Origin of the sequence: Propionispira arboris (assembly GCF_900109225.1) — a bacterium.
GTDB classification, from domain to species: domain Bacteria; phylum Bacillota; class Negativicutes; order Selenomonadales; family Selenomonadaceae; genus Propionispira; species Propionispira arboris.
Genome location: NZ_FNZK01000010.1, coordinates 1 through 115,343, shown reverse-complemented (window position 1 = coordinate 115,343; position 115,343 = coordinate 1). Strand labels below are relative to the sequence as shown.

General features: G+C 37.1%; 99 protein-coding genes, 1 tRNA gene and 1 riboswitch (1 of these 101 running past the window's edge). Of the genes, 18 read left to right on the top strand and 82 right to left on the bottom strand.

Going from position 1 to position 115,343, the window contains the following annotated elements; translation table 11 throughout:
* Positions 1-306 carry the 5' end (the start) of an NAD(P)-dependent oxidoreductase gene (locus BMY14_RS11060; protein WP_026329359.1) on the bottom strand. It extends 1,056 nt beyond the left edge of the window, so 306 of the gene's 1,362 nt are visible here — the first part of the coding sequence; it begins with the start codon at positions 304-306; its stop codon lies off the left edge, out of view.
* A 490-nt stretch (positions 307-796) separates the two neighbouring features.
* Here BMY14_RS11060 and BMY14_RS11055 point away from each other — a divergent pair, with 490 nt between their 5' ends.
* Positions 797-1,504, top strand: coding sequence for a hypothetical protein (locus tag BMY14_RS11055; RefSeq protein ID WP_091831725.1), 708 nt, complete (start codon positions 797-799; stop codon positions 1,502-1,504).
* A gap of 192 nt (positions 1,505-1,696) precedes the next feature.
* Here BMY14_RS11055 and BMY14_RS11050 read toward each other — a convergent pair whose 3' ends face one another.
* The 7 genes from BMY14_RS11050 to metG all read right to left on the bottom strand — a co-directional run bounded on the left by BMY14_RS11050 (position 1,697) and on the right by metG (position 9,389).
* Positions 1,697-2,452: an exodeoxyribonuclease III gene (locus tag BMY14_RS11050; RefSeq protein ID WP_091831723.1), complete on the bottom strand. Its 756-nt coding sequence runs from the start codon at positions 2,450-2,452 to the stop codon at positions 1,697-1,699.
* A gap of 28 nt (positions 2,453-2,480) precedes the next feature.
* Positions 2,481-3,344 carry an amidohydrolase family protein gene (locus tag BMY14_RS11045; RefSeq protein WP_091831721.1) on the bottom strand — a complete coding sequence of 288 codons (864 nt, stop codon included), beginning with the start codon at positions 3,342-3,344 and terminating at the stop codon, positions 2,481-2,483.
* Between the two features lie 139 nt (positions 3,345-3,483).
* Positions 3,484-4,341, bottom strand: coding sequence for a 16S rRNA (adenine(1518)-N(6)/adenine(1519)-N(6))-dimethyltransferase RsmA (gene rsmA / locus BMY14_RS11040; protein ID WP_091831719.1), 858 nt, complete (start codon positions 4,339-4,341; stop codon positions 3,484-3,486).
* Positions 4,338-4,904, bottom strand: a complete 567-nt coding sequence (gene rnmV / locus BMY14_RS11035) for a ribonuclease M5 (RefSeq protein ID WP_091831717.1) — start codon at positions 4,902-4,904, stop codon at positions 4,338-4,340. The genes rsmA and rnmV overlap by 4 nt, the downstream gene beginning before the upstream one ends.
* A gap of 238 nt (positions 4,905-5,142) precedes the next feature.
* Positions 5,143-6,129, bottom strand: coding sequence for a resuscitation-promoting factor (locus tag BMY14_RS11030; protein ID WP_091831715.1), 987 nt, complete (start codon positions 6,127-6,129; stop codon positions 5,143-5,145).
* Positions 6,130-6,680: 551 nt separating this feature from the next.
* Entirely contained in the window at positions 6,681-7,445 is a 765-nt protein-coding gene (locus BMY14_RS11025) for a TatD family hydrolase (protein ID WP_091831713.1), read from the bottom strand.
* A 3-nt stretch (positions 7,446-7,448) separates the two neighbouring features.
* Positions 7,449-9,389: a methionine--tRNA ligase gene (metG, locus tag BMY14_RS11020; RefSeq protein WP_091831711.1), complete on the bottom strand. Its 1,941-nt coding sequence runs from the start codon at positions 9,387-9,389 to the stop codon at positions 7,449-7,451.
* A 304-nt stretch (positions 9,390-9,693) separates the two neighbouring features.
* Between metG and BMY14_RS11015 the strand changes: the two genes are divergently transcribed.
* Entirely contained in the window at positions 9,694-9,945 is a 252-nt protein-coding gene (locus BMY14_RS11015) for an AbrB/MazE/SpoVT family DNA-binding domain-containing protein (protein ID WP_091831709.1), read from the top strand.
* A 61-nt stretch (positions 9,946-10,006) separates the two neighbouring features.
* On the opposite strand, the gene rsmI is transcribed toward BMY14_RS11015, so the two are convergent.
* From rsmI to BMY14_RS10950, 13 genes are all read right to left on the bottom strand, one after another.
* A complete protein-coding gene (gene rsmI / locus BMY14_RS11010) occupies positions 10,007-10,879 on the bottom strand; it encodes a 16S rRNA (cytidine(1402)-2'-O)-methyltransferase (protein ID WP_091831707.1) in 873 nt (290 codons plus the stop codon).
* A 71-nt stretch (positions 10,880-10,950) separates the two neighbouring features.
* Positions 10,951-11,691 carry a tRNA1(Val) (adenine(37)-N6)-methyltransferase gene (locus BMY14_RS11005; RefSeq protein WP_091831705.1) on the bottom strand — a complete coding sequence of 247 codons (741 nt, stop codon included), beginning with the start codon at positions 11,689-11,691 and terminating at the stop codon, positions 10,951-10,953.
* Entirely contained in the window at positions 11,681-12,499 is an 819-nt protein-coding gene (locus tag BMY14_RS11000) for a PSP1 domain-containing protein (protein WP_019553985.1), read from the bottom strand. Before BMY14_RS11000 ends, BMY14_RS11005 begins: the two co-directional genes overlap by 11 nt.
* Positions 12,500-12,515: 16 nt before the next feature.
* A complete protein-coding gene (gene holB / locus BMY14_RS10995) occupies positions 12,516-13,496 on the bottom strand; it encodes a DNA polymerase III subunit delta' (protein WP_091831703.1) in 981 nt (326 codons plus the stop codon).
* Positions 13,496-13,942 carry a YaaR family protein gene (locus BMY14_RS10990; RefSeq protein ID WP_019553983.1) on the bottom strand — a complete coding sequence of 149 codons (447 nt, stop codon included), beginning with the start codon at positions 13,940-13,942 and terminating at the stop codon, positions 13,496-13,498. The genes holB and BMY14_RS10990 overlap by 1 nt, the downstream gene beginning before the upstream one ends.
* A gap of 173 nt (positions 13,943-14,115) precedes the next feature.
* The gene (locus tag BMY14_RS10985) at positions 14,116-14,790 is read right to left on the bottom strand and encodes a dTMP kinase (protein WP_091831701.1); all 675 of its coding nucleotides are present in this window, start codon (positions 14,788-14,790) and stop codon (positions 14,116-14,118) included.
* 31 nt (positions 14,791-14,821) lie between these two features.
* The gene (locus BMY14_RS10980) at positions 14,822-16,258 is read right to left on the bottom strand and encodes an aminotransferase class I/II-fold pyridoxal phosphate-dependent enzyme (RefSeq protein WP_091831699.1); all 1,437 of its coding nucleotides are present in this window, start codon (positions 16,256-16,258) and stop codon (positions 14,822-14,824) included.
* A gap of 40 nt (positions 16,259-16,298) precedes the next feature.
* Positions 16,299-17,477 carry a sensor histidine kinase gene (locus BMY14_RS10975; protein ID WP_091831698.1) on the bottom strand — a complete coding sequence of 393 codons (1,179 nt, stop codon included), beginning with the start codon at positions 17,475-17,477 and terminating at the stop codon, positions 16,299-16,301.
* Between the two features lie 535 nt (positions 17,478-18,012).
* Positions 18,013-19,167, bottom strand: coding sequence for a type III PLP-dependent enzyme (locus BMY14_RS10970; protein WP_091831696.1), 1,155 nt, complete (start codon positions 19,165-19,167; stop codon positions 18,013-18,015).
* Between the two features lie 183 nt (positions 19,168-19,350).
* The gene (locus BMY14_RS10965; RefSeq protein WP_091831695.1) at positions 19,351-20,166 is read right to left on the bottom strand and encodes a MetQ/NlpA family ABC transporter substrate-binding protein; all 816 of its coding nucleotides are present in this window, start codon (positions 20,164-20,166) and stop codon (positions 19,351-19,353) included.
* A gap of 18 nt (positions 20,167-20,184) precedes the next feature.
* Positions 20,185-20,838 (bottom strand): methionine ABC transporter permease, encoded by a 654-nt coding sequence (locus BMY14_RS10960; protein ID WP_019553976.1) that lies wholly within the window; start codon positions 20,836-20,838, stop codon positions 20,185-20,187.
* The gene (locus BMY14_RS10955; protein WP_091831693.1) at positions 20,807-21,865 is read right to left on the bottom strand and encodes a methionine ABC transporter ATP-binding protein; all 1,059 of its coding nucleotides are present in this window, start codon (positions 21,863-21,865) and stop codon (positions 20,807-20,809) included. The genes BMY14_RS10960 and BMY14_RS10955 overlap by 32 nt, the downstream gene beginning before the upstream one ends.
* 24 nt (positions 21,866-21,889) lie before the next feature.
* Positions 21,890-22,675, bottom strand: a complete 786-nt coding sequence (locus BMY14_RS10950) for a MetQ/NlpA family ABC transporter substrate-binding protein (protein ID WP_091831766.1) — start codon at positions 22,673-22,675, stop codon at positions 21,890-21,892.
* A gap of 343 nt (positions 22,676-23,018) precedes the next feature.
* Between BMY14_RS10950 and BMY14_RS10945 the strand changes: the two genes are divergently transcribed.
* From BMY14_RS10945 to BMY14_RS10925, 5 genes are all read left to right on the top strand, one after another.
* Positions 23,019-23,456, top strand: coding sequence for a nitrous oxide-stimulated promoter family protein (locus BMY14_RS10945; RefSeq protein ID WP_019553973.1), 438 nt, complete (start codon positions 23,019-23,021; stop codon positions 23,454-23,456).
* 115 nt (positions 23,457-23,571) lie between these two features.
* Positions 23,572-24,498, top strand: a complete 927-nt coding sequence (locus BMY14_RS10940; protein ID WP_091831691.1) for a DMT family transporter — start codon at positions 23,572-23,574, stop codon at positions 24,496-24,498.
* An 87-nt stretch (positions 24,499-24,585) separates the two neighbouring features.
* Entirely contained in the window at positions 24,586-25,224 is a 639-nt protein-coding gene (locus tag BMY14_RS10935; RefSeq protein WP_091831689.1) for an HAD family hydrolase, read from the top strand.
* A 15-nt stretch (positions 25,225-25,239) separates the two neighbouring features.
* The gene (locus BMY14_RS10930) at positions 25,240-26,118 is read left to right on the top strand and encodes an aldose 1-epimerase family protein (protein WP_091831687.1); all 879 of its coding nucleotides are present in this window, start codon (positions 25,240-25,242) and stop codon (positions 26,116-26,118) included.
* Positions 26,119-26,192: 74 nt separating this feature from the next.
* On the top strand, positions 26,193-27,077 hold the full coding sequence (locus BMY14_RS10925) for a DMT family transporter (RefSeq protein WP_091831685.1): 885 nt from the start codon (positions 26,193-26,195) through the stop codon (positions 27,075-27,077).
* 53 nt (positions 27,078-27,130) lie between these two features.
* On the opposite strand, the gene BMY14_RS10920 is transcribed toward BMY14_RS10925, so the two are convergent.
* From BMY14_RS10920 to serA, 11 genes are all read right to left on the bottom strand, one after another.
* The gene (locus BMY14_RS10920; RefSeq protein WP_091831683.1) at positions 27,131-28,483 is read right to left on the bottom strand and encodes an amino acid permease; all 1,353 of its coding nucleotides are present in this window, start codon (positions 28,481-28,483) and stop codon (positions 27,131-27,133) included.
* A gap of 145 nt (positions 28,484-28,628) precedes the next feature.
* The gene (locus BMY14_RS10915; RefSeq protein ID WP_091831681.1) at positions 28,629-30,593 is read right to left on the bottom strand and encodes a methyl-accepting chemotaxis protein; all 1,965 of its coding nucleotides are present in this window, start codon (positions 30,591-30,593) and stop codon (positions 28,629-28,631) included.
* Between the two features lie 221 nt (positions 30,594-30,814).
* The gene (locus tag BMY14_RS10910; protein WP_091831679.1) at positions 30,815-32,776 is read right to left on the bottom strand and encodes a methyl-accepting chemotaxis protein; all 1,962 of its coding nucleotides are present in this window, start codon (positions 32,774-32,776) and stop codon (positions 30,815-30,817) included.
* Positions 32,777-32,894: 118 nt separating this feature from the next.
* Complete coding sequence (locus tag BMY14_RS10905) at positions 32,895-34,205, bottom strand: MFS transporter (RefSeq protein WP_091831677.1); 1,311 nt, start codon at positions 34,203-34,205, stop codon at positions 32,895-32,897.
* A 183-nt stretch (positions 34,206-34,388) separates the two neighbouring features.
* The gene (locus BMY14_RS10900) at positions 34,389-35,549 is read right to left on the bottom strand and encodes an iron-containing alcohol dehydrogenase (RefSeq protein ID WP_091831675.1); all 1,161 of its coding nucleotides are present in this window, start codon (positions 35,547-35,549) and stop codon (positions 34,389-34,391) included.
* A 41-nt stretch (positions 35,550-35,590) separates the two neighbouring features.
* Complete coding sequence (locus BMY14_RS10895; protein WP_091831673.1) at positions 35,591-36,568, bottom strand: hydroxyacid dehydrogenase; 978 nt, start codon at positions 36,566-36,568, stop codon at positions 35,591-35,593.
* A gap of 89 nt (positions 36,569-36,657) precedes the next feature.
* On the bottom strand, positions 36,658-37,533 hold the full coding sequence (dapA, locus tag BMY14_RS10890; RefSeq protein ID WP_091831671.1) for a 4-hydroxy-tetrahydrodipicolinate synthase: 876 nt from the start codon (positions 37,531-37,533) through the stop codon (positions 36,658-36,660).
* 28 nt (positions 37,534-37,561) lie between these two features.
* Entirely contained in the window at positions 37,562-38,575 is a 1,014-nt protein-coding gene (pdxA, locus tag BMY14_RS10885; RefSeq protein ID WP_091831669.1) for a 4-hydroxythreonine-4-phosphate dehydrogenase PdxA, read from the bottom strand.
* Position 38,576: 1 nt separating this feature from the next.
* Entirely contained in the window at positions 38,577-39,890 is a 1,314-nt protein-coding gene (locus BMY14_RS10880) for a four-carbon acid sugar kinase family protein (protein WP_091831667.1), read from the bottom strand.
* A gap of 152 nt (positions 39,891-40,042) precedes the next feature.
* Entirely contained in the window at positions 40,043-41,938 is a 1,896-nt protein-coding gene (locus BMY14_RS10875) for a sigma 54-interacting transcriptional regulator (protein ID WP_091831665.1), read from the bottom strand.
* 139 nt (positions 41,939-42,077) lie between these two features.
* Positions 42,078-43,661: a phosphoglycerate dehydrogenase gene (gene serA / locus BMY14_RS10870; RefSeq protein ID WP_091831663.1), complete on the bottom strand. Its 1,584-nt coding sequence runs from the start codon at positions 43,659-43,661 to the stop codon at positions 42,078-42,080.
* Between the two features lie 535 nt (positions 43,662-44,196).
* On the opposite strand from serA, the gene serC reads away from it, so the two are divergent.
* Both serC and BMY14_RS10860 read left to right on the top strand, forming a co-directional pair.
* The gene (gene serC / locus BMY14_RS10865; protein WP_177177556.1) at positions 44,197-45,285 is read left to right on the top strand and encodes a 3-phosphoserine/phosphohydroxythreonine transaminase; all 1,089 of its coding nucleotides are present in this window, start codon (positions 44,197-44,199) and stop codon (positions 45,283-45,285) included.
* A gap of 121 nt (positions 45,286-45,406) precedes the next feature.
* Positions 45,407-45,919, top strand: coding sequence for a flavin reductase family protein (locus BMY14_RS10860; RefSeq protein ID WP_091831659.1), 513 nt, complete (start codon positions 45,407-45,409; stop codon positions 45,917-45,919).
* Positions 45,920-45,969: 50 nt separating this feature from the next.
* On the opposite strand, the gene BMY14_RS10855 is transcribed toward BMY14_RS10860, so the two are convergent.
* On the bottom strand, positions 45,970-46,872 hold the full coding sequence (locus tag BMY14_RS10855) for a glycyl-radical enzyme activating protein (RefSeq protein ID WP_091831657.1): 903 nt from the start codon (positions 46,870-46,872) through the stop codon (positions 45,970-45,972).
* Positions 46,873-47,098: 226 nt separating this feature from the next.
* Between BMY14_RS10855 and BMY14_RS10850 the strand changes: the two genes are divergently transcribed.
* On the top strand, positions 47,099-47,854 hold the full coding sequence (locus tag BMY14_RS10850; RefSeq protein WP_091831655.1) for a DeoR/GlpR family DNA-binding transcription regulator: 756 nt from the start codon (positions 47,099-47,101) through the stop codon (positions 47,852-47,854).
* A gap of 27 nt (positions 47,855-47,881) precedes the next feature.
* Positions 47,882-50,287, top strand: coding sequence for a glycyl radical protein (locus BMY14_RS10845; protein ID WP_091831653.1), 2,406 nt, complete (start codon positions 47,882-47,884; stop codon positions 50,285-50,287).
* Between the two features lie 295 nt (positions 50,288-50,582).
* Here the strand turns inward: BMY14_RS10845 and BMY14_RS10840 are convergent, their stop codons facing one another.
* From BMY14_RS10840 to BMY14_RS10780, 13 genes are all read right to left on the bottom strand, one after another.
* Positions 50,583-52,664 (bottom strand): methyl-accepting chemotaxis protein, encoded by a 2,082-nt coding sequence (locus BMY14_RS10840; protein WP_091831651.1) that lies wholly within the window; start codon positions 52,662-52,664, stop codon positions 50,583-50,585.
* A gap of 176 nt (positions 52,665-52,840) precedes the next feature.
* Positions 52,841-54,421, bottom strand: coding sequence for a DUF4127 family protein (locus BMY14_RS10835; RefSeq protein WP_091831649.1), 1,581 nt, complete (start codon positions 54,419-54,421; stop codon positions 52,841-52,843).
* Between the two features lie 14 nt (positions 54,422-54,435).
* Positions 54,436-55,110, bottom strand: a complete 675-nt coding sequence (locus BMY14_RS10830; RefSeq protein WP_091831648.1) for a hypothetical protein — start codon at positions 55,108-55,110, stop codon at positions 54,436-54,438.
* Between the two features lie 136 nt (positions 55,111-55,246).
* Positions 55,247-55,936 carry a DUF2225 domain-containing protein gene (locus BMY14_RS10825; RefSeq protein WP_091831646.1) on the bottom strand — a complete coding sequence of 230 codons (690 nt, stop codon included), beginning with the start codon at positions 55,934-55,936 and terminating at the stop codon, positions 55,247-55,249.
* A 160-nt stretch (positions 55,937-56,096) separates the two neighbouring features.
* Complete coding sequence (locus BMY14_RS10820) at positions 56,097-56,441, bottom strand: ArsR/SmtB family transcription factor (protein ID WP_019553948.1); 345 nt, start codon at positions 56,439-56,441, stop codon at positions 56,097-56,099.
* Between the two features lies 1 nt (position 56,442).
* A complete protein-coding gene (locus tag BMY14_RS10815; RefSeq protein WP_019553947.1) occupies positions 56,443-56,907 on the bottom strand; it encodes an NADH-quinone oxidoreductase subunit B family protein in 465 nt (154 codons plus the stop codon).
* Between the two features lie 22 nt (positions 56,908-56,929).
* A complete protein-coding gene (locus BMY14_RS10810) occupies positions 56,930-57,244 on the bottom strand; it encodes a 4Fe-4S dicluster domain-containing protein (RefSeq protein WP_091831644.1) in 315 nt (104 codons plus the stop codon).
* 21 nt (positions 57,245-57,265) lie between these two features.
* Positions 57,266-58,750 carry a hydrogenase large subunit gene (locus BMY14_RS10805; RefSeq protein WP_218144896.1) on the bottom strand — a complete coding sequence of 495 codons (1,485 nt, stop codon included), beginning with the start codon at positions 58,748-58,750 and terminating at the stop codon, positions 57,266-57,268.
* Positions 58,751-58,844: 94 nt separating this feature from the next.
* A complete protein-coding gene (locus BMY14_RS10800) occupies positions 58,845-60,311 on the bottom strand; it encodes a hydrogenase 4 subunit F (protein ID WP_091831642.1) in 1,467 nt (488 codons plus the stop codon).
* 3 nt (positions 60,312-60,314) lie between these two features.
* Positions 60,315-60,950: a hydrogenase gene (locus tag BMY14_RS10795; protein WP_091831640.1), complete on the bottom strand. Its 636-nt coding sequence runs from the start codon at positions 60,948-60,950 to the stop codon at positions 60,315-60,317.
* A gap of 19 nt (positions 60,951-60,969) precedes the next feature.
* Positions 60,970-61,911, bottom strand: a complete 942-nt coding sequence (locus BMY14_RS10790) for a respiratory chain complex I subunit 1 family protein (protein ID WP_091831638.1) — start codon at positions 61,909-61,911, stop codon at positions 60,970-60,972.
* Between the two features lie 9 nt (positions 61,912-61,920).
* Complete coding sequence (locus BMY14_RS10785; RefSeq protein ID WP_091831636.1) at positions 61,921-63,957, bottom strand: proton-conducting transporter transmembrane domain-containing protein; 2,037 nt, start codon at positions 63,955-63,957, stop codon at positions 61,921-61,923.
* Positions 63,958-64,219: 262 nt separating this feature from the next.
* Complete coding sequence (locus BMY14_RS10780; protein WP_091831634.1) at positions 64,220-64,978, bottom strand: transposase; 759 nt, start codon at positions 64,976-64,978, stop codon at positions 64,220-64,222.
* 242 nt (positions 64,979-65,220) lie between these two features.
* Between BMY14_RS10780 and BMY14_RS10775 the strand changes: the two genes are divergently transcribed.
* Entirely contained in the window at positions 65,221-65,601 is a 381-nt protein-coding gene (locus tag BMY14_RS10775; protein ID WP_019553939.1) for a methylglyoxal synthase, read from the top strand.
* An 89-nt stretch (positions 65,602-65,690) separates the two neighbouring features.
* Here the strand turns inward: BMY14_RS10775 and BMY14_RS10770 are convergent, their stop codons facing one another.
* The 6 genes from BMY14_RS10770 to trhA form a co-directional block, all read right to left on the bottom strand.
* Positions 65,691-67,487: a heme NO-binding domain-containing protein gene (locus tag BMY14_RS10770; RefSeq protein ID WP_245741375.1), complete on the bottom strand. Its 1,797-nt coding sequence runs from the start codon at positions 67,485-67,487 to the stop codon at positions 65,691-65,693.
* A 130-nt stretch (positions 67,488-67,617) separates the two neighbouring features.
* Positions 67,618-68,664 carry a [FeFe] hydrogenase H-cluster radical SAM maturase HydE gene (gene hydE / locus BMY14_RS10765; protein WP_091831633.1) on the bottom strand — a complete coding sequence of 349 codons (1,047 nt, stop codon included), beginning with the start codon at positions 68,662-68,664 and terminating at the stop codon, positions 67,618-67,620.
* A 122-nt stretch (positions 68,665-68,786) separates the two neighbouring features.
* Entirely contained in the window at positions 68,787-69,338 is a 552-nt protein-coding gene (locus tag BMY14_RS10760) for a hypothetical protein (RefSeq protein ID WP_091831631.1), read from the bottom strand.
* A gap of 235 nt (positions 69,339-69,573) precedes the next feature.
* The gene (locus BMY14_RS10755) at positions 69,574-70,158 is read right to left on the bottom strand and encodes a hypothetical protein (RefSeq protein ID WP_019553935.1); all 585 of its coding nucleotides are present in this window, start codon (positions 70,156-70,158) and stop codon (positions 69,574-69,576) included.
* A gap of 147 nt (positions 70,159-70,305) precedes the next feature.
* On the bottom strand, positions 70,306-71,253 hold the full coding sequence (gene metA, locus BMY14_RS10750) for a homoserine O-acetyltransferase MetA (protein WP_019553934.1): 948 nt from the start codon (positions 71,251-71,253) through the stop codon (positions 70,306-70,308).
* 96 nt (positions 71,254-71,349) lie between these two features.
* Positions 71,350-71,449: riboswitch (SAM riboswitch) on the bottom strand.
* Positions 71,450-71,526: 77 nt separating this feature from the next.
* A complete protein-coding gene (gene trhA / locus BMY14_RS10745) occupies positions 71,527-72,213 on the bottom strand; it encodes a PAQR family membrane homeostasis protein TrhA (protein ID WP_091831629.1) in 687 nt (228 codons plus the stop codon).
* A gap of 639 nt (positions 72,214-72,852) precedes the next feature.
* Here trhA and BMY14_RS10740 point away from each other — a divergent pair.
* From BMY14_RS10740 to BMY14_RS10730, 3 genes are all read left to right on the top strand, one after another.
* Entirely contained in the window at positions 72,853-74,328 is a 1,476-nt protein-coding gene (locus tag BMY14_RS10740; RefSeq protein WP_177177555.1) for a sensor domain-containing diguanylate cyclase, read from the top strand.
* An 86-nt stretch (positions 74,329-74,414) separates the two neighbouring features.
* Positions 74,415-74,490, top strand: a tRNA-Thr gene (locus BMY14_RS10735).
* Between the two features lie 1,049 nt (positions 74,491-75,539).
* Positions 75,540-76,262 (top strand): hypothetical protein, encoded by a 723-nt coding sequence (locus BMY14_RS10730; RefSeq protein WP_091831625.1) that lies wholly within the window; start codon positions 75,540-75,542, stop codon positions 76,260-76,262.
* Between the two features lie 198 nt (positions 76,263-76,460).
* Here BMY14_RS10730 and BMY14_RS10725 read toward each other — a convergent pair whose 3' ends face one another.
* From BMY14_RS10725 to BMY14_RS10690, 8 genes are all read right to left on the bottom strand, one after another.
* Complete coding sequence (locus tag BMY14_RS10725) at positions 76,461-77,705, bottom strand: hypothetical protein (RefSeq protein ID WP_091831623.1); 1,245 nt, start codon at positions 77,703-77,705, stop codon at positions 76,461-76,463.
* Positions 77,705-78,532: a serine/threonine protein kinase gene (locus tag BMY14_RS10720; RefSeq protein ID WP_091831621.1), complete on the bottom strand. Its 828-nt coding sequence runs from the start codon at positions 78,530-78,532 to the stop codon at positions 77,705-77,707. Before BMY14_RS10720 ends, BMY14_RS10725 begins: the two co-directional genes overlap by 1 nt.
* A 441-nt stretch (positions 78,533-78,973) precedes the next feature.
* Complete coding sequence (locus BMY14_RS10715) at positions 78,974-79,264, bottom strand: hypothetical protein (protein WP_091831619.1); 291 nt, start codon at positions 79,262-79,264, stop codon at positions 78,974-78,976.
* Entirely contained in the window at positions 79,254-80,333 is a 1,080-nt protein-coding gene (locus tag BMY14_RS10710) for a coiled-coil domain-containing protein (RefSeq protein WP_091831617.1), read from the bottom strand. The genes BMY14_RS10715 and BMY14_RS10710 overlap by 11 nt, the downstream gene beginning before the upstream one ends.
* Positions 80,330-81,490 carry a hypothetical protein gene (locus BMY14_RS10705; RefSeq protein ID WP_091831615.1) on the bottom strand — a complete coding sequence of 387 codons (1,161 nt, stop codon included), beginning with the start codon at positions 81,488-81,490 and terminating at the stop codon, positions 80,330-80,332. Before BMY14_RS10705 ends, BMY14_RS10710 begins: the two co-directional genes overlap by 4 nt.
* Positions 81,487-83,874 carry a dynamin family protein gene (locus tag BMY14_RS10700; RefSeq protein ID WP_091831613.1) on the bottom strand — a complete coding sequence of 796 codons (2,388 nt, stop codon included), beginning with the start codon at positions 83,872-83,874 and terminating at the stop codon, positions 81,487-81,489. The genes BMY14_RS10705 and BMY14_RS10700 overlap by 4 nt, the downstream gene beginning before the upstream one ends.
* Positions 83,864-86,212, bottom strand: a complete 2,349-nt coding sequence (locus BMY14_RS10695; RefSeq protein WP_091831611.1) for a dynamin family protein — start codon at positions 86,210-86,212, stop codon at positions 83,864-83,866. The genes BMY14_RS10700 and BMY14_RS10695 overlap by 11 nt, the downstream gene beginning before the upstream one ends.
* A gap of 3 nt (positions 86,213-86,215) precedes the next feature.
* On the bottom strand, positions 86,216-88,471 hold the full coding sequence (locus BMY14_RS10690; RefSeq protein ID WP_177177554.1) for a dynamin family protein: 2,256 nt from the start codon (positions 88,469-88,471) through the stop codon (positions 86,216-86,218).
* Positions 88,472-88,872: 401 nt separating this feature from the next.
* On the opposite strand from BMY14_RS10690, the gene BMY14_RS10685 reads away from it, so the two are divergent.
* The gene (locus BMY14_RS10685; protein WP_091831607.1) at positions 88,873-91,392 is read left to right on the top strand and encodes a DEAD/DEAH box helicase family protein; all 2,520 of its coding nucleotides are present in this window, start codon (positions 88,873-88,875) and stop codon (positions 91,390-91,392) included.
* Positions 91,393-91,856: 464 nt separating this feature from the next.
* On the opposite strand, the gene BMY14_RS10680 is transcribed toward BMY14_RS10685, so the two are convergent.
* From BMY14_RS10680 to BMY14_RS10620, 13 genes are all read right to left on the bottom strand, one after another.
* Positions 91,857-93,032 carry a site-specific integrase gene (locus BMY14_RS10680; RefSeq protein WP_177177553.1) on the bottom strand — a complete coding sequence of 392 codons (1,176 nt, stop codon included), beginning with the start codon at positions 93,030-93,032 and terminating at the stop codon, positions 91,857-91,859.
* A 96-nt stretch (positions 93,033-93,128) separates the two neighbouring features.
* Complete coding sequence (locus BMY14_RS10675; protein ID WP_091831603.1) at positions 93,129-93,326, bottom strand: MerR family transcriptional regulator; 198 nt, start codon at positions 93,324-93,326, stop codon at positions 93,129-93,131.
* Positions 93,327-93,341: 15 nt separating this feature from the next.
* Positions 93,342-93,851 carry a relaxase/mobilization nuclease domain-containing protein gene (locus BMY14_RS10670; RefSeq protein ID WP_177177552.1) on the bottom strand — a complete coding sequence of 170 codons (510 nt, stop codon included), beginning with the start codon at positions 93,849-93,851 and terminating at the stop codon, positions 93,342-93,344.
* Positions 93,838-94,245, bottom strand: coding sequence for a ribbon-helix-helix domain-containing protein (locus tag BMY14_RS10665; protein WP_091831600.1), 408 nt, complete (start codon positions 94,243-94,245; stop codon positions 93,838-93,840). Before BMY14_RS10665 ends, BMY14_RS10670 begins: the two co-directional genes overlap by 14 nt.
* Positions 94,246-94,912: 667 nt before the next feature.
* Positions 94,913-95,410 carry a hypothetical protein gene (locus tag BMY14_RS10660; RefSeq protein ID WP_091831598.1) on the bottom strand — a complete coding sequence of 166 codons (498 nt, stop codon included), beginning with the start codon at positions 95,408-95,410 and terminating at the stop codon, positions 94,913-94,915.
* Positions 95,411-95,443: 33 nt separating this feature from the next.
* The gene (locus BMY14_RS10655) at positions 95,444-96,013 is read right to left on the bottom strand and encodes a hypothetical protein (protein ID WP_091831596.1); all 570 of its coding nucleotides are present in this window, start codon (positions 96,011-96,013) and stop codon (positions 95,444-95,446) included.
* A gap of 94 nt (positions 96,014-96,107) precedes the next feature.
* On the bottom strand, positions 96,108-97,061 hold the full coding sequence (locus tag BMY14_RS10650; protein ID WP_091831594.1) for a hypothetical protein: 954 nt from the start codon (positions 97,059-97,061) through the stop codon (positions 96,108-96,110).
* Between the two features lie 156 nt (positions 97,062-97,217).
* Positions 97,218-97,733 (bottom strand): DUF805 domain-containing protein, encoded by a 516-nt coding sequence (locus BMY14_RS10645; protein ID WP_177177551.1) that lies wholly within the window; start codon positions 97,731-97,733, stop codon positions 97,218-97,220.
* 143 nt (positions 97,734-97,876) lie between these two features.
* Positions 97,877-98,344 (bottom strand): hypothetical protein, encoded by a 468-nt coding sequence (locus BMY14_RS10640; protein WP_091831590.1) that lies wholly within the window; start codon positions 98,342-98,344, stop codon positions 97,877-97,879.
* 117 nt (positions 98,345-98,461) lie between these two features.
* A complete protein-coding gene (locus tag BMY14_RS10635) occupies positions 98,462-98,671 on the bottom strand; it encodes a hypothetical protein (protein ID WP_091831589.1) in 210 nt (69 codons plus the stop codon).
* A gap of 156 nt (positions 98,672-98,827) precedes the next feature.
* The gene (locus BMY14_RS10630) at positions 98,828-100,456 is read right to left on the bottom strand and encodes a flagellin N-terminal helical domain-containing protein (protein ID WP_091831587.1); all 1,629 of its coding nucleotides are present in this window, start codon (positions 100,454-100,456) and stop codon (positions 98,828-98,830) included.
* Between the two features lie 59 nt (positions 100,457-100,515).
* The gene (locus BMY14_RS10625) at positions 100,516-100,770 is read right to left on the bottom strand and encodes a helix-turn-helix domain-containing protein (protein WP_091831585.1); all 255 of its coding nucleotides are present in this window, start codon (positions 100,768-100,770) and stop codon (positions 100,516-100,518) included.
* Positions 100,771-100,882: 112 nt separating this feature from the next.
* Positions 100,883-101,491 carry a hypothetical protein gene (locus tag BMY14_RS10620; protein ID WP_143063161.1) on the bottom strand — a complete coding sequence of 203 codons (609 nt, stop codon included), beginning with the start codon at positions 101,489-101,491 and terminating at the stop codon, positions 100,883-100,885.
* A gap of 146 nt (positions 101,492-101,637) precedes the next feature.
* Here BMY14_RS10620 and BMY14_RS10615 point away from each other — a divergent pair, with 146 nt between their 5' ends.
* Entirely contained in the window at positions 101,638-102,942 is a 1,305-nt protein-coding gene (locus BMY14_RS10615; RefSeq protein WP_091831581.1) for a hypothetical protein, read from the top strand.
* 19 nt (positions 102,943-102,961) lie between these two features.
* On the opposite strand, the gene BMY14_RS10610 is transcribed toward BMY14_RS10615, so the two are convergent.
* The 7 genes from BMY14_RS10610 to BMY14_RS10585 form a co-directional block, all read right to left on the bottom strand.
* A complete protein-coding gene (locus BMY14_RS10610) occupies positions 102,962-103,546 on the bottom strand; it encodes an ERF family protein (protein ID WP_091831579.1) in 585 nt (194 codons plus the stop codon).
* Between the two features lie 87 nt (positions 103,547-103,633).
* Positions 103,634-104,530: a hypothetical protein gene (locus BMY14_RS10605; RefSeq protein ID WP_091831577.1), complete on the bottom strand. Its 897-nt coding sequence runs from the start codon at positions 104,528-104,530 to the stop codon at positions 103,634-103,636.
* On the bottom strand, positions 104,470-104,793 hold the full coding sequence (locus tag BMY14_RS20350; protein ID WP_143063160.1) for a hypothetical protein: 324 nt from the start codon (positions 104,791-104,793) through the stop codon (positions 104,470-104,472). The genes BMY14_RS10605 and BMY14_RS20350 overlap by 61 nt, the downstream gene beginning before the upstream one ends.
* 21 nt (positions 104,794-104,814) lie before the next feature.
* Positions 104,815-105,930, bottom strand: coding sequence for a DUF932 domain-containing protein (locus BMY14_RS10600; protein WP_091831575.1), 1,116 nt, complete (start codon positions 105,928-105,930; stop codon positions 104,815-104,817).
* Positions 105,931-106,015: 85 nt separating this feature from the next.
* A complete protein-coding gene (radC, locus tag BMY14_RS10595; protein ID WP_091831573.1) occupies positions 106,016-106,642 on the bottom strand; it encodes a RadC family protein in 627 nt (208 codons plus the stop codon).
* A gap of 438 nt (positions 106,643-107,080) precedes the next feature.
* Positions 107,081-108,616: a caspase family protein gene (locus BMY14_RS10590; RefSeq protein ID WP_091831571.1), complete on the bottom strand. Its 1,536-nt coding sequence runs from the start codon at positions 108,614-108,616 to the stop codon at positions 107,081-107,083.
* A 316-nt stretch (positions 108,617-108,932) separates the two neighbouring features.
* Positions 108,933-110,720, bottom strand: coding sequence for a DUF262 domain-containing protein (locus BMY14_RS10585; RefSeq protein WP_091831569.1), 1,788 nt, complete (start codon positions 110,718-110,720; stop codon positions 108,933-108,935).
* Positions 110,721-110,977: 257 nt separating this feature from the next.
* Here BMY14_RS10585 and BMY14_RS10580 point away from each other — a divergent pair, with 257 nt between their 5' ends.
* Positions 110,978-111,163 (top strand): helix-turn-helix domain-containing protein, encoded by a 186-nt coding sequence (locus BMY14_RS10580; protein ID WP_091831567.1) that lies wholly within the window; start codon positions 110,978-110,980, stop codon positions 111,161-111,163.
* A gap of 110 nt (positions 111,164-111,273) precedes the next feature.
* On the opposite strand, the gene BMY14_RS10575 is transcribed toward BMY14_RS10580, so the two are convergent.
* Both BMY14_RS10575 and BMY14_RS10570 read right to left on the bottom strand, forming a co-directional pair.
* Positions 111,274-113,163: an ATP-dependent helicase gene (locus BMY14_RS10575; protein WP_091831565.1), complete on the bottom strand. Its 1,890-nt coding sequence runs from the start codon at positions 113,161-113,163 to the stop codon at positions 111,274-111,276.
* On the bottom strand, positions 113,163-114,965 hold the full coding sequence (locus BMY14_RS10570; protein WP_091831563.1) for an ATP-dependent nuclease: 1,803 nt from the start codon (positions 114,963-114,965) through the stop codon (positions 113,163-113,165). The genes BMY14_RS10575 and BMY14_RS10570 overlap by 1 nt, the downstream gene beginning before the upstream one ends.
* Positions 114,966-115,343 lie beyond the last annotated feature (378 nt).

The window sequence follows — 115,343 nt, the reverse complement described above, 5'->3', positions numbered from 1 at the left end:
TTCCAGCTTGCCGATTTTAATACCCTTGCCTTGTTCTGTCAATACGCAGGCACCTTCACATTGTCTTTCCCTTGGGCAAACACGTCCGCAAACAGCGGGGAGATTGCTGCGTCTTGCGATAACTGCACTGGCCTGTCCCAAATTCCCCGTCGCTAATTCTCTAATAAACGCCGGGATTTCATTTTCGATTGGGCAGCCTTTGCGACAAGCTGGTTTTACACAATTCAAACAGCGCTTTGCTTCGCTGATTGCTTCTTTTAATGTAAAACCAGTTGGGTCATACTCAATTTCTCTCTCTGACATCATTTCCGCCTCTATTCTTTAAAATTCAACATTCTTTATATCCCTTTAAGTAACTTTGAAAAATAAATTTTAATTATGTAAGCGCTTCATTCAAATGTATTATAGCATTAATTTCCATGCATAACTAGTCATAACATGCATAATTACGTAAGTTATTTTATGAACTTATATTGTGATTTTTTGAACTTATTTAACCATACTTTTCCTTTATTTATAATGCTTTATTGTATAATTTTCTAAATATTTTCATAGTTTATATTCGCTTCATCTTATTCATTCTATATGTATTTTTATTCACATACTCATTAAAAGAAACTAAAAGTTCATACGAAAATAAACATGCAATGATTTTTACAGTCAGAACGTACATGGTTTATTTACGCTAGAAATAATCGGTATGTGTACCTTAATTGAACATCCAATAAACTGCCATTTTGCCTTAAATATGATATAATTTAACCATAATACAAAAAATTTATAGGAGTGATTATAGATGAACAGTCATGATTTCCACAAGTTAGTCCATATGATCCTTGAAAGTCCCGCACATCCACCAGAATCACTATTCGCACAAGGTTTTGACGACTGGCATGCCCGTGCTCGTATGGCTCATTTTTTAGCTATGCCAGAATATGAAAAAAAAGATTTGGCAATCGAGCTGTTCCGGTCGATAGTGGACATTGAAATTGACGAAGAAAACTCAGAAGATGTTGAAGAAAAAGTATTCGCCCTGCAAAAGCTCAGTGCCTGCCTGCGTGAAAATGAAACGACACTTGAGGCTGCCTTGGATTATATCAACCTGGCGATTGAACTCGCTGAATCAACCGATTATCTTTATAAATATATCCTGCGCGGTGAGCTTTGGGCCGACCGGTGGCTAACGCTGCACTTACAGAAAAAAACGAATATTGCTGAGGCTGAAATCACGGAAAAAATCGAAATTTTTGAACCGCTGCCGATCCCACATAACAGCTATCTTTATTACGGCTATCGTTTCAAAGCACAGATTGCTGCAGAACGCGGCACAACGCTTATAGCGAAAGATTTTATGCACATGGCCTTATCCTTTATGGATATACCAAAATCGTACCAGGATGAGCTCCAGGCGGCTTTCTCGGCAACGCATGACAACGCTGCCTGGATTTTAAATGATATTGATCATGCAACGCCCGCTCCCGACAAACTACACTGGGATATTTAATAGCACCACAGCAATGCTGCCACATATATGGCAGTAAACATTTTTATATGGCAATCGTCAGCAAACGATGCCCTGCCCATTCCCGACAGACTGATAGACTGGATGTAATTTCTTTAATGCGTTCGTTCTATATAGGTTATAAAAGAGGTCTGGACTCGTAAAATATTTTACAAGTCCAGACCTCTTTTATTTTTATAGAATTATCTCAAGCCCAACCGGGCAGTGGTCACTGCCATAAACTTCATTATGAATAGAGGCATTTTGGATCTTTTCTTGCAATCGATCGGACACCAGAAAATAATCGATACGCCAACCAGCATTTGACTCACGCGCTTTACGCATATAAGACCACCAGCTGTAGATTCCTGCTTGCTCTGGATAAAGATAACGAAAACTATCCGTAAATCCCGACTTCAGCAAAACCGTCATGGCTGCGCGTTCTTCATCCGTAAAACCAGCATTATGCCTATTTGTTTTAGGATTCTTCAAATCAATTTCCTGATGTGCTACATTCAAATCACCGCAGACAACAACACTCTTGTCTTGGTCAAGTTCCAATAAAAATCCGCGAAAAGCCTCTTCCCATTGCATTCGATAAGCAAGCCTTGCCAATTCACGCTGCGAATTCGGTGTATAAACCGTCACAAAATAAAAGGTGGGAAATTCAAGTGTGATAACTCGTCCTTCCTGATCGTACTCTTCAACGCCTAAACCATACTGAACGGACAATGGTTCTTGTTTTGTAAAAACAGCCGTCCCTGAATAACCTTTTTTTATAGCACTATTCCAATATTGATGATACTCTGGCAAATCCAGCGTTACCTGTCCCACTTGCAGTTTCGTCTCCTGCAGACAGAAAATATCCGCATTCATTTTTTGAAAATCTTCCATAAAGTTTTTCGCCAAACACGCTCGCAAGCCATTGACATTCCATGAAATAAATTTCATATAATACCTCTTCTCCTAAAAATTCCGATTACTTATTGAGTATCGGCAAAACATTAATTTTTTTGAAAATACGTTTCGCATTTTTAAAGAACACCGCTTCATGGTGCTCTTGTGGAATAATTCGTTTAATGAGTTCAATATACGTGCCCATATTGACCAGCGGCCAGTCTGAACCATACATTAATTTATCATAACGTGACAAATAGGTGAGCCAGCCCACAAGCATATCTGCATAAGCATGATAATTTTTAAAAAACCAGCCCACTGAAAAATTCCCTTCCGCCAGTCCTGATAAGTCGGCGTAGACATTGGGATTTTTCTTAATAACTTCCGTAGCATCCACAATCCAAGGATTTCCATAATGTGCCATAACAAAAGTCGTTCGAGGAAAGTTAACCGCAACCTCATCAATGGTCAACGGATGTGAATATTTGAGCAAGCCTTGCGAATTAGCTGTGTCCCCCGTATGAATAACTACTGGTACATCATAGTGTTCTGCCAATTCATAAAACGGATGGTAGACGGGATCACTTACATAAAAGTGCTGATACCCTGCATAAATCTTGATGCCAACCGTCGTTGGTTCTTTTATTTTATTTTCGAAGGCAGACAGTACGTCCCTTTTATTTATATTTGTTATCGTATCGGCATTTACGCCCAGACACTGTGCAAAAAAAGAGGGCCAGCTCTCTTTCACAAAAGGTAATATTAAAGGGTTTTGCAGTATACCGGCCGTTGGAGTAGTTCCCATTCCAATCCCCAAAACAATCTTGTTTTTTTCCATTGCTGCCGTTAAACTTTCTATCGTTGCCTGATCACCAGCCTGTTTCGCACTTTGATCAAACTTTAAACTTTCCGGGAAAAAATGTAAATGTGCATCAATAATATTCATATTTTTCAGCCTCGTTACCTTTGAATTTTATCTATTTTTCATTATAACATATTCGCATCAAAATTCATTTTTTATCTCCTGTAAAATAAAAAACCGCACTAGAAAGATAAACTTCCCTGCACGGTTATAATTCCTTATTTTATTGTTTTTGGTTAGCTGAAACTTGGTTGGCGATAACGGCAAACTCGGTTAAAGATAAAGTTTCGCCGCGACGAATGCCATCGATTCCTGACTGCTGCAAGATTTCCATAACCGTTTCCTTATCGATTCCCATCGTCTTCAAGGCATTATTCAGTGTCTTGCGACGCTGACAAAAAGCAGCTTTTACCACTCGAAAGAACATTTTTTCATCAGCTACGTCAACCGGTGGTTTTTGACGAACCTCACAGCAGATAACAACTGAATCAACATCCGGAGCCGGAATAAACGAATACGGCGGTACATCCAATACAATTTTCGGTTTCGTATAATACTGGACAGCAACGGACAAGGCACCATAGTCTTTTTTACCAGGGTTTGCCACCATACGTAAAGCAACTTCTTTTTGCACCATCGTCACAAGTTTAGTCATCGGCAGGCGCTGTTCTAAAAGAGCCATTACGATTGGTGTTGTGATATAATATGGCAGATTAGCTACTACTTTAAAGGAGCCGCCACCAGTAATTTCGGGAATATTCACCTTTAATATATCGCCTTGCACAATCTTGACGTTCTCATATCCAGCCAGCGTATGCGCTAAAACATCAGGCAGCCGTTTGTCGAGTTCAACTGCAATAACATTGGCTTTTGCTTCGGCAAGACCTTGCGTCAAAGTCCCGATACCCGCCCCAATTTCAAGCACGGTTTCCCCTTCTTGGATATCCGCAGCATCCACAATACCATCAACAATTGATTCATCGATTAAAAAGTTCTGACCTAATTTTTTACTCATATGGATATTAAATGATTTTAATATATGTTTTGTTACGTCGCGTTTTGCGATGATTGGCTGAATCATTCAGTCTTTTCCCCTTCACTTGCATCCTGAGCGTCTAATAAGTCTAAAGCTTTTTCAAACTCAGCCTCTGTCACGCCGTAATGATTTAATCTTGTTAAAAATGTCTTAGCATTCGCATAACCAATACCAAGGATTTCTCCTATTTTAGCACGCCTTTCTGAAGCACATGTCGATCCACTGAGCCTTGCTGCTATCAAATCAGCACCAGTAAACACCGTGATTGGATTCCAACCTAATGTCCTAACTTTTTCCAGTGCCGTACGAATTGCATCCGGTGAGGCCTGTTCAATACCAATATCACCGTTAGCGGTTGCATCTTTTTTGGGCACAAATGCGTGTTTTGCCTCAGGAAACTGTTTACTCAAATAAGCACGAATTCGTTCTCCCGCAGAGTCCGGATCCGTCATAATAATAATACCACGTTTTTCATATGCTTGGCGAATATGATCTATCATATACTTTTTTAAACTAAAGCCGCCTGTAATAATACAATCTGCCTCTACCGCTTTATTGATAGCGACAACATCCATTTTACCTTCTACTACCAGAACTTCTTTTATCATAACTATCCCCACATTGTTTTTGATCTATATAAGTTGCATTAAATATTTTATATGGCAATCGTCAGGAATTTGGTATAAGGCTCCGTGGCGTTACGTAGGAAGCAAACGATGCCCTATACCAAATTCCTGGCAGCCTAATAGTCTATATGCAATTTCTTTAATGCATTATATATATCTATAGTTTACCTAAGTACAGGCAAAAAAACAACAGGGCATATCAAATATGCCCTGATTCATATTAATCTAATATATATACTTTAACACTGCGGCGGCCAAAATTAATTGCTTCACCATAATCATCCATGCAAAGATCAATTTTAGCACCTTGAATGGCACCACCTGTATCAGCAGCAATCGCCACCCCGTAGCCGGGAATAAACAATCGCGTACCGAGTGGTATCACATTCGGATCAACGGCAACCACGCCATGGCGTGCTGCAAGGCCCGTAGCTGTAATTCCAGCTCCACCGCCATCACCGGGAAGATATGCACTAGCTTCCATATAAATCGCCCGGCTAAAACGCATCGCTCCACGTGATGTTGGAACTGTATCACGCGCACCAACTTTAATGATCTGCGGACGAGAAGGTGTTATAACTGTTTCTTCGATGACCTCTTCTCCCGCTTTTTGACCATCATTAAAATGTTCTCTGACTTTTATTTTTTTTATGCCATTTTCACCATTTTGAACAATATTTTCTGTTCCTTTTTCCATAGATGGGTCGCTCTGGCGTACGACCTGATAGACTTCCGATTCTTCGCGTTCACTGATTTTTTCTGAGATAGATACAATTTTTATATGCAGATTTTTCTGTATTTTCGAATTTAGACCCGGTTCTACACGATACATATCTCCGGTATAGCCTAGTTCACTGAGCAATTCTCCCACTGTCGGTTTTCCTGTAATAAGTTCCTGTTTTTGGTTTTGATACTCCACAGTAACAGGTACTGCACGATAAATAGTAATAATAGTATTGTTTTCGATCCGATCTGTTGACAGACGATATTCGTCTTTGTCCTGTAAATGGACACCTGCCTGCTTAATAATTGTTTCCGGTTTGCTCATCAATGTATTTACCGTAATTGTATCGCCATCTGCCAGAATTTCAATCGTCTTCTGTCCCTCAACGAAACCAGTTACCAACGTTAATACAAAAATCAACACCGCACATATTGCGAGTTTTTGTCTTGATTTTTGAGATGAAATGATTGTTTTTATACTCATTAAATTCCCCCTTTCGAAGAACTTGTGAATTATATCATGATTTTTTTAAATATGTCAAATCCCAAGCCTTTTTTTAACATATATTTACAATCAATCGCCTATAATTTGGTATTAATGTAAAATTTTTTCTGTATTTATTTTCATTTAATTTACATTTTATTCTAAATATTACCATTAATTTACTTTATAAGTAATTAATTTACAATTATCTTTTTATCGTATTTTTATTAGCTAAATTACGAATCATTCCAAGCAAAAGCTCCAGATAACTAATAATTGAAAGTTTTTTGAGGTGAATACCTGTTGATTTTTGCAAAAATAAAATAGCCCACGATAAATTTCATCAATTTATCATGGGCTATTTACCATATTTTGTTTATTATAGGAATATATAATATTTATGGAAACCTTGTAAAATAAGCATTTTCACGAATAAACATCGTCCCCATGACTTCATTACAATCAAATCCATATGGGAAAAAGCTCGTATGTTCTATTATATCAAGCTGATAAAATCGTCTTTTCTGCTATAAAATCACCATTGAAGCCACCTATTGTATACCAAATAAATGACGGGCATTTTCGGTTGTTGCCTTAGCAAAAACTTCAAACTCGATATTACGCAAAGCAGCAATTTTTTCCGCAACATGCCTAACATAGGCCGGTTCATTTCGTTTTCCACGTTTCGGAACCGGAGCCAGATAGGGGCTGTCCGTTTCTACCAGCAAACGATCCAACGGTACCTGCTGAACAATTTCCGGCAATTTTGCCGCGTTTTTAAAGGTAACCGGACCGTCAACCCCAATGAACCAGCCTTTACGTAAAAGATCATGGGCCATCTCCCAGCTGCCTGAAAAACAATGGATAACGCCAATGATGCCTTTTCCTTCTTTTTTTAGTATTGCCATCGTATCACCATGCGCATCGCGATCATGAATACTGACTGGTAAATGCATCTGCCGTGCCAGATCAAGCTGACGAATAAAAACTTTTTTTTGGATTTCACGCTCAGAATTTTCATAATAATAATCAAGACCGATTTCACCAATTGCCACAACTTTGGGAAGCTGCGCCCAGCTGGCAAGCAAATCATCATGTGATTTCATCATCGTTTTAGCTTCCTGAGGATGGATGCCAACAGCTGCATAAATTTCATTATAATCGGCTGCCAGTTTGACCGATCGAGCCGAAGATTTAATATCCGAACCGACATTTATCATGCGCGTAACACCACTGTCGATTGCTCGTTGAATGACTTCGGCGCGATCTTCCGCAAATTTTTCGTCATCAATATGTGCATGCGTATCAATTAACATGAGCTACTTCACCTTACTGCCGACAGGCATGTCCACGGCAATTACTTTGAGTTCATCCCCCGCCGATGCAGCAAGCACCATGCCATGCGAAATAACGCCACGAATTTTAGCCGGTTTCAAATTGATTATCATAACCACATTTTTACCGATTAAATCTTCTGGTGCATAATGTTTCGCAATACCTGATATAATCGTGCGCTGTTCCCCACCTAAATCAACCGTGAGCATCAACAATTTTTCCGTTTTTTTGACTGGTTCGGCGGCTAATACTTTAACGACTCGCAAATCCATTTTAGCAAAATCATCAATTGTAATCTCAGTAGGAATATCCTTGCTTTCAACCGTTGCCAGCTTTGCTTTGACTGGCACATCCGCCATTTTTTCGGTCACAGCAATGCTTGCCGCTGGTTCGATTTCAATACGGGGGAAAATTTGTTCCGGTACCCCCATATGGATAGCACTTGGCGTCTGTCCCCATGTTTTAATATCATGGAGCTGTACGTCTTTAAACTTCTGAGTAAGTCCCAGCTGATTCCATATTTTAGGTGCAGTAACCGGCATAAATGGTGAAATCAAAACACTGATAATCCGTAAGCTTTCAATTAAATTATATAAAACGGTATTAAGATGTTCTTTGTTCGCTGGATCTTTGGCCAATGCCCAAGGACTCGTTTCATCAATGTATTTATTGGTCCGACTGATAAAAGCCCAAACATTTTTAATCGTTGGACTCAGTTCCATTTTTTCCATACTTATTTCATATTCTTTAACGGTCAGCATCGCCATATCAATTAACGATTGGTCAATTGCATCGGACGCACCAGGCTGTTCAATGATTCCATGATTAAACTTACCAATCATACTCAACGTACGATGCAAAAGATTTCCTAAATCATTGGCAAGATCTGAATTGATTCTCTGAATAAGTGCTTCCCGTGAAAAATTTCCATCCATTCCTAGATTTATTTCACGCAAAAGAAAATAACGAATCGCATCCGGTCCGAATTCTTCGATCAGACCAACGGGGTCTACTACATTTCCTTTTGACTTTGACATCTTATCGCCTTCAACAATAAGCCAGCCATGGCCATAGACTTTTTTAGGCAATGGTAAATCAAGTGCCATAAGAATAATCGGCCAAATGATGGTATGGAAACGTACGATTTCTTTTCCTACTAAATGCAGATCTGCCGGCCAAAATTTTTTAAATTTTTCTTCATCCGATAAATAGCCTGCTGCAGTCAAATAATTTGATAAAGCATCAAACCATACATAAATTACATGCTTTTCATCCATTGGCACAGGAATTCCCCAATTAAATGACGTACGCGAAATACAAAGATCTTCCATCCCTTGTTTGATAAAATTAATCATTTCATTGCGCCGCGATACGGGTTGGATAAATTCTGGATTGTCCTCTATATATTGAAGTAGACGATCTTCATATTTTGAAATCTTAAAAAAATAAGCTTCTTCTGACACTTCTTCCACAGATCGCCCACAGTCTGGACATTTTCCATCAACCAATTGACGTTCCAACCAAAATGTTTCACAAGGAGTACAGTAGAGACCTTTATAAGCTCCTTTATAGATATCACCATTTTCATAGATTTTTTTAAAAATTTCCTGAACAACTTTATGATGGCGTTTTTCTGTAGTTCGAATAAAATCATCATGCGAAATATTAAGACGTCGCCAGAGATCCTGAAAACCTGCGACAATTTTATCGACATATTGAATCGGTGTAATACCTTCTTCTTCGGCTTTGCGCTGAATTTTCTGTCCATGTTCATCGGATCCCGTCAAAAACATGACATCGTATCCAGCCAATCTTTTGTAGCGAGCAATTGAATCCGCAATGGTCGTACAATATGCATGACCAATATGTAATTTGGCACTAGGATAATAAATAGGTGTGGTTATATAAAATGATTTTTTTTCCACGAAAATAAGTCCTCCTCCAATAAATTACGCAAACATTTTAACGTCGTTCTTCTATTATAAAGCAAATTGCCCCGCTGAACAAAAATTTTATAAAAAAAATTTCAAAACGCATCTCTATATAATGCATTAAAGAAATTACATCCAGCCTTTTAGTCTGCCGTACCACGATTTATTTTCACTAAAGTCTATAAATTCTGTAAACTATTTTGTTGAAAGTGTTTGTAATATATGGTATTATTTACTTAACCTAACATTTTGAATACTAGGTAGTCAAAATTATTTATTAAAAAGGAGAGTCGCAACTATGAAATCAACTGGTATCGTTCGTAAAGTAGATGAACTAGGCAGGGTCGTTATCCCGATTGAATTGCGTCGAACTCTTGCAATTGAAGAAAAAGACGCCTTGGAAATTTATGTTGATCAAGATCGTATTATTCTTCGCAAATATGAACCGTCATGTGCCTGCATTTTTTGCGGTAATGCCGACAATGTGACAAAATTCAAAGGCAAAAATGTCTGCGGTGAATGCGTGGATGCATTACAATCAGAGAAATAAAGTTCCCTTTACTCTGCTCTTTGTACTACTACAGAAAAAAAGAAACCCAAAAGGATGGAAATCATCCTTTTGGGTTTCTTTTTTCTGCTGCTAAAACAGCCTGATATACATCACGTTTACGAATTCCCAGTTGCTGCGCAGCCTGTTTCATCGCAATTTTTTTATCCAAACCCTCCGTCATAAGCTGGACAACCAAGTCTGCTGGTTCAATTGTTTCAGCAACTTTATCTGTATCGGCTTCACTATTATAACCATCAACAATAATCACAAATTCCCCCCGCGGCTGATTATCCTGAAAATATGCTGCGATAGATCCTAACGAACCGCGAATAAATTCTTCGAATTTTTTTGTGAGCTCACGCCCCACCACCGCTGGTCGATCTTGACCTAATACATCCGCAAGTTCTTTCAATGTAGCTTTTAAATGATGCGGTGATTCATAAAAGAGCAATGTCTCCGGCCGTTTCGGCAAATTCGCTAAAATTTCACGCTTTTTTTTCGTTGTTTTTGGTAAAAACCCGACAAAAGTGAAAACTGTCGTATCCAGTCCTGAACAAATCAGCCCCGAAAGTGCCGCATTTGCCCCGGGAAGCGGTGTAACTTGAATACCTTCAGCAATGGCCAGCTGGGCCAAATGGCTTCCTGGATCAGCAATTCCCGGGAGCCCGGCATCACTTACTAATACAAGATCTTCACCCGTCAGTAAATAGTCAATTAATTCCGGTCCTTTTGTAAATTTATTGTGCTCGTGATAACTTGTCAACGCGGTGTGAATATCATAATGCGTTAAAAGTTTACGTGTGTGGCGCGTATCTTCCGCTGCAATACGATTCACTTCTCCCAAAAGGCGCACGGCCCGATATGTCATATCTTCCAGATTACCGATTGGTGTTGCACATAGATATAATATGCCCGGTTTATTACTCGTTTCCATAGTTCCTCCTAATAAAAAAACAGGATGTGCCCAATCTCTTTATTACAAAGAAATCAGGCAGCCACCCCAGTTTATCTTTCCTGATAATACTCAACGATTTCCCTTGCGTAACTGCCATCACTTCCATAAACAATCAATGGTGGTTCCACAAGCATACCGCCTGGTTTTGCTCCAGCTATACCTTCAACCAGAACCATATTCGGTGCTTTGCCAAGTCTCGGGTGAACAAAACGTAAACGTTTTGGCTCAATACCCGCCTCATGCATCGCTATAATAATTTCACCGATTCGTTCTGGCAAATGTACCATTGCAAAACGGCCGCGAAATTTCAGACAATACCGCGCCGCTTTGACAACATCCTGCAGCGTTGCTGTCACTTCGTGCCGTGCTTTTGCTACATCACTTAAAAGGTTCAAATCGCCCTGTTCCAAGGGACGATACGGAGGATTTGAAACAACCAGATCGACAAACTCCGCTGGAAAAATCTCCCGAATATTACACAAATCGCCTTCATGAACTACAATTTTTTCTTGTAAAGCATTGAGTTCTACATTACGCGCTGCTAAATCTGCCATTACCGGATTTAACTCCAAGGCATCGATTTTTTCTGTCTGCCGTGTCGAAAGCAATAAAGCTATAACCCCAGTTCCCGTTCCAAGGTCAAGAACATGGGCTCTTTTTTTTACTTTAGCAAAATGAGCCAATAAGACTGCATCCAATGAAAAACAAAACTGTCGTTCATTTTGAATGATTTTCAATCCTTGGATTACTAAGTCATCTAGTCGTTCATTATCTTTGAGATCAAGCTTCATCTTTTGAAATTACATCCTCCCATGAAGCTACTACTGTTTTACTGTCATCGAGTAAAATGGTTGCCGTTTTACGCTGATTGTGAATCGAAATTACTTTTCCTTCACCCTCAACCGTAATAACACGAGTCCCCGGCTTTGGTGCCGTAATTTTCTTACTTGGACATTTATTGCAATAACAGTCATTTTCATATTTCAAGCAGCACATTAATCTGCCGCAAATTCCCGAAATTTTCGTTGGATTCAGTGACAGATTCTGCTCTTTTGCCATACGAATGGAAACTGGTTCAAAATCGCCAAGAAAGGTTGAACAGCATAATGATCGGCCGCAGCAACCAATCCCGCCCATAAGTTTGGCTTCATCACGTACACCAATTTGCCGAAGTTCAATACGTGTACGAAAAACAGCTGCTAAATCTTTTACTAATTCTCTAAAATCAATACGGCCATCCGCTGTAAAATAAAAAATAATTTTATTCACATCAAACGTATACTCAACATCAATCAGTTTCATTGGTAAAGCATGCGTTACAATTTTCTTTTCACAAATCGTAAAAGCTTCTTTTTCTTTAACTTCATTTTCTTTAACTTTCGTACGGTCACTCGGTGTAGCTTTACGCTGCACAGTTTTTAAAGGTAAAACAATGTCTTCATCCTTTACTTCACGAGGACCAATAACCACCATTCCATATTCTATGCCACGTGCTGTTTCAACGATAACATCATCATCTTGTACAAGCACAAGTTGTCCTGGATCAAAATAATATATTTTTCCCGCTTCTTTGAAGCGTACTCCCACTACTATCTGCACAACGCAGCCTCCTCTATCATAAATCGCACAACTTAATCAAAAACTGTTCCATGACGAGCCGTGCATTCGCATTTGAGCTCAACATCTTTTGCGCAACAGTAATTTCTTTCATCGCCCGTAATAATTTATTTTCTGACCAATATAATTTCTGCTCCAAAAGCACTGAAGCTACATCTTGATTGTATAATTTATTGCTTTGCTCATCCACCTGTAAAACAAGAAAATCACGCAAAAGCATATTTAAGTACAGCACAAATTCCTGCAGTGTTTCACGATCAAGGTCCCCCAATTTCTGTCCACAGACCCAAACAGCATCCATATCCATTTGTTGAAGCTGCACCAAAAGATCCAAAGCTTGACGTCGCAGTTCCAATCCACCATTATCCTGTAAATCAATTGCTTTTCCCAAGCTGCCTTCAGCCAATGCCGCCAGAGGTATTGCATCTTCTGCCGCAATACCTCTTTGTTCTAAAGCCCCCGCCAAACAAGACAATTCCAATGCATGAAATGGCACCATCATACACCGGGAAATAATCGTATCTAAAAGTGATTGCCGATTATTGGCAATTAAAATAAAAACAAGATTACCGGTTGGTTCTTCTAGTATCTTAAGCAAGCTGTTCGCTGCCTGAACATTCATTGTTTCCGCTTGATCAATGATCACAATACGTTTGTCAGCCAGATACGGCGCCAGAGCCACTTCCGTCTGCAAGTGGCGGATCTGTTCAATCTTAATCATTTTCCCATCCGGTTCTACTGTATAAAAATCAGGATGTGTATCCGTCAAAAGAGCCTGACACGAAGGACATAAACCGCAAGGTTTTTCTTTTCCATTACAAAAAAGTGCCGCAGCTGTTATCTGTGCGGTTAAAAATTTGCCGATCCCTTTTGGCCCCACAAATAACAGCGCATGCGGCATGCGATTTTCTTGAATCAAATTTTTTAAACGCTGAATAATTTCTATATGCCCAATGATTTTCTCCCACATAATTTCCATTACATGTATAAATCCACAAGCATGCCACGGATCACATCTTGTTTCGCAGCAATGCTAAGCTGGGTGGACTGCCCCAAACGTATTTCTTCTGCCATTTCTTCCATTTTACCATCAACCTTACGTACCGTTGTGTAGACCTTTTGCCGTCCTTGTCGATCCCAGCCGGTTTGTGTCTGCATGCTATACATGCGTGAAACAGCTTCACCTACGAATGTCTTAACTAAATCACGATAGGACTTGAGTTCATCATACGTTGGTGTTTGAGTTAGTTTTGCACCCTGTTCATCAATTTTCGCCAGCAGCTCATTCATTTTTTCTAAGGAAAGTCCATCCTGATTACGTGTAAGCTCCGATGAAAAATCACTGTTCTTTTTTGCTACCTTTGTTCCTGTATCACGGTCTCCCATCGGGATTGTCCGTTGCGCGCCTAAACCATCTATTTTCATAATATACATCCTTTATCATGATAATGACTATAGGGATGTGGACACTTCTTCTGATTTTACCATTTACGAAATATCAGAAAACCCCACTCTAGTTAAATTATAATTGTTTTCAACAAAATAAGCAATAAAAGAGGTTCTAAATTACAGGAATTCCTCTTAGCTTGACCGCATTGTTATTTTAATAATAGCGTTGGTAGCAACGCATAAATTTCGCCATGAATTTCTTCAATACTTTTTAATTTTTCATTGTTGACACAAGAAACCGTAAACCAGCCATATTTTTCTGCCAATTGGCAATAAGCAGCATGACATCTCTGCAAATAGAGTTGATCTTGTTCATGGATGTCCTTCACCTGGTGCATTTTATCAGAACGGCTTGTAATCAGCCTTTCACTAAACTCGGGTGCCATCTCTAAAAAAATCACCATGGATGGAATAGGTAGGCCCAGCTTAATAAATTCCAGATCCCAAAGCCACGTCAAAAAATCTTCCCGTTCCTGCAGATTGGAAAATTTAACAGCTTGATGGACCATATTCGATGTCGTATAACGATCGGCAATAATAATGTCCCCAGCATCATACCATTGTTTCCATTTCATCCGAAAAGATGCGTAACGGTCTACCGCATAAAATGTAGATGCCGCATAAGCATTAACGTCTTCCGCTTTTTTACCAAAATCACCATTCAAATACATCTTAACCAACGCAGATGATTCACTGGCATAATCTGGATACTCAATTTTATGAACCCGCTGGCCATCTTTTTGCAAATGTTCAAATAAAGCTTTTGTCTGAGTTGCCTTACCACAGCCATCCCCAGCTTCAATAATAATTAATTTCCCCTTCATATCTATCTCACCACATTATTCCTTAAATTTTTCATTTGATTATTTTTATCATTTTGAGCGTAACATCCTGCGGTCCGACTATTTTTAACCCGATTTTTTGCATGGCCCTTATATAATTAATAATTTCTTTTGTAATCTCTTCACCTGGACAAATAACCGGAATTCCCGGCGGATAAAAAGTAATGACTTCACCTGCCACACACCCTTCACTCGTATCAAAAGGCTGAACAGCCGTATCAGAAAACAAGGCCTCACGAGGTGCCAATCTTTGCCTGGGGATTTTTGGCAAAGCCATTGGTTGTGTAAAACGCTGCCTATTGTGCTGCTGACTTGCCGCCAGATTCTGCAAGGCATTCACTAAAATTCTCGCTTCGACCTCACTATCACCGAGTGAAATAATAAATAAAACATTATATACATCGGATAATTCACATTGAATCTTATATTTATGTCGTAAAATATGTTCGGCACAGGCACCACTTATACCAAGATCGCGAACTGTAACCGTAATTTTCGTAACATCTAACGCATAAGCACCAGACTGGTGCAGCCGTTCCATGCCAAAACAGTAAAGGCCTTTAATTTGTGTGATCTCGCGACGAATCCAATTCGCCAAATCTACGGCCCGGCCAATAAGCTGTGGTCCGCTTTCTGCCATCTGCATACGCGCCGCATCTAAAGACCCCAGTAACAGGTAGTTGGGACTCGTCGACTGGACCAAACTCACCATCATCCGTAATCGTTCCGGGTGAATTCGTCCATACTTAACATGAAGCATTGAAGATTGCGTCATGGATCCAATAATTTTATGCGTACTTTGTGCCACAATATCCGCCCCAGCATCAAGTGCCTGCAAGGGCAAAGATACATTAAATTTCAAATGAGGTCCATGTGCTTCATCTACAAGCAGCAGCATGTTATTGTCATGTACTAACGTCGCTATGGCCTGGAGATCCGATGCCACACCATAATAGGTAGGATTAATGATAAGTACTGCCTTCGCATCAGGATGCGCTGTAATCGCCTTGTCAACGGTCTCTGTCGCTATTCCCATGGCAATCCCCAGTTCTGCATCGATTTCGGGCTGAATAAAAATTGGTATCGCACCGCTTAACATAATTCCACCAATAATCGACCGATGTGCGTTACGCGGCACAATAATTTTTTCACCAGGCCGCAAGGCAGCCAGCACCATAGCCTGAATAGCTCCCGTTGTCCCATTGATAATAAAATACGTAGCATCCGCACCATACAAATCGGCGGCAAGATCCTGTGCTTCTTTGATGCACATCGTTGGTTCATGCAGGTCATCCAATTCATCCATGAGTGATACTTCCATTTTCCAGCCAAGCGGCGTCACCAGATCACGCAATGAACTATAGACACCTTTGCCCTGTTTGTGTCCTGGTGTATGAAATCCCACTACACCAGAATCTGCATACTGCCGCATTGCCTGCAAAAGCGGCATCTTCTTCTGTCTTTGCCTATTCACACCGATTCCTCATTTTCTATTTAATATCCGATTCACAAACTTCGCTTAACGGTACTAGCAAACGGATTTCTGTACCACAGCCTGGCTTTGAATCGATCAAAAGCTGCCCGTGAATTATAGCAGCCCGCTCTTTCATTCCCATAAGACCAAAACAACCATTTTGTTCCTCGTTATCATGAGGCTGATCAACTAAAAATCCTTTGCCAATATCTTTAATGACAACTGACATATACTCTTTTCCGTAAATCAAGCGAAGTTCTGCTGAAGGAGACTCCGCATGCCGATAAATATTATTTAACGCTTCTTGAATAATCCGGAAAATGCTTACTTCAACATATTGATTAATTTTAACTTCTATGCCTTCAACATTAAAAGCCACTGACAAATTGCCACGTGTTTTTAGTTTCCCTAAAAATTGATCCACCGTCGCTACAAGCCCCAAATCATCCAAGGACATAGGCCTTAAATCAAAGATGATACGGCGAACTTCACCTAAACAATGACGAATTTGACGACGAATTTCCTGAAGCCCGGCTTTTGCTTCATCGGAATCAATATCAATCATCCGTTCACAAATACTGGATTGATAAATCAAATTTGCAATCGTTTGAGCTGGTCCATCGTGAATCTCACGGGAAACACGCAGCCGTTCAGTTTCCTGGGCTTTGATTACTTGTACCCCCAGCATTTTATCCTGATTCAGCATTTCAATCTGTGTCACAACCGCATTGATCTGTGAACTCAAATAGCCTAAAACGACCCCAATTTTAACAACCAGATGTTTTGACTTTTCCACAGTTGCTGCAAGTTTCCGCAGCCGAATTTCCAGCGTATCGCGGCGATGCCGTAAATGCTCTTCTTGTTCGCGGGCAATAGCCAGCCGAATCTGGACATCTTTGACAGCTTCATAACAATTTTGAATATCAGACTCCGTATAAGATTTAAAATTCCTGCTCACTCGAACCAGTTTTTGTTTGGCGGCTTGTTCCTCAACTTCCAGTCGATCTACCTTTTCAATTACTTCATATACTTTTTCTTTCACTTCTTTGATATCCATTTGAATATGTTCGACTTCACTACGAGCCCCTTCATAAATGTCAAAAATTTGTGTTTTACTGTTTTCCATTGCATCTACAGTTTCACGTAAAATACAATTCAGTGTTTTTTCGCTAAATTCTTCAATTTTTTCATCCATATATTCACCATACCTAAAATTTTATTTTATATGTCTTATTTTACAACAAATTCTTGTAATTTACTGCACTTATGTATTTGTAATTTTAGCCTTGATTTACGGACAACGCAAATATAAAATATATCTCTAAAGTTATCAACAGATATGTAAGCTGTGGATAACTCATTATCCACAGCTTATATATCTGTTTTATTGCAGTTTTTTTACTATTCTCACATAGTTATCCACAGTTAGAGGTTATTTGTGGATAAAAAAGTGGATAACTTTGTAATAATGCAAAGTTATCCACTTGACTTTTTTTAATTTTCTCTATTATTTTGTTTTAGCCTATTTTTTATTTCTATGACTGTAAAAAATCTTAAGTACTACAAGTGCCAGTACGGCTCCTACCACAATGTAGATATCTGAACCTCGAAAAATTGCATCCGCACCAGCATCGTTCATTTTTACATAAATTGCCGCTAAAACAATTAACACAACAATCGCATTTGATATACTGCCTAAATTTTTAATAAGATCACCTTTTTCTCAAAGTCTAGCCTACAGCTTCAACGGCTTTCTCTATATGTTTTACTTCTTCCCAAACAACCATCTTTGCTAAAGCAAACCCATTGAATTCCGTTGCTGAAGCCGACGTATATGCACCACAGTTTGGCACTAAAATAAGATCACCAATGGCCAGAGGCACACTCATACGGTCTCGATATAAAATATCAATTGAATCACAACTTGGCCCGGCAAAAGTCGCGGGTGTTAGTTCACCCTGCTTGAATGTTTCCAGCTCATACTCCCAGTGATCAAAGATAACCCCGGAAAAGGTACCATAAAGACCTTCATCAAGAAAATACCACGGCTGGTGATTACGATCTTGCAATCCCATAACGCTCGTTATCAGGTTCATCGCCGTTCCACAAATATAACGTCCCGGCTCTGCCCAAATCTCTGTATCCGGAAACAATGTTTCAATCTGTTCATTGATTTCCTGTGCCATTTCCAGCAAATCAAAATTCATATCCGGTGCCGGAACTGGCAGTCCGCCCCCAATATCAAGAATATGAAGCGCAAAACCATCTGCCTTGGCCTGATCAAAAACCTCACGACAAATTCGAAATGCTTCTTTATGTGCATCCATTGAAAGCGACTGGCTGCCAACATGAAAACATAATCCAGCAACATCAAGCCCTTGCTGTCTGGCAATACGCAAAAGATGCAGTGCATCCTCTTGTGCTGCTCCAAATTTTTTATTCAAATCAATAAGCGCTTTCGGATTGTCTACCCTTAAACGAAGTAAAACCGTACCACCCGGTACATACTTCGCCATTTTGTATATTTCACTCTCACTGTCAAACGTAAATTTATTCACACCAATTTTTGCCGCTAGCTTCATTCCCTGTGGCGTTTTAAAAGGATTTGCATAAATCATGCGATCCGCTGCGACCCCCATTGCTGTCAGTTGGCGCATTTCACCATCCGAGGCAACATCAAAGCTTGCTCCCAGTTCCGCCACCTTGCCAACAATCGGCGCTGCCGGATTTGATTTCATTGCATAGAACACCCTAAGCCTTGGCATGTGCGTTCGTAAAAATTGGTAATTATACTCTACTTGTTCCAAAGAGATCGCCACTAGCGGCGTCTGAAACCTCTCTGCTAAATCCTGTGTTTCCTCTTTTGTCAATTTAAAAGTTTTCATAACACTCTCCCGTCCTGTGTGGAAAATACGTTGCTACACCTTCTTTTTATGCAACGATAGATTATATTTGTTTTTTTATAGTCAAATTCCTGCAATAATAAAAATTTTTTTATTATTTTTTTATTCTTGCTCATAAAAACAGCCCTGCCGCAAGCGGCAGGGCTCAGTATTCATCATAATACCTTAAAATGCAGGTACTACAGCACCTTTATATTTTTCTTCAATAAATTTCTTTACTTCCGGAGATTGCAAAGCTTTAACGAGTTTTTGAATTTCCGGACGATTTTCATCCCCAGTACGTACTGTAATAATATTTACATATGGTGATGTGCTGTCTTCCATAATCAATGCATCTTTCGAAGGAACAAGACTTGCTTCCATTGCATAGTTTGTATTGATTACTGCCGCATCAACATCATCAAGAGCACGCGGCACTTGAGCTGCCTCAACTTCTTTAAATTGAAGATTTTTAGGATTGCTTACAATATCTTGTACAGTAGCTTTCACACCAATACCATCTTTTAATTTAAGCAAACCAGCTTTTTCCAATAAAAGCAAAGAACGTCCACCATTTGTTGGATCATTTGGAATTGCAATCGCTGCACCATCTTTTAATTCATCCAAATTTTTAACTTTTTTGGAATAAACGCCCATAGGTTCGATATGAATTCCACCGGCATTGGTTAATTTCAAATTATGTTCTGCAGCAAAATTTTCCATATAAGGCGTATGTTGAAAATAATTTGCGTCCAATTCTTTATCATTTAAAGCAAGATTTGGTTGAACATAATCACTGAATTCAACGATTTGTAAATCAATACCCTCTTTTTCTAAAATAGGTTTTACAACTTGTAAGATTTCAGCATGCGGCACTGCCGTTGCTCCGACCTTCAAAACAGTCTTAGCCTGATCAGCTGCCGGCTTAGCATCGCTGCCACAACCAGTTAAGGCAAACACAGCAATAAGTAAAGATGTTAAAATTAATGCAATTTTTTTCATAAATTACCCTCCTAAAATTTATTTTTTATTCAACCGCTTCGCAACATAATTCCCGGCAAATTGAACCACCTGCACGAGAATAATCAAAACGATAACCGTTGCCAGCATCACATCCGCACGAAAGCGCTGATAACCATAGCGAATCGCGAGATCGCCCAGACCGCCGCCGCCAATTGCGCCAGCCATAGCAGAAGAGCCAACTAAACCGATAACGACCGTTGTCAGCTGGGCAATAATCCCTGAGATTGCTTCTGGCAGTAAAACATTCCAGATAATCTGCATTGGTGTAGCTCCCATCGCCATTGCAGCCTCTACAACCCCAGCATCCACCTCTTTTAATGACGTTTCAACCTGGCGTCCAATAAAGGGAATAGCCGCTATCGTAAGGGGAACCATCGCTGCCATTGTTCCAATCGAAGTACCTACGATAAGACGCGTAACAGGAATAATTGCCACCATTAAAATAATAAACGGCACTGAACGAACTGCATTTACAACAGATGCTAATACACGATTAAAGCCTATACATTCCAGTATTTGATTTTTGGCCGTTGTCACAAGCAAAACCCCAAGCGGAATGCCTATTACACTGGCAATGACCATTGAAACCGTTACCATATAGATGGTTTCACCTAATGACTTAATCAGCAATGTGACCATGTCTTGTGACATAACCGATCACCTCAATTCTTAGATCCCTTGATTTTAAATACTCCAGAGCTTTATCAATTTCCGGCTGTTCACCGCTAATGCCAATAATCATACGCCCATACGGCGTCAATTTGATATGGTCGAGATTGCCAAACAAAATACTGACTTCTATATCAAAGCCACGAATAAGACCAGCAATCACGGGATCATCCGCTGAATCACCAATAAAGGTAAGCCTTACCAAAAGATGACTCCCCGGCACTGCGGTCGGATAAATTTCAGCCCCACGAAAAGCACTAGGCAGCTCATTACTAATCAGCACACTGATAAATTCCTTGGTAATCGGTTGCTGCGGATTCGTAAATACCTCAAGTACCGTACCCTTTTCCGCAATTACACCATGCTCAATAACCGCTACCTTATCACAAATTTCTTTAATCACCTGCATTTCATGCGTAATGACCACAACTGTAAGCTGCAATTTTTGGTTAATATCCTTAATAAGCTCCAGAATTGCTTTCGTTGTCTGCGGATCAAGCGCTGAAGTCGCCTCATCGCAAAGCAATACTTTGGGATCGCTTGCCAATGCTCTGGCAATACCAACACGTTGTTTTTGTCCGCCGGAAAGCTGCGCTGGATATTGATGTTGTTTATCATTAAGACCAACCAGCTGCAAGAGTGGCTGAACCTTCTTTTCAATTGCTTCCTTACTACAGCCGCCAAGCTTAAGAGGGAAAGCGATATTTTCATATACAGTTGCGGATGACAGCAAGTTAAAATGCTGAAAAATCATTCCAATATTTTTTCTTGCCGCACGAAGCTGACTATCATTCATAGCTGTCAGATCTTGACCATCGACAATAACCTTACCTGCCGTAGGTTTTTCAAGCATATTAATACAACGAATCAATGTACTTTTCCCAGCACCACTGAGTCCAATAATACCATAGATCTCACCACGTTTAATTTCAAGGTCAATTCCTTTTAGTGCCATAACCGGACCGGATGACCCTTCGTAGGTTTTTTCGATATGTGAAAGTTTAATCACGGGCTTTGCCTCTCCTTCATATTTTTACCATGCAGCCGTTCCCGAACCTTGAAAATGATCCGTAATGAACTGTTTCACTTCATCCGATTGATATGCTTTAATTAATTTTTTAAAGACAGCTTTATCCTTGTCTTCACTGCGCACTACAAGAATATTCGCATAAGGTGATTTTCCATCTTCAATAAATAAAGCATCCCGATTGGGTACAAGCCCTGCTTGCGTTGCATAATTCGTATTAATTACAGCAAAATCAACATCCATTAAAGAAAGTGCTACCTGTGCCGCTTCCAATTCTTTAATCTGTAAATGCTGCGGATTTTCCATAATATCAGCAACGGTTGCACTAAGTCCAGCATTCTCCTTCAGTTTTAGCAGACCCGCTTTTTCTAAAATCAATAGAGCCCGCCCACCATTCGTCGGATCATTTGGAATGGATACAATAGCACCATCGGGGATATCACTCAACGATTTAAGTTTTTTGGAATACACTGCCATTGGAAAAATAACCGTTTTTGCAATGGATTCGATCTTATAGCCACGATCGGCTATCTGGGAATCAAGAAACGGCTGATGTTGATAACTATTGGCATCAATTTCACCATTGCTCAACGCTACATTAGGCTGGATATAATCGCTAAATTCAACAATTTTTATATCTAATCCTTCTTTTGCCGCAACTTTCTTCACCTCTTCCATGATTTCGGCATGTGGTCCTGGTGTAACTCCTATCGTGATCGCTGATTTTTCCGATTCACTGTTCTTGCTGGCATCAATACCACAACCACTGAACACAAGCATATTAAACACCATTAAAACGGCAAAAAGTCCTTTATTTGATATTTTTGACACTATAAAACACCTCATTCTTCGCTAAAATAAGTCCTCGTTTTCAACTATGTTTAGAATGTTAACATAGAAAACATATCCTGTCAATATGTCTTTAAACTATGGCAAAAACCAATACCTGCAAAATTCAAGCCTCAACTACTTATAACGTTTTCAATTATAACATTGTTAAGCTGCAAACTGCTACTCATGATCGAGCAAAAACGTTATTTAGATTAATTTATGCGAAAAACTTGCTTTTATCCGCATTTCAATTTACAATTTAAGTTGGACTGATATAAATTTAATAATTAAGGGTGATTTTATTATGGGGATTTTATCAAGATTTTTACCAAAGAAAAAACCAATAGAAATAAAAAACACGGTTCCTAAAGAAAAAGAAAATATCAAAAAAACATTTGGTGTTTATTGCCATAGCCATCATAAAACAAATGGTGATAAAACGTTATGTCCAAAATGTACTGCCCTGCTCGCAACAGCTATGCTAAAAATCAATCGCTGTCCTTATGGAATTACAAAACCAATTTGTGAACGCTGCGAACGTCCTTGTTTTGGCGACAAGCAAACCAAAGAATTTCGCGAAATCATGAAAAGCACCCAGCGAAAAATGTTCTTTAAGCATCCGATCATGACCATAAAGCACAAACTCAAGAGTATGGGGATTGATTATGCCAAACATCAACAAGAGAAAAAAATTAAAGACAAAGCGAAAGCAAAAGAAAAGTCTGTAAAAGAAAGTAAATAAACAATACCCCGTACAGCAACTGTTGTATGGGGTATTCTTATTTAGCCTGCATAATATAATACATTTATAAATAAAGAACTTTATGCCTTTTCTTTTTAAAATAAGGAGATTTCCCATGACAAAAATTTTACAAAACATGCAAGTCAAGTACTCTCCTACACTCATTGCGAATATCCTAATTTTTTTTACAATGATTGCCTGGGGCACATCCTTTATTAGTACAAAAATTGTCATCGCCGAAGTTCCGCCTTTTACAATTGCCTTCATTCGTTTGGCAATTACATCCTGTATTTTATGGCCGATTTTCCGGAAATATGAACCAACAACCCATCTTAATAAAGCAGGAACACGTCGTTTCGCCATAACAGGCCTGTTGGGTATAACTATTTATTTTTGCTTCGAAAACATTGGTATTAAACTTACCACAGCCTCTAACGCATCACTCATAACGTCAGTTACACCAATACTTTCCATTACGCTGAATATGCTGTTTTGTAAAGCAAGGCTTTCGCTGTGTGAACTACTAGGGGTCTTATTAGGTATCGGCGGATCTTATCTGACTATCACAGCCAACGGCGCTCTCGATACAGCTTCAAACCATTTCCTGGGAAATATATTTGTTATCGGCTCCATGATTTCTTGGTCTTTTTATACAATTTTCAGTAAAAAACAACAATCTAATAATTCTGATTTGGCAATCGTCACCTATCAGACACTCTTCGGTACTTTATTTTTGTTTCCTTTTGCCGTAACCGAATATCAACAATGGCACCTATTTTCATTTTCCGCTTTGCTGCAAATTATTTATCTTGCCGGTGTCTGTTCAGCCGCCTGCTATTTTCTTTATATCTATGCACTCAAAATTTTAGATGTAACCCTAACCACGATCTACCTAAATCTCGTACCTATAACCGGTGTTATTACGGGATATCTTGTCCTTGATGAACGAATCTTACCCAGCCAGCTACTTGGTGGTACTATGATTTTATCGGCTATATTGATTGCCAATCTTGATAAATTATTAAAATTTTTCCGTCATTGAAAATTCATCATCACATTTGTCGATATTGCAAAAGAGACTTATCTACGCTATGATTAAATTTGATTTTATGAAAAATGAGGTATTGATATGAAAGCAGTTATTTTTGATATGGATGGTGTCCTCGTCGACAGCGAACCAATGCACACAGCAGTTAGTATTGAAACAATGGCCTATTATGGAGTAACCATAGATGAAAATGATATGGACCGGTTTGCCGGTATGACAATGCATTCGATATTTTCAACGTTAAAAATTGAAAATAATATTCCAGATCCCATTGAAACTATTTTAGCGCGCCAAGAATCAGGGATGTTAAAACACACGCTTGAAGATCCACAAACCCCCATCGCTGGAATTCGTGAAATATTAGCCTATTTAAAACAACATAAAATTCCAGCGGCAGTCGCATCCTCCTCACCAAAAAAACTTGTAAAAACGGTAATAGAACGCCTGAACATCACTACTTCTTTCGAAATTTTACTAAGCGGCGAGGAAGTACGGCATGGTAAGCCTGATCCAGAAATTTATCTGGAAGCTGCAAAAGCACTGCAAGTACAGCCAAAAGATTGTGTCGTTATCGAAGATTCCAAAAATGGCACATTATCCGCAAAAGCTGCCGGAATGACTTGTATTGGCTTCAAAAACCTAAACAGCGGAGACCAGGATTTAAGTGCTGCCGATATTGTTGTCCCTACACTCACTCAAATTGATTTCACTAAATTTTAATGGAGATGATGATTCATGCTTTATACTGTGGAAAATGATACCTTCCTATTAACCACCTCTGAACATGGTGGTGAGCTCCATTCTTTATACAGCAAAAAAACGGGTACCGAATATCTTTGGCACGGCAATCCAAACTATTGGAAATATCATGCGCCGCTTCTTTTTCCAATTGTGGGACGCTGCATCAATAACAAATACCGTGTCAATGAAAAAATATATGAACTGCCGCAACACGGACTGGCAAGAACATCTGAATTCAACTTAATTAAACAAGGACCACAAATGCTAACCTTTGAGTTAAAATCATCCCCCCAGTCACTCACGATATATCCCTTTGAATTCATCTTTCAAGTCACCTATACACTGCAGGATCATGGCGTTAAAACGACCTTGAGTGTCCAAAATCCAGCTTCTGAGCAACTGCTCTTTTCTGTAGGAGCACATCCCGCTTTTATGTGTCCAATTGATCCGGCAGATGATTTGGATGATTGCTTTTTGGAATTTAGTGAAAAAGAAACTGCCTCCATCATTCCCTTAAGCGATAAAGGTTTTTTGACACATCAGCATACACCTTATTTAATCGATACAAAAAAACTCCCGCTGCACAAAGACTTATTTGAAAAAGATGCTTTGATTTTTGATTCCTTAAAATCAGCAACGGTTTCATTAAAATCCAAACACTCTAAAAAATCTTTAACGATGGACTTTCATGAATTTCCGTTCTTCGGCATTTGGGCTCCCAAAAGCGGTGCACCATTTCTTTGCTTAGAACCTTGGCATGGACATGCTGATTATGATGACTTCACTGGTGATTTAAAAACGAAAGAAGGCATCTTAGTGCTTCCACCAAACAACAAATTCACTTGCAGTTTTGCTGTGATGATTAACGAATAAAATGCTTTTAGTATTGTTTCCACTCAACAGATAAACGAATTATTTTTATGTTTTACAATGAAAGGGCTTTTTTTATGACGGATCGTACAAAAGGATATTGTTTAGTAGCATTAGGTGCTATTTTTTGGGGAGCTTCTGGTGTCGCCGGTCAATATTTGCTCCATGATAAGCAGTTCAGTGCCGAATGGTTAGTCGTAGTGCGCCTACTTTGCTCGGGGCTTATCTTGCTGAGCATCGATTCGGTCACGCACTTTGGGGATATTTTTACCATATGGCAAAATCGTTTGGATCGACATCAGCTGCTTTTATTTGGTGTCGTCGGCATGCTCAGCGTACAATACACCTATTATGCTGCAATTCAGCACGGCAATGCTGCTACAGCGACGATTCTACAATACCTCATGCCGGTAATCATCGTGGGTTATATCGCCGTACGCTACAAAAGATGTCCACAATTTCTTGAAATTATTTCTATTTTTCTAGCAATGCTAGGTACACTTCTTTTGGTAACAAAAGGAGATTTCCATTCACTGGCGATCTCACCACTGGCACTATTTTGGGGTATCACCTCCGCTTTCAGTGCTGCTTTTTATACCATTCAGCCAAAAGGTCTGCTCAGTCGCTGGCGGTCCCCCTTGGTTATTGGCTGGGGCATGCTCATCGGGGGTGTTGCCATGAGTCCAATCGCGCCGCCTTGGAAATTTGTCGGTCAATTTGACCTGGGTGCTGGCCTGGGACTTGCTTTTGTCATTATCTTTGGTACAGTCATTGCTTTTTGGGCTTATTTAGAGAGTATTAAATATATCCTGCCAACAGAAACCAGTACTATTGCCTCCTTAGAGCCATTCTCCGCTGTCTTTTTATCGATTATATTGCTAAATATTCCGTTTGGGTTTATGGATTATATTGGCGGTTTATGTATTTTAAGCACTGTTTTCATCTTAGCGAAAAAAAAATAACAAAAATAAAACGAGAAAAACTCAAATGAGTTTATCTCGTTTTATTTTTGTTTTTATTTATGGCGATGTTTAAGTTTAAAACCGCCCCATAATAATAAGATCCATACAGGAAGTAAGGCAACTGCAAGCTGCATATCCTCAACCTGGGTCATAAGTACAACGATCATTGCTAAAAAAACCAGGCAAAGATAATTGATGAAAGGATAGCCTAATGATTTAAAACGAATCTGCTTGACCGTATTTTGTTTTTCCCGAAGCCTACGATATTTCATATGCGTTACAACAATGACAAACCAACTGACCACAACCGCAGCAACCGCAATGGAAATCAAATACATAAAAACTTTACCAGGAAAGAAATAATTCATCACGACTACAATCAAGGTAACCCCTGAAGAAACAAAAATTCCCCGCACCGGAACACCATTTTTCGATAAGGATTTGAATGATTCCGGGGCATTGGACTGTGATGCCAAACCAAACAACATTCGTGAGTTGCTGTAAATTGCACTATTGTATACTGACACAGCGGCGGTGAGGACAACAATATTTAGAAGATTAGCCGCTGCCGGAATGCCAATATTAGAAAAAATCTGAACAAAGGGACTGGCTTCCATGCCGATTTTATTCCATGGATACAGTGTCATAAGTACTGCAAGTGTACCAATATAAAAAATCAGAATACGCCAAATTACCTGATTGATGGCCTTTGGAATCGTCTTTGTCGGTTCCGCTGCTTCACCAGCCGTGATACCAATCAGTTCAATCCCACCAAAAGAAAACATGACAATAACCAATGACATGGCAATACCCCCGATACCATGTGGCATATATCCGCCATATTGCCATAAATTACTCAAATTATTAGGGAAAGGCCCCATTTGTGTAAAAATAATATAAAGTCCAAAAATAATCATACAAACAATGGCCACCACTTTAACAATGGCTGCCCAGAATTCAAATTCACCATACATACGAACATTGATCAAATTGACAATTGTAATCACAATAAGACACGTCAATGCCGAAGTCCATTGCGGTAAATCAGGAAACCAATAATTCATATAAATACCAACAGCCGTAAGTTCCGCCATGCTTACAATCACATAATTAAACCAATAATTCCAACCCGATAAAAATCCGGGAAACTCACCCCAATATTTCGTTGCATAATAACTAAAAGAACCAGATACAGGTTCTTCCACTGCCATTTCACCAAGCATCCGCATAATAAAAAATATAATTACCCCACCGATAAGATAGGATAATGTAATAGCCGGCCCTGCCATGGCAATCGTTGGTGCCGATCCATAAAAAAGACCCGTACCAATTGCTCCACCCAAGGCGATCATTTGCATATGGCGATTTTTCAAACCTCGTTTCATTTGCCTAATCTCTTGTTCCATCTATAAGATCTCCCTCATTTCTCTATTTCAATTACACTTTATTATATTACCACAATCCATTATATAACTGTAACTTTTCTTTACGAAATCCAGCAAAACCAGGTTATGCAAGCAAAAAAGCAGCATAAATGCTGCTTTTTTATTTTTATATTTTAAATTTATGAATTGTTTCCTGCATGGCTTCTGCCATTTGTGCCAATGCCTGCGATGCCGATGCAATTTCTTCCATCGAAGCGGATTGCTCTTGTGTCGCCGCAGAAATAGACTGCGTCTGCCCCGCCGTATCACGACTCACACTATCTACATTCATAATAGCTTCAACAATTTTCTGGCTGCCGATAGACACCCCTTGCACTGAACCGGCAATTTCTGTCATGCGATCACGAATATCATTAACCATTGAAAAAATATTGGCAAACTGTGTACCAACATTACGAATTGCTGCGGCCCCCGTTTTCACGTTGCTCGTTCCAATCCCCATCGTTGAGACCGCTTGTCTTGTATCACCTTGAATTTTGAGGATTAAATTTTTAATTTCTTCTGTTGCTTTTTGTGATTGTTCCGCGAGTTTTCGAACCTCTTCAGCTACCACAGAAAAGCCACGTCCGGCTTCTCCAGCTCGAGCCGCTTCAATTGCTGCATTTAATGCCAGCAAATTAGTCTGGGCGGCAATGCTTGAAATAACCTCAACAATTTTCCCAATTTGCTGTGAATTTTCGCCTAAATTCTCAACAACCACAGCTGACTGCGTCACCGATGTTTCAATCTGATCCATTTGGGTAATCGCTTCATTCAAAAGATTTTCCCCACTCTGCGCCGCATCCGCTGTCTGAACAGAAATTTGATTCACCGACTCAGTCTTATCAGCCGCTTCGGCAATCTCCATCACCATCGATTCAATATGAACCGTTGCCTGCTCAATTGTTTGCATTTGACTATTCATGCCATCAGAAACATGTTCAATCGTAGCTGCCACGTGATTTGCCGCTTCTGCCGATTGACCTGCGCCCGCTGTAAGTTCCTCAGAAGAAGCTGCAACCTGCTCAGATGTCGTCGCCATTTTCGCAATAAGATTCCGCACATTTTTACTCATTACGTTGAAAGCATTCATCAAATGACCAATTTCATCATTCGAATCAATTGTCAAATCTTTAACACGCAGATTTCCTTTGGCCAGCTCATCGGCATGTTTCGTTAAATCAATAATCGATTTTGTAATAGTCCCGGAAAACTTCAAACTTAAGAATACCATTAAAACAATACCAATAATCGTTAAAACAGTATACGTGATTTTCAAGGAATTTAATTCGCTATAAATAACACTCTCCGGAATTGTCATTCCCACGATCCATCCAGTACTTTTTACTTTAGAATAAGCAAAAACTGCTGGAACACCATTTTGTTCAACTTTAAAACTGCCTGTATTATTTTTTAACATTTCTTGAAAATGATCTTTCAACGTTGCATTGCTTTGAATATCTTTAAATGTTTCATTCGCATCCGACGAAGCAAGGATTTTACCTGTCTTTTCAAGGATGATTCCACTGCCTTCACCTTTATATTGAATCGTCGCAACTTGCTGCGTCAAAACTCCCAAAGATATATCTTCGCAAATAGCCCCACGAAAAACACCTGTTTTATCATTATAAGGAACGGCGGCGGAAACAACAACTTTATTATTGCTTGCCCCTTGATATGCGTCTGTAAAAATGAGTTTTCCCGCTGTTTTTGCATCTTTATACCACCCTCTGGCACGTGGATCGACTGTCGTAACATTCCCACTCTTCCACGTCATAAAAAGCCCGTTCTCGTTCCCGTTCGTAAGTTCATCGATTTCACTATCACCATCCATTGAACTCATTATTTCACGCATCGAGCCGATGGTATCATCAAGATTATGTAAAATTTTAGCCGATGCAACGGCTACCTGAGTTTTTGAATTGAGCCATCCATCGATTTCCGTTGCTTTAAAGTCCACCGTTGCTGCCATTCCTTGTTCAATACTTGCTGTCAAATGTCGTTGGGCTGTATAATACCCAATTCCTGACACAATGGCTAATACTACACCAACGATACCTGCCAAAAGAAAAAATTTCTGTTTAATTCCCATTATTCACCTGTCCTATTTGTATTATTTGCTTAAACTAAGAATCACTCCATACAATTTCACAACATGGAAAAAGGCTATAGTTTATTCATCATAATACAATTATAACAAAATGTCCCTATAACGTAAACTTATTCTGTTTTCATAATAAAATGCACCCCTACAGATGGATTTTCATCTGTAGGGATGCATTACAGCTATCACCTTTTATTTCCTATATGGATTTAAATATGAAATTTACTAACTGCCTCTTGTAATTTTTGAGCCATTTTTGACAAGCTCTCACTAGCGGAAGCAATTTCCTCCATAGATGCAGACTGTTCTTCGGTTGCGGCTGAAACCGTTTGCATTTCATCCGTTGTATGCTGAGTCAATTCATTGATCTGCTGCATTGAGATAACAACATTTTGACTATCCTTATCTAACTCTCCAATAACCTTAGACGTATCGCCAACTTGCTCTGCCAATTCTCTTATCGCTTGAATAATGGTTGTAAAACTTTGTCCGACCATATTAATAACCCCTGTGCCGGACTGTACTGCCTCTGTACCATTTTGCATTGACGCTACTGCCAGATTTGTTTCAGATTGAATTTTCTCAATCAAAACAGCAATTTGCTTTGCAGCATCTTGAGACTGCTCCGCCAATTTGCGCACTTCTTCAGCCACAACAGCAAAGCCACGACCTTGTTCTCCGGCTCGTGCAGCTTCAATTGCTGCATTTAATGCCAACAGATTGGTTTGTCCCGCAATCCCAGAAATAGTATCTATAATCTGTCCGATTTCTTTTGATCGATCACCAAGCTTTTCAATAGCCGCAGCAGAGCTCCCTACGGTTTGTTCAATATCCACCATTTTTTTAATCGCGGATTCAACAAATGTCCCACCATCCTGAGCTGCATTAACGGCATTCATTGAATTTGCATTAACCTGCTCAGCATTGTCCGCAGCATGATGAATGTCCTGCGACATTTTTTTTACAGTATTCGTTGTCGCATTTACTATGGTAGACTGCTTCTCTGTATCTTGCACCACTTTGGCAATAGATGTTGCAACTTGATTAACTGCCGTTGCTGATTGTTCCGTAGTTGCTGTCAATTCCTCAGATGAAGCTGCTAACTGTTGCGAATTTTCCTGCACTTGCCCAATTAGTTTTTTCAAATTTCTTACCATAGCAGTAAAAGCACTTGCTAATAAACCAATTTCATCGTTTGATTGGATATCTATTGTTTGCTTAAGATCACCTTCTGCTATTTTACTTGCGATCTGCTGCATTTTCAAAATTGGTTTTGAAAAGCTGTTGGCAATGAAAAATGCCAATACTCCCGTGCAGAGCAAAGCACCTATAGTGACTAACCCTATTATAAGCAATAAAGATTGTGTTTTTGCCGTAATAATACTATAAGGCGTTTCTAAGCAGATCAGCCAGCCAGTCCTATCATCATAAACATACGTAACTAGTTTTGCACCTGAATTGTTGTCTTCTAATTTAACAAATCCACTTTTTTTATCCGCTAATGCTTGTCTTACAAAATCTGCATCATTCATATCCGTTCGATCTTTCACCATCGTCTGGTCAGGGTGAGCTAATATTTTACCTTCACTATCAATAACATAAGCCACTGTTCCATTTTTAGATAAATTTGTTACAAACTCACTAATTTTCGTAAGCGTAATTGAACCTTGCATAATACCAATCACGCTGTTATTGTCGGGATTACGAACCGGTGTGACAATGTTTACAACAAAACGATTAGAATTTTTACTAAAAACAACACCAGATATCACCTCATCCTGCCCATTAAGTGCTGTTTGGTAAAAAGGACGTTCCCAAATATTCGCAAGAGGAATAGCATCGCCTCTTACAACCTGATTTCCCTTTGTATCATCCAAAGAAAATGAATTTTCCGTATAAACTTTTTGCACTTGCAGGAGATAAGTTTTTACATTTGGTAAATCAAAAGCTTGCACCGTTGGATTTGCCGCAATTGATTTAATAGCAATAAAAGATTTATCAAGGTATCCATTAATTTGTAAATTAATGTTCTCGGCTAAATCTTCACACTGATTAATCGTTTCCTCCTCCAGCTTCGTACTCAAATACCGTACCGAAACAACAGATAGCACAATTAATGGTATAAAACTCATCAACATCATAATGATTAATAATTTCTTTTTTACACTCATTTTACAACTTCTCCTAAACTATATTCAACTTCATAAAAACGCCCTTCCTATAGGAAAGCGCGTTTTTACAAAATTGATTTAAAATTTACTATTCAAATGAATACAATTCATATCCTGACTAAACTTCGATACGTTTTACCTCACCTAAGTAAAAAGCATAATTTATAGCACCAATTAGCGTAGCTCCAGCTGTTACCACCATCGCCATCTCAAAGGATCCTGTTGTTGTAACAATCCAGCCTGTGATAATCGGTCCTAATATTCCACCAACATTTGAAACACAATTTTGCAATGCACCTACCGTTGACGTCATATTTTTAGGAGCAACATCTCCTGGCAAGGTCCACAACGCAGGGCCTGCACAGGCAATTCCGCAATACGATAACGTCAATAATGCCACGGCCGCCACATCACTTTGAATAAAATTCACAAAAACAATTGATGATGCCAAAAGCATCCCACATACTAAATTATTTTTTCTTACTTTCGTTTTTGAATACCCTTTACTGTATAAATAATCCGCTAAAAAAGCTGTAATAAACCCCACGATCAAACCGACAAGTGGTGGTATCATGGCTACAAATCCCATTTTCATAAGACTCATTCCGCGTGATTGCACTAAATAAGTTGGAAACCAAGTAATATAGAAATAAATAGCGTAATTTGACATAAAAAATCCTATACACATAGCCCGAATATTTCTATACCGTAATAATTGATACCATTTCAAAGGCATTTTATTATCTAACCCGTCTTTAACTGCTTGTCCGTCACGAATATACTCTATTTCCGCTTGATTTGCATACTGACTTTTTTCTGGATCTGTATAATATTTTAGCCAAATTAACACCCAAACTATTCCTAATGCACCCGAAACAATAAATGGTACTTTCCAGCCAAATGTAATCATCATCCAAACAATAATTGGCATAGCAAAAGCTGTCCCACATTTATTCCCGCTATCAAAAATAACGGTTGCCCTTGCCCGTTCACGATCTGGAAACCACTTTGAAACAATTCCCGCATTGCAAGGGTATGCACCGGCTTCACCGATTCCAAGCAAAATACGGATTGCAATAAATGATATCAATCCTTGTCCAGCTGCCATTAACATCGTTGCACAAGACCACGATGCAACCGATCCTCCAAGCAGCGTTTTTTGTCCAAACTTATCTGCAAGCCACCCTGATGGAATTTGGCATAAGGTATAGCTAAAGAAGAAAGCCGACATAATAAAGCCCATTTCCGTAGCTGTAAAATCAAATTCTTTCATAATCATCGGCGCTGCTGCTGATAAATTTGTGCGATCAAAATAATTAATCGCAATGGCTCCCCACATCATAATTGCAACTTTCCAACGAAATCCAGTCTTTTCTTGCACCGTAAGCATAGCAGCATTTACTTTCGTTTCAACATTTAATTCACTCATCATACTATTCTCCTCTCTATGTTTACGTAAATCAATAGAGTTTACTCAATATTTACACAACTTTGAATAATCATATATATCATTAATCCATTTTTCCGATATGATATACAATCTGCAGGTCAAAAAAGAAGAAACCCTACAGATTGTATTTAACTTATATAAACAACATCTTTATTGTACCCTTTACAATAATTTCTTATAAATCATCCGCATATCATTTTTCGTTACAATTTTAGGATTGTTATCTAAAAGACGCGTTACTTTAGATGCAGCATCAATAAGTTCATCAAGTACTTTTTCATTAATACCCTTTTCTCTTAAATCACATGTCACATGCATATCTTTTATCATAGAATATAAATTAGCAATCATCTTCTCTGCCGCCTGACGAGTTGTACAATTCGTCACATCAAGCCCCATAGCAACAGCAATATCTTTGAATTTATCCTCACAGACATCCAAATTAAACTCCATGACACTTGGCAGCAAAATAGCATTTGATAAACCATGAGGAATATGATACTTACCGCCAAGTGGATAAGAAAGTGCATGTACCGCTGTAGTGCTGGATGTTGCAATCGAAATTCCACCAAAAGTTGCCCCCAGAAGCATATCTTCACGTGCTGCTAAATTTTCCCCATCATTATATGCCGTACGAATGCTGCGTGAAATCAAACTTACGGCTTTTAGTGCAAAAGTATCACTGAACGGATTTGCTTTTTTTGAAATATAACATTCAATTGCATGACAAAGTGCATCCATTCCTGTATTGGCAGTAATATGTTTCGGCAGACCAGTCGTCATTTCAGGATCTAAAATAACACAATCAGAAACCATTTTATCACTTACAATACCAACTTTTAAGTCGTCTTCCGGTACCAAAACAATTGCATTTGGCGTCGCTTCAGAGCCGGTTCCAGCTGTCGTAGGAATCATTAAAGTCGGTACACCGCGATATGTTATTTTTACTTTTCCTTTTACTAAATCATCTAAGTTAATTTTATTTGTCAGTAGCAGAGAAACCAATTTCGCCGTATCCATCGAACTACCGCCGCCAATCCCGATAATCATTTGGCAAGCAAATTTATTCGCCTGTGTAAAAATCGCATTGACTTGTTCCACCGAGGGCTCCGGCGGCGTGTCATTGATTACATGTACATGAATTCCTGCTGACTCCAGAATTTGTTTTGGTTTATCTACCAAACCTGTTTTCCATACGCCTTGGTCCGTAATAATAACAATATTTTCCGCTCCAAAATCACTTACAACATCTTTAATTTGTTTTATACTCCCTGGTCCCGCAATAATTTTTCCTATATTTAATAATGAATATATTTCACTCATTTTTGATTGCTCCAATCTGTTTTTATATTGGCTTAAATGTTTTATTTATTCCACCGTGGGTGTTCATAGGCTTTAGGATTGCAGACATATGGCCATCGTTGGCCGTCCATAACAGCTAAAACGCCCTCAGCGGCCATTGTTGCCACACCAGCTGCTGCTTCTTGTGTTTGCCCAGCCATATGGGGTGTCACGATTATATTGTCATACTGAAATAAAGCTTCGTCCATCGTTACCGGTTCATTCGTGAACACATCCGTTGCTGCGCTGTGGATTTCATTTTGCTTCAAAGCAACCGCTAATGCTTTTTCATCAATAATGCCACCACGTGAACAATTAATAATGATCCCCGTAGCTTTCATTAATTTAAGCTCTGCTGTACCAATAAGATTTTTTGTTTTAGGCGTTAAAGGAACATGCAATGAAATTACATCTGCAACTTGCATAATATGATTTAAGTCAGCCTCATACGTATATCCTTTAGCAGCAATAACCTCCGGTTTTACAAAAGGATCATATACATTTACTTTCATGCCAATTCCTGCTGCCATTTCCGCTAAAATACTGCCAATATGACCATACCCAACCAGACCTAGTGTTTTGCCAAAAATTTCATATGCTTTATAATTGCTTCGTACTGCAAAATTCCCCTTACGAAGTTCTTTGTCACTATGAACAATATCTTTTGCACAGCTAAGCATCAAAGCAAAAGCATGCTCCGCCACAGAACGAGTATTTGCTCCTGGGGCAATTACGACGGGAATGCCAAGTTCCGTTGCTGTTTCTACATCGACATCATCTACACCAACGCCGGGACGTCCAATTACTTTTAAATTTTTTGCTTGAAGCATTGTTTCCCGGTCAATTGACCCAATGCGAATAATCAAGCCTTCGGCATCAAGAAGTTCTGGCAGCATAACCTTGGGATTTCCACTATCAGTAATTGAAATTTTTACATTGCCCTTCGCCAAAACAGCCATACCAGCTTCATGCAGCCTATGTGAAATAACTATTTTCCTCATGCTGTGACCCTCTTTCTAACTTTTAAAAATATCTAAAACGTTTCTTTGTTATTTTATAAAACTATCTTAACTCATTATTTACAATTCTTTTATTTGTATAATTCAAACACAGCTTTTAGTGCTTGATCAATTTTGGGATCTATGCAGTTAGATGGTTCGCGAGCCGGACCAACGGGATAACCCAGTAAATTCACAGCACGTTTAACAACAGAGTTAGGATTGCCCATCTGCATGACATTACGGAAAGGTCTGATCTTCTGCTGTGCTTCATTTGCTTCAGCAATTTTACCTTCTGACCATAATTTGTAGATACTAACCATAAGTTCAGGAAACACATTAGAACAACCACTGATTGCTCCCGCCCCACCTGCCATCAACGTCCACAAAATCAAAGAGTCACTGCCAGCCAGCACGGCTAATCTTTCATTGGTATTTTCTATATATTTCAATGTATTATCAAAATTTCCGCTGCTGTCTTTAATACCAATAATATTTTCATATTTTGCTAGTTTTTCCACTGTTTTATAATCTATGTTATTCCCAGTTCTGGCGGGAATGTTATAAAGCAAAATAGGTAAATCAATACTTTCCGCAATAGCACTATAATGACGATAAAGATCATCTTGTGAAATACCAACAAAATACGGTGAAATAATAGATACTACATCTACACCTAAGTCTTTGGCAATTTTAGATAACTCAATGGTCTCCTTCGTAGTCGTGCAGCCAGTACCTGCATATACAGGAACTCTAGCTTTGACTTCATCGACTGCGACTTTCATGATTTCTATTTTTTCTTCTTTAGAAAAAGCATAGAATTCACCATTTGTTCCTAACGGAAAAATACCGCTGACACCAGCTTTTATCAAACGATTAATTTGGCTGCGATATTCTTTTTCATTAAATTTTTCATCATCCGTTAATGGTGTGAGAATTGGTGTAATAATACCTTTTGGCTGTAACATAAAAATCATCCCTTCAATTTATAGCATTTCATTCTTTATTTAAAAAATCAGCAAACTTTACATTTGCCATTCTGGCACCCAAAATCAAAGATTCTGTCATACTTTTGCTATCTGCAATACCTTCTCCGGCAATCGGAAATGCTGTTCCGTGGTCAACTGATGTACGAATAATTGGCAGACCAACCGTGACATTAACACCTGATTCAAAACCAAGAACCTTTATCGGTATATGTCCTTGATCATGATACATAACAACGACAATATCAAATTCCCCTAAATTAGCGGCACGATGAAAGACGCTGTCTGGCGGCATTGGACCTATTGCATTGATTCCAGCTTGCTGTGCCAGCTTGATCGCTGGTAGAATTTCCAGCTCATCCTCTGTGCCAAAAAGGCCATGTTCACCACAATGAGGGTTGAGTCCTGCTACGGCAATGCGTGGTTTTTCAATTCCCATAAGTTTTAATGTTTCATCAGCAAGTTTAATAACCTTAAGAACTCTTTCTTTTTTGACGAGATCACATGCCTCTCTAAGTGCTACATGCGTCGTCACATGAATTACTTTAAGCGAACCACTCACCAGCATCATTGAATAGTCCTTTTCTCCCGAAAGGGCTCCTAGTATTTCTGTATGACCTGGATAATTGCAGCCGCTTAAATTCAATGCTTCTTTATTAAGTGGTGCCGTTACAATTGCATGAATGTCTTGCTTCAGGGCAAACTGCATCGCTTTGGCTATATATTCATAAGCTGCTTTACCGGCTCTGGCATCCACTTTAGCAAAGGGCAGATCAGCTGGCAGATTATCAAGATCTACAATATCAATTGTGCCATACCGAAAATAGCCCTGTTGCGGATTCTGCACCGAATTGCAGGTTAATTTACTGTGCAAAAGACCAATAGCACGTTCCATAATTTTTTTATCGCCAAAAACAATTGGTCTGGCAATATCATAAATATGTGTATCTGTAAGTGCCTTTATAATGATTTCCGGTCCGACACCTGCAGCATCTCCCATTGTAATTCCCAAAATTGGTTTCATCTTACATCGACTCCTTTATGTCTTCGTGTTCTTTTACTTTTCGAATCGCGTCCATGGCTTGAATAAAAGAATTGCTCCCGCCAAAAGCCCCGGCCTTAGTAATAACTTGCAGACCACTGCATGATCCTCCAACCAATCTTCCCAAGGGAATTCCCATGGCAACTTCCTCTAAAATTTCGATACCTTCTGCACCTAAAGCCTTGCAAACGTGAATTGCCGTATCACCACCCGTAAGAATAACTCCCGCTAAATGGCTGCCTACTACAGTTTTAGCAACTTCCCCCAGTGCATGAGCCGTATATTCACTTACTTCACTACCTGCCAGCTTATATTTTATGCCTGCTTCAATGGCTTGTTTAACATCTGCATCCAATGTTGCACTTGCCAGTAAAACATCACTGCCTTTTTTCAGCAGACTATTGACAGATTTTGCACAACGCTTAATTTCCTCAGATTGATTTTCTAATAAACCAGCTGCATTCAATTTTATCAAATTGATTTTTGTATGCGTTAATACCTCTTGAATTTGTGTTTGTGTTGTCTTACTCACACTTCCCGCTACAATCAATATTGGACCACTTGTTTGAATGCCCACAGCTCTTTTACTCGCTTTCCACTGATAAATACTCGGCAAATATTCAGCAAGACCAGCTGATCCAACCCAAAGCAACTGCTTATATGCTTTAGCAGCCTCAACAATATACCCAAGATGTTTATCTTCTGCAGCATCAAACACAATCCATTTTTCGTCACGCTTAAGACATTGACGAATCGCTAAAGCAATTTGAGCAACACCTTGTTTTACTGTTTCCAGCGATATTAACCCTATTAAAACATCTGTCTGCTCTCTAAGTATGTCTATAATTTGCGATTCATTGATTGGTGACTTCGGGGCATGTGCCATCTCCGTTAAAGCAATCGGTACGCCATCTAAAAAATGGCAGCCACCGATCGTAATCCGCTGATTGCCCGGAAAAGCCGGCGCAATAATCACAACCGTTGGCAAAAACACGCTTGCTGCTGCTTCAATCTCCGCGCCAAGATTGCCGCGAAGTGTTGAATCTATTTTTTTGTAAATATGCACAATTCCACTATCTTGCAGTTTTTCACAGGTTTGTTTCACTTTCTGATAGGCTTCGATCGCGTTTATATCACGGCTATTTGTATCAATAACAACAACATCCGCCATTTCATGAGCTAATTTGGGCTGATCAAAATTGATTCTTACACAGTTGCTAATATTACGTTTGGCAAATTGTACAGCCGTATCATTTGCGCCGGTCAAATCATCGGCAATCACAGCCAGTTGAGTCATTTTCCATCACCCTCTTCGTGTTGTTTCTCATCTATACTATAATGCAAATGGCATGCCAACATTCAAAGCAATATAAATAACGACTTTTTTTATCTCCATAAAAAAATACGTTGCAAAACGCAACGTATTTGATGAATATAGCAACTATATCATTATTTTTTATTAAGTTTGCGCCACAAAGTCGTTCGATGTATACCCAGACGAATCGCAGCCCGGCTATAATTAAATTTTTCTTCGCTTAAAACTCGCAGCAAAGTGTCTTTTTCCATCCGCCCAAGATTATCGGTTGAAAAATCTCTTTCCTCTTCTATCCCCTGTTCTATATCAGTATTGGCTTCATCGCGCGCTTCCACAATATCTTGTTTCGTAATCACAGGTCCATCACTAAGCAGCATAACCCGTTCTATTATATTAGCAAGCTGACGAATATTCCCCTGCCAGCTGCATTGTTTAAGATATTCCAGTGCCCCTGAATCAAGTCTTTGGACATTCAAATTCACCCTGCCCAGCTTTTTTACCAATTCTTTAGCCAGCAAAGGTATATCCTCCCTACGGTCTTGCAGTGTCGGTACATGAATACGCAATATATTCAGCCGATAATAAAGATCTGCACGAAACACCTTTTCCTCTATCATTTTAGCCAAATTTTGATTCGTCGCTGCTATGATTCTAACATCAACCGGAATAACACTGTCACCGCCAATATGCATAATTTCTTTCTCCTGTAAAACTCGCAGCAGCCGTGATTGTAGGGATATTGGCATTTCCCCTATCTCATCAAGAAAAAGCGTTCCACCATGTGCTAACTCAAAAAGCCCTTGCCGTCCACCACGTTTTGCACCAGTAAAAGAACCTTCCTCATAACCAAACAACTCCGATTCCAATAAATGTTCCGGCAGTGCGGCACAATTAACCGCCACAAAAGGACCATTCGCGCGAGTACTAAGATTATGTATGCTCTGAACCAACACTTCTTTACCCGTTCCCGAGTCACCTGTAACCAATATTGTCGATTGCGTTAAAGCATATTTGACAGCCTTCTTTTTCATTGCTATGCAGATGGAAGATGTACCTATAATATCTTCCATCTGCATTTTAGCAACCAGCCCTTTTTTATGTAATTTTTTCCGTACATTTTGCTCTAATTTTTGAATTTGTGAAACATTTTGCAATGTATAAATTCGACCAATTGTTTCATCGGCAAGTTGTAAAATTGCTTTTTTCACGGCAATTGTTTTATCACCAAACTGCTGTATATCTTCAATTACATCATGAATCGTATCGGTTTCGCACAGTCGTAAAGCCGGTATCACTTCAAACAAGGATTTTCCTAAAGCCTCAAAATGGGAAATACAAAATAGTTTTTCGGCCATAGAATTAAATAACGTAATCCGGTTGTCTGTATCAGTAGCAATAATAGCCTCTGCTGACTGATCGATCATCGTTCTCACCAGTACAGATTTTTCTTTTTCCTGCCGTCGAATATTACCTATAATTTGTGCTTCTCGAATAACCTTATAAACAGCTTCGCGTCCTGAGTGGATCATAATTGCCGGCACACCAAGTTTAGCTGCCAGCTTGACGGATATTGCATCACCAACAATAAGCTCAACACCATGCGCCAGCGCTTCCTTAATCTTCGTTTCCGCCTCAGCTTCTTCATGCAAATAAATCTCATAAAAATGAATTCCCAGTAATGACTCCATCTCTTCGCAACCATAAATAACATTCTCAAAACCAGCAATTCCAACCTTGTCAGGATATTTTCCATTTGTCATCATGGCACGTAAAATATCAAGTACGCCAACCTCAATCGGCAATACTGGTATATCTACATTTTGTTCAATAAGCGTCGCCGTACCGCCACGACTAATAATAACTTCAGTGCCAGATTCAATTTCCTGTTTAACTGCCTCCATGCATTCTTGCAGATTGCCTTGGATAACTTTAACACAAGCATGTGCGTCAGCAAACTGCTCCATCACAACTTTTTCTGCGACTTCATACAAATCCTGAAACGGTGCCACCAATAAAATTCGTGCATCCACGTTGCAGTCACTCCTTAAGAAAAATTTCTATAAATTTATTTTATCACGTAAAACACAAAAAAGGCTCCTATCAAGGATGCCTTTTTTGCTTATATATTTCTTATTTATTATATTATAGAAGAAACTTACTTCATTTTATTTATACAACATAAAAATTTACAAGTTTTGCTCCGAAAATCCCATCAATTCCAATGACCGACTTAAGGATATGCGGCGGTATATCGTTATCAACCGTAACAACCATAATATTTGTACCAGAAACATCTGTTTTACCAACCTGCATTCCTGAAATATTGATATCGGCGCCCCCCATAACAGACCCTACTTTACCAATAATCCCCGGGCGATTAATATGCGGACAAATAAGTATTCTTGCATGTGGATCGACATCAACTCGATAGTCATTGATCATAACAATACGACCTTCATCACCAAACAATGTACCTTGTACTCTTATTTCAGAAGCTGCTGTTGTTACACGGACTGTAATAAGATTTGCAAAATTCTCAGCCTCTTTATTTTTCATTTCTTTCACTTTAATATTGCGCTGCTTAGCCATACTCGGTGCATTCACATAATTCACGGCAAATTCAAGGATTGGATTAAGTACACCTTTAATAACAGCCGTTGTAATCATTTTTGTATCAACTTCAGTAATTTCACCATTATATTCCACTTCAATTTTTTCAATTGGCCCCTCTGCCAATGAACAAGCCGTGCAGCCTAAACGCTCTGCTAAATCGAAATACGGTTTGATCACCTTCATAACCTGCGCCGATACTGGTGCCATATTCACCGCCGTTGAAACAGGTTCACCGCGCAGCGCCGCCCCGACACCACGAGCAACATCAATTGAAACACCCACTTGAGCTTCTACGGTTGATGCCCCAAGATGCGGCGTAAGTACAACCCCAGGTAAACCAACCAACGGATGATCAACCGGAACAGGTTCGCTTTCAAACACATCAATTGCCGCACCAGCTACAATTCCCATTTTTACCGCTGCAGCAAGATCGGCTTCATTAATAATCCCGCCACGTGCACAATTGACTAAGCGTACACCTTTTTTCATGTTTTTCATATTATCTTTATTCAGCATACCTTTAGTTTGCGCCGTTAATGGCATATGTACGGTAATAAAATCTGATTTGGCAATAACATCATCTAATGAGCCAATCTCAATCCCCAAAGCCTGCGCCCGCTCTTCATTGATATATGGATCATAACCAATCACATCCATATCAAAAGCCAACGCGCGTTTCGCAACGCCACTACCGATACGCCCCATCCCAATGACGCCCAGCGTCTTGCCTCTAAGTTCTACACCTACATATTTCTTACGATTCCATTCACCTTTTTGCATTGTTTCATTGGCAACAGGAATGTTCCTCGCCATGGAAAGCATCATAGCCATCGTATGTTCAGTAGCCGCAATCGTATTTCCCTCCGGAGCATTGAGAACAATAATTCCACGGGCCGTAGCCGCTGGAATATCGATATTATCCACGCCAACCCCTGCCCGACCAATAACTTTAAGGTTCGTCGCTGCTGCAATAACGGCTTGCGTAACTTTAGAAGCACTACGAACAATCAAACCATCAAACTGTGGAATGATTTCCAGTAATTCTTCTGCTGGCAACTTGTCTTTTACCACCACTTCATAATCTTTTGCTAAAATATCAATGCCTTTAGGTGAAACTCCATCCGCAATTAAAACTTTCATCAATTCATTCGCTCCCTTTATTTTGCATTTAAAATATATACCCTAAAATAATCTTTGCCCAACGCATATAGCCTAACTTAAATTCACACGCAAAACATTTTTAAATAAAAAAAGCCTCACCCCAATATAATATTTGGGGCGAAGCTTTTATCTCCACGGTACCACCCAAGTTTATGCGCTTATCGCGCCAACTCTAGTTCGCTGTATCGGGCGTTCCCGTCATAATTCATCATTAGCCGCTTCGAGCTGGAACAAACTTGATTATCTACCGACTTGCACCATCCGTCGACTCTCTAAAAGAACAATCAATTTTGATTTCTCATCATCGCGTTTTCTATGTATTTGTCTATATGCTTATATGCAATTATATTTTATCTCCCTTCAAACGTCAAGTGTATTTCACAAAAAAACATTTTTAAATTTTATCTTGACGTTTACTGAAAATCGGCGTTAGAATATAACACAATCACTTAATATTCTCGCAGACATCGACTACTGCAAAACATAAACAAGCAAAATTTAGGAGGTCACTATCTTGGAAAATCGTATTTATAACTTTAACCCAGGTCCTGCCGTACTCCCGTTGGAAGTTTTGAAAGAAGCTCAAAGCGAAATGCTCAATTTCAAAAACAGTGGTATGTCCGTTATGGAAATCAGCCATCGTTCGAAACCATATGAAGCCGTTCACAATCAAGCCAAAGCCGATATCAAAGAACTCATGGAACTTGGTGATGACTATGAAGTGCTCTTCATACAAGGTGGTGCCAGCATGCAGTTTACAATGGTTCCACAAAATTTTGCTCACGATGGTAAAATTGGCAATTACATACTCTCAGGCAGTTTTGCTACAAAAGCCTACCAAGAGGCAGCTTTGCTTGGCGATGCCCACATTGCCGCGTCCAGCAAAGACTCGAATTTTAAATATATTCCGAAACAAAACGAAATCAAGTTAAGCAAGGATGCAGCGTATCTTCATGTTTGTTACAACAATACCATCTTTGGCACGGAATACAAATATATACCTGAAACCAATGGTATCCCGCTCATTGCCGATATGTCATCCGATATGTTATCTCGTCCATTAGATTTTTCTAAATTTGACTTAATCTATGCCGGAGTCCAAAAAAACCTGGGGCCAGCCGGCGTCTGTTTAGTTGTCGCTAAGAAGTCTTTCATCGAAAACAGTCCAAAATCGGTACCAACAATGCTCCGTTATGATACGTATGCTAAAAATAATTCACTCTACAATACACCACCTGCTTTCGGAATCTATATGGTGGGGAAAGTTGCAGCCTGGATCAAAAAACAAGGCGGCCTGGAAGCAATGGAAAAACGTAATATCCATAAAGCGAAACTTATTTATGACATCATTGATTCCAGTGCCGGATTCTACCGCGGTCATGCTGAGCCAGACAGTCGTTCTTATATGAATATCACCTTCCGCCTGCCAACCGAAGACCTTGAAGTGAAATTTGTCAAAGAAGCCCTGGAACATAATTTAAGCGGCGTTAAAGGACATCGTTCTGTTGGCGGATTACGCACTTCTCTTTATAACGCTATGCCATTGGCCGGCTGCGAAGCCCTCGCTGATTTTATGGAAAAATTCAAAAAGAACAATGTTTAATATTAAAAAAAATGCCGAGTTTACGCTCGGCTTTTTTATATATTATTTTGCAGACAACACAAAATAAGGTATACTTAAGTTAAAGATATTTTTAGTTTTATAAAGGAGCTGTTTAATTTTTATGGCAATTACAGAAATACCGTATGCCGATTATGCCGATTTATTTATCGAAAAAGAAAGCCACGGCGGAGTTTTTTTGAGTACCTGTGCCGATGGAAAAAATAATACAATGACAATTGGCTGGGGCAGTATTGGTTTTATGTGGGGTAAACCGGTCCTCACGGTCATGATTCGAAAATCCCGTTATAGTTATGAACTGATCGAGAAAAATCCTGAATTTACCGTCAGCATCCCAATCCACGATGATTTTAAAAAAGCCCTCGGTGTCTGCGGTTCAAAATCCGGTCGCAGCCTCGATAAATTCCAAGAAGCCAATCTGAAAATCATGGCTGGACAAAAAGTAACACCACCTGTAATCAAAGGAGCTGGTCTGCATATTGAGTGCAAAGTACGTTATCAACAAACACTTAGTGCCGATAAATTCAGTCAAGAACTTTGTGATAAATGGTATGGCGATCAGGACTGGCATGTACTCTATTACGGTGAAATCGTAAGTGCTTACGTTGAAAAATAAATATCGATAGCAAAAAATCCCGGTTCGTATTGAATCGGGATCTTTTTTGTTTAAAACGTACAAGAAAGTCCATTTTTTAAAAATACATCACAATATGGCAAAAGATCGTCTTCGTACAGCCCATGCTTATGTTCAAACATATACATTCGCTGCAATAAAGAATATTTATTTTGTCCAAATTGATGAAACGGCAGCAATTGCACTTTTTTCAAACCAAAGGTTTTAATCAAATCACAAAATCCCTGTGCATCGGCAAGCGCATCATTAACACCAGGAATTACTGGTATTCGCAGCAAAATTTGTTTTTCCGCAGCAATCGCAACCTGCAAATTAGACCAAATTTCATCTGGATAAACATTTGTTGCCTGCAAATGCTTCACACGATCATAGTGTTTGAGATCAAACAAAAGTAAATCGATAGATTCAATAAATTCACTAAAAACACGTTTATCAGCATAACCACTTGTCTCACAAGCTGTATGAATCCCCTCTTGCTTTAATTCTTTTAATAGCGCTGTAGCAAATTGTGCCTGTTGCAAAACCTCACCGCCAGAAAGCGTTACCCCACCACCCGATTCTTTATAAAAAGGCAAATCCTTCATAACCTCGCGCTTAACCTTTTGCAAACACATGTTTTCCCCCTGCATCTCCAAGGCACCAGCTGGACAAATTTCAACACAGCCCAGGCAAGTCTGGCAAGCATCCTGATGAAAAGCTGGTTTATTATTCTGAACAGTAATCGCTCCAGCCGGACATTCAACGACACAGGCTAAACAGCTAACACATTTTACAGCATCAAATGTAATTTCCTGCCTGCTATATTGTGATTCAGGGTTAGAACACCACCCGCAACGTAACGGGCAGCCTTTGAAAAATACAACCGTACGAATTCCGGGCCCATCTTGTAAACTAAATTTTTGTATATTAAAAATACAGCCTGTACTGTTTTCCATAAAAGTCCTCCTAACATAATTTACGCAGCATATCCATATTTTAATAATATCATATTGTTAAACAAATACAATCAATATTAGTTTCAAATGAAACATACAAACAATTGACTTATAGCCTTTATGTAGTATAATTAAAATCAAATGAAATATTTTTACTTTCACTTGAAAGTATACATTTCAACTAATTCAGGCTAAAACTCAAATTTTAATAAAGGAATGAAAAACCATGCATACTCGGCACACCCAATTATTGGATTTTGTAAATAGTGAAAATCGCATCAGTGTAGCGCTACTATCACAAAAGCTTCAAGTTTCAGAAGTGACAATCCGCAAAGATTTAGATATCTTAGAAAAAAAAGGCTTATTGCGACGAGAACACGGCTTTGCCGTAATGATTGCCAGTGACGACATTGCACATCACTTGTCTTTTAATTATGACACAAAAAAACGCATCGCTCAAAAAGCTGCCGCTAATGTCAAAAATGGTGAAACCGTTATGATTGAATCAGGCTCTTGTTGTGCACTGCTTGCGGAAGAACTCGCCACCAAGCGCCGTGACATTACCATCATTACGAACTCAGCCTTCATCGCTGCTTTCATCCGCAAATCACCAGCAGCCCGAATTGTCTTGCTTGGTGGTGATTATCAAAATGAATCACAGGTTATGGTTGGGCCGATGCTCAAAAAATGTGTTCAAGATTTTTTTGTTGATAAAGTTTTTATCGGCACTGATGGATTTACGGAAAAACATGGTTTTACTGGCAATAATCTTCTACGAACCGAAGCGATTCGTGCAATGGCAGAAAGTGCCAATAAAATCATCATTTTAACGGAATCCATAAAATTTTCGCAACAAGGTGTTGTTACACAATTTAAAGCCGAAGAAATCGCTGCTATTTTTACAGATGATCATATTCCTGAAGAAAAAAAACAATTTTTACAAAAGTTAAATACAAAAATCTATACGGTTCCTTGCGAATAAAAATTTTTATTATGGAGGTATTTGATTATGAATCATTTTGGTCAACTGACAAACAGGATGCAAGTTTTTCGCGAAAAACTCATTGCCGCCAAACCAAAAGTTTGTGCCGAAAGAGCTTTGCTAACCACACAGTCTTATCAAGACCATTTCCAGGACCCGCTAACCTTGCGCCGTGCTTACATGTTAAAAAACATTCTCGAACATATGACAATATTTATTGAACCAGAATCTATAATCGCTGGCAACCAGGCTAGTTCGAATCGTTCTGCACCAATTTTTCCCGAATATGCAATGGACTGGGTCATTGATGAACTCGATGACTTTGAAAAGCGCGATGGAGACGTATTTTTTATCACGGAAGAAACAAAAAATAAATTACGAAAAATTGCTCCATTTTGGCATAACAATACATTAAAAGATCGTGGACTTGCCGCCATGCCAGCAGATAGCAAACTTTTTTATGATCTTGGTATTATTAAAGCCGAAGGCAACATCACCTCTGGTGATGCTCATATCGCCGTAAATTATGAACGATTATTGCAGCGAGGTCTCCGTGATGTAAAACAACGATCTGCAGAAAAATTAGCCGCGCTCGACCTCACAAATTATCAGAATCTTAAAAAATCTTATTTTTATCGTGCAATTCTTATCACAATTGAAGCTGTCCAAGCCTTCGCCGAACGTTATGCCATTTTAGCTCAAACACTGGCAAAAGCAGAAAAAAATCCGCAGCGGCAAGCAGAACTGACCCAAATGAGCCGTATTTTGAAAAAAGTCCCTTATGCTCCGGCTGAGACATTTCATGAGGCAGTTCAGTCCATATGGCTGGTTCATCTTGTTCTCCAAATCGAATCCAACGGACACTCACTTTCTTATGGACGGCTGGATCAATTTCTTTACCCATATTATAAAAAAGATCTTGAATTGGGCAGCATTACCGACAAAAGCGCTTGCGAACTGCTCACCAATCTTTGGCTAAAAACCTTCACTATAAATAAAATTCGCAGTTGGTCCCATACAAAATTCAGTGCCGGTAGTCCACTATATCAAAATGTCACAATAGGCGGGCAAACAACTGAAAAAAAAGATGCTGTCAATCCCCTGTCTTATCTTATTTTACGCAGTGTTGCGCAAACAAAGCTGCCACAGCCCAATCTGACCGTTCGCTATCACAAAGGACTGGATGATGCTTTTATGAAAGAATGTATCGAAGTGGTTCGTCTCGGCACTGGCATGCCAGCTTTTAACAATGACGAAATCATCATCCCGTCTTTTATCGAAAAAGGTGTCCTTGAAAAAGATGCTTATAATTACAGTGCCATCGGCTGCGTGGAAGTGGCCGTTCCGGGAAAATGGGGTTATCGCTGTACTGGTATGAGCTTTTTGAACTTTCCGAAATCACTTATGATTGCTCTAAATAATGGCGTCGATACCGACTCCGGCTGCAAACTTTGTGAAGGAAACGGACACTTTTCCCATATGGTATCCTTTGATGAAGTCATGGCTGCCTGGGATAAAATAATCCGACAGTTCACCCGTCACTGTGTTATCATCGACACCTGCTGCGATATGGTTCTTGAGGAAGATACCGCTGATATTCTTTGTTCCGCCCTTACTGATGACTGCATTGAACGCGGTCTAACCATCAAAGAAGGTGGTGCTATTTATGATTTCATCAGTGATCTGCAAGTTGGAATCGCCAATCTTGGGGACTCCTTAGCTGCCATAAAAAAATGTGTGTTTGAAGACAAATTATTTACGCCCTCTGAACTTTGGGATGCCTTAGTGCATGATTTTGCCGGAACAACAAGCAAAAAAATCCAGCAACATTTAATCAACGATCCGCCAAAATATGGTAATGATGAGGACTATGTCGATTTACTCATTCGCCAAGCTTATGATATATATATTGATGAATTATCTCACTATCATAATACACGCTATGGACGTGGTCCTATAGGCGGCACATACTATGCCGGTACATCTTCAATTTCTGCCAACGTCCCACAAGGCACTTGTACCATGGCAACACCAGATGGGCGCAATGCCTCAGACCCATTAGCCGAAGGTTGTTCACCATCGCATGGCATGGATAAAAACGGTCCTACCGCTGTATTTAAAAGCGTTTCGAAGCTACCTACAACAAAAATTACCGGTGGTGTCTTATTAAATCAAAAGACCACTCCACAGATTCTGGATAAAGAAGAAAATCAAGTCAAATTGATTGCACTGCTGCGTACTTTTTTCAATCGACTTCAGGGGTTTCATGTTCAATACAATGTCGTCTCACGTGCCACACTGGTCGAAGCACAAAAAAATCCAGACAAACACCGCGACCTCATTGTTCGAGTTGCCGGATATAGTGCTTTTTTCAATATTCTTTCGAAACAAACACAAGATGATATTATTGACCGAACGGAACAAAATTTATAAAGCTTTTAGTATTTTAAAATTTTGTTTGTAAAGTTTACACAAATTACTTGAGTTATACTAATACAATATGTTATTATATTAGACATGATGTAATAACATATTCTTTTACTTGAACTGAATTATAATATTTGATAAAGAAAGCATGTTTTTATCAAATACTATATATAATCTTCTAAAAAATGCGGGCAGAGGGGCTATTCTCCTGTCCCTCTCCAATTTCATGCTCCCCCTGAGCATGAAAAAAGCGGCTCTCCTACCAACCGGAGCCGCTTCTTTTTTTGAAAATTTTTATTTTTCAAAATTCCATATGCTGGGTAATCTGCTGAATGATTTCCAGTTCGCGCTGCGTGGATTCATTGAGCAATTCTAAACGTTGTACACCCTGCATTGAAGTAGAAATTGAATCGATCGAATTAAAAATATCGTGTGTAACTGTCTCCAGCCGCTGCTGGAACATATTCATATGCCCTTCAATATTACCTTCAAAAGCCTTATTCCGCTGGAGAATGTCATTGATTTCATTTACACTCACCAACAGTTTATTGATTGCCTTATTACTTGTATCCAGGCTTGTTTCCGTATTTTGTGAAAGTTTGCGTACTTCTTCTGCAACCACGGCAAAACCACGACCAGCTTCGCCAGCGCGTGCCGCTTCGATCGCTGCATTTAGTGAAAGTAAATTTGTTTGTGAGGCAATCTCCAAAATCATTGCCATAACGTTTTGGATTTCCTTCGTATTTTCTGTCAACTGTTCTATTTTAGGAATAATCTTTGTATTATGATCCATGAGCTGCTTAATATTATCTTTATTTGTCCCCATAACTTCTGTTAATGCTTTAGCTGATTCATCAATACTCGCGGTCCGTTCATGGATATTACTTACCGATGCAATAATTTCAGGAATCGCACTGCGATAATGATCAAACAAATCCAGTGCCTTACCATTTAGTTCACTCAAGACTTGCAACCGGGCTAAACGTCTCTGCATAAAAAAGCTTTGAAACAGACCATACTGGATTGGTAAATTATTATAGTACTCATCATAAAAATTTTCATCGTTTGGAACGTAGTAAAAGAATAATGCCGTCAATGTTTCATTCATGTGAATACCTAGAAGTTCACCAAAACTCGAAAAACCAGCGACGGGAATCCCTTCAAATTTAGGAACATCTTTCAATTCTTGTGGATTCATTAAACGGCGAATTACGCAATCATTCAAAATCCCGCCAAAAGGTTTGGGTTTATTCAAGCAGAATTTCTGCCAATCATCCCGCATATTCTTTACAAAACCTTCACGCTTAACCAAATGCAGATATTCACCTGGTGCTAAATCGCAAAAGAAATAAATTCGATTTTCAGCCGTTGCGATCTTGGCTATACTGCGAATAAAGATCTCATCGTTGATCTCAATCGCAAAACTATAGCCATTTAAAACATTCTCCAACTGTTCGATACTCTGGCAGCTAAATTTACGTTTCAGTATATCAATCAAGCTAACGCTATTACCATTTTCATCGAGGACTTCACTTACATAACGCAAAGCTGAATTAGAACTGCTGACAATATATTTTGTATCCGTTTTACTAAATCCCTGCGTTTTCAATATGCCAAAGCGAAAATCTTTATTCAACTGGACAAAACACATAACTGCATGATGATGCAGTACTTTTGTGCCATCAAAAATATCGGTGCTTACAAAATCAAATTTTCCGCCAGCCGAACCACCAATAAAAGTACAAGGATACTTATGACTTGCATAAATTGCCTCCATAAAAAATGTTTCACAATTTGAAACACCATCAATATAGGTAATCGCTATCGTATCGGGCGAAGATATTTTGAATTTAATGGGTTGCTGCGCCAGCTCCGCTTTAATCATATCAATCCGTTTTTTCATTGAAAATGTATCTTTCCCTGCCAAAATATCCTCATTTGGCAATGGAATCGATATGATCTGACAATTCCGAATCATTTTTTGCGAAAAAACTTGTAATAAAACTTTTTTGCGGCCAGCATCATCACTTTGGTATAAAGAGGCTTGTGCATTTACATTGCAAAGTTCTCCCGCCGTTGAAACCAATAACAGCTTCGCTGTTTGTGGCAGCAAACTCTTAAGTTTACTGGAAATTTCCTTCATTGAAGCATCCGGGGAAACATACCCTAAAACGAGTGCCGGACCGCCCGCCACAGCCAAAAATTCCGTTAAACTCTGTGCATTTATATCCTGTTCTGAAAAATAGTTTACCTTGCAGTGCAATTCCGCGGCATGATCTTTTTGACTTACGGAATCCATCTGTTCTGTTACGGTCTGCTGTCTGTTCGATAAATCTTCATTTTGAAACGGCCGATCTGTTTTTTTCTTAAAAAAGTCAAACAAAATTTCCGCCCTCTTCCATTTTCAATTTATACAATCTTAAGCTATGCAAACTGCCAAACTCCGGTACTGCACGTGAACTTCCTTCAGATTTTGCTTTATTTCGAGGGAAACACTACTCATTTAGTATTCGTGCTTTCAATAAAAAAACCTGCTAAAAAAATTAGCAGGTTTTATATTTATCGAGATTGTATCGTAACCGCAGTTTCAAACATTCTATTCCAGGGAAAATCAATCGAAATTTTATCAATCTCCATATCTGACAAGTTCTGCTTGACAAATATATTCATTTTTTCGACTGTAGCTTTTACGGCATCTGCTTTTTTTTGATCCAACTGTCCATAACTGCCAGTTCCGGGTATTTTTGATAGCTCTCCAGCAACACTCTGCCGAATATTAGCTTGATAAGCCCAATCATCCAAATACCGAACTGCCAATAAATTGTTTTTTGCCTGCAGCGTCATTTTTGGAGCCATAATCCCCTGTCCTAACACAAAGCCTGTACTATTTGTCGCCGTATTCCATCCCGAATAAGCTGTGAGTTTCGGCAAAAGATTACGTTTTGCCAACTCAGCCATCAATGCATTGTCAGCCCCATTGGAAAAAGCAATATCCCCGACACCAACATGATAACCTTGTGACACATATAAATCCACCATTTTGGCAAATGAAAGCGTATTATCTCTTGGCACTATCGTATTTTGCGGCCAATTTGCCTCTAAGGTTTTCCCATCTTTATTCGTATTCACCAAAAGTACCAGATCCGCTCGTTTGAGTCCTGGAATCTGAATTGCCCCGGCAGCCAGAAGATGAGAACGAATCGATTGACTAATTGCTTCATCGGAATAAGACGGTACCGTAGCCGCACCTATGCCATCGGCATAACGAACTGTTACAAAGGGAATATTAGAACTTAAATCGTTTACGGCCCGCGTCATCAAGACCATACCAATTTCATCAATTCCCGCTAAAGCTTGAAATTTCGTAACGCCTAAATCCTCACCCTGTTTTGACAGCAGCCTGCTTTCTTTGTGCGTCTGCGAATATGGTGCATTATCATCGCGTCCTAAAGCAAGATAATTAAAAGTTCCCGCCCGGGATAATTCAATCAGACGACTGCTCGCAGCAAAATTAGTCTGGCGGCGTTTCATCCAATCGCCGATTGCCTTTGTTGGAATCACCGTTTCTAATTTAGCCTGTTCTTTTTTTTCACTGCCTGATAACCCTTCCGTTTCGCTTTTATCTTGCAGTTCTGTTAAACGAAATATCGAAGCACCATATTTAGCATAATAGCTTGGTTCTTCCGTCCCTGAAGCTGCACCATCACGGGGAGTACGCATAATCGAACCAAAAACATAAATTTTTAAACGGGGATTTTGCGCTTTAAGCTGCGCAAACTGTTCAACACGTTTGATGATATCTGCTTGTGTATAGGCATGCTTTCTAGACCCTACCAGACTTCCGTAGAGTAGAGAATCCGAAGATAAAACCAGTGCATCTGCATTCTTTGCCTGAGCGAATACCCATTGCCACAGTTCATCAGGATGTCCAAGATCCGTACGATTCCCCAAGAGATTTTGCGGTGGCAATACCAGGTCATAGTCTAAATTACGCACGGTATCGGCTGTCTGTGCAAACGAAACAGGTCGATCATCATGAGGTACAAATAAAATTTTTGGTTTAAGCGGTGATGCCAAAACTGGCAGTGTTAGCGCCACAATACAAAAACACATAAGCAGCAAGCAAACTATTTTTTTCAAAAATACAACCCCCTCTATAAAAGTATATTCAATAACATCGTTTTGACAGGCTCAGGAAGATTTAGTCCTGTTGTAAATTCAATATAGCCATCTTTGGGTTCGGCCTTCTCAATCACAAGTGCATCCAGAAGATTATAGCCTTGAAATGAAACTTGTCCAAAATCTGATTTCAATAACATGTCTTGATAATCCACGGTAATTGTATTATGGTTGATATCCGTTTTCAAATCATCAGCAAGGTCAATCTTCCCCACTATTTTTTGCGCCATCGACAACGAAATCCGGGAAAAAATCCAAGACATGACTTTATGATCCGGAAGTTCTCTTTCTTTAACTGTAAATTTCACATAGGACGTATCCCCCCTGTGAACAAATTCATCAATTGTTCCCGCAAGCTCCAAACGTCCCATTGCTTTGGTATCGGCGTTGATTTTCAGTTTTCCATTCGCTTGAGAAGTAACAATAAGAGACTTCACTTTAGAGGTCTCATCGATTTGATCGGCAATGGATGCATTGATCACATCATCCGGTATCGAAATTTTCCCGGCTAAAATATCCAGCAAAGATTCTTTTGTCCAGGTCTTTTTTACCACATCAATAACCGGACTATAGTTTTCTATTGTACTGCTTATGTCATTAAAATCAATTGAGTTCAGTGCCTGAGCTGAAATAACTGTAGGCATATCCATAACAATCCCTGCTTCATCATAAAATTTATGCTATTGCATACACCGGCAAAAGTGCCTGCAATAGCATTTTTATTATACAGCAATTCATCTGTTATGTCATAAAAAAATCGCCTGTCAGTCATTATAAAACAAAATATCAGGAGTGCTCTGGTGTTTCTTTATCGGAACGGATATCCTGCCAAAGATCACGGGCTTTATTAAAAATCGTTGTTTCCGAGCGAGCCCGCTGATCACCAATGACACGACTTAAATATTGTGTAGCTGATTCATAATTGCCCATACGTTTATGGATAGCCCCGATAAGATAAATAACCGCATTATCGGTCATCGTTCCCATTGGATAACGTTCTGTCGCCAAAGACTTATCATAATATTCAACTGCTTTTGCCAAAGCTTCATCTTCTTTTTCTTTGTCTTTGGCATCCCGATAGATCCAAGCCAGCTTTAAATACAGCCCTGCAATATGACCTGCAGATGCACTAATAAGTTCTGCGAAAAAAATCGCTAGTTTGTAGGATGTAACCGTTTCAGCAAGCGTTCTCACTTCATGATGTTCCAAACCTATCTTTCGTTCATTTAAAAAATTTCGAATTAGTTCTTGATGTTTGGGATGCATATGTCCCGTAAAATGATTTTCATCTGCTGCATAGCCGCATTTTTCACAAACCCAAATCGCATAATAATAAGGATTAAAATCTTTATAATGTACACAAAAATCATCATCTGTCTTTACCGAGATGAGTCTTGATCTCACTTTCGTTACTGAAATTTCTTCGCCGCATACCGGGCAAATTTTCTTTGCTGTATAAATATTACCAACTGCCATGATGTCCCTCCTATAATAAAACCATTATTACTCTATTCTTAGCTTAACACAAAGTCACTTTCAAATAAACCATAAGAGTTGTAAACGAGCAATTTGTCCTGTCTGCGAGGCGGAAAATTTCTAAAAACCAGAACACCACCAGCTGCTTTCTAAATTTTTATCAGGACATAGCCTTCATATTATCATCATTCACTTTGTCCAGCATGGAAATCGTATCGATCAAATGATGATTAAAAATTTGTTTTGCTACATTCAAAAGTTCCGGAATAGCTGGATCGCAAAGTGAATAGGTTACCTTATTACCGTCTTTTGTCCCCTTAACGATATTTCGACTGCGTAAAACAGATAGCTGCTGTGATACGGCCGACCCTTCACTACCGATAATACTTTGCAGTTCATTGACATTTTTATCTCCCTGGCTCAACACTTCTAAAATTCGAATACGCAGTGGATGCGCCAGGGCTTTGAAAAAATCTGCTTTAAATTGTTGCACTGTTAAATCCATATTAGTTCCCCCGCTTTAAAACTTCTTCATATTTATCAATTGCGCTCAAGATTCCCTGCATCAAGGCTTCCGGTCTTGGCGGACAGCCTGGTATATAGACATAAACCGGCACAAATTGATCAATGCCGCCCGCATTGGCATACGTTTCGCCAAAAACCCCGCCACCGATCGCACAAGCTCCCACTGCCAAAACAATTTTAGGATTGGGCACCGCAGCATATGTTCTCAGCAGTGCTTTTTGCAGGGCTCGCGTCACACCGCCCGTTACCATTAGCATATCCGCCTGACGGGGCGATGCTGAAAAACTCACACCAAAACGAGAAATATCATAAATGGGATTAGACAAAGCTCCCATTTCAAAATCACAGCCATTACAAGACCCCGTATCTACATGACGAATATGTAAAGATCCGCCTAAGACTTTCGTAATTCGTGCTTTCATGTCTTTTCCTAGTTCTTCATTCATCAGAATTTCTCCTTTTTTGCCATTATATCGTCACAGCCACCCAAAGTTTGTTTTTATCCATAACTGCTAAATAGCAATCATTCGTTTGCCTGATTGCATCTGTATTACATATTTTTACACAATTTCCACACATAATACAATTGCCATAGAATAACCGTACCTGTCCAGCTTCTATTATAAGGGCTCTGCTTGGACAAGCCGCCGCACATTCGGCCCAATTGGTCTTCGGCACAAATTTTATTTTAATTTTACCTTTATATTTTAATGGTGCCTCAGAAAATGGCTGCCTTCGAGTCACCGTACCAACCTTCCATATCTTGCGAATCATATCAAACATACTTAATTCTCCTTCCAAGCATTACCGATCACAACACGCATAACATAATTCAAAGCTCTTATTTATGAGCGGAAAATCCGGAATAATGTTTCCTTCTACTGCGAGCGGTACAACGGGCCAATTGCTATAGGCCGCGGATCGTATACGATAACGGTAAATCGTATTGTTTTTATCAAACATGATCCAATGTGTATTTTCACCACGTGCTGATTCCGACCACCCCAAAGAACTTGTATAAGGTTCAATCAAAGGAATGTCAGTTTGGCTAGCCCCCTTCGGCAAGCGGCTTAAAATTTGCCGGATCAAAAGCATCGAATTAAAAGCTTCAACGATGCGTACCTTTATCCGTGCTAAAACATCGCCTTCTGTTTGCAAAACAACCGCAAAATCAAGTTGTTCATAGGCAGCATAAGGAAAATCACGTCGGCAGTCAACATCACGCCCCGATGCTCTGGCGGCTATACCAACTGCCTCAAAATCATCAACCTGCTGAAGCGACAGTTTCCCCGTTGTCTCCATACGATCCATAGCAATTTCATGACCCAATAAAATATCAACAAATTCCTGAAAATCAACATCAATTTCATTAATAGATTCCATCAGTAAGACAAGTTCCGCTTCATCCAGATCACAGTTCACCCCACCCGGCACGATGGTTCCGCGCAAATAGCGATGCCCTGTAAGCCGTTCATTCAGTTGCAAAAGCTGTTCTTTAAGCCTTGCGCCCTGGCTGCTTCCAACCGCAAAACCATAGCCCGAACAAATATTTCCAACATCTCCCACATGATTGTAAAGCCGCTCTAATTCTAAATATAGGCACCGCAAAAATTTAGCTCGCTGCGAAATTTCAATTCCAGCTGCCGATTCCACCGCTTGCGCAAAAGAAGCTGAATGAGAAACATTGCAAACACAGCAAATACGTTCAATTAAAAATCTGGCTTCTTGCACGGTCTTGCCTTCCAGTGTTTTTTCAATCCCACGATGTGTATAAAAAAGTTTAGCATCCAGATGTAAAATCGTATCACCAACCGCACCAAAACGAAAATGTCCAGGTTCTATAATACCGGCATGAATCGGACCGACGGGAATCTGCGTCACGTCTTCTCCCATATACTCTACCGTATCCGTCATATCCGATGTCTGTGGCAATAAACCCGTCTCAACATAGTCTTTACAAAGCGGATGTATCCCCAGAGAGTCTCCATGTAAAATCAACGGTACACGGTTGGGATGACCAATCGCCCGAAGCCCCAATAAGTCATTGACTTCTCGTTCATACCAATCCAGTGCCGGTATATACGCGGCCAGCGAAGGAAATGTCGGATCGACCTGTGACAGGGCAATTTTAATGGTAACAAAAAAATGTATTTCATCAATCGCAAATACATAATACAAGCTAAAGCTTCCATTAATTTGCCGTTCATCATTACCAACCATTGTGAAAAGGCGCGCCTTGCGTTCACCATGAATGTATTGACAAGCTGGCAGCAAATGTTCTTTATGCACCTCAAACAGGACTTCCTGTTTTTTTCTATTTTAGCAAGCAATAACGGCTGAATATGTTGTTCTATTTCTTTTAAAATCCGTCTTCTTCGCTCCATTATTTAATCCCCCCCTGGAATATAGCGACTGCTGCATGGATTGCATAAACAAGTGGGTCTGGTACATATAGACCCCCGACTATAACAAACACAAGCAGTATACTCATGGCAGTTTTCATCCAAAAATCCGTTTGATGCACGGTCCGAACCGGCATTTTCCCAAAAGCCATCTTTAACACATAATAAGACATTCCCGCAAAAATCAGTACAATCAACAAAGCAAAAATACCTGCGGCAAAAATGTTACCAGAAGCTGCACCCGCTAACATGATTGTAAACTCACTCAAAAAGATGCTAAACGGTGGTGCCCCGGCAACACCAAAAGCTGCAATAAGCATGACAATTCCCGTAAAAGGAAGCGCCTTAAGTACCCCAAAAATACGATCCATAAATTTCGTATGGTATTTTTGCGCCACATCACCCGCAGCAAAAAACAGTAAAGATTTGGTCATGGAATGATTAAACATATGCAAAAACGCTCCATATAACCCCAACGGTCCACCAAAGCCAACAGCTAATGTAATAATTCCCATATGCTCAACACTCGAAAATGCCAGCATACGCTTTAAATCCTTCTGCACCATGATAAAAGGTACTGTCACCGCAATTGAAAACAATCCAAACCCAATTAAATATTTAGCGGCCTGTCCATGCAGCGTAAGATTTGCAATCGCAAAAATACGAAAAATACCATAAAGGGCGGTATTCAAAAGTACCCCGGATAAAACCGCACTAACTGGTGCTGGAGCCTGACTATGTGCATCCGGCAGCCAAAAATGCATAGGTGCCAGCCCTGCCTTTGTGCCAAAACCAATCAAAATAAAAATAAAACCGATTTCAACCCATTGTGGATTCAATTGATCCGCCACCACCATAAGTGAAGACCACTGCAGTGCCGCTGCCGGATTCATGGTGTTGAGCCCTGACATATAGAGAAATACAATACCCAAAAGGGCAAAACCAATTCCGACCACCCCCATAATAAGGTATTTCCAAGCTGCCTCCAATGCATGTTGTGTTCCATAAAAGGATACTAATAAGGCTGAAATCAATGTAGTAAGCTCTATTCCAACCCATAACATGCCCAAATTATCAACCGAACTCACCCACAGCATCGATAAAATAAAACAATGAAAAAAGAAATAATATCTACCTAACTGCACCCGTGTTATGAATCCTTCTGCCACTTCATAACGCATGTAACCAACCGAATAAACCGCTGCCACAAACCCGACCATCGCGATCAACATAATATTAAAAGCACCCAGGGCATCAATATAAATCAAATGATCTGAATAGATAAGTATGTTCCCATCAAAAATTACAATTTTTGCAATCCAGCCTGCCAGCAGCAATGAAACAAAGGACCCTGTGGCCTGCAAGAAATCGGCAAATTTATGTCTGCTAAACAGCCCGCCCAAAGCACCACTCAAAAGCGTAACTACAAATAATCCTATTGCCAACATAACTTATCCCCTTAAATCCTGCATTTTTTCTGTATTCAAACTATGGAAAACAGAATGAATCTTAAATGTCAAACTCGCAATAATTACAACCGCTACAAATAAATCAAAGAAAATCCCTAGTTCAACGGCTAGAGGCATTCCGTAGCTTAACGACTGTGTAATCAAAAATAAACCGTTTTCAATCACAATGACACCAATTCCTTCCATCAAAACTTGCTTATTATTGATAATCGTAAATGTTCCTAAAAATACCAAACCAATGGCTGCTGACAGATAACGCATCCCATGTTCCGCTCCCGGCAGCATCAAATGAGACGCTACATACTGCCCCAGCACCGTTAGTAAAAGGGCTATCAGCATCGTAGGAAACTGCCCCATACTCCGTACAATGTTTCGGTGCTCTTTCGTCTTACGCACCGTATAATACAATATATAGGGTATCAGAAACGTCTTAACGACCAACGTTAAGACTGCTCCGATTAAAAGATGCACCAGTCCCGTGCGATACCACATAATAAATCCGATTACAGCCAGACCAGCTGATTGGATTGTTATAATAAATACAGCATCCATCGTCTTTTTCGTCCTAAATAAAAGCAGCGTACTTACGAGTAAAATCACCGTAATAAAACTATCCATTTGTATTTTTCTTCCCCCTTTATACAGCAATTTGCAAAACAATCGCCAAAACCGATAACGCCATTGAAACTACCAACAATTTGGGTACTTTAAACAACCTCATTTTTGCATAAAGCGTTTCAATCACCGCCAGCAATATACCAAGCAGAATAACTTTAAGCAAATAAAAAATACTGCCTTCAAAAATTGCCAAACCGGTAAATTCTTTGGCAATCCCCCATGGGATAAAAAGATCGATAAATAAAGTAAAAACAAGAATTTGCTTCACCAAAAGAGCCCAATGCAAAAGGCCCCAATAACGGCCCGAATATTCAAGCAGCATAGCTTCATGAATCATGGTAAGTTCCAGATGTGTATCCGGGTTATCATAAGGTATCCGCCCTGTTTCAACAATGACCACAAGCAAAAATGCCACAAATGAGAGCCAATACGCATAATTGAATAAATCCCGTCCCCCCGTAAGCAAAGATTCGACAATCACCCCCAGATTGGTTGTGCCAACCTGCATAAGTACAGCAATCACCGCAAGCAGCAGCGCTGCTTCACAAATAGCAGACATAATCATTTCCCGGCTTGATCCCATCCCGCCAAAAGCACTGCCGGAATCCAATGCCGTAATAGCTAGAAAAAAACGCACGACGGCAAAAAGGTAAACCAGTAAAATGATATCACCAGTAAAGGTCAGCGGTGAATATAATGCCGCCATGGGCAGCAAACTTACTGAACCCAGGACAACAGCAAAAACAAGATAAGGTGTTGTCCTCGTGAGCCAGGAAGCCTCTTTGGCAAGAACAGCATCTTTACGCAGATATTTAAATAAATCACGATATGGCTGCACAAGATCAGCACCAATACGATTTTGCAACCGAGCCTTCACTTTTTTTATGATCCCCTCTACCAATGGTGCTACAAATAAAACCAACAAAACCTGACAGACCATATATACTATTTTTTCTATCATCCATTCCACCTACCTAATCCATAACAAAGTAATAATTAAAGCTGCAACCATATAAGCCACATAAGCCTGCAAATTACCATTTTGAATGATTTTAACTTGCTTAAATAGTTTTACCATAAGTCCAATACAAGGTTTATAAACATTATCACCAACACGAGCATCGATATTGATACGATGCTCGATTCGCTTTGGATAATATTGATATTCAGCTTGTGTCACAATCTTGTTATGTGCTCCAAGAATTCTCTTGAAAATACGCAGTAACGGCTGTGAATAGGATGCTGCTGTATATTCCATAACAGGAAGATGTTCCCCCCCGCAAGTCCAGACAAATTCTAGTTCATAACGACTCCGTCCATACAAGCGGCGAATCAAAAGATATGTAAACAGTAAAATGACAAAAATCAAACCTGCCACAATGCCCGTTGAAAGTGTCAACTTTTCGGCAGCTCCAACAAACGGAACAAGGACGATAAAATCACTCTTAAACACCACAGAAAAATACCCACTCGTCACCGCATTAATAAACAAGAATGCTCCACCAGGATATATTCCCAATACGAGCGACAAAAAACAAAGCACCATCATTCCAACGCGCATACTTCCATTAACATCTTGCATCTCAGCCGCCGCTGGAGTACGTGCCTTGCCTAAAAAAGCGATGCCAAAGTGTTTAACCACAGCTGCCGCCGCCAACGCTCCAGACAGCCCCATGGCCGCCACAACCATGGCAGCAAAAAGTTTAATAAATGGCGTTGATGGTTCAAAGGCCATATGCAGCATCGATTGCAGCAAAAGCCACTCACTCATAAATCCAGTAAACGGTGGTAAAGAAGCCAAGGTCATCCCGCCAATCAAAAAAGCACCCGCCGTCCAAGGCATCCGATGAATAAGACCGCCGAGACGACTTATATTGCATGTTCCCGTTGCCCGCAGCATAACTCCAGCTCCCATAAACAACAGAGATTTAAAGATGCAGTGACTGAAAACATGGTACAATGTACCCGAAAAAGCCAGTGCCGCCAACGTAAATGCGCCCACTGCATTAAAATACAAACTTGCTCCAATTCCCACACAAAGAAGTCCCATATTCTCCACACTACTATAAGCAAGAAACCGTTTCGTATCATTTTGCAAAGCACCTAACAAACTGCCCGCAAACATAGAAACCGTTCCTATTCCAATAAGGCACAGCCCCCACCAGAGCGGGCCTGTGCCAAAAAAATCAAAAGATACACGTAGTAATGCATATACAGGCATTTTGATCATTGCTGAAGCCATCAGCGTCGTTGCGCTCGATGGTGCTGCCGGATAAGCCCGTGGCAGCCATACATTAATTGGAAACAATCCCATTTTTGCAGCAAAACCAATAAAAAACAAAAAAAAGATTATGGATCCTGTCAGTTCTGATACCTGTGACCCAATATTCTTATAAGCAGCAAACTCCAAACTGCCCGTATACCAATACAACAATAAAAAAGCGATACTCAAACAAACGCCGATTACATGTGTCATCGTCAAATAAATATAGCCCGCGGAACGAACTTTCTTTTTTTCATGTTCAAATATCACCAGCGCAAAAGACGTCAACGCCATGAACTCCCAAAAGATCAAAAAGGTCACGGAAGTATCAACACCAACAACGCCAATAAGGGAAAGGATAAAAAAATTCATAATAGCCCCAAGATAGTTTCTACCATCCAGTTGTTTATTAGAAACCACATCTCCCTGTGCGTAAATAGCACAAATTAAAACCATACTGCCAATAATCAATAAAAAGAAGGACGATAGCATATCAAAATGAACTTTCAATATGATTGGGTCCATAATCGTCCACGCCGTCAAGTTTAAGGTTTCCTGAAACAAAAGCAACCGCCCCGCCACAATTGTCATCAAAACACCGCCGACAAAAGAACAACCATTGGCAAAAGCAGTCGCAAAGTGCTGCCATTTATGCAAAAGCAGCGGAAATATACCGCCCAAAATAAAAAAGAGCACACCCAGCTCAAATAAATTATTAAATAAATCCTGTGTTAACAAAAACATACTACCTCCAATATCTGTACTACTGAATATCTGATTATTTGAATATACTACATATCAATTAAATACACAAGCGAATACTGCACAAAAGATAAAAAAAATATATAAATGTTATTATAAGGTACATTAAATATCCTAATATGGCAATCGTCAAGAATGGAGTACACGTTTTATTTTAAAAATTTTTCAAACAAGAAGAGCCCCTGTATATAACAAGCTTTTTCAGCCGATTATACTATAGGAGCTCTTTAAATTTTATTGTTTTTTATATTTTTGCGACAACACTTTGGCTAAAACCACTCACTTTAGCAATTTGCCATGTAGACGTTGTATCCAGTGATTTCACTTCTCTCAACATTTCATTGCGGTCTGGTTTCGATAAACGTTTTAATTCCTCCACCGTTTTTACTCGGGCTAAACGAAGTAAAAGGGCCAGCAAATCTGCATCAGCAATCTTTTCCCGACAAGCTTCTAAACATTTATCCTCGGAAGGTTCATTCATATACTTGCGAAAAGCAATGCGCTGCGCTGCTTCTTCTTTACCAAAAATAGCTAAAACTTTTTGTGTATCAACAATCGAATCCGTATCTATGTATTCTTTAAAACTGCTCCACGGATATCTGCTAATTTCAGTTACCGCACCAGTACGAACAGGTTCTTGATGAATATAACGTAAAACTGTTTTTAAATAATCATCCGACTCAATTGGCTCACTCTTAAAACGATCATGAAACAACTGCCCTTCACGCGCATATTTTGCGTTATAGCGTGCAACATACTTAACCCCGATACGCTTCATAATATTACTGACGGTATTCTGCCCTTCACGAATCACAAGATGGACATGATGATCCATCACCACATAACCAAACACAGCGTAGCCGCAGATTGCTTTATAATCATGCACCAACTTTAAAAAAGCTGTTTTGTCCTCGTCCTCTTCAAATACTGTTTGCATATCCAGACCGCGTATAATAATATGATAAATTCCGGTACTACTTTTCACTCTTGCTTTTCTTGCCACTTACATTCACTCCATTCGGAGATATTTTATCATAAGTCCTATGTGTGATGCAATATCTGTCCCTAAAGTTATTGGTTTTCATAATTGTTGCACAATAAACACAATGATAAAAACTACTGAAACAAAACCCTATAAGATCAAAAATATTTTTCTAAGAATTCTGCTATTTACCTGTTTTCACAAATACGCTATACTAAGATAGTAATTTATAGTAAATAAAATCTATCAAAGCAGGTGTATTCATGAAAACAATCGCTTTAATTGCCCATGACAAGAAAAAAACTGAAATGTTAGAATTTGTCGACCATCATAAAGACGTACTTTCTCAATACGACCTCATTGCTACCAGAACAACCGGAACCCTCATCAATGAAAAATTTCATTTAAATGTAAAAACTCTGATGTCCGGTCCACTCGGCGGTGACCAACAAATTGGTGCACTCGTCGCAACAGAAAAAGTTGATCTTGTTATTTTCCTGCGTGACCCGCTGACGTCACAACCTCACGAACCAGATATTACAGCATTGCTGCGAATCTGCGATGTACATAACATTCCATTGGCTACCAATCGCCGTAGTGCTCATATATTAGTAAAATGGCTAGTTACAGAACAAAACAAATAAGACAATAAAAAACAGACGATCGAAATGAGCTGCCCCCCATAAGTTAGACCTAAATCTAATCTCTGGAGGGCAGTTTTTTTATTGTCTTATTAAATTTTATACTGATTAATATCCACTGCGAAATTCTGCGTCATTTTCTTAAATTCGCCAATTTTCCCAATCATATCCTGTAATTTATCATTGTAAATACGAACGGCTGAATTAACTTCCTGGGTTGCTGCGGAATTTTCTTCGGAAATTGCCGCAATCGATTCAATATTTCCATAGACAGAATTGATATCTTCCATTTCATGTTCCAGCTTAGATATCATATCCACAATTCCTGCTGAAACAGCTCTAATATTAGCAACATGTTCTGCATTCTCATTTACGACACCGATAAGCTGTTTACTTTCCGTTGACAAAAGAGCATATTCTTCATCAACAGATTTCACAACATCCTGAATTGTATGGGTAATAACCAAAACATCTGCCGAAATAATTTCGGAATGCTGCTGCGACTCTTCGGCGAGTCGTCCAACTTCCTGCGCTACAACTGCAAAGCCACGACCTTGTTCACCTGCTCTGGCTGCTTCAATCGCTGCATTAAGTGCAAGCATATTCGTCTGTCCGGCAATTGCTGCCACCATACCCGTGATTTCTGTAATTTTCTGTGTCTGCACACTTAATTTTCCTACATCTTTTTTAACTTTAGCAAAATTAACCATACTATCATGGATCTTATCGCTTGAACTGTGAACATCCCCAAAGCCGCGATCAATTTTATCAACAGCATTTTGCAAATGCTGGTTATTTTCAATTTGTTGATCCACAACCGTTTTGAGCGTTACAATATTACCGTTTAAAATTCCGACTGCATCCGTAGTCGAAGTTGCTTCATGAAGTACTGACACGGCTACTTCATCCATAATATTTGTAATATGATCAGAAGCCGAACCCATATTACCCGCGAGCGTATTAAAGGTTCCACCATAGCGGTTCAATTCATCTGTCGTTCCTTTAAAGCCAGTAAAATCTGCTTTGATCCGTTTCTTATATTCTTCAATCTTACAGTTGAGTCGCTCAAATTCATCTTTTGTATGTAAAGTAAAGGTCTCAATATAGCGATGTTCTAAAAGTCGATCCATCTGCATTTTTATAGACTGCATTGGACGCAATAGAACCGCTGCGGAAATATAGGATACAAAACCCGCTACCAATGAGGTCCACAAGGATACTTCCGTAAAGGTTCGAACAATAAGCAGTGCTACGAACACAGCAACCGTTACCAGTAAGCCGATTTTAGCTGCAAGACCGCCGACAAACCCCAGCCATTTATTAAGACCAAAAGTTTGCGTATGGGTAATCGATTGAGCAAATTTCAGCTTCAATTTTAAAGAATTTGAAGTTTGTTCCAACACTTCTATTCCCAATGCTTCATGGTAATGTTCGGCGGACCCATCCAATAAACCAAGAAAATAATCGAACATGGCTCGTTCTGAACGGTAAGAGAAAATTGCTTCATGTTCACTGATCGGAGTCATGATAACCTCCGGCGGTTTTGCACCAGCGATACGTTTCACCACTTCCACATGTATATCATACAGTGATGCTAAAAAAGAATATAATGTCTTATTTTGAAAAAATGCGGGATAAACGTTAAAAAATGCGGTAACGTTATCTTTCCCGATGGCATGCCAAATTTGTTTGACTGATTGCCCTGTTTTTTTTGACAGCATTTCTACCATCTGTTTTGGTTTATTATCTTCTACATCTTCGGTTGGCAAAAAAATCCTTGTCGACTCCCAACCAAGATTCCCCATGATTTCAGCGACTACAGCTTCGCCCCAAAGCTTTTTTGCTGTACTAATCCACGTTGCTACAACTGTCCCTTTTATTTTAATCACCCCATAAATTTCTAGAACTATTCTTACTTAGATTTAATTATACATTATATCAATTCATTTGGAAATGATTTTATAGGATTTCTATCCCACTTTTCCGAAAAAAGAGCTGTTGCCAGCCCCGTTTAAGAATCTACACTTTATTACTATTTGCATGACAACGAAATCCCTTATGTTCTGAAATTTTCCGTCCAATTGCCATAATTTTCCCGCTAATACAGCCACGACAATGCGCAGGTGTATCAGAAATACATATTTTACCCGGATACAATGCATATTTGCGCCGATAATCTCCCTCGGTTACATTTGGCATCACAACATTGGCTCCCGACTGCAGAGCAATGATTCTCGCATTACGATCCAGTGTTTCCATCGCAGTCGTTGCAGGAATATTAGCCTCTGGCAGCAAAAGCCTCAATAACGCAACAAAAGATCTCGCCAGTAGAAACGAACCGCCTTTTGCATTATGTAAAGGCGTATCACCATTGGGAATAAAAGGACCTATACCAACCATATCAGCATCGATTTCCTGAAAAAATAAAAGATCCCGGGCCAATGATTCAATGGGTTGATTTGGCAGGCCAACCAGCGATCCCGTACCAACTTCATAACCTAATCGCTTAAGATCAGACAGGCAGCGAAGGCGATTTTCAAAACTCATACCTGGATTTAAAGCTTCATATAACTCCCTATCGGTTGTTTCAATACGAATCAAATAACGATCAGCACCGGCTTCCTTATAAGCCTTATATTCTTCATATGTTTTCTCACCAATACTGAGTGTAATCGCAAGATCCATTTTTTTTATTTTTCGTAAAACACGGCTAAGAATGTCAACGCTAAAATGCATATCTTCACCAGATTGCATCACGACAGTTTTATAGCCATACGATTTCGCCTTTGCTGCAAAATCAAGAATTTCTGCTTCCGATAGCCTATATCGTTCCACCTTTTTATTATCGCGCCGCAGCCCGCAATAGAGACAATTCTGTTTACATATATTAGAAAATTCAATCAATCCACGCAAGTGAACTTCATCACCCACAAAGACATGACGAACTCGATCCGCTGCCTGAGCAAGCTCTTCTTGATATTCTTCGTTTTTTAATAATGCAACAATCTCACTGCCTGCCAATTTATGTGTCTGTTCCGCTTTGTTAATCAATTCATGATAATCCATAAGTAACACCTTTTCGTTATAATAATCCATATTAGTATATATCATTTAGCGAGAACTTCGCAAACAAAACCTTTACACAAAAACGTGGACTAAAGCCAAGGCCTCATCCACGTTTTTCCAGACTACTTTGTATATAATTGGGCAGCATACGCTATACTACGATCCTGTAATTCTGCCTGATGCAAAGCAGCATACTTTATGATTTCCTCATAAAAAATATGATCGAAACTTTTAGTGGATAATTTAGTCAAATCGCATAGACGATTTGGTTCGCTGCTATCCAGCGCATTCCAGTTTGTATCCAGCTCTGTATATGTTTTCACGAATACAGTTTGATGCTGTAAATCAATAATCAGATCTTCCGCTGATCCAGCCAGGTTCTCATACCCCGCTGTATCTAACCCTTTCCAGTTACGTTTTTCTACAATATCCTGGATTTGAAGCCAGTCAAAACTTTTAACCGTTTTCACCAGCAAAATATTACGATCGACACGTCCCGTATCGTCTACAAAAAAACGTATTTCGCTGGTGTTAAAATAATAGTTAATTCGTGCTGAGGACTGTACCCATTTATAAGAACTGTCCGAAATGGCCAATTCTGCGAAAGCTGTCCGAGGTAAAATCAACCCTATACACACTAGTACTACAAAATACAAAAAAAAATTTTTTCGCATCAGCATTCTCCTATCGATTAAACTTAAACCTGCTCACATCTGAATAACTTAGGCTGGTATTTTCCGCTTTCCATCGCAAAACAGCAGCCTAAACCATCCAAACATTTTCAAATGATTACTACTCCCTAGTAATCATAATATTATTTTAGTACGTCTGTCAATTCTCTGCTACTAAAAAAGTTTGAATTAAAATTAAAATTTTAATTCAAACTTTTTTATCAAACCAATTTGGTTGTCATTCTTTATTATTTTGTTTTTCTGCTGTCTTTTGAGCTTTTTTCAACTCGCGCTGCATGGTTTTTGTATTATGATTAAGATCATCTGCATGTTTTGCCGCATAATCAATGACCTGCTGAGCAAAAATATATTCCGGCTGATCTTTTGGTAAAACTTTGAGATCATAAAGCTGATCCGAACTTTCGGCAGTCAATACTTTAAATGCCGTATCAATATCTTGATGACTTCGTATCCAAACCGTTTTTTTATCTAAATCAATTTCTCTGACTTCAATAATTCCATGGAAATTTTCATAACCCGTCAATTTTTGACCACGCGCTTCACGCTGCGTAATAACCGCCTGTGGTTTCGGTTCTTCATATGTCATAATAGACGAAAACAACAACCTGCTTTTATCAATTTTGCCATGTTTATCAACAGCATACGACATTTTATCACTACCAAAATAATAATTGGTCTGATCGGAAGAAAATGCCCACTGGTAGCCTTTTATTCCATTGGACTGCTCCTGCGCCAAAGCTGCCGGCATCATCACCAAAAGAACTAAAATCGTACTCATTAAAAGAATAACCTGTTTTTTCATTATAAATCCCCTATTCATAGCTGTATTTTACTGATATCTATACTTTATCTTGTTAATTTTATACAGCTATTCTTTGATTTCTCTTAGATTTTTCACAATTTCGCTAAAATGAGTCTAAAGTCCAGCCACAAAGCCTTGTTTCATCAGTTAAATATAATACATATAGTCATTCGCTGCATAAAGTTCATCTAAATTATATGGCGTTTCCTGATATACATAATAATTGAGCCAATTAGCAAAAAGTAAATTGGCAACACTTCGCCATTTCATAACTGGCTGCTTCGTCGGATCATCATTTGGATAATAGTTTTGTGGAATTTCTATTTTCATCCCCGCTTTTACATCGCGGTCATATTCACCTTTTAATGTCAGTGGATCATATTCAGCATGTCCCGTAATAAAAAATTGTCGTTTCGCTAGATTCGCGATGGCATAAACGCCTGCCGCTCCTTCAGCTTCTGATAAAATAGTCAGCGCTTCTACTTTTTCAATATCCTCCTTACGTACTTCCGTATGACGTGAATGTGGAACATAAAATTCATCATCAAAACCGCGAAATAATTTTTCATGTTCCACACTCAAATGATGTTTATATACACCGAAAATTTTCGGTGAGACTGCATGCTTTTTGATTCCATAATGATAATAAAGACCGGCTTGTGCTCCCCAACAAATATGAAATGTTGAATATGCATGTGATTTACTCCATTCCATAATTTCACAGATTTCATCCCAATACGCAACATCTTCAAAATCCATCTGTTCAACTGGAGCACCTGTAATAATCAGTCCATCATATTTTTTATGCCGTACCTCGGCAAATGTACCATAAAATTCCGTCAAATAATCTTGTGATGTATGTTGCGGCACATAGGATTCCGTATAAATAAAATCGACTTCAACCTGAATTGGTGAATTGCCTAACAGCCGCAGCAGCTGCGTCTCCGTAATTGATTTCACCGGCATTAGATTCACAATCAAGATCTTAAGCGGTCTAATATCCTGTTTATAAGCCCGATCGGTATCCATGACAAAAATATTTTCACTTTCTAAAATATTGGTTGCTGGTAAATTATTTGGTATTTTGATTGGCATATTCGTTTATCCTCCCTTTAAAAACGAAAGATTTCTCTTACTCTAAGCAAGAAAAAGATCCCATTCAAATGAAAGGGACCTTTTTAAGCGTGTTCCCTCTCATCTTCCAGGAATTTTCCTGCTGGATTTAGCACCTTGCGCATGCGCCGGTTGCCGGGTGTCATCGGGCCAGTCCCTCGACCACTCTTGATAAGAGTAATATGAAATTTTAACGTCATAAATCAATGATTAATTCTAACATAACAACTTTACAAGTGTCAATAAAATTCCATTTTACATAATTCCTAATGAAGTCATATGAATGACTACTTCTGGCAGAGGTAAAACGAATTTAAAAATCGCCACAAAATGAGCAATACTTCCAGCTAACACAAACAAATGCCAAATCGCATGATTATAAGGAATTTTTTTTACAAGATAAAAAACTGCACCTACCGTATAAAAAACACCCCCGGCAATCATCCAATAAATCGCTTCAATGGGCAGCAGACCCAAAAGCGGACGAATCATCACCACCGCAAACCAGCCCATCGCCAAATAACATAGTGTACCCAAAACCTTAAATTTTTTAACACAAAATATCTGGAAAACAATCCCCGCTGCAGCTAGTGACCAAACAATTCCAAAGATTGTCCACCCAACTTCACCATGTAGAGGAATTAATGTAAAGGGCGTATAGTTGCCTGCAATCAAAACATAAATCGCAGCATGATCAATAAATTTAAAAATTGACTTGAGCTTCTCATTCGTAAAACTATGGTATAACGTGGACGCAAGATACAATAAGATAAGGGAAATCCCATAAATTATACAGCTCGTAACATGCCAGGTACCTTCATCATAATAGAGCACCAACATTCCAACAAGTGCAACAACCGCCATTGCTGTACCAACACCATGCGTCACCGCATTTAAAATTTCCTCGAGACTAAGCCGAGCCTTAATGACAACTTCATGCATAAAAACACATCCTTTCCTCTTAACAAAAGTTAAGCATATGCATCGAATACCCTCTCATTTTACCACAAAACAAATGAAAATGAATCCTTTTCTCATAGAAAAATCAAATATCTCATCCCGCATAACTCCTTTAAATTCAAATAAACCCGCTGCATCTTGCAATATAGGTGCAATTGATTATTTCCCATTTAAATAGTATAATTGTCCTATATTATATGGAGTGAATTGTACTATGAAAAAAGTTTATTTTTGCAATCATTTCAAGCAACGGATTGAGTTTAAAATTATTTCATACATAAATAAATTAAGGCAGTTATCGCCACAATAAAATCCGCATTTTTCAAGATGATCACTAACAAATCCTTACTTATTTAGTATGAATAATTTGTCTATTCATACTACTATAATAACCATTAATGATAGTATAATAATCTGTTTAAATGTTCACCAAACTATGTTACAATTATTAATTGTAACCATGTGTTGGCGATTATTTTTCATTGCTGGAACTTAGCATTAATGGTTTTTTTAGAAAATTTAACTTGGATTTATGAATGCACAATAGGATAATTGTTTTCTTATTTACATGATCATTTCATTCGATAAGATAAGGTCGTGATTCCTATGAACCGAACAAAAATGAAAAAGCATTATTTGAAACATATTTCTGTGTTATTATCTTTTTCTATTGTTTTAACGATTTGTGTTGAAATGCCTTTTATCCAAGATTATATTGCCGGAAAAGCACTTATAGTCATCCTACTTTTCACTGCACTTTATTATTGTTTAAAATTGCAAGAAAATGTTCGAGCATACGATCAACAAAATCTTGAATTCGATTCACTAATGGACACTGTATCTTGTGGTATCGTTACATATGCTTTGGATGATAACTTAACGATTTTATATGCAAATGCAGGTTATTATAAATTAATCGGTTATTCCCCTGCACAAGTCAGACAAAAATTCAACAATAGCGGTCGTAATTTTATCGGTGCAGAAAAACTTCTCAGCAAAATTATTGTTTCCGATACAATTACACCTAATATTGATAATTTGACATTTGATTTCACGCTAAAAAGAACGGATGGCACATTCGTATGGTTGCGAGCAAACTGTTACCGCTACCATCGATCCAACAATCGATACGATACGGTATCTTACTTATTGCTAGATATTACAAAATCAAAAATGTACCAACAAAAACTATTATTAGAAAAAGAACGTTATCATATTGCTACAGAAATGACAAATGATGTCATATTCGAATATGATATTGAGACTGATATAATTGAACACAGTGCCAAATATACTGAATTATTCGGTCGTCAGGCTCGCTGTATAAATTTTTCAAAAAACATATACAAAGACAATTTTGTCTATCGTAAAGATATCGATACCATCAAAAAATTAATCAATTCATTTCGTTCAGGTGAACCTAAATTTTCCACTGAGCTCAAACTTCGTAACATTGAAGGCTCCTACGCGTGGTTTCATATCAACAGTCAAACAATCTATAATATACGACATGAACCTATTAAAGTCATTGGTAAAATCGTCAATATCGATACACAGAAAAAGACATTATTATCACTCGAAAAAAAGGCCTGTAAAGACCCTTTAACCGATTTATATAACAAAGCCGTCACAGAAACTATGATCAATAGTTTCCTAAAAAAAACGCCAAAATCCAAAGCAATCCACGCCTTGATGATTATTGATATTGATGATTTCAAAGATATCAATGACACGTTCGGTCATTTGATTGGTGATGAAGTGCTCAAAACATTTTCGATGCAGCTTCAATCACTTTTCGGACCAAATGATGTCATCGGCCGAATTGGCGGTGATGAATTTGTTGCTTTTATGCATGATATCCGTTCTACAAAAACAGTATTTCGCAAAGCCAACGCCATTTCACATACCCTCCGCCAAAATCAATATGCTGGTAATAAAGACTGCATGGTATCGGCCAGCATCGGTATCGCCATTTCCCCGCAAAATGGAGCTACGTACAAAGAATTACTTGATGCCGCCGATCATGCTTTATATCAAATAAAAAGCAGCGGCAAAGATTGTTTCGCCACTGCTAATAATACATACCAAAACTCTTAAACTGAAATGAAACTGATTTTCTGTATTATTTTTTACAATTTCTTGACATTTTTTCAATACTACGTTAAAATATGTTGTGTGATCGCGCTGATGTAGCTCAGTTGGTAGAGCAGCTCATTCGTAATGAGCAGGTCGTAGGTTCAATTCCTATCATCAGCTCCAGTGTTATCAATGCCTCCGAGGTTTTCGGAGGCTTTTTTATTGTCTAAATTTAAGGCAATGCGCCTTATTTGCGCCTTAACGAAAAAATCTACAATTATCTTTATTTATTCTAAAAAATACAGGTCAAAAATCCACTTCAGCTATATACCACTACAAAAACCCTCATGGTTTTATTCTGACATGACAAATAGCGTCTCTTTAAATTGCAAAAAAATTTCATCATAAATTATTTTGCATTTGATATCCACACTTTGTAAATTTCTAAAACATCACACAATTCCTATCATCATGAGTCCCAAAAGAGGATAAATTCATCCGAACTCACCATAAAAGGTTTTTGCAATTTGTGAAATATTGAGACCTTCCTCAAAGAACGCTTTTCTGATATAATCAATTTGGTCCATTGTGAGCAGCCTCCAGTCCTCCCCTTTTAGTGTTTTGTCACCTAATAATGGTAGGTTATTTGATTCTTGTCCGCAATGGTTTTTTGCATTTTTGAGGAATTCTGTTTTGTATAAGTGGGAATTTTTATTTACAACTTTATCCTATTTCATTATGCCATAACAATCAACCGTAACGAATTTATTAATAACTAAACATATCTTAAGATTATTGTAATTGATTTAACATATGTCCTACTTAGAAATAGCTGGAATTATATATATATTCTCATCAATTTGTTTAATAATGAAATAGTCGACTATAGTATCGCCCAAAACAAAACAGTAGAATTTATTAAGGGAAAGCCTTTGATTCATTAAAGTTACAGCTGACATATTGTGTTAATTGGTTCAATAATATCAGATTACATTCTATGATTTACTTGTTTTACTTTTTTTACAATCTAGATTAAAATTATCACTATGTAACATTGGATTTAATCTAAATTATTTCACCCATCATTATAATGCTCTTAACCATTGAATTGCCACCCATAATATTATATACTTGATAAAAACCATTTATTAAGTTTCTGTACTCAATACTAATAAATTTATTTGCCGCCTTTTTAGGCGGCATAGCTTATTTTATCAAAAGGAGGTAATCTTATGTTTGTTTTAGAAAAGCAAATGACGCCGATTCTAACAAATAGCTTAAAACATTTATCTGCTGCTCTAAGCGAATCTATCGAATGCTCTTCTTCTGCCTTAGCGTTGGAATTTCCTGTTAAATATCGTATAATTGATGTTGCTATCGCGTATGCACTTCCTGATTTTTTAACTAATGATATCTCGACACTCAAATGTTTTAAATACTTAAATGGTTTTTCAATCGGCATATTATCTCAATTTTGGTTGTACAATAAAGTCTCCATTCAAAAGTTGCAAAACGAGTTGTTTTTGGATCAAAAAGTTATCGAAAAATATGTTAGCAAACTCCTGAAATGTAATTTGATTACTCAAGTTTCAAAAAATAGCTATACAGCAACAGAATTGAAGTCATTGAAAGAATTAGGTCTAATTTCGATTGAGCTAAAACTCTACAATTGGAAAGAAGCTCTTGAGCAAGCTGAATTCAACTTGCTCTTTTCTGATTTTTCTTTTGTTGCTCTTGATAAATCAAGAATTTCTGATAAAAACGATATACTACCTTTTTTTAAAAAAAAGAACATTGGTTTATTAGTAGTGAGTAACAATGGGGCAATCGAACCTTTATTTACCCCCAAAAAAAATAAGAAATATGATAAAAATTTATATGTATCTCAGCGCATTAAAATCATTCAAGGATTAGCGCTTCAACAAAAATGGCATACAATCCAAACCATTTTATAATCCGATTAAAATCTGTTGATTCACCCATATACAAACATTAAACTCACCCAATATGAAATCTAGAAAATTCTGAATTTTTTTTGAAGATACTTATTTTAGTGTCTGTATCCTTAAAAAATATAAAAGTCATTGATCTTTTTTCATAATACATGACATAGATCAATGACTTTTATATTTTTATACACTATTGCTGCTACTTTATAGCTTATTTGATATCATAAATTCATCAAGTGCTTTACGCCATACACTAAGATGCCGTCCATCTTCATTCAACGGATCATCTTTAAGCCTAGATTTTAGGTATTCCATCTTCGCCTCAGCATCTTGAATCCATATTAAAACACATTCAAGCTTTTCCTCAATTGTATTATATTGCATAATATCACTAACTTGCTTTGTTAAACAAGCTACTCGATGTTTTGAAGCTGCAGCGGTATTGCTTCGACTTTCCTTCCATGCCGCTATTTTATCTACTGAATTTTTTTGTTTTAACGCAGTAATTAATACATTGCTATGCGATGTGATAATATCCTCCGAAATGTATCTAAGTAATTTTATGCCGATAATTTTATTTAAATCACGTTCAGAATAAAAATCACCTATTAAATTACTTGAATAATAGCGTGGCAATGCCATTCCTCCCTTCTGGTCAATAAAATCATCAAAAGATAATCGTCGTTCTTTCGTTGTGTATCCACTTCCAAATGCGGTAGCACCAACCGCCATACATACGAGTCCAAAAACATCAGCAAAGTTAACTACAACAGCCTTATCTTGACAATGACCCAGATTATAGGTCAATTCAAGTAGCGCCCTTGCAATATTTACTTCAACGATTTGAATTATTGGTGAATCTCGTTCAACTACAATGTAATACCCATCAATATGCTGCATTAACGCAGCATTATCTAATATCGTTTGAAGCATCAGATTATTTTCAAATTTACAATTTAAAAGTGTTTTATCAGATAATGCAATTGTAGCAAAAAATGGTTCATCATATTTATTTTTAAATGGCTCCGCTAACTCTAGCCATCTTAACTGTTCACTAAATTGATCTTCCCTTGCAATAGCAAGCGGTGTTGGAATTATAATTTGAGTAGCACCAAAACTTTTTTGAATTTCAAAACACTTTGTTAAACAGGCTGTTATTTCTGCGTCTGTCTTAGGTGTAATAATACATCCTGCATCAAACCTTAACGGATCATCTACTGACATTGTTTTCACCCACGGATAAGAAATAATTTTTTTATGAGTTGACAGACATTCATTTTCATCAACCGACCAAAGATAAATTTGCGGATCTAATAATGCCATGTTAACTTTATAATCAAAATTCCTTTTTTTCAAAGTGGGATGATCTAGCAATGATGTACAAAGAATCACACCTGCTGGACTAACATCATTTAGAGTTGAATGGTAACCTCTGTTATATAAAAACATTATTTATCCCCCTTAATTTCTTTAGCTATCACAGCATAACTAACTGGGCGTCTATAAACAACAGGATTTGATAAATTGCGAATTGCCCCTGCTAAATTAGGTTTAATTATTATCCCTTCTGGAAATGGGGGAAGCGGCTGTTTCATTAATGCTTGGTTGTAACCAAATGGATGATAACCAACAATCGCTTGCCATGCAGTAATACCAACAGCATAAAAGTCCGCCCTTAAAGTTAAGTTTTTACGGCCAGTAAATTGTTCTGGTGCCAAATACCCATTAGTTCCAAAGCATAAAACAGTTATTTCTGTAATTTGTTCTGCATCTAAATGTTTAGCAACACCTAGATCAATCAATATAAATTCACCTGTACTACTAAGTATTATGTTATCTGGCTTTATATCACTATGAACAACCTTTACATTCCACAATGCTTGCACCGCATGTGCTATATGTAAAACCAGTTTTTCTGCTTGATCATTATTAAGTTTTTCCCCTGAATTAAGAAAATCCGCTAAATTTGTACCATTTATATAATCTGTTATTAAATAACGGCAATCTCTAGATCTAACACTCTTTTTCCCACTTGAAATCAAATGGCATAAATATGGACTTCTTGCTGTTAAAAGCTTGCTAATTTCTAATTCTGTTCTTCTTATTGGACGATCTGGTCCATAAATTTTAAGCAAAACTTCTTTACCATCTTTCACACTACAACATTTAAATACCGCTCCTTCAGCGCCAGGTTTCAGTACATCTAAAAATTTCAAATTTTCAAATAAAGGCTCCACTTCCGATATAGTTAGTGCAGGATTAAAACATGTTATCAAGAAATATCTCCTCCTAAGCTACTTTCCTCTATTGAATTTTTATAAATAATTCATTTAAATATATTCCTCAGAAGGCGCCCATATCCTGCCGAATTTAATCAAATATCTATACACGCTCTTCCTAAAGTATATTCTCACTAACTTAAACAACAAAATTAAAAAGTTTAAATGCAAATTATTTACTCTTTTCATCTTTCATTTTTAAATTCGATTTCTCATTAACTGATACATTATATTTGCTCTTATTGATTGCAGCCAAACTATTGTTTTCCCTAACAAAATGAAAATCACCCCATAGTATTTTGGTTATATATGTCCAAATTCTATTAGCGATAAAAATAGGACTTAACCATGCTAACCATTAATGCCCCTTATTATCAAATAAGAATAAGACCGAAGCCTCTATTTTAAGGCTAAAATATTTTTAATTATCATCAATAATCAAGAAATTAATGACTCTCCAACAATCATTAATTTCCTTTTCTGCAATTCTAATATAATTAATAAATGCATAACCCGACGATAATTTCGCAAAGACAAATTCTCGTATATTTGACCAATAAGACCATTCATCAGCGCCAATCTGTCCATAATTGTTTGATGATTATTTCGCATCACTGCTTGCGCTAATATTTTTTGAATCTCTTGATTATAAATCGTTTCTTCTTTTATATTTTCTATTATTCGATGAATAAGCGCATTTTGAATAAAATATATTTCTTCATTTTGCATTTAGCATTTTCTCCATCAAAGTAATATCGTTTTCATTCATGCTACAATATTCTTCATGCATATTAGTCAATTCATTTTTAAAGGATTCAATAAGCTTAGGCTGCTCCTGGATGATTTTATTTAAACCTTCTTGTTGCACTTCCATGGTCTCAACTACATCCAATATATCATTGCATAGCGCCTTTACGTCATGGCTCACATTGTCTTCTATACCATTAAGACATTGCTGACTATTATCTTCAAAGCTTTCCATTATCCCTTTTATTGTTTTCTCCATCTTATTTAGATAGTTTTGCATCAATTGTGTTTGCTCTTGCAATTGCATCTTAGCGTTTTCAGCGAACTGTTTCTGTACTTCTAATAAAGTCATCTGCATTGAAGTAATCTCTGTTGATAATTTCTCTTGAACTTTTTCATCTTGAGATACAACCTTTTCGACTGACCTAAATAGTAATTCTATATTTTCCTGCATATGTAAAAATTGTTTTTCACTAATTTTATTTATCTCACAAGTATTTTTTTCTATATTATACATACTTTGAATAATTTCTTTATTTTGTGTGCCCAGCCCCTCAAATTTTTCTAGCAGTGTTTTATTATGCATTTTTTGTGTTTCTGCATTCATCCGATTTAAAGTTTGAATCTGTGCTTCAATTTCATCCAAACTTTTCACAATATTATCATCTTCTTTTATTTGCAGAAGTGTTTCTGTTTGTCTACTTATTGAATCAATTAAAAGATTAATCTCACCGCTAATTTGTGATATAACTATTCCATTATTTCTATGCGTATCGTTTCTTGTCACCAAATAATCATTAAAATCTTTTCGCCATGTCAACGCTATATCACTCAAACCACTAAATTTTTCAGACAAAGTCTCTGCTCGTTTTGCTTCATCCTTTAACAAACGTGTATTTATAAAATCTAATCCTATATATATTAAACAAGCTGCCAAAGTTCCAAATACGCCTACTATGATAATGCGTATTGACGGATCTACAACAAAAATCCCACAAAATAAAACCAATGTGATTCCTGACAATATTGCTATAAGTAATCTATTTTTCATCGTGTACGGCTCACCCTGTCTTTCTCCACTTTTTCAATCCAAGCTTCATACTTTTTATTAATAATGGTCTCTATCGCATCTTTTATATTTTGTTGTACATGCTCTTGTGTTATTTTTTCAATTTGACGTCGTTGACTTATTGAAACGAACTCATAATATTCGATTTTGGTTTTAGGATATACTACTTTTTCCATTTTTATGATCTTTGTAATTTTTTGAATCCATCCATTTTTTAACTCACATAAAAAAGTTTGTATTTCTTTTTCATTATACAAAATTCCTAGTTCACTTCTTATCCATATAACTACGTCCTGATAAACATGCCTTTGTAAAAATTTTCCAATAGACTCAACCCATACTTCTTGATAACCTTTTGTTTCCATTTCTTGTGTAAAATCAAAAATTGTATGAAACTCTATTTTTTGTAAATAACCTTTCATACTCCATTCAATTTCAAACATTTCTCTAAATTGTTCTTTTTGTCTCGAAAACTTTCTCTGTTGAACATCAAAAAAACTTTGTAGAAATTTATCATTTCTCTTGAGATTCGCGGCAAACAATTTCAAAGAAAATTTTTCTGTACTAAATTCAGTAATATTGGAACACATCGTCTCTGTTTGATAAAAAGCACAGGCTTTTTCTAATGCCATTCTATTATCACTGATATCCGTTGCTCCATAGCGCCGTTCATCAGATAAAAGCACAACCTGTACATCTATATATCGTCGTTGTTGATCTAGCATAAATTCAAGCTGTCTTAACAACCATGAGAGACTTTCTTGTCCCCATGGATACTCATCTATGAGAACCAATTTTTCAATATTTCTATTTTCCATAAAATTTTCTTTTAAATTTGCTCGAGAAAAACAATAACAGAGTTCAGGAACAAAATCCTCTTTAAAAAAAGGAAAATATATCGTATCTGCCTGTTCTAATTCTTCCAAATCACCAATTGAAATATAGACACTATTGTAAAGTTTTGCAAAAGGCTTTATATTTGTGCATGGATATAACACAACATCATAAGTTGCGTTTATTTGATTTTGAATTGTAAATTGATAACAACTTTTTTGAATTTCTCGAAGTAATTGATATCTTCCATCACCAATAAAAACCATCTGCGGATATTGCTCTACAATTGAAAATAATGTTCTCACAAGGCATTCTGCTGTAAGATTTTCATATAGCCACTTATTTCTTGCTCTTTTTGCTGATAACAACTTTTCCTTTCATTTTTATGAACAATTATATCTTCAAGACTGGCCCTCTCATTATGTATACCTTTTTCCACTTCCAATGTGTTATAAAGAACCACTTGCATCATATTTTCATGCATATACTGTTCCCACCTTTCCATCAGGTGCTCCTGCAACGCTTTACCTTTGACTTTATATTGATCACAAAGCTGATGGCGATGTTTTTCCATATCTCTTTCTAGCTGTTTATTCCTAATTTCTTGCTGTTTTTTTTCTAACTCGACCTGTATTTGTTTTTCTTTTCGCACCAGCAGTTCCTGCCTGCGTTGTTTTTCTGCCAGATCGCTTATCAGTATTTGTTTTTCACGTTCTTTACGCACTTGGTTTTCTATAGCATCATTATATTTCCTGTTAAGAATACCTTGTGCTTCCACATATTCTCTCTTAAATTCAAGATCTTCCTGCAATATCGCTGGTGTATCAAACGTAGACCCTATAGTTTCTCCCCAATGACCTAAATCAAGATAGTCTAAAAATTTCAATCTACCTTCTTTTCCCTGTTCCATGGGGCTAGTCTCCATCATTTTTTCTTTTTTCCGCTGTGCTACTAATTCAGCCACTTTTTTAACTCCATCAACTGCTTTTCTAGTTGTCGCAAGAATTTTATTGACTTTCGATACATTTTTCACTATTTTGGCACCTTTACCAGCTAGGGCAGCCCCTTTTGCTGCTCCGCTAGCTGTTGTGGCTGGGCAAAAAAGCATCGCTAGTGTTATTGCAACATCCAATGTATCACCGATTTTTCGACCCAATTTCGATCCATCATCATTGCCTTCAATTTGTATCATATTTGGAACATACGGTCCTAATTCATTTATCTGACTAGATGCAGCATTTTTTTGTTCAGCCGTCTCCTTCAAAAGCTGTTCTATTTCATCCCGCTGAAGTCCCATATTTTTTAATTCATTGTCATTTTTATGACTAAGAAGTTTTAAATCCGCTAAATTTTGCTGATAAAAATAGATTTTCTCATCCATATATTGGCTGATAGAATCTATGTCTTGCGGCTGCTCCGTCTCTACGTCTTGCATATCCGCTGAAACCTCTAGTATACTAGCGAGCCCTTGTAAACAAGTAATATACTCTTGTTTTAGGGAACTAAAATATTGTTTTGTTTCTACGGAGATATTTTTTTTCAAGGCAGCAAGTAATAAGTCACCATCTTTTCGCATCAGTTCATTTCCGTTTTTGTATAATTCATTGCGATCACTGATTTGCTGTAGTTTATTCTCATATTGATGAACTGACTGCTGTACCTTCATCTCTGTAGAATCAATTAGATAGCTATTTAGCTTACTTAATTTTCGCTTCTGTTCAAGAGCAATCGCCTTTTTATTATCTAAAAAATCCTCCTCTAACCTGTTTACATCTATTAAATTTGCTTCTATTTCTTGGATGCTCTTTTCTTTTTGGCTTTGTATTGCTACTAGTTTTCTTTTTAGCTGTTCTTGTAATTCACTGCAAATTTTTTCCAATCTATGTTGGGTCGAAACTTCACAAACCGCCGTGATATTGTCAACTAAAGATATTTTTAAATAATTTTCAAATGCCTGCCAACTCATTTTTCTATCAGCAGGAGTAATTGAAGAATCCTCTACACTTACTGCATAATATAGCAAATCATTTTTATCTGCCAAAACGCTTTTCAGAGTATTCTTGTCTTTTTCTAAGACTGAATCGAGTTCATCTTCTGTATCATGAATCAAATCAATTTTCGTTCTTACAAAAATTAATTTGATTCCTAATTTTCCTAAATTTTCAATGATTCGTTTGTCTGTCTGCGTTAATGATTTTTCCATCACATAAATCACTGCACCTGCATACGGCAATATTTCATAGGAAAACCGCTCATGCTGCTCAATGATTGTATTAAGCCCCGGTGTATCGACAAGAATCATACCAGCTTGCAATAGTTCATTTTCCAATGCAACATCAATGTTTTGAATCGTCTCAATCTCCAGTTCAGAATTCCCCTGATAGATTTGCAACAAATCAGATAGTTCACGACAGTCCGTACTTCCATCTTTCATATGCAATACAATTGCATTGTTTCCATAAGAAATTTCAGTAATTGCACTTGTTGTTTCTGTTAACCGTACTGGAAGAATTTTTTCTCCCAATAATTCATTAATTAACCTTGATTTACCTGCACTAAATTGGCCAATAAACGGCAAATAGAACTGTTTGTTTTGGTAAGTATTAAGCATATGTTCGAGTATTGATATATTTTTGCTATCATCTAAATATTTAGCAACAACAATAGTTTGTTCTAATTTATTTTTCACTATAATCCTCCATTTTGATCATATCCGTTTCGATTACCTCAATATCCAGTCTCAACGAAGCTGCTTTTTGTAACAACACACCACTTACTTCTATTTGATTTTGGTACTCTGCGATTTTATCATTGCGTTCTTCTACCGACGATTTCAATTGACTTTGTACATTTTCGATCTGTTGCTGTTTATTCATAATGATTTCAATTGTAGACGCGTTAATCTGTTCATTCAAAAGCTCTGCAATTTTCCGTTGCTTTTGGCTATACTCATTTTGAATCTGCTTATGTATCTCATCGTAACAGTCGTCCAAAAACCTTCGTAATTGAATTTTTAATTTCCTTAATGACTCCCTATTTCCCTTTTCAAATTTTTCTTTGAAGTCTTTTTTAAACTCTTCTAATTCTTTTTCTTTAACTGCACGCAATCGTTTTTCTTTGGAACATATTTGTTCATAATCAAGGAGAGAATTTGGTTTCCCCAAATTAGATAATTCCACTTTTATTTCATTTTCTTGTTTTTCGTATTCTTCTAATTTTATCTTTCGTTTTTGCAGAAAATCTTTTTGATCACTATCATCCCTATTAGTTACCATCTTAATATCATCTTTTTTCCCAACGAATATTTGCATTAATTTCCCGCCCCAACCACGGCGATCGCGCAAAATTCTCTCCTCTTTCTCATTATATCTTATGGGAGGTATAAAAGACTCAACTGACAATAATTTATCATCTTTTATCTTTTGCAAATTTTTATTTAAATTGTCACGTTCTTTAGTAATATTCTCAGCCGACTTAAGATCATAGATTCCTTGTTCTACACTATCATTTAAAGATTGTAAGTCTTTTTCGATTTTCTCTATATCTTCATCATACTTATCTTTATTATGATATTTTATAATATTTTCCAAATTCGGCTCTGTTTGAATTTCTAGAGCTATTTTACTAACAGTTGCTAGTTTTTTATCAATTTCCATTAAATTACCGGAAACAATTCCAAAAATCGAGTCACTAATTTGATTGTCAAAAGTATAAAATAGATCTTCAATCTCACGAGTATAAGCAGATACTACGTTAGTTTGAAAATTTTTCACTTCACTGGCAATATCTTCAATACTTACCCAATCATCGATCTGCGCTTTAAAGTTGTCACCAACTCTTCTTTGCACGTTTTTTACTTCTATTTCTAAAGACCTAATTGCAGTTTTTAGCATTTTAGCGACTTGGTTATTTTGATCGGTCGTTTCTATATTCAATTTTTGTATTTCATCTTGCAACATGAGAATTGCATTTTCCAGTTCACCTGTATCTTTCCTTTCTTCTAATACCGATTTTTTATTCATAAGCATTTGTCGATATTGATCAACCAATTTTTCTATTTTCTGGATAGGTGCCATTAATTCTTCTTTTGTTTTTTCTCCACACGTTAAAAACTTCCATAAACGTTCTTCAAAAGCTTCAATTTGCGAATTTTTTAAATATGATGCTTTCGCTTCACCCGAATGCTCTTTTTTTTGCAGATAAGATAATGGTCGATCAGAACGAGCAACCAAAGCCGGATAAGCCGCCACTGGATAAATTTCCGGTATTTTGGCATTAGGAAACTTAATATGATAGCTATCTTTAATAATACGAACCACATCAACCACGGTTTGTTCCTCTTCTTTAATCATGTCAATTTTATTTAACACGAGAAAAACGCGGTCTACTTTTGCGGTCAACTGCTGCAAAAAATCAAAATCGCTACAACGTCCTGGCTGTTCAGCGGAAAACAAAAAAATACAAGCATGTGATTTTTCAATCTGCTTTTCTGTTATTTCACGATGCCCCTTGGCCACACCATTCAACCCTGGGCTGTCAACTAGGACGACACCATCTTCTAAAAACTTTGAATCTACATATAATTCAACTCGATTAATCTGTGAAGCAACATCCAGTGAGCTTCTTGTGGTGACAAAATCAGCCAATGAATTTTCATTCGCTATGCCATATAATGTTTCCTTTTGAGTATCATTATAATATACGCACAAACTATGCCCGTCAGGTGCTTTATCTATATGCTTTAAAAAATTCACCGTCGCCGTAGTTTCACTTGAATAGGAAGGCAAATAAACTTTTTGCATTAGTGCATTTAAAAAAGTTGACTTACCCGCACTAAATTCACCAACTACAACAATTGAAAAATCCCCGTTTTTTAAATCATCATATAATTTTTCAAACGTATCGGCCTGTTCTTTATGATATTCAAGAAAAAATTTTTTTGTATCGAGAAGCAATGACATTATATTGTTTTTTCTCTCTGAATGAGCTTTTTTGTACAGTATTGCTTCATTTTTTATTTCACTCATTATTTATTCAACTCCTACATGAAATATACCTATAAGTAATTCGACTTGCTTTTTGAATAAAGATATTCCATTTTCTGTTACATTGCTTTTTTGATATTTATTCATCAGCCCATTTAATCTTTTCACTTCGGTTTCCCACAGCAAACCATGATGCCGCAAAACATCCGTACATATTCTATTTTTATTTTCTTCGACTGCTAGCTTTATTGATTGCACTAATGTTTCACCCACAAGTCTCGTAAAGTCGTCTATTTTTTCTTGAATTTTTTTTCGTTCACTCTGCAAAAATTCCTGATGTGCTTGTTTTTGCATTTTTTCTTGTAATGCAAGATACTCTTTTTTGTATGTTTCGACATGCTCTATTCGATATAAATATTCACGAATCAAATCTGCCTTGTTTATTTTCTGTTCGGTCAGCTCAATTTTGCTTTGCAATTCTTCGATGTCGTAGTTAAAATTTCGTATTTTTTCTTTTTTAACAAATTCAAGCTCTGCCTTTTTTCTCTCCCATACGCTCTTTTTTGATGAATCTTTTTCATACGCTGTATAAGTTTCCATCCCGCCAGCCCATGAAAATGGATTATACCAGTGAGTTTCTTTCTCACGATACCTAGTAACAGGTTTTTCTTCTATTGCTGGGCATATGCTCAGCTGTTTAATGGCTATATCAGTCATGGCTATTGCTCGATTTTTTTCCGTTTCCTTACAGGGAATTGCATCCCGCCATTTTGCAACATCACGCTTCAATTGATTTCTTTCGGCTTTTTCTTTATCTAATTTATCACCAAGTTCATTGATTTGTGCGTCATACTCATCAACTTTTTTTCTTATTGTCATTACATCTTGCGGTTCCTCCATCTTTTGAAAAGCAATATCGCCATTATTTTGTATCTGCACTTTAGAAACAAATGCGTCTGCTTTACAGATAGAATTCTGATAAACCGACTCCAACAAATTTAAGACTTGATATTGATATTGAACCGTCATTTGTTGTTTAGCAGAGTTCGTATTTCGAACAAACGCCTCTATGTCTTCATCATTTTCAATCTGAAGTTCATTTATTTCTCGTTTTTTTTCCATTTCAAAATCTTTTATATTCTTTCTTACTTTGTCGCTTAACGCATTCTGAAGAGAACTACATTCTCTTTGAATATACTCCTGCAAATTTTGCTGATATGTCATAAAGCGACTATTGCGTTGAACCAACTGATCTTGTATTGCATTTTTATTATTTTCTGAATTAACGATACTGCGTTGCATTTGATAATAATTTATATCATCCTGCATTTCTTTTAATATTAATAGTACCTTACTCTGAACCGCCTGCTGCAAAAAGGTCGCAAAGTTTTCCCCTGCCAAATTCCATAAATATGTTTCTAAGTTTTGCATATGAGAGTCTATAATTAATTTTTCACGTTGTTCATCCGTGACCTCTGTTATATCATCTTTATATAATTTTTTTATACTTTTATCTCTGGCAACTAATGCATACAACGCGGATATCGCAAAACATGCTTTATCAGAAATACATTCATTCGTTCCATACTGTGATAACTGTTTTTTAAACTCACACAGTTTATTTTCAGCAGTTTCACCTTCATCAATATTTAAATGATCAATGAAGTTCAAAACAAAAATGAAATGGCTCTGGTATACCATCAAAAGCTTCAAAACATCCAATTCCGTTGCTGAAACTCCACGAATATTAAACAAATAAATACTAGCATGTGCTCTTGATATTTCCTCAATCGTAATTTTCCTATGCCCTTCGGCCATTCCATTTAAACCGGGTGTATCAACAATAGTAATATTTCGATTGTCAGGAAATACTTTGCAAAATACGTGTACAGCTTGTATATCTTGTGCTACATTAAGTATCTTTGATTCTGTCGTTAAATAATCTTTTAAAATAGATTGGTTGTCTGCAAAATCCAGAGTAATTGCTTCCTTTTTTTCATCGTAAAAATCAACTCGCATCGAATTGCAGCGAGAATCATCCGGCATAACATTATGAATATATGTAATCGTTGCTGTTGTTTCCGTAACTGCATGCGGAAACAAGTCCTTTCCAATCAGGGCATTCAAAAATGTAGATTTTCCTGAACTAAACTCACCAACAACTGCAATGCGCAGTTCTTGCTCATACATGCTCCTCTCCATTTCACTAAGCAGTAGACCATACTTTTCTTTCATATCTTCTGTTATATAGGGTAGCAATTTTATTTTGTCTATAATATGCAACAGATCTGTTTTATTCATTACCATATCATCACCTCACAAGCTTATAGTTGGTAAACTATTTAAATAATATTCGACACGCTTCTACGCAAGCCTTTTTTTACCAATATTGTCATTTCCAACATTCTGTTCTAGTTATATTCTTAGGCAAAACAGCTCATTTTAAGATATATTTTCCCTAGTAAATAATTTGTCACCTTTGCGTTTCTCATCCTAAATATTTCCAAACAGCCTGTAAAAATGATTAGGATCGTTCCTTTTCTAAAATAATGGATATTGATGCCTCGATGCTATAAATATTTTCTGCAATACCGATGGTCATTTTTAATTTTTTTGAATTCTCAGCAGGACATCTTTTTTTTTAATAGAAATTCATTTTTATAGATATTTATCTTGCTCTTAATAAGGAGGATGACATAATAATGAGCACAACGCTTTTTCGCAACAATGACTCACCTATGAGCTATTTAAAAAATACACAATATAACGTTTTTGATAATTCATCTGTTAGCGAAGCTATCGGCAATGACTGGCTTTATAAATGGACTCCAAAAACCCCTGTTTTTATTTCTGCACAAACTGGCTCGGGGAAAAATTATTTTATTGAAAACACCCTGGTTCCTGCTATTTTAGAGCACAATCAAAATACTTCTTTCCTGCCAGAAAAAATTTTAATACTCAGTAACAGAATTGCATTGGGTCGGCAAACAAAACAACGTCTTGCAGAAAAAATTGATTTCCTAACTGACAGACACGACAAAAAATATGTACCAGAATTAGAAAATTATAGTGATAAGGGCTTCGATAACTATTTTGATTTTGGAAATATAAAAATTTGTTCATATCAAAGTTTGTTAGGAAATCAAGATTTATTAAACGACAAATATGCTTTTGTCATTATAGATGAATGTCATTTTTTCTTTTCAGATGCAAAATTTAACCATATAACCGAGCATATTCTCCAAACCATTACTACAAGATTTAAAAATTCTATTCGAATATATATGTCAGCAACACTAGATGATGTTATTCCTTGCATTATCAAAAAAGAATGTTTACCGAACATTGCTTCCATCACAGACAACTCTCAAATCCCATTATTTGCCAACGATGCTGATTTCACACTCGATAATCCTAATACGCCTCTTGCACTTTACGTCAAACAAGTGTCTCTCCCTTTTCTATTTAGTAAGTTCTGTGAAAAACATATTGCCAATAATAAAGATATCTATTATTCTTTTCCATTTCCATTTTCATTGCCACAAATTAGCTTTCGAGTAGGAATACCTACTCCCAACTTTTACTTTAATCTGGATTTAGATTCAGATTCACCAAATACATTTGTTTCCTACAGTCACAACAATAAAACCATACCACTAACGCCTCTTTATAATAAAAAAAATGCTGTTATCTATGATATAACTCGCAACTACGATTACATTCAGCCAAAATATTTTTCTTTTTCCTCCTCATCAAAGAAAAACAATGAAAATAACAAAGACAATGCTTTACATCAATATTGTCCAATTTTAGGAATAATTAAAACTACGCTTATTGAAAAGCCAAAAGAAAAATGGATAGTATTTGTCCCCTCTAAAAAGGCTGGTGAATTCCTAAAAAACGAACTTAACAAAGAGGCTGAAAATACGGCTACTTTTATAAGCATGGAATCTAAATACTCATCCAATAACCATCAAGATGCTATCGACGCTGATAATTATACACAAATCGTCAAAACTGAAACCTTTCCAGCTAAGGTCTTAATCTCCACTTCAGTTATAGAAAATGGTGTCAATATTTCTGATACAGCTGTCAAACACATCGTTATTTTCCTTTTTGATCGCACTCAATTCTTGCAAATGTTAGGAAGGCTGCGGATTGACAAGACTAATCGTATACAAGTAAATTTATATATTCCCGCATATAGTTCTACGTATCTAAAAAAAATTTTTTCCACTAAAAGGAGGATTTTGAACGATCTTACCGATTTTGACACCATGGATCCTAGAGAACGGCGGAATTTCCATGATCGTTTAATACAGCAGGATAGTCACATTAAAAACATCTTTGGATTAAAGAAAAATGAAAAGTTAATGTACAATCACCTTGCAAAAATAAATTTATTAAATGAATCTAAATTTTTAGAAAAGATAATATCGAAACAGCCTGGCACAGAACCTTCTTTAATTTCAGATGAAAATATCCATATTCCTGAAAGCTGGAACAATCTCAAGCCAAAAGAACTAGCTCAACAACTTAGTGATCTGGAAAAAAGCAGAAATGGTAATCTCTCCGAAGATAATCCACATCTATCCTTTACTGATTATTCTTATTTGAAAAAATACGAATTTTTTTCAAATGAAATTGACAAAATTGAAACTATATTAACTACTAATCCACCACTTAAGGACCTAGAGGATTTACAAGAGAAGAAAACCATATTAATCTCTGAACAAGAAAAATATCGGTCTATTTTTAATCATAAAAGCCAAAAATATGATGCTACAATTGATGTTACTATTATAGAGCAACTTGTCTGGATTGAACAAATAGCGTCGTTCAATATGAAAAATTATTGTAGTTCGCCAATACAAAAACAGCAAGTACAACAGACTAAAGATTCCATCGAAGAACTGATTCATTTTCTTGACGAAAATGCACAACCAGAATCCAAATTCAAATTGCAAGTAGACAAAAAAAAAATTTATCTGGATTACGGGATGGATTCAATCAAACAAAATACATTCAAAAACAAGTTTGAGTCTCTATATAAAAATGCGTATGGAAAGCGACCGGAAGATAAAACAAAGTCTGCTCCATATTCTTTAAACAAAATAAATAAATGTCTCACTGACAAAAGTCCTGATTATCATATCGAAAAAAGCTCGTTCGCGGTTATCACACAAAAAAAATCAACCTATTGGTTATTGCTAAAAGAGTAGAGCTCTTATACAAAAACCAAACTGGCTAAGACTCTTGAGTCAATGAACCAAGTCTATAAAGCAAATATCCTTTTAGAGAATTATTATACATCAATTTAATAACTAAAATTCTAAAAACAAAACAGGTAACACAAATATCAACAAAACACAAAACGGCCATACACGTTATTATAGTTGCTTGCCGTTTTTTATCGCGCTTTTTATAGAATGCTCAATCCCCTTGCTACTATTGATTTCATAAAGCTAATAAAAATCCGCTAAGCAAAATAATTACACCTAAAAACGGCATTTATTTAAAAATGCCGTTTTTTGTCTTCTATTACTATAATCTATATTTAATAAAAACAGAACGAAGGTTACTTTCCACCGGATCTACATTCTTAAAAGCATCTATATTCTTATCCTTTCGAAATACCATTCTATTGCCGACCTAAGAAACCAAACCGTTCTTATTCATTTTAAATTCATAGCTCTTTATCTGAACCTTTATTCAAAAACACATCCATCTTTTGAGCCAGCTGTTTATCCACACTTTGTAACGCATGCGCATAGATATTCCCCGTCGTTCTTATATCGGAATGACCTAATCTGCTGCTTACATTTTTAAGGGAAGCCCCTTCACTTAACAACAAAGTGGCTGAAGTATGCCGTAATCCATGAAAAGGGATCTCTGGCAAACCGTTACGCTTCAAAAATTTATGGAACCAATGTGATACTGTCGATGGATTTAAAAGTGATCCATTCCATGTGGTAAATACCCAATCGCCTTGCATCCATTGATTCCCCAATTGAGCTTTTTCTTGATCCTGCCATGCTTTATACTGTATAAACATTTCCATTATAGTATTGGGCAATGTTACGCAACGAATTGAACTTTCATTCTTTGGTTCCTTTGTAAATACGCCATGTCCAGCTAACGACTGACAACTTCTGTTAACCTGCAAAACATTTCTATAAAAATCTATATCTGTCCACATGAGACCTAACAATTCACCCAACCTCAATCCTGTTGTCACCGCTAATGAAATCATAATTCTGTACTTTATTTCTTCATTAGAGAGCATATTCAACATATTCAGCGCTTCATTTTCTGTAAAAGCACTTGTATGAGGTCTTTTTATAACTGGTGGATCAACTCTATCGCAAGGATTGGATGGAATCACCTGCCATTTCACAGCTGTATTTAACATAGATGACAGTACTCGATAACAATAGGCCGCAGCTTGCCCCGTAACAGGTTCAGATTTACCATCAAGCCTTTTCTCCGGCGTTAGTAAACTATTAATAAAAGGTACAATATGATATGGTTTCAAATCAACCATATCAATGTGTCCCATTGCTGGTATTATTCTTCTTTCTAGATATCTTTTATAATTACGCAATGTCATAGGTGCAAGCTTCACCTGGCAATAATCCCTAAACCATTGTTCAGCAAATTCTGCAAGTTTTAGTTTGCCTGTTTTAATAATAGCCCCACTTCTGACTTCGGCTTCAAACTGACTATACTGTTTTCTTGCATCTCTATCACTAGTAGCTTGGATCGTCTTCCGAATCATAATCTGTTTCCCTTGAAAATCATACCCATTTGTAACCGTCAATTCATATGAATTTTCTCCACGTTTTCTCATTTTTGATGGCATAATATTTACCTCTTTTCTATATTTCCGTATAAAATTTTCATATAAAAAATGCAGCCACATTTTTGTGACTGCATTTTCCTATCCATGAATTTTATTTTAAGCGGATATGTGCTTTTCCATATTTTTCTTTTCTTCTTCGCTCATCCACTCTATGACACTGGACATTCTATAAAAAATCCTTCCAGCTGTCCTAAAGTACGGAAGCCCAGCTTGCAATCTCAAGGATCTAACAGTCCAAGATGATAATTGTAATTCCGCTGCTAATTGCTTTTCCGACAAAATTTTAGTATCCATAATTTTCTGCTCCTTTCAAGCCGTCTTAAAATCTGCTAAAGTATATTTTCTAATCGTCGATAAATCATACGATTGTAAAATCTCACTGATTCTATCCTTCATTGCATAAAGCTCTGGTTTCCATAAATCGATTCTAGCTCCAGACTTAATATCTATCGTATTCATAAGGAAATGAAAATGCACATTATCCGTTCCTGTATGCATAGCCAATAAAACTTGATGTGATCCAACGATATTATTGTATGCTAAGAAATATCCAATTTTTTTGCCAACTTCCATTATTGTAGAAAAATTAATTTTATCTTCATTATCAAAACTTAGAACAAAGTGCAAAAACGCATTCCCCTGCATTTTACCAAACACTTTTTTTGCGAAAATCATTTCTTTATACGCCATAAAAGGATTAACATTAACACCATAAATATAATCTAATTGAGTTGCCGAATGATTCATAATATAAATTATTTTATCGTATAAAATTTCTGGCGTATTATTCTCATTAGAGATAACTTTAAATACTGACACAATCATCAACCCCTTTACTGGCTTTTTCTTTTTCTTGTTGCCAAATTTTGCGTAAACTTTCTAATTCCATTTCTTTTCTGTGCAATTCTTGTTCAATAGAATACCCACACTTTTGAGGATCATTTTTCAATTCAAGAATTTCTTTTTTTACAAAATTGATCTGTTCATCAATTTTCAATGTAGCCTGATTGACTTCATCACGAAAAGTTGTGACTTGCCCAAGAATCGCTTTGCCTTCTGGCATATAATTAACAGCACCATGTTGAATTAATTCTCGAACAATTTCGCTGGCTGTTAATCCAGTCATTTTTTGTTTGTCTTGTAACATCAAAAATGACTTCTCATCCAGCCTTACATTAATTTGTTTTTCTTTTCCTACGCTTTGCTTTTTCATTACGAATCATCTCCAAAATAATAAAATGTAATTGATTATCTCAATTACATTTTTGTTCGTATGAAAATATTTTTTTAAATATCGCTGCTATACAAATGCTATCTTGTTATGTATATTTCTATACATAACTTTCTAAACTTGTTTTTGCCACCCTTTTTTACCTATACCTTATCTTCTATTTATATAGTATTATATTACAGATATTCTTCGTTATCATATTGTACATATATCATTAATATGTTATTAAGGTTAAATATCATTATCTATCTTTTATTTACATTAGTTTTCTATTAATATTTCAACTTTCGCAATATAACACAATAACATTTGGATACGAAAAAATATACCTTCTCCAAGTTTTTCAAGTAAACTATAAAAGCTTAAAAAATTTTACTTTGGTATATTATCTCATTCCAGCTAGCGTGTTGCTAGCCACTGACTTATGAGATGTTTAGGATTAAGCGGAATCAAATCGAGTGAAAAAGATATAAGAGTAGACGAAGCCTACTCTTATATCTTATCCCTATTACTATTATGTTATATACGTTTTAAAATAAAACAAGCAAAAATAACCGTGTTTAATCTAAAATACAGTTCATCAACTGCCCCCATATTATTCGGTATTCACCTTACTTAGCTAGCTAATTGTTTATGTTTTCTCTGCCGTTTAATTGCCTTTATAATTTCCGCCAACTGCTGTTGCGTCACCGGAAGAATCATTTAAAAATTCACCATGCAGATATGCATAGCACAGGTTAACCGCTGTAAATGAACTTTCTTCATAGCCATATGGTGTTCTATTTAAATCAAGATACATCCACGTTTGTTTATTTTCTGCCCATATCCAAGCCTGTCGTGTGCTTTTATTGACTAAAAAGTGCATCGTCTTGCCGCTTTCAGTGACCATATCTGCATCTTCCTCACAAAATGCGGTAAGAACAGTAAATTCCAAATTCTTATTATCTTCCTTCATAATGTGAATTGACGCTAAATCCACATAAACTTCTACGCCCTGATGTGCATAAATAGGACGATAATTTGAATTGTACGCGGGTGCCCCTTTAAAGTAAGCCTGACACGGAACAATAGCCATACTGATACTTAACCCTAAAAAACCTGCCACCAAAAGCCTCGCAATATGCAAATGCTTGCCTATATTCCTCATTGATAGAACCTCCCAAATTTATAATTTCATTTTTTAATTACTATGTATTCCTAAATCTTCATACCCAAACCAATTGGAACGAGTATCCCAGAACAATCTGTATTCCTGTGTTGGATTGTCTTTTCCCATATCATGAAACGACAAAATTATATCACCATGTTTTTCTTGAATCCATGGATCCCCTTGTACTGAATTATAAAAATCAGCACTAGATGCATAAACCTGCCATTTATCTTTCGTAGCATCATAGCCCATCAGCCAATGATCCTTGTTAGAGTTAATCGCATAAACGAAACGATCATCGCTGGCATTTTTTAATTGATAAATCCTATATGACCAGTTATGAGGCATTTCCTTTTGATAAATAACCGTTTGATCTTTATAAACAAGCATTTCATCTGTTGTAGTAGCCACTTTGTGGATACGAATCGTTATTTTACGCATGTCTTCATTATATAGAATACTCTTATCTACCTCATTTACTTTATAAAGCGACAAAAATGTGTCCGCTACGGTTTGAAAAGAAGCAGCAAAAACCACATTGGAAAACAAAACCATAATAAACCCGATGAGGCATAATATCTTGTATTTTTTTAACATCATATTTCAGTCCTCGCAAATTTTATAAATATTTATATGCTACCAATACAAAATAAACATCTATTTTTTTCGTTACTTACATGCATTCCCCTCACAATCAGTCAGGTAAGTCAACTTTATTTGAGTGAACATTTTCATGTAATGCTACCATTTCTGTCAAAAACAAATTGGCTATATCCACATTTTTCTGTTCTTTTAGAGGTTCCTGATAATGTGACGGCTTCGCACTCCATCCACTATACAGCATACCCGGTATTACGTTCCCATTTCCATCAAATTTGTATAGTGCATACATTGGAATCGTATGATTAACGCCATTCCAAGCCCCATCCTTTAGGTCCAGATCTTGAACAGCATTTAAAATTATCATATCAAATATAAGTGGTGGTGCATTCTTTTGTTTTTTATTTTCAAGGAAATTATATGTTTTCCACGAAAATGGTACTTCAGCAATTTGCTGATTTACATTATCACAAAGAATATACTTATATTGCTTATCGTTTTTTACCAACGATAAAAAACCATCCGAACTATGTTCTAAAGAAGTCGCTAAGACAGTACCTTGTACACCTTTATCATTCAGCAATTTTTGTGCTTTTTGAATTACTCCTATTTTTTGCTCTGATGGGTTAGTGCCTAAATTTTTCTTATAATATTCATCGTATACTTTTGAAATCAATGCTGCCGAAATTAATTTATTCTGCTCTATTTCATTGAAAGATAATGCTCCTACCGTAAAACTATTTCCATCCCCCAGAATAAATTGTTGCCTTACATTGATTTCTTTTTCTTGATACATGCAGTTACCACTGAATTCCACAACTTTTTTGCCATCCTTGCTTTCAAAATATTTCCATTGTGGATTACTGAAAAATGCATTATAGGCATCACTGATCTTTACGTCAGGATGTTCATTCAAATGCCCATCTCGCACAACGTTGGTTCTCTGGTCAAGACTGGTCAAAGCGTTGGCCTTATCATCGCCACCACAGCCTGTAATTAAAAATACCATAAGAAATAAAATACCTACCGCCAAAATTCTTTTTTTCATCTCACCTTTATCCCCTATTCTTTATCTGTTTTCGATTGAACCTAAAATGGGCACCAGTCACTGCTGATGCCCTCCAATTATCAAACTACACGTTCCCGTGTATATCTGTCTGTCGTAAAGAAAAATACTTCTATTTTGTATCTATCAAAAAACTTCTTAGATTTCCTGGTTTAACGGATCAGCTCCATATGTATTATCGCCCTTCGTACCTGCTGCAAACAACACATATAGTCCCACTATAATTCCTACGATCGGTATATAAAACAATAAGATGAACCAACCAGATTTATTTAAATCATGACATCTCCGTATCTGTAACATCACACTAGAAATCAGAAAAGGAACCACGGTTACAATAAATACAAAAATCGCTGCCACCGTATCAAGCACACTTGCTAAAAGAGAAAATATAAGACCAAAAACCGTAAGAACTATAACCCGTAGAAAATAAACCTTCCGATTTAACCTTCCTTTCGATGTAAAAAACTTGCTTTTTATTCCTTCCTGATTGGAAATGGCGGGCAACCTTTTTTCATTTACAGCTAGCTGTTTCATTTCAACTTCATTCTCTTCTAAATACCTATTAACTTCTACCTTCGCATCGCATTTTGAGCAAAGTCCATTTTCCTCCATAAGTTGTGTGCCACAAGTAGAACAATAATTTTTTTGCATGATTTGTACTCCTCTCAATTTTGAATTAAATTTATTTTGTATAACAAATTCCGCTATAAATTCACTGCATATTTTGTCAAATGTGCAACCGCATATAACTGTTTTTATTCCCATTAAAACTATACCGTCTTTATAATATTTGATTAAAATTGAACATATCCATTTTGCCCGGGCATAGCCATACTGATTTGTGGATTAATTCCTTGTAATGTGCCAACTAACTCACTTAGTTCATTAGATGATGCCGTTATATTTAGCTGAACTTTTTCCGTTGTTGTAGAAATCCATACCTTTTTATGATAAAGACCAAAAAGTGCAGCAAAGCATAACATGAAGCTTAGTTTTCCAAAAGCAAAAAATCCAACCAAACCTAAAAGGATCATAACAATAGTTCCTTTTTTTATTTTCTTTTGCACTGTAATTTCTTTCATATCGGAAATTAAAATATCTCGCTCGGTTTTTGCGTATTTGCGAAAGAACAATATACGCTCATATTGTGAAATATGTATAATTGCTTGTTCTAAATCTACCGTAATCTCCGCTGCCTTAATACCATAGCTAGCACCAAAACCTAATGATTGTTTTTGCGTAATAAATTCAAACTTTTTCATACTATTTTCCTTCTTTCGTTTTCACGTTATTTATCTTAAATCGCCTGTTGCTTTATCCCGCATTTTTACTACCACTGCCTTTTCCTAAATGGATCATATTTACATATGTCTTAAGTATCAAACAGATTTCCCTACACCAAAAATTCGCATTATCATTGCAACTGGAATCGTAATCCAACCTAACAGACAAGCCAGAATAATTTTTTCTGTAATAAAATTGCTCATACTAAATACATAAGCTGTTTGAATATGTAAAAGGTTATGCTTTAAAAATGAATTTGCCATAGCTCCGAAAAATACATATACTCCAAATAAAATAAGTTCCATTTTCATGTACTCCTTCTTACTAAAACAAGGCAATACTACATTTTGTAAAACTGCCTTTGCGTAAAATACGACATTCTTGCTATAAATTCCATATAAATCTATAGCAAGTTAAATTTATTTCCTTTTTCTAAGGATCAAACTCCAGTGTCTATGTTCTTATTGAAGCAGTGTTAAAATGCTGCTTCGTTGTTGATTCGCCTGTGCGAGCATCGTTTGTGATGCCTGTGATAAAACTTGGTATTTGGTATACGACACCATTTCTTTTGCCATATCGGCATCACGAATGGTGCTTTCAGAATTGGTTACATTTTCATATTCCGTTGTATTGTTGGCTTCGGTATAGTCTAGCCGATCGATATAAGCACCAATGCGTGTACTTTCATGCAGTGCATAGTCGAGCGAACTATCCAGACGTTTCATGGCAATTTTAGCTTTTTGATCCGTCGTCACGCTTAAAACATCAACACCTAATGAATCACAATCCAGTTGATTCATATAGGTAGACATTTGACCATCTGCACGGACTCCTGTTTGAAGTTTTAATGGATTCAAGATTGTAGTGTCCATCATTTTACTGTTAAAGAGAACGGAACTATCAAAAACGGATGTTCTTCCGAGAAATCCAGTACCCGCTTCATTTTGTCCAAAGTCCCCCTTAAAGACAAGCGTATCAACTTTACCACTGCATCCGCTAAGGGTAATATTGCTAAATTTAGACGTACCGACACCACAACCAATGGCAGCACTGGCTCCATTGGTGGCAACTTCATCGATTTTCACATTCAGCAAGTTAATGGTATCAACCCCACCACCGCTGCCTGCTCCAATAGCAGCTCCACTTGAATACGATCCTGCATTTAGCGTACCGCCAACTATGGTAAGACGTTTTGCTGTTTGATTGCTGTTCGTTCCAATCGCCGCACCAAAACCAAGCCCCAGATTTTTTACGGTCAGACTGCCATGATTGGTAATTTCAAGTTCCTGTCCAATATTTAATGATGCATTATTACTTAAAGCATTATATTGAAATCCACAGGTTCCTGAAATTGTTAACGAATTGCCGATACCAGTAAATTTTAAAATGTTGTTTTTATGGCTACTGTCATTGGTAATAAAGACATTGCTGAGGGATAAATTCATCCCTTCTTGTTCGCATTCGATATTTATATTAGCTAGGTTTGAACTCGTCGACCCTTTAAGTTGAACATTGGTGGCATCAATTTTTATAGTTCCCGTAAAACCAGCATCAACTTCATAAATACCATCTTGCGAAATGGTATATTCTCCCGCATTCGCTGCACCGATACTGCCTTTGATGATTTTAGGTGCAACAACAGCGTCAACGGCTCGCAAATCTTGATTTCGATAGGTTCCGTCGAGTAATAATTTTGAATTAAAGGTCGTTGTTTCCGCAGTGGTATCAATGGAATCCTGACAGCTTTTAAATTCTTTTTCCATCGCCAAGCGGTCACTATCTGTATAGATTCCGTTGCTAGATCGCAAAGCGAGTTCTTTCATGGTCTTTAAATTCTCAACAACCGTTTGAATACCACCTGAGGCTACCTTCAATAAGGAACTTCCATTTTGCGTATTCCTTGTGGCTTGTTCTAAACTGCGTAATTGCACACGCATCCGTTCTGAGATTTGATACCCAGACGCATCATCGGATGCATCCTGAATTTTCATACCACTTGCAACGTTTTTCATGAATTTATCGCGTTTTTTCTTATTAAATCCAACCTGATTTAATAATTCAAGAGGCATGGCAGATGCTATTTTTGGCAAAGCTGCACCTTCTTTTCTTCTGCATTAAATAGTTATATTGATCATAACAAACACCATATTCACCGACTAAGATCATCCGCGACTATAGCTTCTTCATCAAATTTGAATAATAGATATAATTCCATGTCCAACCCTTGCGCTATGGCTATTAGCACCGATAAAGATACACTCTTGGGATAGCTTCCACACTCAATCTTACTGAGATAACTTGTACTAATATTAATTTTCCTTGCTAAATCACCTTGAGTTAAATTTTTCATCCGACGATAATAAGCTATTTTTCTGCCAATTTGTTTATATTTAAAAGCAAGCATACAATTCATCTCCATTTGCCTATTACCTATTATTTCACAGATGCCATAATGCGTGTTGTCAAAAAAGGTATGATTATTAACATAAATAGTGCCAATATTAGCAAAATATCTTTTAACATTCAAAAGTAGTTACATTTTTACCTTGCAAATACAGTTTTGATAAACCTTTAATGCTTTTACGATTGATTTTTTTTGCAAAATCCCCAATCGTAAAATTATTTTTACATAGTCCAGTGGGCGTAGTTACTTTCCTATAAAAAATCAGTTGTTCAAATAATGCAGCAATATCTGCTTCAGTAAAATAAGCACTGAAAATTTGTGAATTAATTTTGGCATTCACATACACTATGCCACGTAAATACTGTTTTTCCGCTTTGTCATAGCAAATACCATACGACAGTGCTAGTTTAAATGAATCATTATCTGAACTTTTGCTATTAAAAGCAACTCTCTCTTTGTCCTTCACAACCAAAATTTTTTCTTCGTCTATACGGATGAAGATTGAATCTATAGAGCTGACATGCCTTTGATATTCAACTAATATTTGCCGACATGATAATGATAGATTCACATAGTCAAGTTCACAGAATTCATGATCGTAAAAGTAAAACATTTGACCTTGATGAAATAAAAAGGCTTTTTTCTTACCCTTTTCTTTCTTAAATAAGCGCAATGCCTGTTCAATATTGTATGAGCACTTCATCGTTCCACCGCCCTTCAAAGCTCATTTCATTGATTACAGAATAACAATATTGGCATTACGAAAAAACCCGTTTCATTTCCGAATTCTATCTTTATTTTTCGGAAACAAAACGGATATATCTTTTTTCAATTCTTTGTTACAATAGTTACTTAGAGGTGAAACGAATGGATTTTGATGAATATGATCTTTTAAATCAATTAATTGATACTACCGAAACTTTAGAAGTCAAGTTACAGCAGGCAAATCTTACTTTTATACAGGCAAAGAAAAATATGACGCATTTTATTGCTCAGCTTAAAGATCTTTGCGCTACCTACAGCTTGCCGCTCAATAACAAGTCTAAATTCCCTCAAAAGCTTTCTCAAATTATGCAAAATCTTTCTCCACAAGACCTATTTTTACTTTATACGGCTATTCTATATGATAAAGGTTTAATATTTGACATAGAACGTACTAATCGTACAAGTGAACAGGATATAGGTTGTTACCTTACCCTAAAAAAAGACTTGAAAAAATGTTTCGATGAATTTTCTAGAAAAGCTACCTACAAAAGCACCTTCAGCAAACTGAAAAACCAGTGCAGTTTAACGAACATTCCACTACAAAAATCAGGTACTGAAGCGGACATTTATTTTGTATTCCAAACTTTCACTAAGTATTTCGCCATTGCTAGAAATAATGATTCCGAAATCATTATGGATAATATTGCACTAATATGTTCTCTGATGGCCAACAATGAAGAATTATTGCACATTGCACCGATATTTATTTATCAAGTTATCAGCAAACATAAAGCTCGTTTTTGCAAAACAGAAAATTTTCATTTTGAATGGGATAAACTTTGGTCATACAAATCTTATCAAATTGCAGCCGATAACGGCAAAAACTTTAATAATATTATTGATCTAGTAAATTTTTTCTTGGACTTATGCCATTATTTCAGCCAAAATTCAGCAGTTGACGTTGAGTTATCTCATTATATTTTTTCCGAATCAACGAATCTTTGTGAATGGTATTATAGTAATTACGAGTATGATGAAAAAGTCACTCTGTCTGTACCACTAACTATAAGAATTACACAAAGCAATATCGATTGCTTTGAAAATATGCCTAGCTATGGCTGCACCGATGAAGAATTCACTGACTTTTTCAGCTATAAAAAGTCATATACAAAACAGGTTAAACAAACGATAAATCAATACCTAGCTGCTCACCCAGCAATGATTGAGCAATACATAGATATAACGCCTACCAATTTAGATAAAAAACAGCACCTTGTTTATAAAATTCTAGATGATCTGGCCTTGCCCGCCAAATACATTCCAACTACCGACCTGCCTCTTCTCTATTCCGTAATTACCACACTTATCGAAATAGAGATAAATCAACAAACAGAAAAAGCTCTGTTTATAATTGGAAATCAATTAATTGATACTTTATTAGATATTAATATTCAAATAGAAGCGTAAAGTTACATTTGTTTACATTTCATGCTACCCCTTGCAATTTTTTCTGACATTTCATACATAAAGGACGACCATATTTATTAAGCGAAACATTACGTACTCCGGTTGTCAATTTTATACCACATTCACAGCAAATTGTTTGAACACTTTGTATTTGTTGTTTGTCTTTAACTGGTATGCTTGTCATTTGATCCGTTTTGGTATCTGCTTCCGGATCATCGCCAGTGCTAATTGCCATGCTAAGAAGATAGGCATATTTTATAGCGGCAGTCTGGGCTTTCATAACGGCTTTATCACCACTGTCCTGCCCTGTACCAATCCCTGAAAAAGATACCGATTCACCACTTTCCGCATCGATCAGCATAATATCAATTTTCACTGTAGCCATGTGCTCAATATTGCCTTTAGCTGTCGTTACATCTGCCTGTTGTAAAATCTCAGGCAGTACCACCGAGCAAAGTTTTTGTTTCACTAGCGCCATATTAATTTTTTCCAGTACATCTGCTGAGGTTGCATAGCGGTAATGGTGGAAATCATTGGTTCCTGTTTTTTGAATATAACTGCATTCTTGCATGACTTGTACCAGTTTTTTTGCTATTTTTTGCATGATAGTTCCTCCTATAAAAGAAACCCACTGCTTTTTTCGCAGCGGGTTTTCTTGTATTTATATCTGTTTTTATAAATTGCTTCATGATCAGCCAACTTCCGGTAGAAATTTTCCACTTTGTATCTGTATTTTCGCTCCATAAGGGCACTGCATGGCGACAATGCAATAATCCTTGCACTTTCTACCGTTCCAGCGTTCTCTTGGTTTACAGATTGAAGGTAGTTTTTTCTGGTTTAAAGCCTGCTGAAGTGCACGGGCTTTGGTTTTAAAATAACGCTTAATCCAGCGATTGCTTATTTTTTGGATCGGGATTAAATAAATGGACTGATCAATACCACGTTCACTGGCAACCCGGAGGTTGTTATCTCGGCACATGGCTTGAATCACCATTTTATTCACGGGAAAGCCTTGTTTTTCAAGAAGAATTCGATAATAGTTTAATTGCAGGGCCCATTCCATAACCATTTTCACGCCATTATAACACCATTGTTTTTTGGATTTCGGCTGACCTTTTCGGACTCCGGTTTTAAAGAATTCTCCCGTTGGCACATCAATCTTATAGTGTCCAAGAGCTTTCATGATTTTATAGGAACTGGTAACTTTAATATCGCCCAGGACCCCTTCATCGTGATCGATAATCTGCCCATATAAATCAAACTTACCAGAGGTAATTTCATCTTTCAAGCGAATTTCACTGAGCATATTACCTTCTGTATAGCCTTCGTTGATTGTATGAACAGCACTGCCATGAATCGCATAGACCGCATCTTGCGGTTTTACTGCATAGGCGGTAATTTTCTTTAAATAGGCTTCTCTAGTGCCGCCAATTAATTCTGTAACAGAAGGTTCACTCAAGCCCCGATCAGATGCTTTGGCAATGGCCCGCAGCGTCGGTAGGAACATACATCTTTGACTGCAAGCTTTTAAGCAGGTTTCGATTGTGACAGTTTTTCCACTAGGGCAGATAAAATATTTTGCTGGCATTGGGTTTCTCCTCCTTCATTTCCCTGTGTTTTATGGGTAATTTCAATTGATCCATATACTGCATCTTCTTTTACATCCAGTGTAATCTGCATTTGCTGCGCGGCCGCAAGGATGTTTTCTGCTAAAACTTTAGCTTGTATATAGCTAAGTGTAAGACTGATCGTTTTCCCAAAGTCCATTTGCAAATTAATGCCAAGGATCTGATTCTTTAGACGAATTTCGGCTTGAACGGTTTTATTTTCTAAACAATCGACGATCCACATAATATCCACACCTTTCTGTTCCTATCTTGCCATCGAAATGACATTGGTTATATTTTTCATGGCTACTTCTGCACCGGTAGCATGACTTGTTAGGAGATTGCGCCGAATCGGTGGCATAGCTAAAAGTTCTCCACCTAACCGCTCTAATTCGGTTGCCCTTCCATAACTTTCTACATCCTGACTGCCCCTTGTTACCGCATTGATCAAACCGTATTTAGAATTATCACCTGCCATAATGAAGTGACGCAAAATACTGCCTCGTTCGTTTTGATTTAAGATATACTGATCCGCTAAGAGTTCGACGGTTTTGACCGGATCATTCCCTGTTGTTTCCTGTTTCGTCTGCATCAATTTTTCTACCGACAGCTGAAATTTTGCTTCATCGACAGCGGTTCGAACTGTATCCTGCACTTTCATAAAAAAAGCTTTATCATCCGCCTGTAAGGTTTCATCGGAGTAAATTTCGTAAGCGGTATCATCGGTTTCAATCTGTTTGCCTACATGGTAGCGTTTTTGGGTATAGTCTTTGACAATCAGACCATTTTTACAAACCAGCCGATATAAAAGCGGTTCTACTTTGAGACTTCCCAGCCCCACTTCGCTGTTTGATATAACAAGACCCGCCTGCACAATATCTCCTACACCCACTTCTGCTTTCATTTTTTTATTGATGACTTTGATATACATATGGGTTTCAGTAACTTGACTGGATAAGATTTCAGCACCCCGCATCTCTTTGATAATGGGTAATACGGCATCGGCAAGCTCTAAATTATCCAGTCGCCGGTAACGATCCGATAAAAAAGCCCGAACACTGCCGTCTAAAGTACGAATCATCCTGCGATCACTATTTTTATCAAACCAACTGTTGATGTTTTCATCGAGTAAACTTGGGTATTCTTCCCGCATTTTATGGTAATATCGCTGTGGGATCTGCAAGCGGCTGGCAATTTGCTGATGGGCGAGTTCATTGACCGCAAACTGTTCGAGACCGTCGTTAATCCCTAATGATAATGTGCTGATTCCCTTTTGTGTCATAAATTCCAAGCTGCGGGTATCGGCAATATAATCTTTGCGTACAGCTCTTTGACGTTCTAATTCCTTCGCGAGTTCCATGATCGTTCTGCCTTGTTTCATATGAATTCCTCTTTTCATTTTTTTAATCTATATAAATAATGTGTAACCAAATAAAAAGACCGATAAGCAGCAATGCCTATCGGTCTTAGATATCTTCCATATAGCCTTTTTCTTTCATGCTGTAATACGTATTTTTCCCAAGAATCACATGATCTAAAATTAAAATATGTAACAATTTTCCCGATTGCACCAATCGGAGCGTTGTTTGTTTATCTTCCCGGCTGGGAAAAGGATCTCCTGAGGGATGGTTATGGACCAAAATGATATTGGTTGCCATATTTTGAATGGCGGCATGAAAAATCTCGCGTGCAGATACAAGAGCTGCGTTGACGGTTCCGATAAAAATAATTTTTTGTCCCATAATTTGATTCTTCGTATCCAAAAACAGGACTCTGAACTCTTCCTGCTGTAAATCCTCCATATCCGCAAAGTAGCCAGCTACATCAGCCGGAGCCGTAATTCTTGTAATTTGTGCCTTTCTTGCTTGCTGGATGCGCTTCATGAACTCTCTCACACAAGCAAGCTTTCTGACTTTACTTTCCCCCATCCCTTTTGCAACTGCCAACTGTTTCAGCGATAAGTGCGTCATGATATTGTATAAACTATTGTATTCACAGATCAGCTGTCTGGCTGCTTGTGGTGAAATAAATTCACGCAGCAGCTCTTCTTCCGAAAGATATTGCAGGGGTACTTCTTTTTTGACATCGTCCATTTTATTCTCCTCCTTAAAATGAAAAAGCACCGACACAAAGTCGATGCTCTTCTATGTTTTTATGATCCTTTGCAAGGGCTTTACGCCGCATCCGTAAGAACCACAAGTATTCATAGTTATAATATATAACTGTAAAATGTTTCTTTTACTTTTTATGGAATAGCTCTTTTCATTTTATATAACGCAGCCTGCACCTTTTTAATTCAATATAAAAAGGTGCAATTGTGATATTCAAACTAAATGCACTTTAAATATTTTTTTATTAAGTAAACAAAAAACCTCTGTTAACTACCGCTAAAACTTACACCTCTTAATATTTTTTATAATTTTTTCTTTTTTAGACGTTTCCATAGTATAGATCAGCAGCCTTTTACATCTGTTAGCCTGATTATTATTTAAAAATCCAGTGAAAATTTAACAGTGATTTGACGAAAACTTCTATATATTTTCTTCAACCTTTTTAAGTTCTTCTAAATCCTCATAATAGCTTCTTATTTTCAAATTCATACACTGCATTCTATTCTCATAAGTTCTGCTCTCTAAATTTTTCTTATTATAAAATAATGTAAGATCATAGATTGTCCCAGCTAAATATGAACAACGCTGACTCCATTCATGCAGTTCAATTGGTGGTATTGAAAGATTTGTTTCTTCCAAAAAAAGCCTTTCAATAACTGGAATAATATTGTCCAATTCATTAACAAGCATTTTTTCATCTTTAGATTTATTTAAAAATTCATTATACAATGCTATAACTTGTTCAGCTAATGTAACTAATTGCACCAATATTATCTTAGACTCATTAATCAAATTATCTTTAGTACCACAATTATTTGTATTGAAAATTTTTAAAGACTCATAATATGAATGAAAATGAACATAAACATTGTTAATGATGGAAGAGCTACCCTCTACTCTGTACCACCACGCTTTATCTTGAGCATCGTCAACCCATGTGGTATCACAAAGATAATTACCATTTACTATATCAGACTCATCACGCCCATAATAACAAAATACAAGATTAGCATCTTTTCCTCTCCAATGTTTTTCCGTTATTTCATTCTCATATATATCAAAGGTCTTAGCTTTTTTCACTATCTCGTGATTTATCACAGAAATTTCTTCAAATGAGAATGGCCGTTTTAAAATTACTTTAACTGCATATCTTTTCGCTAAACCATGATGCAATGGCTTAACAGAATAAATAACATAATTATCGGTTTCTTCATAAATTTGCGCAACATGAAAAGGATGATACTCCTGAACATCAAAAAATATCGTTCCACCCATATTTGCTCTATAAATCGGCTGCTGTTGTCTCTCCGGATTACGCTTATTCCAAACATCAAGATACACAAATAGTAGCTTTTTAATATCATCTAGTGACTTTTTCCCTTTTTGGATTAAATAAACATCTTGCAAAACTTCACACAAAAAACTTGTGAACAGACTTAATGGCTTCTCGGGGTGTCCATATGAGTATTGGTTATCTCTACTTGAAGCAAAAACTGCATAGCCTCGACCTAGAAAATCCTTAATTGCTTCATTAATGTTATACGAAGCAGTCTGGCTGACATTAAAATCTCCTGACATACAGCTATCAATAAATATAATTTTATTTTTGGCAGGGATTTTCTCTAAATATTCTATTATAACTTGTGTATTGATATACGAATCACTCAATAGCAAATGATGACTTGACTGTGATGTACCACCATGTCCAGAAAAATAAAAAACCAATGTATCATTAGAATCAGCGATTGAAGTCATTTGTTTTAACGCTGTCAGAAACTCAATTTCAGTAACAATTCCATTTTCACCACATGTAATAATATTTAATTTATTAAAATTCAATCCAGACACTAACGCTTCACGCATAGCACTAATATCATTAATACAAAATGGTAAATTTATTTGATGGATTCTATCATAATTACTTACACCGACAATCAAGGCTCTTAACGTATTCATATAAAGCCTCCCTATAAATTCACTATAAAAAGTTAGAATTTGGCTCTAAAAAAAACATTTATGAGATTAATGACATCAAACAAAATCGTAGATACACCCGTAGAATGCTTTTTTCAGACACTTAAGCAATTTCAAAGAATCGCTACTCATTATGAAAAATTGACAAACCGATTCTTAACGTTTATTCATATTGGGTGTATTAGATTTTGCTGAAATAATATACATGATTATGACTTAATTATGAGCATCCTATATATTTAAATTCAAGGTAAATACTACACTAGTTGGTCTAAAAATCCTACTCATTTACTTCGTATTATAATTTGTCGCCAAATGCTGCAATAGTCTCTTCACTATCTCTATTAGATATCGTTTTGCCCATCGCAATACTAATAAGGTCTAATAGCTTCTTTGCTCTGTTTACAAAAAATCCATCGAAATCGTCAATACGAATAATTGCTGTATCAATCTTATGGCTCGTTATAAATTTATCTAAATCTGCTGCAATTACTTTGCTGTCATTTTCAATTTTATTCAGATACTCACTTGGAGCATTACCTCCCAATATACGATTAGTTCTTGCAAATAGAGGAGTCTTATTTACAATAGAGTTCCATTTTTCTCTCTTATAGCCTTTTTTTTCGCAATAAGCACGTGGAAACACATGATGAATATCTGTATTTTCATCTAGAAAAGTTGTAAAATCCATGGCACTCCCACTAATAAAATCAGAACAACCTGCTTTTAGTAGCAGAGCCATTACCCCTTTATATGCGGCGCTCAGTCTAGTTTGTAGTGATATTAGGCGTGTTGGATTAAAATAGGATCTGCTTATTGTGTCAGGGTCTTGTCCGTTTTCTGTAATCCATGAAATGAGTCCAGTAACGTCAAGAGCATACCTCGTTTCATTAGCTCCGCCATACATCTCACCAAAAACACCACACCAATACCAACGAGCTATTTTACGTTTTACTGTACTATCATGCACTTTGCTCCCTAATAGTGTAAATGTTGCGGCCATTGGAATTAGCTGTGTACTGTATGGCAAATCACGCTCAGAAAATATGCGTTGCTCCTGTAAAAATTTTGCTGCCTGTAAAAAACCATCCGCTAATTGATCAGCATTATTTTTGTATTCTTCTAAAGTTAAGTTAAGCACATCCTTTTTCTTGCAACTTACTGCGGCTCCTCTATTTTTATGACGACTATAGCCAGTAAGCAAAGTCATTGATGTTAAAAAATCTGTCGCCGTTACATTTGACAAAACAGATTGTTTATTAAGAGCTTCTTTTCTTTTTTCCCAATCTTTTCTAAGTTCGAAATCATCTGCTGCAAATGTAGCTGTAACAAGTTCAAAGACTGTAAGTTCTATACCTCCAGTATTTACATTCTCAAAAACCTGGCATACTGCTTCCTTTGGAATTGCTTTATCCAAGGTAATAATTGGTAATTTATAAGATTGTATTAAAACTAAGACATCCACAGTGAAACGTGCATATCTTTCTAAAATATCTGGATTATATTTATGAGACTTTTGATATTCATTTTGCCACGTATTGCAAGCCATCAGGTCATATACAATATTAAGGGGGAACATATGATGCTCAAATTCTTTTTCACGAGTCGATAAGTCTAAATCAATTTTCCGACCAAAGTCCGACTTCAACTTTCGGTCCTCTGGTATGGATAGAATTGCATCAACTCTGTCAATTTGTGGGTTTAGGCAATTTTTTATATCCAGGTAGTAAAACCTTTTAATATCAGCTTTCTTTTCCGTTATAGTTTTAACTACTTTTTTGCTAAACATAGCGCAAAAAATAGACGTTAAACGCTGTTGTCCATCAAGCACAAGCTTGTCTGGTTTAGCGACAAAATCAACTCCTGTAAATTGGCGATACTTAAATCTTATATTATCACCACCATATTCGAGAAACATTACTGCTCCTACTGGATATGAATTAGATATACTCGCAATAAGTGCCTTTATACGATAATCATCCCAAACCCAACCACGCTGAAAATCCGGCAGTTGTACATCAGCTTTTGAAATTGACATTAGTACCTCGGATATACTTTTGTCGTTTGAATGGAAAGAACTTGCCATTACATTCCCTCTTTTCGTATCTAATTACTTAATCTTTCTTCCATTTTACCACATACTTGTCCCAGAATAAGGATTTTTTTATACTGTTTCCTGGACAACACTGTATCAATCGCTACGCCATACAGCAAAGTATTTTCTAAACAGCCTACACCTTCAACGTTACTTTAAAGCATTTTTATGCTGGTGCTAAATTATAAATATCATACTTTTTTCAATAAACATTTAAGTAATATAACAAAAATGGAGGTTTAAAAATCATGTTTGAACAATATAACGATCTAGTAACGGTAGAAGAGCTTTGTGAAATGCTTTTCATCGGCAAAAACGCGGCTTACAAATTATTAGCATCCGGTGAACTAAAATGTTTCCGGTCTAACCGAATCTGGAAAATCCCTAAACAAGGGGTTATTGAATATATAAAAACTCAAAGTAATTTAGCTTAAAAATAAAGGCTTGGCGATTTGCCAAGCCCTTATTTTGTCATTTTTTCTTCAGTCATTTCAATCCGATACGTTGTTTCTCTCACCATAATAAATTAGATTTCTTAGAAATTCTATTTTATTCCAGATAATTCAAGAATGTATCTCGAAGGTTTTTGAACCTTCACGCCCCAATTGGTATTCTTTAACAAAGGATAGGTTAAATAACAGAGTCTTTTAGATCGTGTTATAGCTACAAACATATTATGACGTTCTTCAATAAGTTGTTTGTTATCTTTGGAATTGTCATCGGCATATACAGCTCTATAATCCGGAAAAACGCCCTCATTTAATCCCATTATAAAAACGACATCATACTGCAATCCTTTGGACATATGGACGGTGGTTAAAACAATTCCTTTATCCTCAGATATATTTGTACTACCTAACGAAACCGTTCGTACAAAATTCGCCAATGATCTTTCACCAGCAGATGAATTTTTGACATAGCAATTCCAATGTTCTTCCCATGCTTTTAAGTCTTCACTAATTAATATTAATTCATGGTCATCTAGATTTAATTGACTGTTGTTCATATAATTTTTAAGTTTTTTTATTGCTATATGAAATTTTATTTCATTGTCATTTTCCAACAGTATAGCCCATGCACTCCGTAAGATATTTAATAACAGCACCCACTGCTCAGATAAATCTTTATCCTGCTTAAGTTCTTCAAATGTCTTATATTTTTTCTTACTACTAACTAATTTAGATAGTTCCACTAAATGTATTTTATCTTTACTATTAACTAATAATCTTATACCTAATTCAAACGCTTTTACAAAGTCCGATTCACTTGAAAAAGAGCCTTTTGCAGATGCTTTTAACGTATACTCCATCTTATTAGCCTTTAACAGTTCCTCTATATATTTAAATATATATCTGTTCCGTGCAATTATTGCACACTGCTCAAGAGTTATATCATTGTTTTCAACATCAGGGTGTCCATTTTTTATTAACCGTTTAATTTTTTCAACTATAAACTCTGCCTCTTTTTTTTCATCGTCAAAATTAAATATTTCAAATTCACCTTCATACTTGCAAACTCCATATACTTCAAATGAACTTTCTATTTTTTTTGCGGCTTCTATAATTTTTTTTGAGGAACGATAATTTTCATTAAGTTCAATTTTTTCGGCCTTAAAATCATCTAAGAAAAGCCTTTCAATATAATCACTTGTGGAACCATTAAATCCATAGATCGATTGATTAGGGTCGCCAACCATAGTTACTCCTATTTCATTCCCTGCAAGAGCTTTTATGATTTCGTACTGCGCTTTGTTCAAGTCTTGGGCTTCATCGATACAAATGTATTTATAAATTTTTCTATAAAGTCGAGCCACGCTTTCCCTCTCAGTTAAAATTTGATAAGAATATCGTAGAATATCATCAAAATCAATTACCCCTTGTTGTATAAGCATATTGTCATATTCTTCAAATAATTTTTGAATTAATGGCTTATTAGCATAATCTCCAGCAAACTTTAAATTTCTTTTAGCATTACTCAAATTATCCAGAAGCTTTTTGATTTTTTTTTGATTTTCTTTTGTATCAGTTCCTATATACTTTGCTTTAATTTGAGGAATACTCTCAATAGCTTCTTTAAATATTTGCAATCGATCATTATATGAATCACAAATATGAAGCTCATCCGGTAGACCAATAGCACTACTCCGTGAGGTGACAATATCTAAACAAAATTTATGTATTGTACCGATATACGTACATTCATTTAATTTTTGTTCCCCTAATGTTTCCACAAGTCTTCCTTTTAATTCTTCAGCCGCTTTATTACTAAAGGTGATTGCTAGTACTTTCTCACCTTTCTTTAATATTAAAATCAATCTTTTTATTCGTTCAGTAAGGACTCTCGTTTTCCCACTTCCTGCACCCGCAATTACGAGTAAATTATCCCCCAGATAATCTACAACTGCCTTCTGTGTATTAGACAAATTTATTGCCATTACTTTTCACCATCTTTCAAATCTTGTTCTATTTTAATAAATAACTCTTTGAGTTTTGGTGGTATTCGTCTTGTTTTTGGCTTACTGCTACATATTTCTTCTGCAATAGCGGTTGGGTATTTAGTTTTAGCGGACATTATACAATCTTTTGTAGCTCTACAATAGCCTCCATCAGCATCACCAGTATAATTTCTTATTTTTTTCCCACCTTTTTCCTTATTGGTATTGTTCTTGTTAATATAAGTGCTCATGTAATTATCGTCACTTTCAATTCTACATATTGCCTTTGTTATTTCTTTAATATAACCTTTTTCAAGGCAATATGTCTCAAAACAGTTACCATTTTCAAGCACAAATATATTGTCAAAATCCAATAAATCGGGTTTAACACCGGTCTTGCTAATTTTCTCCAAACATTCGATTAAATTTTTTAATGGCTGTGTTTCTCCATCACTAAAAATATACCATTTTATATCGAGCCTCTCTAAAACCCTCATAAAAGGTGTATAATTACCTCCACCTACGCCAATTATATTAATTCCTAATTCAAAAGGCTCTTTGCTGAAATATTCTCGTAAAAATACAGTTATTGCTTGTTCTTCGGTTTCTCCCTCTGCCATAATAACTGCATTTGCATATAATATCTCACCACGAGTATTCATGACAGTTCGTCTAATTTTCCGAATATCATCTGCACCAAGACCATCAACTAATAACGGGAAAATTTTTGAGTAGGCTCCTGCCTTTCTGACATATCTTATTTTATGAAGTTCAATTTGAGATAGTATATATGGCGAATGTGTAGTAATTATCTTTTGCCCTTGCATAGAACTTATATCAGAAAACAACTGCCGCTGTGCCTGGGGATGCACATGGGCTTCAGGTTCTTCAACTAAAATTAATGGATGATATGCAACATCATCCCCTGCTCGCTTTCTCATTTTCGCCAAAATTTCTGCCTTTACAGTTGAAAACACTGCCCAACTTCTTACACCTAGCCCTAAATTTTCTACAGAAGTCGGCGACGAATCCTTACTTGTATAGTAAATATTCATTCCCCGATAAAGTGATTCAATATCTCTCGTTATTGGACTAATATTGACTTTACTTTCTTTATCTGCCGTTGATACTTTCAGTTCTTCACCTATAGATTTTAATATCTCACTTTCACGAATAATTCTTTTGTTTAGTGTGTTTAACTGCGTTCCAATGTTGGCCTTAACTTTATCAGATACTTTTATCCTAGAAGTTAATTTCCCCCAAATTGATTTTTTGTCTCTAATATCCAATGAAATATCTCTTTGAGCATTAATTAGTATATTCCCAATGCTCTCTATAGTTTCACGCTTTATGGTATTTCCGACTTTAGATTCACCTGAATCTGCCCAATTATCTATTTTATATTTTATATTTGTGTATATTTCTTTATCTGTATCATAAGCGACCTCAGTTCTAAATGCAAAATATTCTTTATCTGTTGTATTATCAATGCTTATACTATCACCAAAAGCTCTTGCCCATTTATCATTAAAATTTTTCTGCTCGGTTCCTTTACTATCTATTGGTAGAATTCTTATATCAATTATAATTTTTTTTGTTTCATCATAAGGATCATCTGGAGATGTAAATATATCTTCTCTAAGTACCGTAGTGAAATCAAATGCCAACCCCACCGCTTGAATAATATTTGATTTTCCACAATTATTTTTACCTACTAAAACAGTGTACTCATCGAATTCAATAGATGCTTGTTTGAGGGAACGAAAATTATTAATTTTTATGTTTTTTATTATTATATCCACTTAAAATATCTCTCCTCATTTTTATATCTATTATAAACACGCCCATATACTGTTTATGGCATAATGAAATAGGACAAAGTTGCAAATAAAAATCCCCACTTATGCAAAACAGAATTCCTCAAAAATGCAAAAAGCCATTGCGAACAAGAACCAAATAACCTACCCTTATTAGGTGACAAAACACTAACGGGGGAGGACTGGAGGATGCTCACAATGACCCAAATTGATTATATCAGAAAAGCGTTCTTTGAGGAAGGTCTCAATATTTCACAAATTGCAAAAACCTTTTCTTGTGATCGCAAAACGGTGCGCAAGTATTTGGCAATCGAAGATTTCAATCAACCATTCCCTAAAGCAAAACGCGTAACCGAACAACCA

What these genes read in the sequence shown, in the direction of transcription:
- BMY14_RS11050 (WP_091831723.1), bottom strand. Translation starts at nt 2,452, where the DNA reads ATGAAATTTATTTCATGGAATGTCAATGGCTTGCGAGCGTGTTTGGCG.
- BMY14_RS10655 (WP_091831596.1), bottom strand. Translation starts at nt 96,013, where the DNA reads ATGATGTTAAAAAAATACAAGATATTATGCCTCATCGGGTTTATTATG.
- BMY14_RS10980 (WP_091831699.1), bottom strand. Translation starts at nt 16,258, where the DNA reads ATGCCGCTTTTGCAGGCAATGCGGCAGTATGCAGATTCTGGTGTAGTG.
- trhA (WP_091831629.1), bottom strand. Translation starts at nt 72,213, where the DNA reads ATGCATGAAGTTGTCATTAAGGCTCGGCTTAGTCTCGAGGAAATTTTA.
- BMY14_RS10585 (WP_091831569.1), bottom strand. Translation starts at nt 110,720, where the DNA reads ATGGCAAGTTCTTTCCATTCAAACGACAAAAGTATATCCGAGGTACTA.
- BMY14_RS11045 (WP_091831721.1), bottom strand. Translation starts at nt 3,344, where the DNA reads ATGAATATTATTGATGCACATTTACATTTTTTCCCGGAAAGTTTAAAG.
- BMY14_RS10925 (WP_091831685.1), top strand. Translation starts at nt 26,193, where the DNA reads ATGACGGATCGTACAAAAGGATATTGTTTAGTAGCATTAGGTGCTATT.
- BMY14_RS10970 (WP_091831696.1), bottom strand. Translation starts at nt 19,167, where the DNA reads ATGAAAACTTTTAAATTGACAAAAGAGGAAACACAGGATTTAGCAGAG.
- BMY14_RS10880 (WP_091831667.1), bottom strand. Translation starts at nt 39,890, where the DNA reads ATGACTCAACTGGCTGTGATTGCCGATGATTTGACCGGCGCAAATGAT.
- BMY14_RS10975 (WP_091831698.1), bottom strand. Translation starts at nt 17,477, where the DNA reads ATGGATGAAAAAATTGAAGAATTTAGCGAAAAAACACTGAATTGTATT.
- BMY14_RS10945 (WP_019553973.1), top strand. Translation starts at nt 23,019, where the DNA reads ATGGGGATTTTATCAAGATTTTTACCAAAGAAAAAACCAATAGAAATA.
- BMY14_RS10935 (WP_091831689.1), top strand. Translation starts at nt 24,586, where the DNA reads ATGAAAGCAGTTATTTTTGATATGGATGGTGTCCTCGTCGACAGCGAA.
- BMY14_RS10905 (WP_091831677.1), bottom strand. Translation starts at nt 34,205, where the DNA reads ATGAGTGAATTAAATGTTGAAACGAAAGTAAATGCTGCTATGCTTACG.
- BMY14_RS10605 (WP_091831577.1), bottom strand. Translation starts at nt 104,530, where the DNA reads ATGCCAGCAAAATATTTTATCTGCCCTAGTGGAAAAACTGTCACAATC.
- BMY14_RS10590 (WP_091831571.1), bottom strand. Translation starts at nt 108,616, where the DNA reads ATGAATACGTTAAGAGCCTTGATTGTCGGTGTAAGTAATTATGATAGA.
- BMY14_RS10790 (WP_091831638.1), bottom strand. Translation starts at nt 61,911, where the DNA reads ATGATAGAAAAAATAGTATATATGGTCTGTCAGGTTTTGTTGGTTTTA.
- BMY14_RS10785 (WP_091831636.1), bottom strand. Translation starts at nt 63,957, where the DNA reads ATGTTTTTGTTAACACAGGATTTATTTAATAATTTATTTGAGCTGGGT.
- BMY14_RS10960 (WP_019553976.1), bottom strand. Translation starts at nt 20,838, where the DNA reads ATGTCACAAGACATGGTCACATTGCTGATTAAGTCATTAGGTGAAACC.
- BMY14_RS10855 (WP_091831657.1), bottom strand. Translation starts at nt 46,872, where the DNA reads ATGGAAAACAGTACAGGCTGTATTTTTAATATACAAAAATTTAGTTTA.
- BMY14_RS10695 (WP_091831611.1), bottom strand. Translation starts at nt 86,212, where the DNA reads ATGAGTGAAATAAAAAATGAAGCAATACTGTACAAAAAAGCTCATTCA.
- BMY14_RS10680 (WP_177177553.1), bottom strand. Translation starts at nt 93,032, where the DNA reads ATGCCATCAAAAATGAGAAAACGTGGAGAAAATTCATATGAATTGACG.
- dapA (WP_091831671.1), bottom strand. Translation starts at nt 37,533, where the DNA reads ATGTTACAGCCAAAAGGTATTATTACACCAATTCTCACACCATTAACG.
- BMY14_RS10940 (WP_091831691.1), top strand. Translation starts at nt 23,572, where the DNA reads ATGACAAAAATTTTACAAAACATGCAAGTCAAGTACTCTCCTACACTC.
- BMY14_RS10910 (WP_091831679.1), bottom strand. Translation starts at nt 32,776, where the DNA reads ATGAGTGTAAAAAAGAAATTATTAATCATTATGATGTTGATGAGTTTT.
- BMY14_RS10800 (WP_091831642.1), bottom strand. Translation starts at nt 60,311, where the DNA reads ATGTTGGCAATAGGATTATTTGTAGTTACGCTTTTGAGTGGTGCTTTG.
- BMY14_RS10775 (WP_019553939.1), top strand. Translation starts at nt 65,221, where the DNA reads ATGAAAACAATCGCTTTAATTGCCCATGACAAGAAAAAAACTGAAATG.
- BMY14_RS10715 (WP_091831619.1), bottom strand. Translation starts at nt 79,264, where the DNA reads ATGCAAAATGAAGAAATATATTTTATTCAAAATGCGCTTATTCATCGA.
- BMY14_RS11030 (WP_091831715.1), bottom strand. Translation starts at nt 6,129, where the DNA reads ATGAGTATAAAAACAATCATTTCATCTCAAAAATCAAGACAAAAACTC.
- BMY14_RS10825 (WP_091831646.1), bottom strand. Translation starts at nt 55,936, where the DNA reads ATGGCAGTTGGTAATATTTATACAGCAAAGAAAATTTGCCCGGTATGC.
- BMY14_RS10845 (WP_091831653.1), top strand. Translation starts at nt 47,882, where the DNA reads ATGAATCATTTTGGTCAACTGACAAACAGGATGCAAGTTTTTCGCGAA.
- BMY14_RS10690 (WP_177177554.1), bottom strand. Translation starts at nt 88,471, where the DNA reads ATGAATAAAACAGATCTGTTGCATATTATAGACAAAATAAAATTGCTA.
- BMY14_RS10665 (WP_091831600.1), bottom strand. Translation starts at nt 94,245, where the DNA reads ATGAAAAAGCAAAGCGTAGGAAAAGAAAAACAAATTAATGTAAGGCTG.
- BMY14_RS10985 (WP_091831701.1), bottom strand. Translation starts at nt 14,790, where the DNA reads ATGAAGGGGAAATTAATTATTATTGAAGCTGGGGATGGCTGTGGTAAG.
- BMY14_RS10795 (WP_091831640.1), bottom strand. Translation starts at nt 60,950, where the DNA reads ATGGATAGTTTTATTACGGTGATTTTACTCGTAAGTACGCTGCTTTTA.
- BMY14_RS10820 (WP_019553948.1), bottom strand. Translation starts at nt 56,441, where the DNA reads ATGGATTTAACAGTGCAACAATTTAAAGCAGATTTTTTCAAAGCCCTG.
- BMY14_RS10635 (WP_091831589.1), bottom strand. Translation starts at nt 98,671, where the DNA reads ATGGAACTTATTTTATTTGGAGTATATGTATTTTTCGGAGCTATGGCA.
- holB (WP_091831703.1), bottom strand. Translation starts at nt 13,496, where the DNA reads ATGGAAATTATGTGGGAGAAAATCATTGGGCATATAGAAATTATTCAG.
- BMY14_RS10965 (WP_091831695.1), bottom strand. Translation starts at nt 20,166, where the DNA reads ATGAAAAAAATTGCATTAATTTTAACATCTTTACTTATTGCTGTGTTT.
- metA (WP_019553934.1), bottom strand. Translation starts at nt 71,253, where the DNA reads ATGCCAATCAAAATACCAAATAATTTACCAGCAACCAATATTTTAGAA.
- BMY14_RS10990 (WP_019553983.1), bottom strand. Translation starts at nt 13,942, where the DNA reads ATGAAAATAGATGGTTTAGGCGCGCAACGGACAATCCCGATGGGAGAC.
- BMY14_RS10660 (WP_091831598.1), bottom strand. Translation starts at nt 95,410, where the DNA reads ATGAGGAATATAGGCAAGCATTTGCATATTGCGAGGCTTTTGGTGGCA.
- radC (WP_091831573.1), bottom strand. Translation starts at nt 106,642, where the DNA reads ATGGACGATGTCAAAAAAGAAGTACCCCTGCAATATCTTTCGGAAGAA.
- BMY14_RS10850 (WP_091831655.1), top strand. Translation starts at nt 47,099, where the DNA reads ATGCATACTCGGCACACCCAATTATTGGATTTTGTAAATAGTGAAAAT.
- BMY14_RS10575 (WP_091831565.1), bottom strand. Translation starts at nt 113,163, where the DNA reads ATGGCAATAAATTTGTCTAATACACAGAAGGCAGTTGTAGATTATCTG.
- BMY14_RS10755 (WP_019553935.1), bottom strand. Translation starts at nt 70,158, where the DNA reads ATGAAAAAACAGGTTATTCTTTTAATGAGTACGATTTTAGTTCTTTTG.
- BMY14_RS10730 (WP_091831625.1), top strand. Translation starts at nt 75,540, where the DNA reads ATGTTTGTTTTAGAAAAGCAAATGACGCCGATTCTAACAAATAGCTTA.
- BMY14_RS10625 (WP_091831585.1), bottom strand. Translation starts at nt 100,770, where the DNA reads ATGCTTGCTTTTAAATATAAACAAATTGGCAGAAAAATAGCTTATTAT.
- BMY14_RS11005 (WP_091831705.1), bottom strand. Translation starts at nt 11,691, where the DNA reads ATGAAGCTTGATCTCAAAGATAATGAACGACTAGATGACTTAGTAATC.
- BMY14_RS10815 (WP_019553947.1), bottom strand. Translation starts at nt 56,907, where the DNA reads ATGAATGAAGAACTAGGAAAAGACATGAAAGCACGAATTACGAAAGTC.
- BMY14_RS10600 (WP_091831575.1), bottom strand. Translation starts at nt 105,930, where the DNA reads ATGAAACAAGGCAGAACGATCATGGAACTCGCGAAGGAATTAGAACGT.
- rsmI (WP_091831707.1), bottom strand. Translation starts at nt 10,879, where the DNA reads ATGGAAACGAGTAATAAACCGGGCATATTATATCTATGTGCAACACCA.
- BMY14_RS10640 (WP_091831590.1), bottom strand. Translation starts at nt 98,344, where the DNA reads ATGAAAAAGTTTGAATTTATTACGCAAAAACAATCATTAGGTTTTGGT.
- BMY14_RS10760 (WP_091831631.1), bottom strand. Translation starts at nt 69,338, where the DNA reads ATGCGAAAAAATTTTTTTTTGTATTTTGTAGTACTAGTGTGTATAGGG.
- hydE (WP_091831633.1), bottom strand. Translation starts at nt 68,664, where the DNA reads ATGGATTATCATGAATTGATTAACAAAGCGGAACAGACACATAAATTG.
- BMY14_RS10895 (WP_091831673.1), bottom strand. Translation starts at nt 36,568, where the DNA reads ATGAGGAAAATAGTTATTTCACATAGGCTGCATGAAGCTGGTATGGCT.
- BMY14_RS11015 (WP_091831709.1), top strand. Translation starts at nt 9,694, where the DNA reads ATGAAATCAACTGGTATCGTTCGTAAAGTAGATGAACTAGGCAGGGTC.
- BMY14_RS10930 (WP_091831687.1), top strand. Translation starts at nt 25,240, where the DNA reads ATGCTTTATACTGTGGAAAATGATACCTTCCTATTAACCACCTCTGAA.
- rsmA (WP_091831719.1), bottom strand. Translation starts at nt 4,341, where the DNA reads ATGATTCAGCCAATCATCGCAAAACGCGACGTAACAAAACATATATTA.
- pdxA (WP_091831669.1), bottom strand. Translation starts at nt 38,575, where the DNA reads ATGAAACCAATTTTGGGAATTACAATGGGAGATGCTGCAGGTGTCGGA.
- BMY14_RS10830 (WP_091831648.1), bottom strand. Translation starts at nt 55,110, where the DNA reads ATGGATATGCCTACAGTTATTTCAGCTCAGGCACTGAACTCAATTGAT.
- BMY14_RS10685 (WP_091831607.1), top strand. Translation starts at nt 88,873, where the DNA reads ATGAGCACAACGCTTTTTCGCAACAATGACTCACCTATGAGCTATTTA.
- rnmV (WP_091831717.1), bottom strand. Translation starts at nt 4,904, where the DNA reads ATGATAAAAGAAGTTCTGGTAGTAGAAGGTAAAATGGATGTTGTCGCT.
- BMY14_RS10915 (WP_091831681.1), bottom strand. Translation starts at nt 30,593, where the DNA reads ATGGGAATTAAACAGAAATTTTTTCTTTTGGCAGGTATCGTTGGTGTA.
- BMY14_RS10645 (WP_177177551.1), bottom strand. Translation starts at nt 97,733, where the DNA reads ATGCAAAAAAATTATTGTTCTACTTGTGGCACACAACTTATGGAGGAA.
- BMY14_RS10610 (WP_091831579.1), bottom strand. Translation starts at nt 103,546, where the DNA reads ATGCAAAAAATAGCAAAAAAACTGGTACAAGTCATGCAAGAATGCAGT.
- BMY14_RS10710 (WP_091831617.1), bottom strand. Translation starts at nt 80,333, where the DNA reads ATGAAAAATAGATTACTTATAGCAATATTGTCAGGAATCACATTGGTT.
- BMY14_RS10860 (WP_091831659.1), top strand. Translation starts at nt 45,407, where the DNA reads ATGGCAATTACAGAAATACCGTATGCCGATTATGCCGATTTATTTATC.
- BMY14_RS10725 (WP_091831623.1), bottom strand. Translation starts at nt 77,705, where the DNA reads ATGTTTTTATATAACAGAGGTTACCATTCAACTCTAAATGATGTTAGT.
- BMY14_RS11025 (WP_091831713.1), bottom strand. Translation starts at nt 7,445, where the DNA reads ATGTTAATTGATACGCATGCACATATTGATGACGAAAAATTTGCGGAA.
- BMY14_RS10615 (WP_091831581.1), top strand. Translation starts at nt 101,638, where the DNA reads ATGGATTTTGATGAATATGATCTTTTAAATCAATTAATTGATACTACC.
- BMY14_RS10650 (WP_091831594.1), bottom strand. Translation starts at nt 97,061, where the DNA reads ATGAAAAAAAGAATTTTGGCGGTAGGTATTTTATTTCTTATGGTATTT.
- BMY14_RS10580 (WP_091831567.1), top strand. Translation starts at nt 110,978, where the DNA reads ATGTTTGAACAATATAACGATCTAGTAACGGTAGAAGAGCTTTGTGAA.
- serA (WP_091831663.1), bottom strand. Translation starts at nt 43,661, where the DNA reads ATGAAAGTTTTAATTGCGGATGGAGTTTCACCTAAAGGCATTGATATT.
- BMY14_RS10950 (WP_091831766.1), bottom strand. Translation starts at nt 22,675, where the DNA reads ATGGTGTTTAATATGCTTGTGTTCAGTGGTTGTGGTATTGATGCCAGC.
- BMY14_RS20350 (WP_143063160.1), bottom strand. Translation starts at nt 104,793, where the DNA reads ATGTGGATCGTCGATTGTTTAGAAAATAAAACCGTTCAAGCCGAAATT.
- BMY14_RS10920 (WP_091831683.1), bottom strand. Translation starts at nt 28,483, where the DNA reads ATGGAACAAGAGATTAGGCAAATGAAACGAGGTTTGAAAAATCGCCAT.
- BMY14_RS10740 (WP_177177555.1), top strand. Translation starts at nt 72,853, where the DNA reads ATGAAAAAGCATTATTTGAAACATATTTCTGTGTTATTATCTTTTTCT.
- BMY14_RS10900 (WP_091831675.1), bottom strand. Translation starts at nt 35,549, where the DNA reads ATGAGTGAAATATATTCATTATTAAATATAGGAAAAATTATTGCGGGA.
- BMY14_RS11055 (WP_091831725.1), top strand. Translation starts at nt 797, where the DNA reads ATGAACAGTCATGATTTCCACAAGTTAGTCCATATGATCCTTGAAAGT.
- BMY14_RS10675 (WP_091831603.1), bottom strand. Translation starts at nt 93,326, where the DNA reads ATGGATACTAAAATTTTGTCGGAAAAGCAATTAGCAGCGGAATTACAA.
- BMY14_RS10810 (WP_091831644.1), bottom strand. Translation starts at nt 57,244, where the DNA reads ATGTTTGATATGATTCGCAAGATATGGAAGGTTGGTACGGTGACTCGA.